Here is a 115,005-nt window from a genome sequence, read left to right on the forward strand (position 1 = left end):
CTACGCCGGTCGAGCTGTAACCGGCTCGTTTACGCTGAACCTGCCGGGAGTGAATGCCGACCGCGCCAATAACAGCCTTGTCTTCTGCTATATTTTTGGGACCAATAGCAATTGGTATCAGTTGCCCGGATTTACTAATGGTGGTGCCTATGAGTACCGTACCTATCTAATTCCGGCTGCTACTTCGATATTGGGTATTTCGCGAGTGACCAATAGTACGGGCACAGATACGTTCGTAAGCATAAGGGTTCTGGTTATACAGGCAAGTTCGGTGGTCAACGGTCGAAAAGCGGCTGTCGACTACAGTGATTACAATGCGGTGAAAGCTTACTACAATCTACCCGACTGATTACCAGTTCGCTATCAGAAAAACACCGACAAGGCAACCAGACTTTAAGCGAGCAGCCACTTAAAACGTGAATCCTACTTATGAAATCAATACATCGTTTCTGGATAATCACTTGCTTATTAACCTATTCTCTGACAGGAGTTGCCCAGGAGTATACCCGCATCGAGATGTACACCACACTGATGCGCGGTGAAGACAAGCACGCCCGGAACCTACGCTACAAATTGTCCATGCAGGATGACGGCAACCTGGTTATTTATCAATTTGCTAATCAGAAACTTACCCCGATCTGGTCAACTGGGACCAACAACAAAGGGGGTGATAAAGCCATTTTCCAGGCCGATGGCAACTTCGTCCTTTATGATTTCGATAAACGGCCGATCTGGGCTTCCAATACCAAGGGGCGAGGAGCGTATATGCTTTTGCAAAACGATGGCAATCTGGTTATGTACGATAGGCAAGACAAATACGTATGGTCTACTAAACCCATAGTTCGCATTGAAGCCCCACCCGCCACTGAGCGACTGATTAAAAAGGGCGACTATATAGCGAAAGGAGCATCGGCAGTAGCAACGAATAAAAAATATTGGCTAACCATGCAGGATGATGGCAACCTGGTTTTGTACAAACAAGGCAAAGCTATTTGGGCAACGGGCACTAATGGCAAACCAGTGAAAGAATGCATTTTTCAGGACGATGGCAATTTTGTGCTGTATGATGTAAACGATAATCCCGTCTGGGCTTCCAATACCGAAAGGCGCGGCAACCATATGGTGCTGCAGAATGATGGCAATCTGGTTATTTATGATGTCGTCCGAAAGCCGATATGGAACACAGATACCTGGGAACGCTGAGGCACCTCTGTTAGTAAAATGAGAGAAATAAATAAACGTTTGGTGTTTTTACGTAATACGTATATAGTAAAGCGTTAGAAAAAGAAGACTGGATAAAAGCACTTAGGATGCGCTTAAAGCGCATCCTATAAGAACTACTATGGCATGCCTGAAACCTACAGAAGCTGCTGTGGAAAATATCGTCTGGCAATTCCTGTTCGGAATGAAGATATACAGGCAAGCTGCAAAATCAATGACTAGTGTTTCAGCCATCAATAGTTGACGGGTAAAGTCGTTTAAGTTTGATCCGGGCATCCTCCGCTGTAAACTGCCAGTCTACTTTAGACAATTTATCATTTCGCGCTTCCACCCAAGCCTGTACTTGCTGCTCGAACTTGGTCAGGCTGGCCACCCGGTGAGGTAAGCCTTGCCGGGTTAAGATACTCAGTTCAATATCCGCTACATTCAGCCGCACGGATTTCCATGGTTTATGCAAGCGCAGACGTATAATTTTTGTCATATTTCTGCTCTCGATGAACTACTGAACAAACGCGGTGGATGAGCTTGTTGCGAACCGCATTGAGAACGAGCATTTTGTTTTTGCCTTCGCTCACTTTGCGCTCGTAATAGGTTTTCAACTCCCCTTTCATGCGGATGGCTGACATAGCTCCTAAATGAAAGAGTGATTTTAGCCGTAAACGAGCATGTTGACTCACGCGTGTTTTGCCGCGAACACTTGTGCCCGATCGGTATTCAAAGGGAGCTACACCGGCATGACAGGCAAGTTTTTTAGGATCGCGGATAGCCTTGAATTCGTTAGTAGCTACTAATACTTCAGCCGCAATAGCATCACCCACGCCGGGAACGGAGGTGATCCAGCCAAAAAGCTCCTTCAAGCGCTCATCGCTCTGAATAAGCGTATTGATTTGTTTTTCGGCACTTGCCAAATCGGCATTGATAGCTTTTAACGAGGCCTGGCAGTTTTTGGCCAGTTGCTTTTGGAGTGACTTTTCCACGAAGCCCTGCTGTTCGTCAATAGGTTGTTGAAGTTGTTGGCGAACTCGAAGAAGTCGTTGACGAAGCGCACTCAGTGTTGCAAGTTTTTGCAAAATGGGCCTTGGCGGTTGCCATAGGCCCATTTTATCTCGAAAACGGAAGGCATACTCGGCAATACGGACTGCATCAATGGTGTCGCTCTTTCCGCGCTGAAGGCCGCCTGCCTTCTTAATTTGAAGACTGCTTTCCAGCCAAATCGGTAGCTCCAGTTTATAGAGGGAAGCTAAAAGATGAGCACAATAAATCCCCGTATGTTCGAGGCAGCAGACCGATTCAGCAATTGTAAAGTAAGGCAAGGCCCTAATTAATTTCACTGTAGTTCTGATCGCTGCTGGTGAGTTAGCCGATTGAATTTGCAAGACCGTAATTTTGCCATCAAAAACTGCCCAGTCAAGTGTAGCTTTCGAAACGTCAACACCGATGAAGTAGCGAATGTCCATGAGAGATCGTAATTTAGGGTGTTCAACAAGTTCTTGCTTTGGTGCTCAAACCCTTGCTAATGGGCCTATTTGCCCTCATTTCCATTCGAGCCTTTAAGCAAATAAAACAGGGTGGGTCCTGAATCCGCGCATAGAGCTGGAACTCTGCGGCCCCATAGGGTAGCCCACCCATTTCACTAATTGGCAAGCTACCAAATCTTGGAATCTTACCACAAGACAAACCTAAAGGGCGGCCCCGCAGGAGCCGTGTTTGGGAGTGTACACAAAGTCAATCTTTCGCAGAATGGCCCGCGCCCGCCGGGCATCGAATACTTCGTAAAGAGCGGCCTTGCGGTGAGCCGATAAGTTGTGTCCTGCACCAACGTGATGCGGTCGGCACTAGCCTACCATTCCTCGGCGATAGACCCACAACTTTCGCCCATTCGAGACTGTTGTGGCTGTCGGTGACAACCACCTCTCGCCGACCAGCCAAAGGCTGGGCCACCATAAAGACCTCCGCAACGCCCTCTCGCTTATATTCATAGTTGTAGTGTTGAACGCCTTTTGGGTCCCTGAAACCCGACCGAGTCTCGCTAAGGAGTTGTCGACGGGCTTCGTCCAGGCAGATTACGGGGTGAGTAGGATCATAAGGTCGCTGGTAGACCTCCAGCACCTCTTCCATCTGACACACAAACTTAGCCGATGCTTCAGGAATCACCCACGACTTGACCCGACAAGGCTTCAATTCATTTTTTTTGAGCATCTTCCGCACCGTCTCCCGTCCAATCGTCTCCACGTAGTTCAACTCGATCATCTTTTCCGCCAGTAACCGCACTGTCCAGTGGGCATAGCCAGCCGGTGGATCACTACAACGCAGCGCAATTAGGTGGGCTTCCACAGTCCCGTCAAAAACGACTTCCTTGTATTTTTCCCGCTTTTTGCCGTTGAGGGCAAACTCAAAACCGTCTTCCACAAACCGTTCGCGCAGGCGCTCGATGCTGCGAATACTAACTTGGTAGGTGGCCTTGATTTGTTCATCCGTTTTCCAATTATCTTGATTCTCGTCAGCGGCTAACAACACATAGGCCCGTTTAACGGCTTGACTTTTGGCATTGCGTTTGGCAATAATGGCCTGTAGTTGCTGGCGTTCCGCATCAGTTAAGGTGATATGGTATTTTTTCATGGTCGTAGCCAATTGCTTACACCAAAATACCCGTCACTTATCTAAAGTCAAAACACTAGTTCGTGCGTCGGAAGAAACTGGTTGCAGGCGTGTGGAATCAGCAATTGGGAGTTGGGGCCATATGAAGTTGCTCAGAATGACAACATTACCTGAATACGTACTTTTCACGACACGGATAATTTTCTACCCCGAGAGATCATCAAGCCCGGTGGACGAGTGGCTGTAAGTGCAGCCAACGATTTGGTGGTCGAAAACGACCAGAAGGAGGAGCCGAAAAGATAGGGTATTCAACAGGTTTGCTATCTAACGAAAATGACCTTATCGAAATCCGGAAATTTGTTGCCAGATAAGCAAACGGTCGAATACAGGGTTCTGATTTTGACTGGACTTAGACAACGGCTGGCCGCTTGAAGCGGAGTTTGACGAGTGTGCCGTCCTGATTCTCGTAGGTCAGAATGCCTTCAAGCTGGCGGGCGAGCAAGTCCACTAACTGGGTGCCGAAGCCCGACCCATTGACCGTTTCCACGGGAGGCTTGCCGGTACCATTGTCGGCCACTTGTAGGAGTAATGAATCGTCGCCCACCCGCGTCAGGCTGATGCGAATGATGCCGCTATCCTTATTGATAAAGGCATATTTGAGCGAGTTCGTGATTAACTCATTCGTTAGTAGTCCTACGGAAATCGCTGTGTCGATATCTAATACCAGTTCAGGCATCGAACAATCGATGGTGATGCGGCCTACGGCATCGAATGAATCGAGGATACTTTCACCCAGATTTATGAAATAGTCTCGCATCTCAATAACCCCCAATTGTTTGCCCTGATACAGTTTCTGGTGAATGATGCCCATACTCTGTACCCGGTTTTGACTGGCCTGGATCGCTTCCAGTACGTTAGGGTCAGTAACTTTCGCTGACTGCAAGGCCAGCAACCCCGACACCACGGCCAGATTATTCTTGACCCGGTGATGAATCTCTTTCAGCAGGAGTTCGTTCTGGGCGTTTTTCTGAGCAATCTCGTCGCGCTGTTGCTTGATGACGACGGCTTCCTGAAGGGCCAGTTCACGGGCTTGTTCACGCAGACGGCCCTTCAATAAGTACCAAAAGCCGAGTAGCAGTAGCAGGGAATAAGCGGTATAGGCCCAAAGGCTCTGCCACCAAGGTGGGCTGATGTGTAGGCGGAGGGGCGCCAGATTGGTCCAAATTCCGTCGCTATTGCGGGCTTTCAGATGGAACAGGTACGTTCCCGGCTTCATCTGGGCAAAATCAACGGTGTTTTTGGTGCCAATGCTTATCCATTGTGGCTCGTCATTCGGTCCGGTCAGGGAATAGGCATAGGCACGACTGCCGGTATTGCGGTAATCCAGTAACGCAAATTTTAGTTCCAGGGTGTTTTCCTGGTGCGACAAGGCCACCTCATGGGCTCGCCAGCGATCCGGGGGCAGGGGGCGCATGGTTTGCGTTCCGTCGGTGCCGAAGCAGGAAACACCCACCAACCGCAACGGTGATGCCGCTTTAGGAATTTGGTGGATGGTATCGGTAGGCCCAAATCGCCGTAAGTTGTTCTGGCAACCGAAATAAATCTCGTCGGTAGTCGCCAGTGCGGTAATGGGTGTCGAGTAAACTGAGTTGCCGACAAACTGCGGAAACGTGGTTACGCGCTCCGTAAGGGGGTCGATACAGGATACTACCTCATGCTGGTTGAACCAGATTTTACCGGTCCTGTCGAGGGTAGCGTGGGCAAAATAATCGTCCGTGAACCCGTTTGCTGCACCATATTTTTTGAATCGTCCCGTTTTGACCGACAGCTTTTGTAAGGGAGCCGCATAGCCACTCGTTATCCATACATCACCCTGTTTATCAATCAGGGGCGCAAAGGTGTAGTTGCTGGCCAGTCCGTAGGGGTCGCCTTGTCGGAGTACAAACCGCTGCACTTGCCGTGTTCGTTTATTTACCCGACTAAGCCCGTGAGCGGCTCCGCAGACCCACACTGTGTTCTGGGCATCGACCGCAATTTTCTGGAGCGTATTTGAGAGTAAACTGTTGGCATTGGTGGGGTCGTTTTTCCACTGCTCATAGGTACTCACCAGCCCCGTCTCGACTGATAAGCCGCCCTTCGGAATGCGGAAGAGCCCCTGCCCCCAGGTCGAAATCCAAAGGTCACCATCCCGGTCAATAACTGAAGCGATGGCATTCGGGATCGTATTTCGTCCATTCTTATCTAAACGGACGGGTGTTAAACGAGTCGTCTTTTTGTTGTAAACAAACAGGCCAGCCTCCGCACCAACCAGCAAATATGGATCGTGGCTGGCCCCGGTCGCATCTGGCAGTGGGCTGGTGAAATAGGTGAGGGGTTGTTTTAAGACAATCTTCATTTCATTCTGGACCGGCTTGGCGTGGCCTAGCGTGGCCCGTCCTAGCGTGGCCCGGCCCGGATTATAGCGAATCAGGCCCAGATCGGTACTGATCCAAAGGAAGCCTTCCGCGTCGGGCATGAGGGACTCCGTTACGGGCCGGATCGGAACCCCACCGGCGGTGTTCGTAAATTTTGGCAGTGGAATGTTGGGGTGGCGTTCCTGACGGGGGTCGAAAAAAAGCGGATTTTTGTCGCTATCCCTCTCCAGCCAGATTAACCCCTGTCTATCTTCATACAGCGTTACCAGTTCCTTGAGTTGTTCCCCATTGCTGATGGCTACGGGTGTGCATTGCTCCACGACGGTCCGGTCGGCCGAAATGCGGAAGATGTCGTTATCACAGCAAAGCCAAAGCCGTCCCGTCCGATCTTCCAGAATCACTTTTGGAAACGGAATGGGTTTGCCATCGGCTGTTCGACCATCGAACCAATTGATTTGCCCTGTTTTAGGATCAAAAACCCGCAGCCCGGTTTGGTCTGGTACCCCCATCCAGATCAGGCCCCGACGATCTTGGCAGAGGCCGCTAATCGTATTGAGACCATCGGGAGCCTTGATGACGGGCACCCCGGATTTAGTTACCGTCGGAAAGCACCGCCAACGGTTACTGCTTCGGTCAAACTGCTCGAACCCAGCCGTTGTGCAAACGTAAATGTAACCCGGCCTGGACTGGCCGGAGGCTACCAAAATGGGCGACAGCGGGTTACCTTGCAATTGCCCTGACTCGCCCGGTTTGGGCAAAAAACGGACAGTGCTACCTGTTTTGGGGTCGAACCGATTCATGCCATAATCGCTGCCGATCCAGAGATAACCGGATTCATCGCGTTGAAGAAACCGGAGCTTATCCGACGATAAACTGGTTTTGTTGGTGGGCAGGTGTTGAAAATGGGCCACGTTGCCCGTTCGCTGATTGTAGGCATTCAGGCCCCCGTCGCGGGTGGTTATCCAGAACGTACCTCGCTCATCCTGAATCATATCCGCTACCCGCGCCGAGGAGAGGGAGTTCAAATCCGCCGGATCAGAGCGTACAGTTACGATCTCATGGCCGTCGTACCGGCTCAGACCACTGCCGGTGACGAACCAGAGAAAATCGTCGCGGTCAGTAAAGAATCGATTAATGGTGAATTGATTTCGGTTGCGGCCCAGCGTCTCTTTGGGGGGTTCGTCGAAGTAAAGCACCGTGGATTGTGCCTGCCCGTCTGGTGCGGACAGGCACAATAGCAGGAGAAGCCACCTAAAAACAACGTATTTACCCATATTGGGATAACCGGAATGCTGTAGCTCACAAGATAGGGTAAATCTAAAAAAGGGACCGCAGTGGCGGACCATCAAATTCGTCAATTGAGAAAAAAATCAGTCTGCACCGGCGGCCCGGTCACAAACTCAGCTAAAATGTGAGATTTTGGACGGTCCGCCGATGCGGTTTGATTTATGAGATAACATTGTGAGAATAAAGATCATATCGAATCACTTATTTAGGGCGACTACTGCACCCGTTTCTTAAAACGGGCGATTACTGAAACGGACGATATCAAACTAATTCGGTTTACTTACCAAGTATTCCATTAAGCTAATGATTCTATTGTCAAGTATTGGCCGTCTCAATCAGTTTAAGTTTCGGTATTCAGCCGGAGTGTAGCCCACTCGTTGTTTGAATAAGCGATTGAAGTGCTGAGGGTATTTGAAGCCTAGTTCATAGGCGATTTCGCTGACGGTCTTGCTGTCGTCGAATACCCGCTCCTTAGCTACTTCGATCACTTTCGACTGAATGTATTCCTGGGCCGATTTGCCGGTTTCCTTCTTCACCAGGTCGCCGAAATAATTAGCCGACAGGTTCAGCGCATCGGCAAAGTGCGCCACCGACGGCAGCCCAAGCGTGTGGGGGTTATCCGACAGGAAATAGGCGTTCAGCAATTCTTCAAACTTTTCCAGGGTGCCCCGGTTGGCATGGTCCCGCGTCAGAAACTGGCGGTCGTAGAAACGGACACAGTAATTCAGTAGTAGCTCAATATTGGCCGTGATGAGCTTTTTGCTGTGGCGATCCAGGGGTTGCTCGACCTCGTACTGAATTTTAGCCAGACATTCCAACGCTACCTGTCGCTCCCGTTCAGACAGATGCAAAGCCTCGTTGACCTCGTAGGAAAAGAAGGAATAGTCCGCTATATGCTTGCCCAATGAAGTCCCTTTGATCAGGTCCGGGTGAAACAAAAGCGCCCATCCTTTCGGCTCATATAGCTCCACCTTGGGTTGGACGCCCAGCACCTGACCGGGCGCGATAAATACCAGCGTGCCTTCCTGGTAGTCATAGTGGTTACGCCCGTATTTTAATTCCCCACAGTCGAGTTCTTTCAAGTAAATTGCGTAGAGACCAAAATTAAACGTTTGGGCCGGCATGGGTCTGGCTTTGGACAAATCCAACACCGTGATCAGGGGGTGACGCGTTTCTACGCCACGCAAGGCATTGTATTGGTACACGCTCTCCAGCTTGACGATTTTTTCCATCGGATTGATTTTCTAACCGATCGCATCGGCGATCCGAACAAAAATACCCATTCCAGTCGCGCCATACTCACTCGATCTCTGCCACCAGTAATAATGGTTATAAAACCCGTAATTTATATACCAATGCCCCCATTTTCTATTCGGAATTTTGTCCCATCAATCATACAAAACAGATCGTATGGAACGTCAATCCGAGGGTCGTCGCCAAACCGAGCGACGTCAATTTCTCAGAGGTAGCCTACTGGCCATCGCACTAAGCCCGATAACTTCTTACTCAAAAGCCGCAACATTGGATTCAGTAACTCATTCAGGTGGCAGCCTGGCTAACTCGCCAACCCGAACGTTAGGGACAGGCAAAGCCAGTCTGGAGGTATCCGCGCTAGGGTTGGGTTGTATGGGGATGAGCTATCACCGAAGCTTCGTACCGGACAAAAAAGCCATGATTGCCCTGCTTCGAAAAGCAACCGAACTCGGCGTTAACTTCTTCGATACGGCGGAAGCCTATGGCCCGCTGGTCAATGAAGAACTGGTCGGGGAAGCTTTGGCACCAGTCCGGGACCAGGTCATTATTGCCACCAAATTCGGCTTTAAAGAAGGGCAAACCAGTCTGGGCCTGGACAGCCGCCCCCAGACTATACGAAAGGTGGTTGAGCAGTCCTTAAAACGACTCCGGACCGACCGAATTGATTTGCTCTATCAGCACCGGGTTGATCCGGCAGTGCCCATCGAGGAGGTGGCCGGTACGGTGAAAGAGCTGATCCAGGCGGGGAAGGTAACCCATTTTGGCCTGAGCGAAGCAAGTGCGGCTACTATTCGTAAAGCACACGCGGTGCAGCCGCTGACGGCCCTGGAAAGCGAATACTCTCTGATGACCCGCCAACCCGAAAACGACGTCATTCCACTTTGTGAAGAGCTGGGTATTGGCTTTGTGCCTTATAGTCCGCTAAGCCGGGCGATGCTAACGGGTTACCTCAATGAACGGACCAGGTACAATCCGAACAATGACAACCGGGGCATTTTACCCCGCTACCAGCCTAAAAATGTGCTAGCCAACTGGCCCATGATCGAGGTGTTGGCCGACTTTGGCAATCAACGCGGATTAACCGCAGCCCAGGTCGCCTTAGCTTGGTTAATGGCCTACAAACCCTTTATCGTCCCTATTCCCGGAACGACAAAGCTGGCCCATTTGCAAGAAAATATGGGAGCTGCCAGCTACCAATTCTTGGCTGATGAGTTAACAAAACTAACGAACGATTTGTCGGCCATCAAGATCGTCGGCGACCGCTACACGGGCATTCAGGCGCAACAAACCAGTAAATAACTCCGATTCAAAACAGAATTATGGAAAAGAGACAATTAGGAACGAGCGGACTGGAAGTGTCCGCACTCGGCTTGGGCTGCATGGGCTTGAGCTTCGGTTACGGAACCGTTACGGATAAGCAGGATGCAATTCGATTGATCCGGGCTGCTTATGAAAAAGGGGTGACTTTTTTCGACACGGCGGAAGCCTATGGCCCATTTCTCAACGAAGAAATCGTGGGTGAAGCCTTGGCCCCTTTCCGTGACAAGGTCGTGATTGCCACTAAATTTGGCTTTAAGAGCGGGCTATCATCTCAGGGGCTGGACAGTCATCCCGACCGGATTCGGCAAGTGGCTAACGAAGCCCTGAAGCGATTGCGGACCGACCGGATTGATTTGCTCTATCAGCACCGGGTTGATCCGGCAGTGCCCATTGAGGACGTGGCCGGTACGGTGAAAGAGCTGATCCAGCAGGGTAAAGTAAAACACTTTGGCCTGAGTGAAGCTGGTGTCGCGTCGATTCGAAAAGCCCATGCTGTTCAGCCAGTTGCGGCCCTGCAAAGCGAATACTCGCTCTGGTGGCGTGAACCGGAAAAAGAGATTCTACCTACCCTGGAAGAATTGGGCATTGGCTTCGTGCCGTTCAGTCCGCTGGGGAAAGGTTTTCTGACGGGTAAGATTGACGAACATACACAATTTGACAAAACGGATTTTCGCAATGTTGTCCCCCGCTTCTCGGAAGAAAATCGGAAAGCCAATCAAAAGCTGGTGGATTTGTTAGGGGCTATTGCCCAGCAGAAAGGGGCCACATCCGCCCAAATTGCATTAGCCTGGTTGTTGGCTCAAAAGCCCTGGATTGTGCCTATTCCGGGGACGACCAAGCTGCATCGTTTAGAAGAAAATATCGGAGCCGTCGCCATTGACCTTTCTGTTGAGGAGATTCGCGAGATTGATACTGCATTCTCAACCATTCCGGTACAGGGCGACCGTTATCCGGCCCAACTGCAAAAATTGGTAGGCAATTAATCAACACGAGACGCAGAATCACAGTGTGTAAATGGTCAGTATCAGCTAGATACTGGCCATTTTCAATATGTTTCGTATTCTCATTAAACGCTCTAATCTTGCGACACCGCCCACAATATGTTATTTTGAAAGCGATCTGTCAAGGGGTAGGTGGTGCATCGGCATTCCACATACCCATGATGGAGACCCATTTTCCGTCCGTATTGCGTTTGAGCAAATCGGTGTATCGGCCCTTATCGACCACGACTTTCCCATCGGGCGTTTTTACGTCCATCCGGAACTGACCCGTTTCCCACCCCAGGCTCCCATCACTACCCGTAGCAATCGTTTTGACGGATACATTGGTGGCCCCCGCGTCAATAGCACCCTTCCAGTAGTTGAGAATGGCCTCCCGACCCATAACGGCAGGCTCATTGGGCGGATACAACGTAGCCTCGTCCGCATAGCAGTTCGCAGCCGCCACGGCATCTTTGGCATTGATCGCAGCGGCAAAGTCCCGGTTCATCTGCGACAGTTCTTCGGCCGTAGCGGTCGTTGACGTTGCCGGTGAATGACAACCGGTGGCAAACAGGAGAAGGGCCGTAAAAGTGGCCCGGAAACCAGGAATGCCAAAATCCCGCGCTCCTGGCTTCCGGGCCAAAACCGAAAACCGGCCCGAACGAATGAACGTAACGGTTGAAAAGACAGTAAACAGATGTAGCGTAGATTTCATAGCTTACTTTTTAGCCCGTAGCTGGTTATCCAAACTCATTACGTCAGGGAAGCCCCACTGCTCCGCTAATTTCCCGTTGGCGATTCGGTAAACAGACGTTTCCGAAATCATAATCTTACGGCCTGTCGAATCAAGACCATTGAAGGTGCCCCGGTGCGTTCCCGTTGATTTATACCTGGTTACAATCCTATCGTTTTCGGCAACCATGTCCACGATTTCTTCCTTCCAGTCGGGGAAGGATGTTCTGTGGCTGTTTATGAAATTTTTCCCGCCCGCGATGCCGTTGTATTCCATGCCACCAAGGAAATGATAAACAAAATCGGGGGCCAGGATGGAATCTAATGCCGATACGTGGCCGTCGGACCATACCTGATGGTATCGGCGGATAAGCTCCCGATTGGCCTCCAGGTTGTTTTCAGGCCTGTTCGACGATGTACAGTCACTTAAAAAAAGCAGCAAGGCAACCAGCAGGACCGGGTAAGTTGAGGGCTTCATTTTTTTGTTTTTGAGGGTGGGGTTCACGTTAAAATGACCTCACTTGTCTTTCTGATCCTCGTTGTTGATATCGCGGATGCAGATAAATTTTCCATCGCGTTTTTCAAAAATGCCCATGTATTTGCCGGTGCTCACTACCTTGCCAGCCGCGTCTTTAACCGTTGTCTTCCCGACTTCGGTCACTATGTTGCCATCGCCGTACACGTCCATCGTCTCGTAGGAAACCGTAGTCCCGGCCTTGCGCGCTTTCATACTTTTGAGCAACACCTGTCGGATCGCAGCCTTTCCCACGGACATGGGTTCGTCGTCGGCCATTTCTATGGCATCGTCTGCGTAGAGTGCCATTACTTTGTCGATGTCCTTGGCGGTTGTAGCGTTGGCCCATTCGGTTTCAATGGCCTGTATTTCCGTTTTGATGGCGGCCATATCGGGTTTAGCCGCTACCTGCTCGGTTGCAGTTTCCTGTTTTTGGGCGGGGGCGTTGCAACCGGTAACACAGACAGACGTAATGGCAACAATGGCCAGGATTCGGGTAGATGGATTGGTTTTCATAGTTTTGATTTAGGCGATTTAGGGCACTCTTACTAAGCGACGATAGAGTTCAACGGCTTTGATTTTCTCGTACACCATACCCAATTTTTTGTCTGCTTCCTGAAACGATTTGTCGTCGTGGATTTTCTGGTACACGTTGGCATTGGGCCAATTGCCCTCGAAGTAGTAGCGGTATTTGTCGGCTCCTTTTCCTTCTACTTTGTAGAGTGTGTATCCGGCATTACTGTAGCCCAGACGTTTAATGACCGTGTTCAACTCGCCGATCACCGCCGACAGTTGGGCCTCCGTTACACCCGATGGCATATCGAACAGGTGGATACTTTTGAGTTGAGTCGTTGCCGTTTGCTGAGCCTGTGCAGATGACGACGTACTGAGGCTAACCAGCAGCCAAAGAGCAGCCAGGGAAATCAGGAATTGTTTCATGGGTTGATTGGATTAGTTTAACTGTTTTAAGATCGATTCACCAGCAGCATAGGCTGGGCTTATTTGTGCTTATCCGTTCGGATTTAGGTAGTATCGTCGGTTAAATCCAATTCCATAAACAACAAATAGTCTTTAAATTCTGCGGGGATTTCCATTTCTGGATACGCATCAATGTCACGGAATCCAACACTTCTGTATAAGGAATGAGCGGCTTCCATAAACTTGGGACTGTCGAGCCGAACTTTTTTATACCCGACTTTTTTCGCTTCAAGTAGAAGTTCTTCGAGGATCGCTCGTCCAGCCCCAATTCGTCTGCTAGCTGGATCAACAAACATTCGTTTTATCTCACCGATATCGGAGTTGATCCGTTTTAGGCTTCCAAGTCCACATAGTTTACCGTCATAACTAGCCAGTATTAGCTGTCCGTAAGGCGGTTGAAACTTATTAATCTGTTGGATGTCCTGTTTAACAGCTTCCTGGGGATTATGGGGATGGACGCCGTAGAGTTCCTGCATTTTGTCGTTCCCCCAAACTAAATAGTCAAACCATAATTTTTTTACGGCTTCCAGGTCGTCAGGAATGACAACCGTTCTTGTTTTCACATTTTCACTTTTGCTCATTTCCTGACTGGGTTTTAGGTGTTTACTTTCTACAGGTAGCTCAGCCACCACTGCTCTTTATGCGTTGTTTTGTAGGCATCATACCAGCGACACAGGGGATACAACGACGCGACAACAGCTATCCAGATAAGGTAAACCACCCCAAGATTGTAGCCTCCATCGCCGGGTAGCACAAACCGCATCGGTATGGTTTGCAGCGATTTATCGGCCTCCATCATGGTATGGCCAGCGGCAAAAAACACGAGCATGCGCAGGGTATGCAGGACATAAAAATGGATTGTGTAATAAAAGAAGGCCGTTCGTCCATAGGTACGCAGCACGCCCGTAACGCGATTGTGTACATTCTCCAGCAACGCCAGTCCCAGCAGTCCCGGCCCTACCGTAATGCACATGTACAGCAGCGATGGGGGGTATTTATGCACCTTCAGGAACGAGAACAACGTGGTGAGGCCATCTTTCTGGACGCTCAGGGGGAAGGGGTCGCCATATCCATTCAGCCAACGCAGCCCCACAAACAACCCAATGGCTCCGGCACCGAGATAAACCAGCCACTGCTGACGCTTCCAGGCTGCAACCGTAGGCTCAAACAACCGGCCCAGGCAGTAGCCCAGCATCATTAGTCCCAGCCAGGGAAGAAACGGGTACAGTACCACAATGACCCGACCGGGGGCGTAGTCAAACACTCGGTGACTGCCACCATGAACCAGCGCCCACCCAAAACCCGACGTAAATCCCGGTGCCTGCTCCACCGCATCCAGCAGATTGTGGCCTAAAACAATCGCTAAACCAAGGCCCAGTATGGCTCGGAACGGTAGCCACGTCAGCCCGGCCATGAACACCATGCTGATGCCCAGCGACCAGAAAACGACCAGCGTGATGGGATTAAACAGGGTAAACGTATCCGCTGGTGCAATCAGGAGTACCTCGGCTACAATGAGCCATAGACCCCGTTTCAGCAGGAACAGACTCAACTCGCTGCGCGATTTCCGTAAGCCCTGTAGGTAGATGGATGTACCGGATAGGAAGGCAAACGTAGGGGCGCAGAAGTGGGTAATCCAGCGGGTGACGAACAGGACCGGCGTGGTGGTATCCAGATTGAGCGGGTCGTCGTAAGCCTGAGCGTGGAAGAAATCACGGGTATGGTCCAGGGCCATAATGACCATAATCAGGCCCCGCAGTACGTCGATGGACTCGATGCGGCTTTTGATTGCCGAAGGCGCTGGATTGAGGGAGCTTGCGGCTGCCGATTTATGGGTGAGTGGAAAGGTCATTTCGGTCTAGCGGCTAACACTCGTTTATTTGTTCTGGATGGTTTGGATAACCTCAGGCAGGAATCTGTCAAAAACGATGAGCCTCATCATCGAATCCACTTACCTGAATTAGTGCACTTTATAGGCTTCTAACTCAATTTCAATCAACTGGCCGGGCAAGGCTAATTCCTTTACGCCAAACCACGACCCGGTCGGAAACTGCTTTTTGTAAATCGTATTTCGGTAAGCCGACTGGTTCACAAATTCGGGCATGTTCGTGGTCAGAATATTCTCCACCACAACGTCGTCCCAGGTGTAGCCATAGTGCTTCAGAATTTTGTCCAGATCGGCGTAGCAATTTTTCATTTGTTGTCCCAGATCACCTTTCGCCGTCAGGTTTCCTTTCTCGTCCATACTGACCGCACCCGATATTTTCAGTTCATTGCCAATCCGAACGGCATGGGAATAGCCATACGCTTTTTCGAGTTCGGGACGTAACAGAAAGTACTCCGGTGCATCGGATTGAGCCGCTGGTTTCTCATCTGCTTTTTGAGGAGCGGGATTGCAGCCGACGGTAAACAGGATCAGAGCCGTAACAACGGCCAACATCTTGGTGAATGGGTTGGTTTTCATTGGGATTTGGTTAGTTAATGCGAAGAGATCAATTTCCTTTTTTCAGGAAGGAAGTCAGCCCGGTGAAATACGTTTGCTGATCGTCATACATTGAGAAATGGCTACCGTTGGGGCATAGTAGAAACGTGCCGTTTTTCACTTGCCCAGCCATCCACTCCATATGTTTGGGGTCCATCGTGTCGTAGGTCGCCCCGATAACCAACGTCGGCACGGTAATTTTGGGCAGGTCTTTGCTACGATCCCAGTTTTTCAGATTGGCATTGCCCGCCATGCCAAACTCGCTTGGCCCCTGCATGGTCACGTACTGCTCCTGATTGATTTTGGCAAACCCCCGGTTTAGCGGTTCGGGCCATTGCGAAGCTGGTATACGGCAGATGTACTTTTCGTAATAATTGGGCAGCAACAGTTCCATATAGTGCGGGTTGGTGAAGTCGCCTTTGGCTTCGAGTGCTTTGATCTCGGCCAGTACCTTAGGGTCCATTTGTTTGGCCAGCACCTCGTTGGCATAGCGGCTGTAGGCGGGCGCACTGCTCATCATGTCTGAGATAAGTAAGCCCCTGAGGTTTTGCCCGTATTTGAGTGCGTACTCTATGCCCAGAATGCCGCCCCACGAGTGGCCGTAGAGGTAGAAATTGTCTTTATTTAGCCCTAAAGCGACCCGAACCTGTTCCAGTTCGTCGACAAAACGGGGCAGTACCCACAAGATCTTGTCGGTTGGGCGATCGCTGTTACCTGCACCGAGCTGGTCGTAATAAATGAACTCGATACCTTCTTTAGGCAGAAAACTCTCGAACACCTCGTAGGCCTCATGACCTGCACCGGGACCGCCGTGCAGAATCAAAACCTTGACCGTTGGGTTGTTGCCAATCCGCTTCGTCCACACGTTGAATGTGCCTTTCGGGGTTTGATCGGGATTATTTTCACGCCCCCGGTTTGTATACCCGTATCGGCGGGGGCAAAGTAGGTTTGGCGTGCGTTAGCCTTGTCGGCGTTTGGCTTTGCTACTTGACGGCTACCGGTGCCGATGCAGACTCCTGGTAAAAAGTCGCTTTCCACGCGCCGTTGATTTTGGTGAAGAGCATCGTTCCCGCTACGTGCTCAAACTTTATTTTCTGACCGGTTTTGAGCGTTGTATTCTGTTCCATCGAGAACGTATAAAGCACTAGCGAGTCAGTCAAAACCCGAATCACTTCCTTAGCTGGCACGACACTCAACGTCTTCATCTGGTTAAACCCGTCTGCGTTCAATTTTTTGAGTGCGTTATAATCCCCGAAGGTGCCATCGGGATTGACGGCCTGAAAATCAGGCGTGTTTTCAAAGTACGTCATGCACTTTTCAATGTCCAGTTTTTCGACCTGCTGGAAGAATTCTTTCACTAGGGAAGAAATTTCCTGTTCAATCGCCTGTTTTTGTTCAGGTGTCATGGCCGACACGGCGGTTGTTTGTGTGTCCGTATCCTTTGCGGGTGTATTGCAACCGGCGGCAAACAGGAACAGGGCGGCAAAAATGGCCAGGATAGGCGAAGTGGATTGGGTTTTCATTGAGGTTTGTGAAGCTTTTGGTTTAGAGAGAAAGGTCTATTTTAGTTAGTTGACGGGCAGGTAGATTGGAATTGATTAGGCCCACTCGTTGAGCGGCACGTAGGCGGGTTGAAACTGCATTCCTAGCTCCTGAGCAGCCAACGCATAGCTATACACGTTTCGGGCAGCGTTGATTGGGGCTTTGCCGTTCAGCATGAGCGTCATGTCCGATATTTTATAGCTTTCGCTGTTGAGCAGGTAATTCCTACCGTGCAGCCCGGCGGTAGTTGCGGCCCGAAAAACCCCCTCGGCCACGTCGGAAACCGACACAATGGCCATCTCTACGTCGTGGTCAAACATCATCTGTACGAACGGATTGGGGGCAATTTTATGCTTGATAAGGTATTGCAGGCCCACCGACGTCGAATCCTCACGGGCCGACAGCGGTTTACCCATCACGCCCGTGGGCGATACGCTCACGATCTCGAAACCGGGTTGAGGGTGGGTGGCCACGAATGTTCGCACAGCTTGGTCGGCGTAGTACTTGGCCTGCGCATAGGGAATGGATTCGGGGTCCAGGTACGGCTCGTCCGCTTCGGTATACAGGTGGTCGGCAGGGTAGTGGGGCACAAGCATCGGGTAGGCGGTGTTGAGCGCACCTACCGAGGCCACGAACACCACCTTCTGTACCGAAGGCGTTTGGCTGGCCACCTTCAGGAAGTTCTCGGTGCCTCGGACGGTTGGCTCGAATACCTCTTCCTGCGGATTCTCGGCGGCTAATTGAAAGGGAGTGCCGCTATGAACAACAATGTTGCAATCCCGTAAAAACTCGCCAAGGGTCGCTTTGTTGGTTACGTCCAATTTCCTGGTGGTCAAGTTTTTAGCGTGGAAAAGCTGATGCAGATGCTGGTATTTTTCGGGTTTGGCAAGGTCAGTCGTGGATACCTTCACGGTATAGCCCTCGTTCAGGAATTTTTGGGTGATGTAGCTGCCAATGAAGCCAGCTCCGCCGATGATGCCTACCGTTTGCATACAGTTATGGGGTTAAACCACCGGGCCGTTTATACCCCGGTGATGAGGAGGTAAACAGACCTGGTTGAGGAAGAACTAATGAGAAGAGACGGTGGTAAATGGAGGCACATGGTTGAGAACATTTTGGCTAGGTCTAGAAACGGTTGGCCCAACCGACTCGACAACGGGATTTGGCCGACAACGGAACTAAACTATCGCCAGCGTATTCCCCAACCAAGCTCGCCCGGACGAGCGCATCCTTTTACTGTCCGAAAGGGGGGATTTTCTTACCGGATGTGTGAACGGTAATGCCGGTTTTGCCCGGCGGCCTCAAATAGTCTGGATTCGTTTCAGTAGTGCCTCGCGCAGAAGGTGGCTAAGCGGAATCGTTTTTCCCTTGATACCGATATGCCCTTCGCCCACTTCATCGACCTGCGTCAGGTTCACCAGATAAGACCGGTGTACCCGCACAAAATAGTTAGCTGGAAGTTTATCTTCCATTGTCTTCAGGGTCGTTGTGAGCAGGTATTCTTTGTCGGCCGTGTAGAGGTGGCAATAATTGCGGTCGGCTTCCACGTAGAGAATATCGGCGATGAAAATTTTGACGATCTTTTCGCGGTGCCGCACAAAAATCCGGTCACTGAGCACAAATGGCGCGTCGGGGACATGTTGGGCAGAGGCAGGCGGCTCGTCGGCCAGTCGGCTGATGGCCAACTCGATAGCTCGTTGTAATTCAATGGCCCGGATCGGCTTGGAGATGAAGGCGTAGGGGCGCGTTTTTTTGGCTCTGGCAAAAGTGGATTCGTCGGTATTGGCCGTGACGTAAATAATCGGGATGTTCCACTGCTGGTGGATAGCGTGGGCTGTGTCGACACCGTCGAGTGCGCCTTTGAGACTGATATCGAGCAGAATCAGGTCAGGCCGGTTGGTTTCAGCATGTTGAATGGCTTCTTCACCCCTAGGCACAATCCCGCTCACCTCATAGCCGAGTTTAGTGAGTTGCAGGGCGATAGTGGCAGCAATGATCATGTCGTCCTCCACGACGAGCAACTTCAGCAGGGTGTCCATTCTATTTGTTGATCATTGGTCAAGTAATCATTACGCACATACTGAAGGTTGAATTCGGTACCGCGTATCCTGGGTAACGCTGGCCGTGTAATTAATACAGTAAATCCGCTACGAAGTAAACTTAAATTTTATAGTTATGAAAACCAATGACTTGATTAAGCGAAGCCATTCGGGAAAGAAAGATTTATGGCATTCAGTAAACCTATTAAAACGATTAGTTGCATACCTGGCTTGTCCTGATTGGAGTCGGAAGCTTTTTTAACCCTATCATGCCTGTTTCTAATTTTTCTGCAATCGTCAATGCGCAGAAGGCGCATTACCTTGCCGCAACAGGAATAAGCTATGCCTTATCATCTCCGATTAGTCAAAGAGAGCGGCTGGTTATTACTGATTTGATTTACTCGATCAGGTTTGGCAGGTTATTGACTCTATTTTTGAGTGGATACGTAATACAATTAATAAAATCGGCGATACCATGGGGGATGCCGTTTCCAGTATAGTGAGTGCAATAGGCGATCTATTCTGAGCAGGTAGTTTCTGTATGCTTTAATCATGAATAGCTATTGACTTGCCCAATGAATAGTCAGCAGCTATTTCTTTATGCTAATGTTCTGAAGCAACACTATTATTTATAGAATGAGCTTTGTTTGCTGAAACACATGAAGCTATTTACAGTTTATGAATGAGAACTCAACTCATCGACAACTATGCGATACTTCATGCCCGATTTTAGCGAACAGAATGGCGGAGCCCCGAATCAGAAACCTAACACAAAAGCTACTTCGGGTATGGACAATGATCCGAACGCCGATGAGGAAGTAATTGACCAGCAAACGGGCGAAGACTATCCAAAACCTGTTGACGCCAGCCAGGGCCAGCCAGAAAATACGCAATCGGCAAAAATCGCTCCCGACGATCTGGCGGAATCAATTGCGTATGCTATCGACGGAAGTGGACCTGGACCAACCAATGCCACTCCCAATGTGTCGGGGCATAAGGTTATTACAGAAGGGATAACGGGAGCCGGACCAGAGGAGGAAGAGGAAAATCTTCGGAGTTAAGCACTTTAGTCATCCACAACGATTCCTTCTTCATCCAGATAGCGGGCGATGTTAAATGTATGCCCATCCATCAACTCAATGTCAGTATCCCACTCGCGTACCTGCCAGTCAGAATTGGGTTCAATAACTGTCACGGTTTTAGTGTTAATCATAATCCAGATGATACGCTCGACCCCGAAATCGAGCAATTTTTTTGACTTCTTGTACATATAGCCAAAACCTGTAAGCTCAGACGTGTCAGCTTCCGTATCGATTTCGATGGCAATTTTAGGCGGTACACTGGAATACTTTTTATTGATCTTATCGGCCGTTAGTACCGTTTTATCAAAAATGGCAATGTCATTCGAGAGGTTGTTCCCGGTATCGATATGGCTACCGATTTCATTAGTGAGTACTCGGTATTGCTTCTCGTCAAATACACGAAAAATAATTCGTAGTAAATACGTAACTAATTCAGCCTGAAGCGAGCTGCATCCCATAATGTCCTCCAACGTTTTAGTTTTGTTGAGTACGGACTGGTAACCCCGGTAATAAATAGGCTTGCCGTCCATAACCTCATAGACCAGATAGTCTGGTATTTTCCGTTTTGGAGTAGTTTTGGTTGTAACAGGCGTTGGCATACGTGAGTAGCTTTTCTCAAATATACAAAAATTCGCTAACGAACTACACAACTTCCTTGTACTGCATTCGGTACAGATTGGCGTAGAATCCTTCGTGTTGAATCAACTCTTCGTGATTACCCTGTTCAACAATCTGGCCTTTGTCGACAACGATGATGTTGTCTGCTTTTTGAATCGTCGATAGTCGGTGGGCGATGACAATGGCGGTTCTACCTTTCATCAGTTTGCTAATCGCATTCTGAATCATTTCTTCGGTTTCCGTATCGACCGATGAGGTGGCTTCGTCCAGAACAATGATTCTAGGATCTTGCACCATAGCCCGCACAAACGAGATCAGTTGCCGCTGACCGACCGAAAGCGTTGAACCCCGTTCCATCACGTTGTATTGATACCCACCCGGCAGCCGCTCGATAAACTCATGGACACCAACCAGTTTGGCCGCTTCCACAATTTTTTCGTGACTAATCGATTTATCGCCCAGCGTAATGTTGTTTTCGATGGTGTCAGAAAACAGGAATACATCCTGCAAAACCACCCCGATATTTCGCCGTAAATGACCAAGTTCGTAAGAATGGACATCAACTCCATCGACGGTGATTTCGCCCTTGTTGATGTCGTAAAAACGGCTGAGCAGGTTGATAATCGACGATTTTCCAGCACCCGTAGCGCCAACAAAAGCCACTGTTTCGCCCGCTTTAACCTGAAACGAAATGTTGCGCAGCACCCAGTCCTCGTTATTGTAGGCGAACCAAACGTCCTTGAAGGCTACATCTCCCCGAATTGTGGTAGGGACATACGTGCCATCGTTCGCTGTGAATTCGTCGCTATCCAGCAATTTCAGAATCCGGTCGGTGCTGACAATACCCATTTGGAGGGTGTTGAAGCGGTCGGCCAGCATCCGAATGGGGCGGAAAAACAGGTTGATGAACATCACAAAAGCCGTAACCGTACCGAACGTAACGTCGGAATGGATAATCTGCGTCGCACCATACCAGACTACCATCCCAACTGCTACGGCTGAAATAATATCGGCAACTGGGTAGTAAATGGAATAGTATAAAATCGATCGGATATTGGCATTTCGGTGTTCGGTATTGATGGCGCGAAACTTTTCGGCTTCAATTTTTTCACTGCCGAAAATCTGCACGATGTTCATACCAGTTATATGCTCCTGAACAAAGGCATTGAGATTCGCTACCGCCGTGCGCACTTCATTGAACGATTTTTTGATCTTTTCCTTGAAAACGTAGGTGCTGAACAGCATCAGCGGAATGGTCGATAAACTAATAGCTGCCAGCCGCCAGTCGGTATAGAACATCACACCAATGATGAGGATCAACTGCAAGATGTCGCCAGCAATGGCCGCCATCCCTTCGCTAAACACATCGGCCAGGGTCTCCACGTCCGAAATAGCACGAGTGACCAGTCGGCCAATGGGCGTATTGTCGAAAAATTTCAGCCGGAGGTGGAGAATTTTCCGATAAAGTTGTGTCCGAATATCCCGGATCACGTATTGGCCAAGCCAGCCCGACAGGTACGTATTAGAGAATTGAACCAAGGCCTGTAAGACCAGTACGCCAATCATCACGAACAGCATCTGATTGAGCCGATGGTAATTACCGACGGCGATGATATTGTCGATGGTGTACCGAATCAGCAAGGGCAATAACGGGGCCAGACAGGCTGCCGTCATAATAATGCCAATCAGGAAATAAAAGCGAGCTTGATAGGGCCTAACAAATGCGTAGAGTCTTCGGAGAATAACCCAGTCGAAAATCCTGCCGCTTTTCTGTTCTTCGTTCACGGGAAAATAAAAAGGCGAGTTTAAAGGGAGTAACAGGATTTTTCGGCTGAACGTTTCCCAAACGGGAATCCGAATCGAAGGAATCAGTAAAACCAGGTTACATTGCCGCTTTACGGTACAAAACCAGAAGTTTCCTGTTATGAATCGCCGAGAATTTGTTCAGAACACCGCCGTGGCTGGGTTGGCTACGCAGATTTTGCCATTTCCAATTTTTGGTCGAAACGCGCCCAGCGAGAAAATCAATATTGGCCTGATTGGTGTTCACTCGCGGGGAAGCTGGCTGGCGGGTATTTTTTCGAAATTGCCGGGTGCCGAAGTGGGCTACATCTGCGATGTTGAGGATGGGGCCATTGCCAATGGATTAAAGGCCGTTGAAAAGGCAGGGCAAACGCGTAAGCCTACCGTCATTAAAGACCTTCGGAAGTTACTCGAGCAGAAAGATCTCGATGCGGTAGCCATTGCTGCACCTGACCATTGGCATGCTCCGGCAGGTATATTGGCCTGTTCAGCCGGGAAGCACGTGTATGTCGAGAAGCCATGTGGACATAACCCGCAGGAAGGGGAGTGGCTCCTCGAAGCGGCCCGTAATCATAACCGTATCGTGCAGATGGGTAGCCAGCGTCGGTCGTGGCCCACGCTTCAGCAGGCCGCCCAGGATATCCGTGATGGGGCCATTGGGCGACCGTATTTTGCCCGAGCCTGGTACTACAATAACCGGAAACCGATTGGTAAAGGGAAGGCTATTGCCGTGCCATCAACGCTCAACTGGGAGTTGTGGCAGGGACCTGCCCCTCGGATGAATTATCAGGATAATGTGGTGCATTACAACTGGCACTGGTTTTGGAACTGGGGTACGGGTGAAGCCTGCAATAACGGCACCCACGAAATTGATTGCTGTCGCTGGTTGATGGGCCTGGATTTTCCAACGAAAGTTACCTCGGCGGGTGGGCGCTATGCCTACTCCGGCGACGACTGGCAAACACCAGATACCCAACTGGCAACGTTTGAATTTGGCGATAAGGCTACCATTACCTGGGAGGGGCTAAGTTGCCAGGCGTTTGGCCCCGAAAAAAGTGGCCGTGGGTTTACCATTTATGGCGATAAGGGCGTACTATCGGCACCGGAAAGCGGGCCCGATTATCAGATTCTGGATTTGGCAGGGAAAGTGGTGAAAGATGTAAAAGGTGATGCCCCTACAAGTGCCTCGTCGACCAATGCGGTAAGCCCCGGCGGGGAACGTCTCGACGCCTATCATCTGGATAATTTCCTCGAAAGTATCCGGGGTAAAGCCAAGCCCAATGCCGACATTGCGCAGGGGCATAAATCGGTATTGCTCTGCCACTTGGCCAATATCGCTCAGCGCACAGGAACTAGTATTCATACCGATCCGACGAACGGGCACATTCTGCACGATAAAGAAGCGCAGAAATTCTGGAGTCGCGAATACGAAAAAGGCTGGAAACCAATTATATAGAGTTAATGTCATACTTGGCGGCACTTGACCACTCTTGCCTATTTTTGATCTTACTAGATTAGTTAATTCAATGAATCGACGGACGTTTGCCCAGTTAGCGGCTGCTTTTCCGATTAGTTTTCCGTTTAATACAGAAGCTGAACGAGCTGCTTCGCTAGAGACCAGTGCAACCGACGATCGGGCCTATTGGCTGCAAACTCTATTAAAAATAGCCAATCCGGTATTATCGGCCTTAGCACAGAATCGACTGAAAGCGACTATGCCGGTTGAATCGTCTCCGGGGCAGGAGGAAGGACGCAAGGTCGTATCGCATCTGGAAGCCCTTGGACGAACCATCACCGGACTGGCCCCGTGGCTGGAGTTAGACACCGACGACTCAGCAGAAGGAAAACAACGGCAACGCTATCTGGAACTGGCCCGAAAAGCGATTGCCAATGGGGTTAATCCGCAATCACCCGATTACCTGAACTTTACCAAAGGCGGGCAGCCGCTGGTCGATGCCGCTTTTCTGGCACATGGACTCGTGCGCTCGCCGAAACTCTGGAAAGCATTGAGTGCTGACGAACAGGATCTGGTGGTAAAGGCTCTCCAAGCCAGTCGGGTTATTAAGCCCGGCTATAACAATTGGCTGCTATTCAGTGCGATGGTCGAAGCGGCTTTGCTAAAGTACACGGGTTCGGGCGATGAACTACGGATGGATTACGCCATTCGCCAGCATCAGAATTGGTACAAAGGCGATGGCGCTTATGGCGACGGCCCTGATTTTCACTGGGATTATTACAACAGCTATGTGATTCAACCCATGTTACTGGATGCGGTTCAAGTGCTGGTACAGGCAGGCAAAGCCGAAAAGACACTGTATGAATCGTTGCTGGCAAGGGCGCAACGTTACGCGATCGTGCAGGAGCGACTAATTGCGCCAGATGGGTCATTTGCGGCTTTTGGTCGTTCGCTGGCCTATCGATGTGGGGCCTTTCAACTATTGGCTCAGGTGGCTTTGCAGAAAGTGCTCCCGCCTGAACTGACACCTGCCCAGGTGCGGTCGGCGCTTACAGCCGTTATCAAACGAACCATAGACGCCCCCAATACATTCGATGCCAAAGGGTGGCTGCAAATCGGTTTGTGTGGTCATCAGCCATCCATCGGCGAAACGTATATTTCGACCGGAAGTCTGTACTTATGCTCAGTGGCCTTCCTACCACTTGGACTCCCTGCTTCTGATCCATTCTGGGCATCACCAGCAACAGACTGGACCGCCAAAAAGATATGGTCGGGGCAGGATGTCAAAACCGATCACGCCATTAAAGGATAAGAAGCTCACTAAAAAAGCCGGAGATAACATCCTCCGGCTTTTTGATACGATTGGATAACTGATTGACTATTAACTTACTGTTCCGCCATTCCAGACCGTTTCGCCTGGCGTAATCAATGATAGTTTACCGTCACGGTCTTCAGCCATCAGAATCATACCCTGCGATTCCAGGCCCATCATTTTGCGGGGTGCCAGATTGGCCAGGAACGTCACTTGTTTGCCGATCACTTCTTCGGGAGCAAAATGCTTGGCAATACCGCTCAGAATCTGCCGCCCCCCCAGGCCATCATCGACTTTCAATTTCAGCAGCTTATCGCTTTTTGGAACCCGCTCCGCTTCGGTAATGGTGCCGACCCGAATATCCATTTTGGCAAAGTCATCATACGTGATTTCGGACCGGATTTGAGGTACTTCTTTTGTTGCTAATTCATTCATGCGTTTGGCATTCAGTAATTTTTGAATCTGTTTGTTGATTTCGTCGTCTTCTATTTTGGCGAAGAGCAGATCGGCTGGCCCAGCCGGTGCCTGTCCGAGTGCATGCCCTTCGACCAGTAAATCGGCCCGGCCCGCATTGACCCAGGTGAAAAGGTCAGTAATAGCGAGTTGAGCGCGTATTTTCTCCGCCGTGAAGGGCAGGAAGGGTTCGCATACAATGCTCAGATTCGCCGTAATCTGAAGGGCGATGTTCAGAATCGTATGGGCACGTTGCGGATCGGTTTTGACGGCTTTCCAGGGTTCGGTTTCGGCCAGGTATTTATTGCCCAGTCGCGCCAAATCCATCAGATGCCCCAGCGCTTCCCGGAATCGGTAGTTACCAATCGACTGACCAATACGATCCGGGAACAGGGCCAGCTCGTCCAGTACCTGCTGATCGTATTCGGTGAGAGAACCTAAAACAGGGACACGGCCATCGGCCATTTTGTGGGTTAACACCACGGCCCGGTTCACGAAATTGCCGAGTATACCGACCAGTTCAGAGTTATTGCGGGCCTGAAAATCTTTCCAGGTAAACTCGCTGTCTTTGGTTTCGGGGGCATTCGCGGCCAGTACGTAGCGTAGCACATCCTGTTTACCCGGTAGTTCTTCCAGGTATTCGTGTAGCCAGACGGCCCAGTTGCGCGATGTACTGATTTTGTCGCCTTCGAGGTTCATAAACTCATTGGCAGGTACATTGTCGGCCAGAATATAGCTACCCTCGGCCATCAGCATCGCCGGGAAAATGATGCAGTGGAATACGATGTTGTCCTTGCCGATGAAGTGTACCAGTTTGGTGTCTTTATCGCGCCAGTACAATTCCCAGTCACGGCCTTGTTCGGCAGCCCACTCTTTGGTCATGGAAATGTAGCCGATTGGGGCATCGAACCAAACATACAGCACTTTTCCTTCCGAATCGGGGAGGGGAACTTTAATACCCCAATCGAGATCGCGGGTCATGGCGCGGGGACGCAAGCCTTCTTTTAGCCACGACTGGCACTGACCAAATACGTTCGTTTTCCACTCGGTATGGCTATTGACGTATTCTTCGATCGTTGGCTGCATCCGATCCAGGGGCAAAAACCAGTTTTTGGTGGCTTTTAGGATTGGCTTTGAGCCAGAAAGCATCGAATGTGGTTCGATCAATTCAGTCGGGCTGAGGGCCGTACCACAACGCTCACACTGATCACCATACGCATTCGGATTTCCACAAACGGGGCAAGTGCCCACAATGTATCGGTCGGCCAGAAATTGTCCGGCAACTTCATCGTAATACTGTTCGGTTACCTCCTCGTCGAAATCTCCGTTGTTGTAAATATTCAGGAAGATTTCCTGCGAGGTTTCATGGTGAATTTGATTCGAGGTTCGCGAATAAATGTCGAACGAGATACCGAAGTCCTCAAACGCTTTTTTGATCTGAACGTAGTACTTATCGACTACCTGTTGTGGGGTGATACCTTCCTTTTTCGCCTTAATGGTAATGGGAACGCCATGTTCGTCGGTGCCGCTGATGAAGGCGACATCCTTACCCGTTGAACGTAAATAGCGTACATAAATGTCGGCGGGCAGGTAGCAACCGGCAATATGACCGATGTGAATCGGGCCGTTGGCGTAAATCAGGGCCGCCGTAACGGTATAGCGTTGTGGATTTTCGAGAGCCATAAAGTTGGTTTTCAGTTTACGGCCTTCGGTTTACGGTGACTGGCGTAAGACTACACGGAAGCCTCAACAGCGTAAACCAAAGGCTATAAACCTTATTTGTCCGCAAAATTAGCAATTCAGGCCCGAACGTTGTTATGTTTACACAATCAGATGGAAGCAACCATCGATTATTGACTCTACAGGGGCGTCAGGGTATCATAGACAACAATACGTTAAATACAAAAAATCCTAAATAGGGGCGAAATAAAAAACTACAATTGACTTCATCGTTACGTAATCCTGTTTTTGTTACTGGTGCGACTGGCTTTATTGGCTCGCACATTGTTCGGCGGTATCTAGCCGATGGACATCCGGTTTCGGTATTGTATCGGCCCTCGAGTGGGTATGGCATGCTGGCCGATGTGGCCGACCAACTTACCTGGCTCGAAGGCGATGTGCTGGATATTCCGTCGCTGGAAGCGGCTATTCTGTCGGGTTCTGAATCCGGTGATTTGGATGTGATTCATGCGGCAGCCATTGTCTCGTTTGTGCCGAAAGACCGGGACCAGATGGAGCGGATCAACGTGGAGGGAACGGCCAATGTGGTGAATGTTTGCCTGAAAGCGGGCGTTCGCAAACTTGGCTACATCAGCTCCGTGGCGGCTATCGGGCGGCCAATAACGCACAGCGACGAGTCGCAGACGCCTTTCCAGATCAATGAGAGTCAGAAGTGGGAAGACTCACCGAACAATTCCGTATATGCCAAAACCAAATACCGGGCCGAACTGGAGGTTTGGCGGGGAGTAGCCGAAGGATTGAATGCCGTTATGGTCAATCCGTCCATTGTGCTTGGTGTCGGTGAATGGAGCCGGAGCAGTTTGCAGCTTATCAAATATGTATACGACGAAAAACCATTTTATCCGGCTGGCCTGGTAAATTATGTCGATGTACTCGATGTGGCTGATTCATTAGTCCAGTTGATGCAGTCTGACATCACCGCCGAGCGCTTCATTCTGAATGCAGGCACCATTTCGTATCGTTCGTTGTTAGAACAGATAGCCGCCGTACTGGGCAAGCGTCCGCCAAGACTGCGGGTACCTACTGCGTTGACGCGTGTACTCTGGCCTCTGGAGGCTGTGCGGGCGTGGCTGACGGGGAAAAATCCGCTGATCACCCGCGAAACGGCGCGGTCAGCGAGTTCGCATTACCAGTACGATGGCCGGAAAATTGAGCAAGTGCTTCGTTTTCAATACAGGCCTTTAAGTGATACGTTGAAGCGGGTGGCAACTGCCTTCAACACGCTCCCGGCGAGTCGTTAATTTTCTCGGTTGGGGGGTTGCAGTTTCGCTTTTTTGGGTATATATTTCACTGCCAAAGGATAAATCGCACTGATTGATGCGGCCCCTATCCTGATTTACGGTGTACGATTTATAAATCGCGATCCCATCGTGAACTATGAACCGCAACTCGTGAATCGTACCAGAACCGGCTGCCCGGTTGTAAATTATCTATACATGGAGCAAGAGTTCGAAGAACGAGAAGGCGATATAAAAGAATCAATCCGGCGTTTTGAGCAGATGCTGGACCAGCAGCAAAGCCAGTTTTTCGATCTGGATGTCTATGAGCAAATGGTTGAGCACTACCTCAATCAGGGCGATTTAGACAAGGCGTTCAAAGCCGCCGAATCAGGTCTGGAGAATTTTCCCTATGCGCTGGAGTTGATGCTCGACAAGGCCCAGATTCTGGCTAATTACCAACGATACGATGAGTCGCTGGAGTTACTGGAACGGGCTTCGTTGTTTAATCCCGGCGACCTGGACGTGCCGTTCATGCAGGGCTCTGTCCTCAACATGGCCGGTCGGTACGAGGAGTCGATTCAGGTGCTGGAAGAACTACTCGACCGGGCTGAGGATAAAGATGACATCCTTTTCCAGTTGGGTCAGAGCTATCAGAACTGGGGGAAATATGACGAAGCCATCAAGCAGTACAAAAAGTCGATCGCGCTGAACATTAACAATGAAAACGCCCTCTATGAACTGGCCTTTTGCCTGGACGTGACCGGCGAGCTGGAGAATAGCCTGAGCTATTATCAGCAACTAATCGATACCGATCCCTATTCGTACAATGCCTGGTACAATATGGGCATTGCCTACAGTAAACTGGCCCGTTATGTCGATGCCGCTGAAGCCTACGATTATGCCGTTCTGATTAAGGAAGATTTCGCGTCGGCTCATTTTAATCTAGGCAATACGTACATGAATCTGGGTCTATTCGAAAAGGCCGAGCACTGCTACCGCGAGACTCTTAAATACGAAGAACCAACGGCGGATACCTATTGCCATCTGGGGGCCAGTCTGGAAAAACAGGATCGGTTACCCGAAGCCATCAAGGAGTATCGAGAAGCGTTAAAACTCGATGCTATGTGGGATGAAGCCTGGTATGGTATCGGCGTTTGCCTGAGCGAGTCGGGTAAATGGTATGAAGCGTTACCCTTCCTGCAAAAGGCGGTTAAACTGAATGATCAGAACGGTGAATATTATATCGCCGTTGCTGAGACTGAATACAAAATTGGGAATGTGATTTCGAGCGTCGAAGCGTTCGAGAAAGCTGCCGAGGTCGATTCGGAGAACCCGGATGTTTATCTGACCTGGTCACTGGTTCCGTTTGATCAGGGCGATTTCCTCCGGGCTAACGACATTATCCAATCAGGCATCAACGATATGCCTGCCGAAGCCGATTTGTATTATCGTTCAGCAGTGTATCTGATTCACGCGGGGCATTATCGTGAAGCGCTTATCCAGTTGGAAGCGGCCTTATCGCTTGATTACGACGCGCATGTTCAATTGTTTGAGTTTTTCCCGGAACTGGAAAAACAAAAGGCCCTCTACAAGATTATTCAGCAGTATAAGAAGGATTAATTCCGAATATATAGAACGCTGATTGTTATGATGATTATGATCTTTGTAAATCATAATCATCATAACAATCAGCGTTCTGGTCTTATCAAGGCGTTGGGTCCAGCACGGCTAATCGTTTGATGATCTCGGTTTTGCTGAGAAAAATATCCGGGTTCGTCCAGTGGTTTTGCTGGCAGGTGTCATAAAACCATTGATTGATTGCTTCCAGGTTTCGCAGGCGTTTGAGTTTGCCATTATCTCCCCAGACAAACAAATAATCTCCAATCTTGCCCTTATTCTCATTGATGGCATATACATCATCGTAAAGGGCAATTTTCCCGATGGTCAACCGCCGATACAGGCGATTTTTGATTCGCGAAAACATTGTTGAGTCAGATCGCGGTAGAACGGAAGTATCAGCTCCAGCAAGGGTTAAAGTTTCAAATTGGAAGAAAGGAATTTTGACGCCTTTGGTATGGCCGTTCTGGTAAAATGTAAACATAGTGCCTTTGTCGTAAAGGAATCGGCCTTGTAACAACGAACCATCCCCTAATCGGCCTACTCCGTCATGAAGCTGATAAACAATCGGGATAACATATGTCGACGTACGGGGAATGATGACGGCATGGGGGTAGGAACCAGGGCGGGCCGTCTGTCCATAGACTGTGCACATCGATACCAGCAGCAAACAGGTAATGATCCAGCGTTTCATAAGTGTGCAGATTGGTTGTATTCTTAAAACGATATTGATGATTGTATGGATATAGTTTAATATACTTTTAACGGATTCCTTTAGATAGATAAGTGAGAAAAGAGTGGAGTTTGCATCGATGGTAAACTCTATGTATATAGTGGCCCGAATTTTGATAGCCTGTCAACCAGACCCCCGTACTATCAGCAATCAGTGAACCGTGATGATTTACAAGGGGGTGTATGAAGCATCTTTAATTGCGAAACGTATGTCTCTTTGCAAACAAGCTCTTCTGGCTGTCAGTCTGTTAACGCTAAGTACAATCTGCCTGGCTCAGGTAGGTGTTCAAAAAAAGATTATCCGGCTTGCCAAACCTCAGAGCGAACCTACTCCCATCACGAATCAGGCGACTGGCCAGCGCATGACCATCAACGAGTATAATGAACTGGCTAAAGCCGATCCGTTTGCGTATCATCTGGTGCCCAATTATGATGAGTTTGGCCAACCAACTACGTATACGATGCGCTCAGCCACGCCAGAAGAACACGAAACCCATCGGTTTCGCGACCGTGATCCTGCCAAACAGCCAAAGGCAGGCCAGTCGATAGCGCCTTTTGTGATGACCGACGTAGAAGGGAATACCTATCGTTCGGCTGACCTTTTGGGCAATGTTGTGGTACTAAGTTTCTGGGTAAGTCTGGATAAATCGGTCTGGGATGATAAACAGGCGGCTGCTTTTGCCGAAGCGTTGCGTCCTTTTCAGTCGAAAACGGCTCCGGTTGTGCTGGGCGTTCTAAATAGTGAACAGGCAAAGGCGGAGAGTGGAGTAATCGGAAAATCACTTCCCTTCAAGCCAATTCCGAACGCGTATGGCTTTCATAACAAGTACCATATCACTACCATACCAACCATTGTAGTGATTGGTAAGGATGGAAAAGTAGTCGCTAACCTACAGGGAGCCAGCAGTATTGAAAAGCTCAAACAGGTTTTGGCGACGGTTTTATAATAGCTCTACCTACGTTTCCAGAGACGTAAATGAACGGAATGTTACGCGAATAGGTTAGTCAACACGTTACCAGTGCTGATTAACCTATTCGTTCATATGCCTAAGCCGACTGGCGGCCTGTCCCCTTTCCTTCTGCGTTCACTTTATATAAGCGCGTTCTGGATGCTGGCATCACTGAGTACAACGGCTCAGTCAGATTCTACATTATCTAAACCTGCTAAGCAGCAGATCGTTTCGAAGCCTGATTCGTCGGCCGATATCTGGGATGTCTATTATGGGTTTATCAATAAAAAAGGGCATCGTTCGGCCGAAAGTGAGAAGCCTGGTTTCCATCCGTCTTTTTTCCCTGAGTTGGCCTACGCCCTGCAAACGGGCTTTGCAGTAGGCCTCAATGCGAATCTTTCTTTTACCAGCGCTGATCCTCAGCAGAACGTTTCGGTTATCTATTCAACGCCCCAATACACCCAGTATCAGCAGGTTATTATTCCTATTGAAGCCAATTTGTGGACGAAAGACAACCGCTACAATATTCTGACCGACTGGCGATACTACAACTATTCGGCCGATAATTTTGGGTTGGGCGATGAGTCCCGTTCTGATGTGGACGATCATCTGGAGTATTCGTATCTGCGATTATATCAGTCGGTTTTGCGGCAGGTAGCTCCCAATTTTTCGGTAGGGATTGGCTATGCGCTGGATTACCACTGGCGGATTCGGGAAGAAAATAGTACTCCCCAACTGAACAATGACTTCCAGCAATACGGCAATACAGGTCGTTCGGTGTCATCCGGACCAACTTTTACGCTTCAGTACACGAACCGACGAAACCCAAACAATCCGCAAAACGGCTTTTTCGGCAGCATCATGTTCCGGCCTAACCTGCGCTTGTTAGGCAGTGATCAGAATTGGCAGTCGGTACTGGCCGATTTTCGGAAGTATATTCCGTTAACCGCCGATTCACGGCATATTCTGGCACTCTGGAATGTAAACTGGTTAAGCCTGGGTGGGCAGGCTCCCTATCTGGATTTGCCCAGTACCGGCTGGGATACGCATGCCAATTTAGGCCGTGGCTATACACAAGGTCGGTTTCGGGGCCAAAATCTAGTGTATTTCGAAACCGAATACCGGGCTGTTATTCTGAACAATGGCTTGTTGGGTGGGGTAGTATTTGCCAATATGCAGAGTTATAGTGATTATCCGAATACGGCTCATTTCGGAAAGCTACTACCCGGCTGGGGAGTAGGACTGCGCATCAAAGTAAACAAGCACTCGAACCTCAATTTTGCCTTCGATTACGGCTTCGGTATCGGAGGGTCGCAGGGCGTATTTCTAAACCTGGGAGAAGTGTTTTAAATGAGTTCAGGCTCCGGGCTGCGCCAGCTTTTGCTTCAGGTCAAAGGTCTGCGCTGCAAATACCATCAGAATCTGATTGGCATCAAACGTACGCTTAATGGCAATCATGGCCTCACTTAGCGCCATTTGCGCATTTGTAGCAGCCGGGTTAATCCAGAACAAGAGTACAAACTGAACATTGGCGTCGGTAAACTGACGGTAATGCAACTCGACCGGATTTGTTGGCAAGACAAACGGAAGAGCTGAAACGGCAGCCTGAGCCAGTTGTTTGGCTTTTGTCATATCATCGAGGTACGAGATCCCCGCTACCACGTCGATGCGCCGTTGCCCTATTCGCGAAAAATTGGTGATGGGTTTCTGGAAAACATCTTTACTTGGTATTTCGACGGTTTGTCCTTCGCCATTGTCAATGACGATGGAACGCAGTTTAATATCGAGCACTTTACCCGTATACCCGTTTGTTTCGACCTTATCACCCACCTGAATGGGTCGGGCCAGCGCAATCATTGCACCGGATATAAAATTGGTGGTCAGGTCCTGAAAGGCGAACCCAATGGCCAGCGCAATAACCCCGGCACCAGCCAGTAAAGACGTTACGGTTTTGTCGAGCCCTAAAATTCCCAACGCTACAAACAAGCCGGCAGACATGACAATAACGCGCATGACGGCTCCTGTGAGATTAATAAGCGAAACATTGGTGCTAACCCGGTCGAGGCCACGAACTACCCACCGACTCAGCCAGCGTGATAGAAACGTAAAGAATAGCAACAGTAAAATGGCGACGGCCAGTTTGGGCATGTAGCGGATGGCGGTACGAATCCAGGTTGATAGTTCAGCGTACATAAGCCCGGCTGCCTGTGAAATGTCCATAGTGTATGCAACTAGTGGTAATAGCAGAAGGGTACAAAGGTACAGCGTGAATGGGCAAAGAGCGTTTATCTGTACAATTCACTCTTTAGATCCTACATTCTTTCCTCTGTAAAAACCTGTACCTTTGCAGTATTGACAAACAAGCCTACCGATGACACCAAACGCTGCCGTTTATTTAGATAATGCCGCTACCACCCGACTCGATCCTGAAGTGCTTGAGGCCATGATGCCCCTCATGACGGAGCATTTTGGTAATCCGTCATCTATTCATAGCCATGGGCGTACCGTACGAACAGCGATCGAGAAAGCGCGCAAAACAGTAGCCTCTTTATTGAATACATCACCTGCCGAAATTTTCTTTACATCAGGTGGTACCGAAGCCGATAACACGGCCATTCGGAGCAGTATCGAAACCTATGGTCTGAAACATGCCATTACTTCGCCCCTGGAGCACCATGCGGTTTTGCATACGTTACAGCATTTGGCTGAACAGGGAACGATTCAGCTCAGTCTCGTTCAGATCGACGCTAAAGGACATATCGATCTGGATCATCTGGAAGAACTCCTCCGGTCGAACAGGCGCTCGCTGGTGTCGCTGATGCATGGCAATAATGAGATCGGTAATCTGTTGAATCTGACTCGGGTAGGGGAGTTGTGTCGGCAATACGACGCTATTTTTCATTCCGATACGGTGCAGACGATGGGCCACTTCCGGCATGATTTACAACAACTACCTGTCGATTTCATCGTAGGTGCCGGACACAAGTTTCACGGTCCTAAGGGAGTTGGGTTTCTATACGTAAATGCCGACCGGGTGAAAATTCATCCGTTTGTGTATGGAGGAGCGCAGGAGCGCAATATGCGAGGTGGTACCGAAAACGTCTATGGTATTGTGGGCCTGGCCAAAGCCCTGGAAATCGCCTATCGCGATATGGACGCTCATAAACAGCATATTACGGCCCTGAAAAGTCGAATGATTGAGCGGTTGCGTGCTCAAATGCCCGAGGTGCAGTTTAATGGCGATTCGGGCGATGTCGACAATAGTTTGTATACCGTGCTGAACGTTAGTTTACCGGCTTCAGACATCAGCGATATGCTTTTGTTTAGTCTGGATATTGCCCGCATTTCCGCGTCAGGTGGATCGGCCTGTTCCAGTGGCTCTAATGTGGGATCGCACGTATTGGCGGCTTTACCCGGCCTGGATCCTGATCGCGGCTACGTCCGTTTTTCGTTCGGCAAGTATAATACCGCCGACGAGATTGATTATGCTGTTGATACGCTGGTAGGGCTTTACCAGAAAGAATTGGTAAAATAAACGGTTACCCATAGTTCTGCTGCCAGTCCTTTTTGAGCCTCTTGTAGTCGGGGTCTTCGCGGGCTTCCAGGTATTTACCATAAAAAATACGGGCCGATTCCGCTTTTACGGGATCTTCGTCGCGGGGGAGTTGCGCCCGTCCATGCGCCCCCGATCGGCCTCTTTGCTCAGTCGGTACAGGGCCATCGTATTTCTGGCCACTGGCATGGTTCGCGTAACGCCTGGATCGGGTATAGCCCATCTGTAGAAACTTGCGGGCCATGTCCATACCGATGAAGTCCCCTTTTTGCTTGTAGTCCAGAAAAAGCTGATAGATTTTCTCCGACGACTCACGGGCGATGTCGGGGGTTTTGAATTTCCAGAAGGGTAATATTTCGTCTTTGTAGGGTCTGACCAATAGAACTCCCTGTTCGCCTTTGCCGACGCGGTATAGCTCGGGGTGCTCCCGTACGTTCAGCGTTCGGTAATCAAGATCATAGTTGAAAGCGCGATTCGTTGCGGCCATAGGTTTACCAGTTGCTGATAGCTATAACAACAAATTGGACAATATGGCTATTGACGTAATAGACGCGGATCAAATTGATAAGGGCGTTTATCCAGAATGACTACTTCTGATGCGCGAGGATGGATTGGATTGATCAGGATGTTGTATTCACCTGCCACAACGGCTGAAGGGACTTTAAGTAATAAAAAGTGATTGTCTGAAATCCAGGTTTGGGTTATCGATTTGATGGCATCGGGTGGTGTTAATCCGTTCCAGCCATCGGGAAGACTATCCAGTGGAACACTCTGCAACGAATCTTCAGGTACTCGAAGGGTGAGCATTTGATAAAAGTCGGGTACGTATGACACCGGGCTGTGGACCAGTACTTCCAGCGTAGCTAAGGCTCTTGAACTGGCTGTATACAAAACAGGGGCCCCAATAAAGTTCCAGCGGCCACCCGTCAATCTCGCTCCTGTCCCGGTCAGGTCGTCGGCGCGTCGGGCGTTGGCCAGTCGATAAACGTCCATCACGCCAGTACTCCCCAGTCGATTCGGGTAAGCTCGTCGCGAACAGCCTGAAAGCCAAATTGAGTATCGAGCAGTTCAATTGGTTTTTTACCGCTGAAAAATGGGCTGGGATGATTCATCCAGCCGTGAAATTTCCAGGTAGCCCCAAATACATCCTCTCCATATTTGTACAGATTTGCCAATTGCAGGGCTTTTTCGGTAACATCCTGCGGGAGGAGTTTTTCGTCGGTATAGCGTTGCCAGGTGCGGGCCGAAATATGCAGGATGACAAATAAATCGGACTGGGTAAGCCCCAGATGGCGCGCCATCGTAGCGACAGCTTTTTTGGACAAGCCTCGCCGACTCAATTCGATCAGATCAAAAATGGATTGAATAGGAGGAGCATTTTTAGGGCCAAAATACTGATTAATGGTCGTCGTAGGCATAGGGCATAGCGTCAATTGTCGCAAATATAACGACAGTTGTCGCTCGCTTGTTCATTTCTCCGAAAAAATTGATGCACCCTTCGTCGTTCGCGTAATCAGCCGGTAATCAGCCCATTGAATCAGGCCGAAACCTGCCAAAATCACTAGCATGGGGAGAGCAAACCGTGAAAATGTGTTCGCTAATTCACTCAGGGCATTGTCAGGAGCCATCGTTAGTAGGGCAATTGCGATACAAAAGCTAACGAATACCCCCAGGCCATACAGAACCAATGCCCGTCGCTCGGTACGGGCTAATTCCTGCTTCTGAATCAGCCGCGTTGCAGTAGTAGCAAACGAATAGCTGAGAGCCGTTTGTGGAGGTTCGTTGCTCAACTCCTCGAACAGTTGTTGGTAGCGCCTGAACTCTCTGTCATCCGTGTGAATGGGTGTAGAGTTATCATGATTTCGGAACTGTTTGTCAAGAAGTTCCTGAAGTTGCTGATCGGTCAGTGGATTCATCGGTTTTGTTCGCGTGTTTGGTGCAACTCTAAAGCAGTCTTTAATAGTTTTCGTGCCCGAAACAGGTAGTTTTTAACCGTGCCTTCGGGTAAAGCCGTAACCTGTCCAATCTCTTCATACGAGAGTTCATCCAGATGATACAGCGTCAGAATGGTTCGGTAGTGTACGGGCAGTTTATCGATTTGCTGGTGTAAAAAGGTTCGCCAGTCATCATGTAGCAGCAACTCTTCTGGCGTTGGTAAGTCTGAACCCAGATCTAGTTCCATTACCTGATCTGTTTCTATAATAACGGTTTCTTTTCGATACTTCTTTAAATAATTGATACCCGTTCGGTAGGCGATGGTGGCAATCCAGGTCGATAGCTTGGCATCGAATTGATAGCTGGGCAGATGCTGATACACTTTGATGAACACTTCCTGACAGACATCTTCTACATCGGCCGGTTGCCGAACAATGCGTCGGATCATATGCAGCACGAGTCGCTGATACCGCTCAACCAACGTTTGATAGGCCCGAACGTTACCCTGCAAAATTTGCCGTACTAATGCCTGTTCGTCATTCATTGGCCTATGAGACAACGACGTTTCGGGAAAGGTTGCAGTTTCAAAAATTTTCTCCGCACCTGCAACATTTTGAAACCTGACCCTGTCACATGGGCAAACATGACCAACGAGCCAATGGAAAAGGAATATGGTTTACAGGCCGCTTATGTCATTCTGTCGATGGCAATAGGTATTTACCTGACAATGCGCCCACTCACTACGTATCTGTTACGTCGTAGGCTGCTCGAATTGGGGCAGTGGACCGAACAAACGCACAAGCAAATGGAACAGGAACGTGACGCGCCTTCTGAAAGCCTCAAATGGGGATTGATTTTACTCTGTTCAGGTATCGGGCTGATTATCGTTCATTTTCTACCCGTTCCGCCCGAATCCAGCCTAAACTATGGTGTCATTATGGTGTCGTCGGCACTTGGCTTTCTAATTTATTATCGAATCGTAACCACAAAAACGAACTAATGCAGACGATGACACAGACTATCAATACGCCGACAGAGCAGCGTGTTTGGGGAATGGCTATGATTATAGCCCCGTTGTTATTTCTTATATCGACGTTCTACTGGCAGAATGGCGAATATACCATCACAGGTGGTACACTTCTGGTAGTGGCAACGGTTTTCTGGATACCTGCCCTGACGGGTCTGTTTGCGAGGCTAAAAAGTACAATGCCCAGTTATGCCAGTTGGGGATGGCTGCTTGCCCTATGTGGGGTTATCAGCGGTAATAACTTTGGTATGCGGGGCATTTACGCCCAGGTTTTCGGAATTTCGAAAGAGACATTATTACATGAAGCAGCGATTCATTCCGTGAGCTTCAACATCACCATGTTTATATCGGGACCCTTGTTTCCGCTCAGTTTACTGGTGTTGGGTATTCAGCTTATGCGAAAAAAGGCGGTTCCCTACTGGGTCGGTTTTTTGCTGTGCGCAGGAGCTGTGGCGTTTCCGGTAAGTCGGATTGCGCGGATCGAGTGGATCGCTCACGTAGCCGATTTTCTCCTTTTTATCCCGATTGCGTACCTGGGCTGGCAATCGCTTACCAGAAATCAGGGAGCCAGCCAGGTCATTTTAGACTCGGGTTCGTACTGAAAACGGGCACGTAGTTGGCCTTCAGGGCTTAAGTATAAGTATTCCATCGCCAGAGTCCGGCATTCGATAACCGCAAAATTTTTCCGCGCCGACTGGTTCGCTTCCTTCGAAAGTACTTTGTCCGACACATCATCGGGATAGCCTGGGTAGGGAGCTGATAATTCTGTACCCGGAACATGTTCCGAAAAATAAAGCTTCCGCTCGCGTTCGGTAGCCGACTCCCAATGCTCATCGGCTATATAGTCGTCCGTATGCAGGCGAGTTTCTACCGTAAGGCGGAGTTGAATATGGCGCTGTTTATCCCAGAAAAGTAGCGTGGCTGTCGGAAACGCTTCCAGTTGGAGCACCTTCTCGGTCCGGGCGTCGGTATGGAACCACACGTACTTGTGCGACGTATCGACCCGGCGTAAGACAACAATCCGGGCATCGGCTCCCCGATTTGTACAGGTCGCAACGGTCATGATTTTGAATCCGTCCTTTTCCTGATTCGCACCAGAGGCAAGCTGATGCCAGCAGGCATTTTCCAGATCGGTAAGGTTGGTCGACGTAATAGGTTGTACGGTTTGGCTGGCGTCAGGAACTTGACTCATACAATAACAGGGCGATTTATTCGGTGTTCTGAGAAGGCTGTTTGTCTGGGCGAATTCATATCCTTACCATCGAAAGAAATCAGGAAATCTACTCGCATTGAGGTAACCTGAGCATCAATTTATTTGTTTAGTCAATACGGACATTTAATAAGCGCTTAATTGAATCGATCCAGTGCTTACGGAACTTTACGACCGTTTCTGATAAACCCAAAGAACTGATGTGTTACCATAAATCGCTGATTGTAAAAGGCCCCGAGCTTGAAGAGCGATACGAAGCTAATTTGCCCGAGGCTTCTGCTTTTCAGCCTGTTTATCACGCCAATGCATACCAGTTTCCTGCCTGGCCCATCCTGACTCACCAGCAGCCCGACCAGTTTCAATATATGCGTTGGGGCCTGGTTCCGCAGTGGACTAAAACGTCGGATAATGCGGATGAAATACGCACACGAACGCTGAATGCCCGCTCCGAAACGATTTATGAGAAACCTTCTTTTCGGTCGGCGGCTCAATCTGAAAAACGATGCCTGATTCCTGTAACAGGGTTTTATGAATGGCATACGATCGGTAGTAAGAAATTTCCCTTTTATATCAACTCGACAGCGCAAACGATTGTCTCTATCGCTGGCCTTTGGGATGAATGGGCCGACCCCGTAACGGGTGAACTAATCCGCACGTATACCCTGCTTACGACCGATGCCAACCCCTTGCTGGCGGCTATCCATAATTCGAAAAAACGAATGCCATGTCTGTTATCAGAAAAAGACGAAAAAACCTGGCTACAGGATGATTTAACTGAACGGGATGCGCTGACGTTACTGAACAACCAATATCCAGTTAGTAAACTCCATAGTTACAGTATCAGCAAACGGATTACCTCACGTTCAGAACCTAGCGATGTTCCAGAAGTACTAGAAGCCAGTTCTTATTCAGAACTGAAAAACCACCCTGAACTGTTTGCTGCATAAGCATGGCCACTTGCCAAATGCCTGACGCATTGGTGAAAATTAGATTTTTTCAGGAAATTTGCGGCCAATTTTGGCCAATCGGACTGTCTTTTGGGCCAGTTTTTGACAGAAAGCTTACTATAAACTCATCTACTTTATTCGTTACTCGCATACAATCTGTCTATGAAAAACGTATTACGTTCTCTTTTTGTAAGTGCTGTTCTGCTGACGACTGCGGTCGGTGTCAGGGCACAATTCCCGACTATGCCCGGCGGTGGGCAACAACAACGGCCAGCCGTCATTCCGGGCACATCGAGCGATACCTCTCCGCGGGGAAATGCCAAACTTACGGGGGTAGTGACTGATTCGACCAGTGGAAAACCAGTTGAATTTGCCAGTATTGCCCTGATTGATTCAAAGACCAAAAAGACCATCGACGGTACGGTGGCCGACGATAAGGGAAAATTCACGCTGAACAAACTGCCGGAGGGTGACTTTCAACTGCTGATTTCGTTTGTCGGTTATCGTAATAAAACGATCTCCAGCGTCAAACTAAATCGTAAAGGCGATGTCGATCTGGGAGCCGTAAAATTATCAGCCGATGTGCGAACACTGAAAGAAGTGGAAGTAGTAGGGCAGGCATCGCTGGTGGAAGAAAAAGTAGACCGGCTGGTCTACAATGCCGAAAAAGATATTACAGCGAAAGGGGGTGATGCAACGGATGTGATGCGGAAAGTTCCTCTGCTATCGGTTGATCTGGACGGCAATGTGAGCTTACGAGGTAGCAGCAACGTGCGGGTGTTGATCAACAACAAACCCAGCACGATTGTCGCCAGTAGCGTGGCCGATGCGCTGAAGCAGATTCCGGCCGACATGATCAAGACCGTTGAAGTAATTACCTCACCATCGGCTAAATATGATGCTGAAGGGTCGGCAGGTATTATCAACATCATTACCAAGAAGAATACGCTTCAGGGTTTCACGCTCAATTTGGATACGGGCGCTGGAAACCGGGGAGCTAACCTGGGCCTGAACGGTAATTTACGGACGGGTAAAATGGGGTTCAGTCTGAGTGGTTTTGGCCGGGCCAATTACAATGTGGTCGGAAGTTTTGCGAACGCTCAGAAAACATTTGGCAGTAATGGCACCACAACAACCGAGCAATCGGCCGATACACGCAACCATGGCTTGTTTGGGCAGTATACGCTGGGATGGGATTACGACATTAGCAAAAACAGCGCGATCACGGCCAGCCTGCGCTACGGAGCCCGGAACAACTACGTTAATCAGGATAATTTTATCACCCGCACCATTTCGCCAACGTCCTATTTTCCCGTTGTATCGGATCGCAATGTGCTGACCAAAGATCTGTCAGGTACGGTCGATGCCAACATTGATTATACACGTACGTTCAAGCCGCAGCAGGAACTCAGCTTTTCGACCCAATACAGCCGGAACAACCGCAACAACGATTTTACGGCTGATATTATGAGTTCGCCGGATTTCTCCACGATCGCATCGCGATTGCAAAACCTGAACAATAGTTATAATCAGGAGAGTACAGTGCAGGGCGATTATCAGACGCCTATCGGAAAGAATCAATTGATTGAGTTCGGTGGTAAGGGAATCTTCCGGCAGGTCGAAAGTGCTTATAGCTACAATGTGGCTACGGGCTCGGGCGCTTTTGTTGCCGACCCAACTCGCACGGCGAATACGTTGAACTACGATCAGACCATTGGGGCTGGTTATGTGTCGTACACACTGACGACCAAAAACAAGTACACCATCAAGGCTGGTACACGGTATGAGCATACAACGATCAATGCCAACTACAGTCAGAGTCAGACGGGTGATCAGAGCGTCAAAGCCGGACAGGATTTAGGCATACCGAGCTATAATAATTTTGTTCCCAGTGTCAATATCTCGAAAAGTCTGAAAGGAGGGAAGACGATTAAACTAGCCTATAACCGACGGTTGCAGCGGCCGGGTATTCAGTTTCTGAACCCAAACGTGAATACGTCCAACCCAACCAACATTACCAAGGGAAATCCATACCTCTCGCCCGAATTGACCGACAATTTTGAGCTGAGTGGGAGTGCCTACGTTAAAAGTGTTTACCTGAACGTGGCACTGTTTGCCCGTCAGACCAACAACTCGATCACCAGCGTTCGGGATACGATCACAACAGGATTGGGGCAGGTAACCAATCCTACACTCTCGCAGGCGATTCAGACCACGTATCTGAACATCGGACGTGAATCTGCTTACGGAACCAATATTTTTGGCAACGCAACCCTGTTCTCGAAATGGCAGCTTGGTGGTGGGGTCGATGTGTATTATGCTTATCTGACCAACAACAACTCCCTGCCTGCCTACAACGCGACGAACTCGGGTTGGGTAGTTACGGGCCGTTTCTTTACGAACGTAACGCTGAAAAATGGCTGGGGGATGCAGGGTTTTGGATTTATCCGGGGCAAGCAGATTCAGTTGCAGGGCTATCAGGGTGGGTTTGCCTTCTACAGCCTTGGGGTGAAGAAAGACCTGAAAGATAAGCGGGGGAGCTTTGGCATTGCCGCAGAAAATTTCTTCAACATGCCATTCACGATTCGGTCTGAATCTTCCTCGCCCCTGTTTGCCCAGAGCAGCAGCACGAGTCTGTACAACGCGGGCATTCGGGCCAATTTCAGCTATAAGTTTGGTAAGTTAAGTTTCGATCAGCCGCAGCGTAAGCGAGGCCGCTCAGTCGACAACGACGACCTGAAAGCAGGCGAAGGGGGTGAAGGCGGTCAACAGCAGCAGCAACAACCGGCTCAAGGTGGAAACCGGGGCGGTGGACGGCCGAGATAAACTGGTAAATTGATACTAGTACGGGGCAGAGGGCTAATTTTTTAATTAGCCCTCTGCCCCGTACTAGTATCAATTTGTAATTAATTACCCACTCGTTGATCGATTACATTTCGGTGCCGTTTGCCTGAATAAGGTAGCTGCTCAAGTTGGTGACCTGCTTTGATCAACCGTTCGGAAAATTGTTCAGCTACATCATCACCCCAGAAATCGAGTAGGTAATTGATAATAGTTCGGATATTTTCCTGGGCATCTTCAGACCAAATTAACGAGTACGCCATTGATGCATTTTCGTTGCTAACTCTTCGGTACTGATACCGCTCGGATTTGTCGTAACGTTTGATAGCGACTGTTTCAATTGGGCCATAATTTCTGGCGAATTGCTGTCAAAGGGAATAGTACGACCTTCCAGAAACGAATTAATTGTTTCGAATAAATCCAGTACCGTTTCTTCGTCTGTGAGTTGGTCGATACGTCGATGCATAATTGTTTTCAGGTCTGTTGTTGACATGGTTCTATCGACTTGTTTAAAAACAAATATACAACAAAAGGGTAAAAAGGAGTGGGGAGGAAAAGGAGAGCAACTAAATCCTTTCTCCTTTTCTTGCCCACCCCTTTTTACCATCTTTCTACAACATGGCTGCGCCAAAAACACCAGCGCTATCGCCTAGTTTGGGTTTTAGGAAGTGGGTATTCAGATCGCCACTGTTGAATACGTATTTACGGGCGCGTTCTACACCTTGCGTATACAGTAAATCGACGTTCCCTACGCCACCACCGATGACAATGACATCGGGGTCGATGATGTTGACAATGACCGATATGGCCCGGCCAAAGTATTCCAGCAATCGGTTAATAGTTTGGCTGGCGACCAGATCATTGCCTTGCTGGTATCGCTCCATGATTTCCTGCATGGTGCGCTGCTCACCACTGATTTGTTGATAATAATGCTGGAGAGCAGGGCCAGAAATTACCTGTTCAACACAGCCACGCTTGCCACAATAACAAGGATAGCCTTTTTCTTCCAGCGTGTTGTGTCCCCATTCACCCCCCAGTCCCTGAAAACCGTTGAGCACAAACGGTCGGCCATAGGGCTTATTATGTTTGCTCCGAACCACTATGCCTCCGCCAACTCCTGTGCCCATGATCACACCAAACACACTCTGATAATCGGGAACTACCTCAGGGACAATGCCCATCGTAGCTTCGGCCAAAGCCAGACAGTTGGCATCATTGGCAATTTCGATCGGTAGGCCAAGCAGGCGGTTCAAGTCCTGCTTCATGGGTTTGCCATTCAGGGATGTGGTATTACAGTTTTTCATGGCCTGCCGCGCCGGGTCGAAGGTTCCGGGTGTAGAGAAGCCAATGCGTTCAGGTTTTAATCCGGTTTCGGCTTTGAGCATGTCGATCAGACGGCCAACCTGACTCAGAATATGCTCGTAACCATGCTGTGCTTCGGTGTCAATGCGCTTTCGAATAAGGACTGCATCAGGCGAAGGTCCTGAAAGGACTACGCCTTCAATTTTAGTTCCGCCAAGGTCAATGCCCCAGTATGATTTCATAGAAGGGTTTCGGTTAAGGTAGTTGAGAAGCCACTAAGTACGAAGTAAAGTCGCTTTGCCGCAATTAAATAATAATTATAATCTTCTTCTCACACTCAGGAAGTTGGTGGCTAATATGTTATCCAGCGGCCAGACAGACTTTGTTTTTAGCGGGTATTGAACCTATTTTAACCCGACTTCAAAAAGAAGTTCGTCTTTGACTATAACATTGTTCATTGTTATCACATGGCCTGGTACCATAACTTTTTTCACGGCCTACCTCAGGAAGCCTGGAAGGCGGCACAAACCGAAGAGCAAACCCAGTTTGATCTTGAACTATTGGTCGATACCCTGGAGTTTGGTCCTGGCGATCAACTACTGGATGTATTTTGTGGTTATGGCCGTCATGCGTTGCCGCTTGCCCGAATGGGCGCTTATATTACAGGTATCGATATTTCATCAGAGTATGTAACCGAAATTCAAGCGGTGGCTAAGGCAGAGAAACTACCCATCACTGCCATCGCTGCTGATTTTTTGACGATACCAGCGAGCAAGTTGGGTAATGGAAATACATTTGATGCTGCCTATTGTCTGGGTAATAGTTTTAGCTTCTTTCCCCAGGCTGATATGCTGACCTTTCTAAGCCAGATTGCAGGCCTATTGAAGCCAGGCGGCCGATTCTTGGCTCATTCTGAGATGGTTGCAGAATCCGTATTGCCCGACTACCAGGCTCGGAACTGGTTACCCATTGAGACGGTGGATGGCGACCCCATCCTGTTTATGATTGAGAATGACTATGTGCCATTGGAGGGCCGGATTGATTCGCATTTGACGTATGTGAAAGGAGGTGTTGTACAAACCCGGCTGGCGCAGCATTACGTCTATACGTTAGCCCAACTGCGACATTTGTTTACGGAAGCAGGGTTTCAAATTATAGATTGTTACGGAACGGTTACAGGTGATCCCTTCGCACTTGGGGATGAAGCAGTGTGGATACTGGCGGAAAAGTAAATAGCTGTGATTCGAAGGTTGAATTTTATTTCATATAAGTTACTATGAATTGTGGTTAGTAAACTCGGTAAAGGACCATCGGAAGTAGGAAAATTGCTGTATTTTTTAAGAAATTATACATTAATGTTAGAAAGTTTCGACATTAATCTGTAGTTTTCAGTCAATTAACACCGTTAACTGAGATTACTTTTACTAACCTGCTTTTATGGAAATAATTGAGCGTAAGCCGCGTAACCGTGAGCAGACCCGCTCCGGCATTTTGAAAACGGCCAAAGCTATCGCCCGAAGGGAAGGGTGGCAGGCTGTTTCGATTCGTAAGATCGCCGATGCCATTGAGTACAGTGCCCCCATTGTCTATGAGTACTTCGACAGCAAAGATGTGCTGTTGGATGAAATCCGAAACGAAGGTTTCCGACACTTATATCAGGAGTATGACCGCATCCTGACCGTCTACCGGGACCCCGAAAAACGCCTGTTCGAAATATCACTTGTGCAGTGGGAGTTCGCCCGTCAGCAGCCTGAAATCTATCAGGTCATGTACAATCTGGATGGGGCATTGTGTTCGCTACCCGTTCATCAGTCCGAAGCCATGCAAGCCGTTAGTCGCATCGTGTGTAAAACGATCTTTTCGTTTATTCCGAAAGCAGAAGAAAGTATCAGACGGCTTTATTTTCAGTGGTGGTCGGTTTCGCACGGGATGATTACACTGGCGATGCTCCTGAAAAATGAACAGCCTATTGAGCAATCGGAACAGGTCTATCGCGAAACGATGCGCCGGTTTGTACGTGATTTACGGTAAGTAAACGGTGGCGCTGTTGTGCGGGGGCACTGAACGGCGGCTGACCAATTTCCTGGATTCGTATAGCGAGTTTCTACCCGCCTGAGCGTATATGCACATTGCCATAGTAGGGGCTACAGGTATGTTAGGTCAGCCTGTCACCCGTGAACTGATTCGGGCCGGTTTTGCCGTTCGCCTGATTGCCCGTGATGTTGCCAAAACCAGGGCACTGTTCCCGAACATTGACGTCGTTTCTGCCGATTTGCGTAATGTTGATGCGCTCCGGGATGCGTTGGTGGGTATGGATGCTGTTTATTTGAACCTATCTATCAGGCAGGACGAAAAACAATCCGACTTTCATACCGAAGCTGAAGGACTGCAAAACCTAATTCTGGCAGCTCAATCAACAGGTGTTAAACGAATTGGGTATCTCTCATCAATTATCATTCGCTATCAGGGCATGAATGGTTTTCGATGGTGGGTGTTTGATGTGAAGCAGGCCGCTGTAGAACGAATTAAAGAATCTGGTCTTCCCTACAGCATTTTCTATCCATCCTGTTTCATGGATTCTATGAACGGAACGCAGCGAGCGGGGCGTTTTATCTTGCTGGTAGGCCGTTCCGGTGTTAAGCCCATGTATATAGCCGCGAGTGATTATGGCAGGCAGGTGGCCAGAGCGTTTCAACTGGTAAAGGATGGCCAAAATCAGGAATATATTATTCAGGGGCCTGAAGCGGTAACTCAGCATGAAGCAGCCGAACGCTTTGTAAAAGCGTACGCAAAAGAAAAGTTACGTACAGTCACAACACCGTCGTTTTTGATGAAACTGGGAGGCTTCTTTACGGCCCAGGCAGATTACGGCTGGCACATTACCGAAGCCCTGAATAACTACCCTGAAGGGTTTGAGTCGCAAAAAACCTGGGATGAACTAGGTAAACCGACAACAACAATCGAGCAATTTGCCGGTAGTATATAATTGAATTTCGTGCCTACAGGGTCGAACATCAAATTCGTACTTGCGAATTCTGACGTTCGGCCCTGTAGGCACGAAACTACTTACGAAGCGCTTCCTGCCCGTCGTTTTTCATCTTCAGCACCACCCGTCCGTCGGCGCGATGGGGTTACCGTATCACTGCCGAAGCGGTACGAAAACGAAATGGTTGCCACGCGCGTGTCCTGACGTTGGTTGAGTTGTTCAATGTAGTTGTTATAGGTCGACGTTGCGCGTAATGGGCTGGTGTAGAAAATGTCGGTCATATTCAGTTTCAGCACGCCTTTCTTCGCCCACATTGATTTTTGCAGACCTACATTAAGCTGCCCCTGTGGACGAATGTCGAAGAATCCATACAGCTGATGGGATTGATAAAAGCCACCCAGATCGGCCGTCCAACCTTTTCCGAGCGTCAGTATATTGGCCACATTGATACTATAGGCAGGTAAACCCGTATTGAGCGAAGTGCCTGCCAGATCACCTATGAATCGGTTATAGTACGCCACGATATTGTTATCCATCGTCCACCAGCTTGTGGGTTGAACAGGAATCGTCAACGTGAGGCCATAGTAATCCGAGCGGGTCAAATTCTGGAAAGTCGACACCACCTGGCGATTCCCCTCAGGGGCTGGTTGAACCACGCTGATAATGGGCTGGTCGGTACGGCTGTAACTGAACGATGTAATAAATTTCTGCTTAAATGTATGTGTCAGTTCGATGTTGTAGCTTGACTGAGGGTACAGCGACGGATTACCGGAAAAATACGTTGTGGCATCAATGTAGGCCCGGAATGGATTGAGTTGATTGTAAGTCGGGCGGTCGATTCGGCGGCTGAGTGATAGGCCCAGGTCGTGACTTTTCGATAGGGTTTGTTTGATGAACACGCTGGGGAATAGCTGAAAGTAATGCCGCTCAAAGCCATCATTGCCAACAAGTTGTAGGCCCGTTGCATTGGTTTGCTCACCTCGTAGGCCCGCCTGGATTGACATCTTTTTGATGGTGCGGCTAACATTAATGTAAGCTGCATTGATGTTTTCATCGTAACGGAACTGATTGCTCTTACCTGTGTCGATCACGGTTTTTCCCTCGCTCGTGTTGGTGAACAGCACGTTATTGTCGGAGCGAACCCAACTCATTTTCACGCCCGCTTCCAGACGAGTCTTGTTCTTCAGGGTATGAACGTAGTCAACTTTTGCCGAACTAATATCCAGGTCACCATTCAGATTGCCATCCAGGATCGTGGCTGGTCGTACAGGAACCGAAAAAGTTGTGGCCAGATTTTGTAGGCGGTGCGTTTCGTAGTGGGCGTAATCCGCGTCGGCCGTTAGCTCACGACGACCTGTTGAGTCGAAACTATGTTTCAGGTTCATGTTGACCGCTGTATTGGGTGTGGACAGGTTCCGGCGATTGGCTGACTGATAGCTGGATTGTAAGGCACCCCGTTCATCATAGGTTTGGGTAACGTTCGGAATATGGGCTTCCGCGTTCATAACTAAACCATTAACAACAACACCCATCAGCGTTCGTTTCGATAGCGTATAATCCAGGCCAGCCCGGTAGGTGTCGGATATGTACCGGGTTTTGCCAACGTTATCCTGATCACTGCTTCCGGCAAACAGACTGTTTTGATAAAAATCGCGGTGGACCGTCAGGCGGGTATACACATTGCGGTCATTATGGTTGAAACTACCGAACAGATTTACTTTTTTGTGTCGATGGTTCAATGAGATTCCGCTTGTCAACTTGCCATACTGCCCGTAGCCATAACTGGCATTCACGCTGCCGTTGGTCCCCTGCCGACTATCTTTTTTGAGCTTAATGGAAATAATGCCTGCGCTACCAGCCGCGTCGTATTTGGCAGGAGGATTGGTGATAAGCTCAATTTTGTCGACCGAATTTGCTGGAAGCCCCCGCAGCATTTCGGCAAGTTCGGTACCGGTCATCGGTACACGTTTACCGTCGATCAGCACCAGTACACCCTGCTTGCCTCGTAAAGCCAGATTGTCGTTCTGATCGACTGTGACACCGGGTGAACGGCTGAGCACTTCGAGCGAAGTGGCTCCCGCACTCAGTGGGCTCCCATCGACGTTAACGACGATCCGGTCGGTTTCCCGTTCAAAAAGAGGCTTACGGGCCTGAACCGTTACCTCTTTGAGCTGAGTTTTACTGCTAGGCTTCAGTAGGATAGGAGCAAGCAATTTGTCGTCGGAGGCAATAGTAAAGGGAGCCGTTTGTTCCCGTTCGAAACCGACCTGCGAAGCAGATACGAAATAATTGCCAGCCGGTAAGTGGTCGAAATGAAAGGTGCCCGATGCATCACTGAACTCGGTTTTGACAACAGTCGAATCAGAAGCCCGGTGTAAGGCTACTGTAGCGAATTCGACCGTTGAGCCTGATGGATCACGAACGATACCGCTGATCACAGGGTCTTTTTTTGCAAAGACGAAGCTGCTACCTGCGAATAGGATGAGAAGAAGTAAATAAACGCGTAAACGAAACGCCATGATGAAGACTGTTTAGGTTGTTGAGATAATCCGATTTTGTGAAAAGACCGGAAAACGATTCCTCAACGCGGCAGTACTCCATAAACGGGCTAAAACGGGTATTAATGGTGAAGGTTTTTTTGCGCAATTGCCCGTCCGCAAGGTATATGCTGGACGGGCAATTGGCCGTTGATCATGACGGACTAATGCAACGGCAGACTTTTTACTTTGCCCCCCGCCACATCGTCGACACTATGCTGGATGATAAACGCATTGGGATCGATTTCCAGTGCAATTGATCGTAATCGGCTAATTTCTAGGCGAGTTACAACGGTATATAGCACGCTGTCGGTATGTTGGTGGCTTCCATGCTTACCGTAGCCGCCCTGCCCTTTCAGGATGGTAAGCCCCCAGCCTTTGTCAATGATTCGCAATCGAATGGCTTCATGCTGTTTGGAGATAATCAGCACGGCTGTGTATTCTTCGATACCATGAATAACAAAGTCAACGGTTTTGGACGCGGCAAAATAAGTGATCATTGAATACAGCGCAGGGCTTACACCTAAAAAGAAAGCGGCTGCACCAAATATGAGCACGTTAAGGACCAGAATCACATCACTAACTTTCAGGACTGGGCTACCCCGGCTGATGAGGAGGGCAGCTATCTCTGTTCCGTCCAGGACAGCGCCCCCGCGTATGGTCAGGCCAATACCGGCCCCAATAAAGAATCCCCCAAAAACGGCGGTCAGAAGAAGATCAGGGGTGACGTCGGGAAACGGAATAACCGCCAGGCTTATCGATAGCCCGGCAATGGCTAGTATGCTTCTGAAGGCAAACTGTCGGCCAAACTGTCGGTAGGCTAATCCAATAAAGGGGAGGTTAATTAAGAGCAGCCAGATGGGTAGAGGAACCTTGAATAAGGTAGCCAGGAGCATCGAAATTCCAGTAACTCCCCCGTCGATAAAATGGCTTGACGTAAGGAAACCTTTAATGCCCAGACCAGCGCTAAGTACCCCAGCAATAATGAAAATAGTATCTTTTATAAGTCGAAAAGAAGACGATTGTTGAGCCATAGAAGGTGTAGTAAGTGGAGTTGGGAAAGCAGTAATATACTGCGTACATTCCACTAATACAACCCGTCAATGGATAAATACCGTTCCCCGGTGTCGTAACAAAACGTCAAAATACGACTTCCCACAGGAATGTCGGGTAGCTTTTTAGCGATGGCTGCCAGCGATGCACCCGAAGAAATACCCACAAAAATACCTTCTTCCCTGGCTGACCGACGCGCCATTTCATAGGCTTCGTCTTTGCTGACCTGTATGGTGCCATCTAGCAGGCTGGTATGCAAATTCTGCGGAATAAACCCGGCGCCAATGCCCTGAATAGGGTGGGGACCAGGAGCCCCCCCGCTAATGACAGGCGATAATTCAGGTTCAACAGCATATACTTTCATCGACGGAAATTTCTGCTTCAACGCTTCGCCTACCCCAGTTATGTGACCACCCGTACCCACTCCTGTGATCAGCACGTCGAAACCTGCCGGAAAATCATTTACGATTTCCTGAGCTGTTGTGCGGACATGGATATCAATATTGGCTGGATTCTCGAACTGTTGGGGCATCCAGGCACCGGGTGTTGACGCTACCAGATCATGGGCTCGATCAATGGCTCCACGCATCCCTTTTTCGCGAGGGGTCAGATCGAATTCGGCTCCGTAGGCTGCCATGATCTTTCGACGTTCGATACTCATCGATTCTGGCATGACCAGAATGATTTTGTAGCCTTTCACCGCAGCCACCATAGCCAGGCCAATGCCTGTATTACCCGATGTCGGTTCAATAATGGTGCTGCCACTTCGAAGCATCCCCTGGGCTTCGGCGTCTTCGATCATGGCAAGGGCAATCCGATCTTTTATGCTGGCACCCGGATTAGCCCGTTCAAGTTTTGTCCAGACTTCATAACCCGGAAACAGACGGTTTATCCGAACGTGTGGAGTTTGACCAATAGTATCGAGGATGGTAGTCGCTTTCATAAATAGTTAAATGACAAAATTGATCGGTTCGACAGTCTCCAGGGATTTTAAACGAACTTCCGTTTGATGTTGGTGAAATACGAGCGAATGGGGTTCTACACTGCTTGTCAGCCAGACGTTACCCCCAATGACCGAATCGTGCCCCACTATGGTATGACCGCCCAGTATGGTGGCATTGGCATAAATTACCACGTTATTCTGAATGGTTGGATGGCGCTTTTTCTGCGCCATATTTTTGGCCACATACGTTGCGCCAAGCGTAACTCCCTGATAGATTTTGACGTTATCCCCAATCACCGTTGTTTCGCCGATAACGACACCTGTACCATGATCGATAAAAAATGACCGACCAATCTGAGCACCAGGGTGAATATCGATGCCTGTTTGTCCGTGTGCGTACTCCGTCAACATACGAGGGAGCAGAGGAACGTTTTGGTTCATCAGTTCATTGGCGATTCGATAGACGGCAATCGCATAAAAACCCGGATAAACCGCTACTACTTCTTCAACCCCAATTGACGCAGGATCATTGTCGGCTATGGAATGAGCATCGAGCAACAGGTCGTCGTAGATCGCGGGTAACCGATCGAAAAAGTGGTCGGTAATCGCTTCGGGGCTGGCCGATAAGTTCTTTTCCAGTGGGCACAATAGCTTGATAAGCTGCTCATGCAACGCCTGATAGGTTTCTTCGACGTGCTGCGAAACCGACTTGCAATCCTGTGTAACAGGAAATAACAGCCGCATTAACTGGTCAATAAATCGACCGGCGTCGGGTCGTGAGGGAAGCTTGTAGCGATACTGAGAGCGTTGGGCCTGTAAATGATCGAGAAACGTATTTGTCGCCGTGGTCATGGGGTTATCATTTGCTGTAAAACCATTCGGAAGTAGTAGACGTTCGATTCAGAACGAGTAAAATTAGCGTATCGTATTCGGTTGTCAGTTTACGGTTTATGTCAAGATTTTGCTATGGTGCGTTTGGCGTAGTAGCAGCATGGTTTCGGTAGTTTAAGAAATACCTAGTTCGGATTGAAAAGTGGAAACCATACCACACACTGTGGAAAGACTACACAACCTATTTCCTCGACAGATGCACGCAAAACCAGCCAATAGCCGCAAACTACCTGCTTTTGTACAAAATACGGGCCGAAAAATCAAATTGCTGAGCTTGGAGCCTTTTTTGTAAGTCAACTATGAAGACAAATACTATGAACACTAATGATAAGTAAAGCAATCATCGCGTTAATGATCTCACTGGCGGCTACGTCGGGGGTTGCCTGGCTGATTTCGTCAGCTTGCGAACCTGCACAGGCAGAAAATACCGTAGAAGTAGCTACCAGTGAGATCGTACCAGTCGTGTCTGCCCATACTCTTCCTGCAAAAAAAGCTTTATCCGCTAAAGTCGTTAACGCATACCCAAAACTCACCTTCGATTCACCAGTCGAATTTACCCATGCCAACGACGGCACCAATCGGGTGTTTGTTGTAGAGCAGGACGGGCGTATTCGTGTGTTTAACAACGACCCCGAGGCAACCTCTGCTCAGACCTATCTCGATATTCGTAAGAAAGTGGCTTCTGGTGGTGAAATGGGTTTACTGGGTCTAGCTTTTCATCCAAAGTTTAAGGAAAACGGGTATCTCTTTGTCAACTATACAAAGAATAATCCACGCGAAACCATTGTTAGCCGTTTCAAAGCCTCATCAGCTAATGCCGCCACTGTAGATCCTGGTACCGAAGAGATTCTCTTTCGGTTTGAGCAACCTTACTCGAACCATAATGGAGGAAAAGTACTGTTCGGTCCTGATGGGTATTTGTATGTTTCAGCAGGTGATGGAGGCAGTGGGGGCGATCCACAGAATAACGCGCAGAACCGAAGTAGCTGGTTGGGGAAAATCCTGCGTGTCGATGTTAATAGTACTGAAAAAGGGCACTATGGTATCCCGGCTGATAATCCATTTAAAGGCAATACGAATGGCTATCGAGAAGAAATTTATGCCTATGGCCTGCGGAATCCCTGGCGAATTAGCTTCGACAGTCAGGGCCGCTTATGGGCAGGTGATGTTGGCCAAAATACGTTTGAAGAAATTGACCTTGTAACAAAGGGAGGGAACTATGGCTGGCGAATCAAAGAAGCTGGGAAAGACTTTAAAGCCGCTGGCAATACGATTGATCCTGCCGGGCTGATCCCACCCATTTATCAGTATAGCCGTGATAAAGGCGATGTTTCAATCACGGGTGGCTATGTATATCGGGGCCAGTCGAATCCAGCCTTAAAAGGAAAATATGTTTATGCTGATTACGCGAGTGGGCGTGTATGGGCTTTGACAATGAATGGTAATAAAGCTGCCGATAATCAGGAGTTGACAAGTAGAGCAGGGTCTATTTCAGCGTTTGGCGAAGATCAGAAAGCCGAACTCTACCTCTGCGATCATAGTGGTGGTAAAATTCTGAAACTGGTTTCGAACGAATAGAACATCAATCTCAGAAAATAGAAACGCCTTCGAGCAGTTGCTCGAAGGCGTTTCTGTGGGAAGCCAGGTCCATTTGGTTCGGATGGCTGTTATGGGGGTGAATAATTCAATTAATTGCGCTTGCTCATTTCATCGCGAATCTTAGCCGCTCGTTCGTACTCTTCGTTGCCGAGGGCTTCTTCGAGCATTCGCTGCAATTCTTCCGAGGAGGCATTTTTCAACTGATCGCCAAACGACCGGGTTGTAGGCCGGTTCGACGAACGGACTAGCTCTTCCTGCTCTTCCTCTTCATCGTTGCCACTGGCGGTAATGCCCGCTTCAGATAAGATTGACTCGTTGGTATATATGGGTACATCGAAGCGAATTCCGATGGCAATGGCATCGGATGGACGGGCATCAATAACCGATTCGCGTACGCCATCGAAGCAAACAATTTTCGCAAAGAAGATCCCTTCGCGTAAATCGGAAATAACGATCTCACGAACCGTAAACTTGAATTGTTCCGCAAACTGCTTGAACAAATCATGCGTCATGGGACGGTTCGGGACTATCTTTTCAATTTCAATAGCAATGGCCTGTGCCTCGAACATGCCAATGATTATAGGCAACCGCCGATTGCCATATTCTTCACCTAATACCAGTGCAAACGAACCCGATTGCGACTGACTGGGCGAGAGTCCTAATATTTCCAGCTTAATCTTATCCACGGCGTAAATTTAACAAATTTTAGTCGTCAGTTATCAGTCAGTAGTCGTCAGTAATAAAGAAAATAATCGTTACTGATGACTACCGGCTGATAACCGCTCCGGTTTCCGGTTACGACTACAGAGCCTGCACGGCCTTCGTAAGGCGGGGAAGGATGTCGAATACATCGCCGACAATCCCATAATCTGCCGATTTGAAGAACGGGGCATCTGGGTCTTTGTTAATAACAACAATCACCTTCGAGGAGTTTACGCCCGCCAGATGTTGTATGGCACCGGATATACCGCAGGCAATGTACAGATTTGGGCTGATCTTCAGCCCGGTCTGGCCTACGTGCTCTGAATGTGGGCGCCAGTCCAGATCCGAAACGGGTTTGGAACAGGCAGTAGCGGCATGGAGGGACTTGGCCAGATCTTCAACAATACCCCAATTCTCTGGTCCTTTCAATCCACGACCTGCCGAAACAACCAGATCGGCTTCGGGCAGCAGAATATCGCCCGACGATTTATCGGTGCTTTTAACCGAAATGGAAAAATCGGCATCATTCAATGTCGGCGAGAAGGCTTTAACCGAAGCCGACGCTTCCGTTTCTTCAGGCGTGATGGTATTTTTCTTGATCGCCAGGATTTTAACGTCGGCTTTCAGATCATTATAGGCGAATGCTTTTCCGGTGTAGATGCTGCTTTTTACCCGGAACCCGTTCGACAGATCGGGAAGTTCAACTACATTGGCAGCTAACCCGGCTTTCAGTTTACCGGCCAGCCGGGCAGTCATGGCATCGCCCAGCGACGATTTTGCCAAAACGATGACCTTACTGCCTTCCTGTTGGGCTGCCTGAGCAACGACCGTTGCGTAAGCCATCCCATTGGGTTCTGTCAGTTTGGCATCGCTGGCATGCAGAACATTGGTAGCACCAAAACGACCGGCTGAAGCCAGTTCGTCGTCGCTGGACTGACCAATAACAATAGCGGTTGCCGATGTGCCCAGCATCTGAGCTACTCTGGCCCCGTAAAAGATGGCCTCCTGGGCCGATTTCTTAATCTTACCTTCGTCTAATTCAGCAAATATGAGGACAGACATAGTTTTTTAGGAATGAAAAATGAGTAATGTACAATGAACGCTGGTATAAGCTCCTGTTTTCATTCTACATTCTGCATTGTACATTTTACATTTAGATTACTTTGGCTTCAGTGTGCAGCAGTTGGATGAGCTTTTCGGCCTCGTCGGCAGGAATCATCTTAACGGCTCCGCGAGGGGCAGGGAGTTCGTAGCTGGCAACCGTGGTGAGCTTGTCAGTGCCTGCTGGCTCGACTACTTTGAGAGGCTTGGTACGAGCAGTCATAATACCCCGCATGTTCGGGATTTTCCATTCGGCAATGGGTTCCTGACAGCCGAGTACAAGGGGTAATTTAGCTTCCAGGCTTTCTTTGCCTCCTTCGATCTCGCGCGTGATCTTAGCGGTATCACCCTCAATATCAAGCAGCATTACCGGCGAGATGGAGGGAATGCCCAGCATTTCACCCACAATACCATGTACCTGGCCTCCATTGAAATCGATGGATTCGCGACCCATCAGGATCAGGTCATAGTTGGTTTCTTTGGCAATGGCAGCGATTTGTTCGGCTACGAAGTACGCATCGGTTGGCTCGGCATTGACCCGGATGGCATCATCGGCACCAATTGCCAGGCATTTACGGATAACGGGTTCGGCATCGGCCTCGCCTACGTTCAGCACCGTAATCGTAGCCCCGGTTTTCTCTTTCAGTTCAACTGCCCGCGCCAATGCATAATCGTCGTAAGGGCCCGTAATAAACGTGACGCCTGCCTTGTTTAATTTTGTGTTGTTATCGGTGAAGGCAATCTTGGTAGTGGTGTCGGGGACACTCGTCACACACACTAGTATTTTCATGCTTTCTGGGGTTTTAAGAGTGAATCGTCGGTTGTTATTAGTCGTCCAGTGCTATTTAGATAACACCGACGGGCAATCATGACTATTTTTACGGCTCAAAAATACTAATCAAACTTAAAAAATAGTATGCAAGCATACTATTTTTCTTGAACGGATGAATACCATACGTATTGAGCAATTAAAGCAATTTATAGAAGAAGAACCGGATGAGCCGTTCAATGTTTACGCACTGGCGATGGAATACCTGAGTGGCCGACCCGATGAAGCCCGCGTTTATTTCGATCAGCTTCTGGCTAAACATCCAGATTATCTGCCCACTTATTATCACGCAGCAGCCTTATATGCCGAACGGGATGAGCGGGAGTATGCGGCTGAGTTATATGAAAAAGGAATTGCGCTGGCTCAGAAGCAGCAAAACCAGAAAGCCCTACAGGAGCTAAAACGGGCCCAGCAGACATTTGAAGAGGACGACGATGATTGGTAAACAGGCTTATCGTCTCCTGGGAAGCTTTTTTTGCTGCACAAGTTCCTGTTTGAACAGTAAGGGCACTGTTGATTGCTCTGGTACAGTGTAGTTAATAGCCAGATAAGTCGCGTTGGGTACCTTGGGTAAATACACAAGACCTCTCACCGACTCACCGGCTGGGAGGGTTCCTGCTTTAAGGGCTAGTTCGCGCCAGCGGTATTCTTCGTAGTCATAACGCTGCATCCGAGTAGCGAAGTTACTATAATTTACCACTCGCTTCACGGCCAGCGATTGGTAAGCCAGATTGCTCAAGGTTCGATTTCTTATATATTCGTTATAAGAACGGCTGTTGCTGGCTGATGATGCATCGGCTGCAATAACGGCTACCATCAGGAGCGTATTAATCACCTTAGCCCGCTTCAATCGCTTGGTTTCTTCTTTTCGTTTCAGTCCCATCCGCCCTGCTTCATACGATGGGTCGGCTGCCGAACGATACAGGATTAAGTTTGGGTTAAGAGGGTCGGTGAGTGTATCATTCACCGAGTTGAGGGCTTTAAAATGAAAATCAGCCGGGTTGATGTCAATCGGATGATCGGTATGATTTTTTAGCTCAATGTCAAGGGCAACGTATTCCAGATCTTCTTTTTCAAACGAAGCGACCACACTCACTCCATTTTGCTCAACCTTGGTAACCTGCCGCCCTTCGATTCGGGCCACATCCCCTGAAACGGGTTCAAGTTGATAGACCGGAATGGTCGGTGAGCAACTACCTAAAAAGCCGGATAGTAAACCAACGGCAACAAGATAACGATAACGGGATAGGTAGAGTGGCTTCATAGGGGTAGTTGATTAAACCCAGATAAACCGTTTGCATTTGTAAAAATACGTATGAAGGTAAATTGTTATTCTTAAAAAGCAATTAGTTTTTTTACAAGCGGCTTATTTCAGGTACCGTTGTTGAGTTGTCAATAAAGACCGATTGATAAGTAGCCGACATCTCTAAAAAAACGGCTGTACACCCGAGGTGCAATGTCCAATCGTGGACAGCAATTCGTCCGTTTCTGGACAGCCTTCTCATTCGAAATATGCTTATAGGCGCCCTAAATGGGCTTTTTGCATTTTGGTCTCATATTTGATTTAAAATATTGTATCTAATCTGCGATTAGATATACTGTATGAAAAAGACTGTATTGGGCGAGTTAGAAGAAATGGTGCTTCTGATAGTGGCCGCCAGCACGGAGGATGTATATGGGGTGCCTGTTATGGAGCAACTTCAGCAACAAACCGGTCGAAGCTTCACCATCAGCGCCGTACATACCACCCTGTATCGACTCGAAGAAAAAGGCTTTCTAAGGTCATCGGTGGGTGGGGCAACGGCCGAACGAGGAGGACGAAGCAAGCGTTTGTTTAGCCTCACAACCGAAGGTGGAAGGGTATTGCTGGAAATTCAGCAGATGCGAACCCGACTTTGGGGGGCTATTCCTCAAGGCAAATTTCAACTTCTGGGTCTTTAAGCTTTGATAAACGCATGGGTAGAAAGCCTACTTCCCCGCAATCTGGCCGACAATTGCCACCCCGCTGGGCTGACAGACTCCTGGAATGGTTTGTTGCTCCCCATTTACTGGATTATGTGCAGGGCGACTTATACGAAACCTTTCATAAGCAGGTAATTGAGATAGGACCTGCCCGTGCCCGACGTGCGTACATCTGGGCTGTTCTTCATTGTTTGACGCCCTTCTTTGCCAAACGACAAAAAGCTGAGCCCTCCAGAATCATTGATTACAAGTACCCTAAACCTTTGCTTTCGAATATGCTTTCAAACTATCTGACCATCGCTTTCCGTAATCTGTGGCGGCACAAAGCGTTTACCGCTATCAATATTGTCGGCTTAGCTGTAGGACTGGCAACCTGCCTGCTGATTGTGCTGTTCGTGCTGCATGAATTAAGCTATGACCGCTACCATGCCCATGCCGATCGATTGTATCGTGTGACCTTACATGGCCGAGTGGATGCAAAGGATATTAACCTGGCCTATGCGTGTGGGCCAACCGGACAGACTCTCCTGCAAGAATGCCCTGGGGTAGAGGCTGTTACTCGTTTGCGTCGGGAGGGGGCATTCCTGGTAAAACAAGGTGAGAATATCGTTAAAGAGGAAAATGTGTCTTTTGTCGACTCGAATTTCTTCTCAATGTTCAACTTCCACATGCTGAAAGGCAGCCAGACAAAAGTGCTCACTGAACCCAATACACTAGTCCTTACGAAAACGATTGCTCATAAATATTTTGGTCAGGCCGACCCTATCGGGAAGACGTTGTCAATGGGGAAGTTAGGCCTTTTTCGGATAACGGGTGTATGTGAAGATGTGCCGTCAAACACGCATTTCCACTGCGATATGTTTGGCTCATTACTGTCCGTCAAAACAGGCAATAAATGGCTGGCTAGTGGTGCCTACACCTATATACGGCTTCGGGAAGGGTATTCTATCCAGCAGGTGGAAGGCATAAGTCGGGGGTTTGTCAGCAAATACATGGCCTCAGAAATAAAGGAATTCTTTGGTATGACACTGTCTGAGTTCCTGCAAAAAGGGAATGGCTTTGGCTTTGTTTTTCAGCCTATTAAATCCATTCATTTACGTTCTAATTTAGATGATGAGTTAGAGCCTAATAGCGATATCAAATACGTCTATATTTTTTCAGTGATCGCGCTGTTCATTCTTTTATTGGCCTGTATCAACTTCATGAATCTATCCACCGTCGGGTCGGCAGGGCGTTCTAAAGAAGTGGGTATCCGTAAAGTATTGGGTTCCGTTCGTAAGCAATTGGTTAGTCAGTTTCTAACTGAATCGGTTTTACTCACCTTTCTGGCCCTGGGGTTGGCACTAGGACTCGTTTTGTTCCTATTGCCAGGTTTCAATGCACTAGCCGGAAAACAGTTTACGCTCAGTGCCATTTTGAATGGAAAGATGCTCGTTGGGGTAGTCGTAGCTTGTCTGGTGATTGGCCTATTGGCTGGTAGCTATCCGGCCTTTGTACTCTCGTCGTTCAAACCCATTATGGTGCTTAACGGCAGAATGCAGGTTAATTTACGGAGTGGTTGGCTTCGTAATGCCTTGGTGACGGTTCAGTTTGTTGTCTCGATAGGAATGATGATTGCTACCATTGTCGCTAACCAGCAACTGCGGTTTATGCAGAACAAGAAGGTTGGCTTCGATAAAGAACAAGTGCTGGTCCTGCACGATACTCATGTACTTGGGCCAAAACTAAATGCATTTAGGGATGAGCTGGCTAAATTGTCATCGGTAATCCAGGTGTCGAAGGCTGGGTTTCTACCTGCCGGATCATCGAGCCAAAGTGTAGATGGCATTCAGATTCAGGATGGAGTACGAAGCGGAATTTATCGTACAAAAAGCTATTACGTTGATGATGATTACCTGTCTACGTTAGGTATTCGTTTGGCGCAGGGGCGTAACTTTTCGAAAGCCTATCCATCCGATAAATCTGCCGTTCTGCTGAATGAGGCTGCCGTCCGGGAATATGGATTTAAAAATTCGCCCATTGGCAAACAGCTTTCGACAGTGGGCGATGGTACCGAAGGAAGTAAACAGACATATACCGTTATTGGTGTGGTAAAAGACTTTCATTTCGAATCCATGCACCAGCGCATTGCTCCATTACTGTTGTTCTACGGTGGCGACAATGGACAGTTGGCCTTGCGTATCCGGACGGATGATATACCTAGTTTGCTATCGACTATCGAGCAACGATGGAAGGCAGAAACTGACAATCCGTTTGCCTATTCCTTTCTGAACGAACGATTCAACACCATGTATCAGTCTGATCAACGGATTGGGCAGCTCGTCAGTATTTTCGCTGGGTTGGCAGTAGTGATTGCTTGCCTGGGGCTGTTCGGTCTGGCGGCTTTTACAACCCATCAGCGCACCAAGGAGATTGGTGTCAGAAAAGTACTGGGAGCCTCAGCGGCCAGCATTATCACGCTGTTGTTGACCAATTATCTGAAGCTAATTTTTATCGCTCTGCTGATTGCGTCGCCAATTGCTGGCTACATCATGAGCCAGTGGCTACGGGACTTTGCCTATAAAATTGAGGTAGAATGGTGGTTCTTTGCACTGGCAGGTGGACTGGCTGTAGCCGTCGCTGTGCTGACAGTCAGTTATCAGGCCATTAAAGCGGCTCTTATGAATCCCGTCAAAAGCTTACGAACCCAATAGATTTACAAAGGGGCGAGCTAAAAAAGATCAACTATATGATCAGCTAGCAGTGAATGGCGCACGGTGGTTTACCAAAGGTAATCTGTTTTGCATTCGGCTAAAGGTTCATCTTGCTTAAATTAAATGGAGTGCTCAGAAGTCTATACGCAGAGTAGTAGTCACGTATTTACCGAATAGTAAATTTTAGGTTAATTAAAGCATTCATCTATAGGGGATTGGTAGGTATAGTTCGGAATGATTTTTGCTATATTTACCAAGTATTTCCGTATCCATTTTACTATGAAAGTTTCTACTCTCGTTTTAGCCCTGATTACTTCTGGCCTTATGGCAGAGCTGCACGCCCAGAGTCAGGTAGTTACGCCTGATAATCAGGCCGTCAGTTTTCAATCGCCAAACGGCACCTATAACCTGATCATCGGCCAAAGTACAAGTGCGGTTGTCGGTGGATCGGGCACTTACAATACCTTTATGGGTAGTCAGGCGGGGCAGGGTAACACAACTGGCTCGTACAACACGTATTTCGGCTATAAAGCAGGCTTCCCCAATACAGTTGGTAGCCACAATACCTTTGTCGGATACGAAGCGGGTAAACTCAATACTGACGGTAGTGATAACGTGTTTATTGGTTTCAATGCCGGTCAGGGAAACCAACGTGGTAACCGGAACCTGTTTATAGGGCCAAATTCGGGCGTTGATGCGATAAACGGACAGGATAATACGCTGATCGGGTCTAATGCCATCGGGGTAGGAGTTGGCTTATCGAATGCAACAGCCATTGGCGCCAATGCTCGGGTGTTAACCAGTAACGCTATGGTTCTGGGTAATAACGTTAATGTGGGTATTGGTACTTCAACTCCCCAAAATCGGCTCGAATTAACTGCGGGTACGGATGGGCGTAGTGGCCTTCGGCTAACGAATATGACGGCAAACTCGCCAGTCAATAACGCAACGGCTGCTAAGTTCCTCACAGTTGATGAAAAAGGTGATGTGACGTTAGGAGCGCATTTATCGGCTACAGCCATGCGTGTGCAACCATCGTCGGAAAATCAATGGGCCGACTATGTTTTTGCTCCATCGTACAAACTCCCGTCGTTGACCGAAGTCGAAAAATACGTTCAGCAGAACAAACACCTGCCCGGCATACCCAGTGCTACCGAAATGGTCAAACAGGGCGTTGATTTGACGGCTCTACTCGCCACGCTCGTAAAGCAGAATGAAGAAATGACTCTTCGGCTAATTGAACAGCAAAAGCGAATCGAACAGCTTGAACGAGAGGTGAATAAGAAGAAATAAGATAAAAAAAGGAGGCCATAAATCAGCCTCCTTTTTTTATGGGTTATGCCTTGAAAGCCAACCAGACGTTCCATAATCCTAAAATAGCCGTAACAAGCACCACAAGGCCCATTGCTATGTTTTGGGCCAGCGAATTGCAATATGTATTGCCTAATAAAGCTCGGTTGTTGACGGCTGCAAACAGGAAGATCGTTACAAAAGGAAGTAGAATACCATTGATCGCCTGAACGGCTACAATCACATCAATGGTGTTGACATTGGACAACCCCACCATAAGGCCGGTTAGCATAACCACTAACCAAATACCCCGGTAGATCGGCGAATTTTTGGGAACGCCTAACAAACTTTGTGCCGTAACGGCAGCGGCCAGGGGAGCCGTAATCGACGAAGCCAGTCCAGCCGCAAATAAGCCAAAGGCAAATAAAGAACCAGCCCATGTTCCCAGTCGATCGGTAAGTACCTGAGCCATGTGTGGATACGAGAAGTCGCCGGGAATCAGCAACCCGGCTAATAATAACACAACGGAAATAATTCCCCCCAGAATAACAGCTACCCAGATGCCCAGCCGCATCTCGCTCAGCGACTGGCCGGGTACAATACTGGAGCCAAAGAATAAATTATAGGGAACGATAGTTGTACCAATCAGACTATTGATCAGTAATAACGATCCTGATGGGAAATTGGGAACGACCAGGGCTGTCGTAAGTTCGGTTGGCGTAACAGGAGCGCCAAAGGCTACATAAACGAAGGCCCCGCCCATGGCAAAAACAATGATTCCCAGAAAATTTGCCAGACTTTGCGTTGAACCAACCCAGAGCAGGAGGATACAGGCCAACCCTATGCCGACAGTCAGGGTAGGAACAGATGCTCCGGTCAATAACGCTAATCCAGATACGGCACCAAGAATGTTTCCGGCCTGATAGGCTGCGCATCCAAGAAAAATAGCCAGAAACAAGGACCAGGCAACCCATTTTCCTTTCGTGCCTGTATAGGTTTGGGTGATTACCTGTCCAAGGTCATTGCCAGTGGCAATGGTAATACGGGCGGCTGCTTCCTGCAGCCAGACGGTGCCAAGTGTGGCAAACGTCAATACCCAGAGTAAGTCTAAACCGAATTGAGAGCCAGCTTTTGCGCAGGCTGTTACCGAACCGGGGCCAATAAACGCGGCTGAAATAACCGACCAGAATAAGACACTACCAAGGCCAGAGCGAAGAGAAAGTGATTTGGGCACAGGTGAAAATAATTGATACTATACAATGTATAATGAAAAGCGAAGAACTCCTCAATTATACATTGTATAGTATCAATTATTCCCTACGAAAGGTATTTTCGTAGCATCCAGGCCATCGCTTCATGATCTTCCATCGACTTCGTCAGGAAGTCGGCAGTACCGGCATCATTGAGTTCGTCGGCACATTTATCAACGTCGTCGCGAAGTTCACGAATGATCTGCTCGTGGTCGGAGAGCAGGTGTTTGAACATATCGGCTGTACTTTTAGGTGCACCAATATCTTCTTTTAAGCTGGTATTGTGAAGGAATTCGGCCATCGTAGCCAGTGGTTTGCCACCCAACTGCCGGATTCGCTCAGCAACTTCATCGATTTCGGCTTCGATGGCTTTATACTGACTTTCAAAGAATTTGTGGTATTCCATGAAATTCGGCCCAGCCACGTTCCAGTGATATTTTCGGGTTTTGATATACAGGACGTGTAAATCCGACAGAAAGTCGTTAAGCAGGCTATTGTCCTGTTTTAAAACATCTTCTTCAAGACCAATATTGGGTTGCATAATGCTAACGTGAGTTTAATTATGTTGGTAATTATCTGATAGCTATATGGCAGCTATCAGCATAAATAACCGTCAATTAATCTCTTTGTTTCATTATCCGATTAATCCTGAAAATACCTCTTTGGCGTAGACTAAATCCTGCTTGTGCGCTTCAATTGGCCCCATGGTATTGGGTGAACTTTTTTCAAGGCATTGTTCCAGAACCAACAGAGGTCGAACATTCAGTGCTTTCAGGTCGGTAGTCAGGCGACGGTAATCGATGTCGCCATCGCCAAATGTTTCCTGCCAAATGCCCTCACGCGATTGTCGGATGTGTATTTCTACGACGCGCTTGCCGTACAATTTCACAACGTCGAACAGGGCCACCTGCGAATTGCCGGAACCACGATATACCCAATGGGCGTCCAGACAGAGCGACACATTTTTTGGGTCTGTAGCCAGCAGCATGTGATGAAACTCACGGGCGGCCTGCCGGTGCTCAGGGGCATGGGTATGATAGGCCAGGGTGATACCTCGCTTGCGTAATTCAGCACCTAATCGGTCAAGGTTTTTGGCCTGCTCAGCCAAATCCGCATCGGTTTTGTCTTTTTCACTACCCCATTGGATCGGACTAGGGTTGGTTACAAAAGTGGTGGTACCAGCTTGGCGGGCCGCTTCAGCAATGCTTAAAACGGAATCAATTGATTTCTGGGCTTCGTCGGTCCGGTGGAGTGTACTGTTTACATACAACGATGGCATTGCCAGTTTGTACTTAGCCAGTAATGGAATCAGTTTGACTACATCATCGGCGGTGTTGACCGCAGGTTCATAAGCCGTTAGACCTGCCTGAACAAACTCCTGAAGAGAAGCATCCGGGTCGGCCATCCAGGTTTTTCCCTGTCGGTTATAGAAAGTCAACCAGGAATAGGAATTGCAGGAAACAGATGCGGTTTTGGTAGGCGAATCAGCCTGAACAGCCTGATTCGAAGCGAGTAAAGAAGCACCCGCACCGGCTACTAGTGAACGTAGGAAAGGGCGACGACCAAAAGGCATAGGAGAAAAGGTCAGTCTAAAAAATGAGCAAATGGTTAACCGGCCAGCTCGATAACCTGCCCTTCCTGACAACGCAATACGCGAGCCGGGTATTTGTTCAGCAGGTCATAGTTATGCGTAGCCATCAGTACAGCCGTACCGGCATTGTTGATAGCCTGAAATACTTTCATGATCTGGTCCGACACCGACGGATCAAGGTTTCCGGTTGGTTCGTCGGCAATAAGAATCAGTGGTTCATTGAGCATAGCACGGGCAATGACAACTCGTTGCTGTTCGCCACCCGAGAGCTGGTGAGGCATTTTTTTCTGAGCAGTCCCCAAACCTACCTGCATTAGCACGTCGGCAATGCGGTTGTTCATGTCTGTCTTATTGTTCCAGCCCGTCGCTTTCAGAACAAACTTAAGATTGTCTTCTACTGAACGGTCGAAAAACAGCTGAAAGTCCTGAAAGACAATGCCAATTTTCCGGCGCAGCATCGGAATGTCGCGGGGCTTTAGCGAGTCGAGCGAAAAACCGGCCACTGAGCCTTTACCGTTCTGCATCCACAGATCGGCGTATAATGTTTTTAGTAAGGATGTTTTTCCACTTCCCGTACGGCCAATCAAATAAACAAAATCGCCCTTATCGATTCGGAACGATACATCGCCCAGGATTAATTTCTTGCCCTGATAAATATCGGCGTGGTCGAGAGTAAGAACGGGTTCAGAGGAGAACATAAATCGGCTTTGGTTTACGGTTTACAGATTACGGTGGCTAACGCAACCTAAAACGCGCCAGCCACCGTAATCTGTAAACCGAATACCCTAAATATTACTTTTTCTCAGCTTTTGCGTGGTCGGCCAGGAATTTAGCCAGACCAATGTCGGTCAATGGGTGGTTGAGCAACATTTTCATAACGCTTAACGGAGCCGTCATTACGTCGGCGCCGATTTCAGCGCATTGGATAACGTGCATTGGGTGACGTACCGACGCAGCCAGTACTTCAGTTGTATAGCCGTAGTTGGTATAAATATTTACGATTTGCTGAATCAGCTCGATACCATCGGTCGAAACATCGTCTAGTCGACCTACGAACGGCGATACGTACGTAGCCCCGGCTTTGGCTGCCAGCAGAGCCTGACCTGCCGAGAATACCAGCGTACAGTTGGTACGGATGCCTTTTTCCGAAAAATATTTAATGGCTTTGATGCTGTCGGCACTCATCGGCACTTTTACTACGATGTTCTCATCGATCTCAGCCAACTCTTCGCCTTCTTTGATCATTTCGTCGTAAGTGACCGAGATAACCTCTGCGCTAACGTCGTTCTGAACGATGTCGCAGATTTCTTTGTAATGGCGCATTACATTATCTTTTCCGGTAATGCCTTCTTTGGCCATCAGAGAAGGATTGGTTGTCACCCCGTCGAGAATTCCCATTTGCTGGGCTTCGCGAATGTCGGCCAGATTGGCCGTGTCAATGAAAAATTTCATGGTAAAATAGAGTTATTAATTGATCTGCGGTCAGTATGTGTATAAGTCTTGTTTTGGCTTATTTACTTACTAACCTATTGGTTTTTGACGATACCTGTTCCGTTCTGGATTTTACAGACGTGAAGGTACGTATCTTTAGTGGTTTGGGCTTTGTATTGTTTGGTAATCAATTCAGTAAATGAGTCAAGGGCCTCTTCACGGACTAGATTGATGGTGCATCCGCCAAAGCCTCCTCCCATCATTCGAGCCCCAAATACACCTGGATGTGTTCGAGCAATGTCGACCAGAATATCCAGTTCGGGGCAGCTAACTTCGTAGTTCTTGCTCAAGCCCTCATGCGAGCCATACATCAACTGACCAAAAGTGGCTATGTCGTTTGCTTCCAGAGCTTCAACGCCAGCCAGTAAGCGGGCATTCTCCTGAACAACGTAGGCACAACGCCGGTAAATCAACGGCTCGGTATCCCGTAAATGCTGGTCGAGCATAGCCATCGTTACGTCGCGCAGACTTTTAATGTCAGGGTAAAAGGTCTGGAGGAAACGGACACCTGCTTCGCATTCGGCCCGGCGGGTGTTGTATTCAGACGTAACCAGCGAATGTTTGACCTGAGAATCACACAGAACAATACAGATGCCCTCCATTTGTAGAGGAGCATAGGTATAATCGAGGGAGCGGCAATCGAGTTTGATAACATGGTCAGCCCTGCCCATCATGCTGGCAAACATATCCATGATCCCCACTTTTGCGCCTACAAACTCATTCTCAGCTCGCTGTGACAATTTTACCAGGTCGATACGTTCGAGACCTAACCCAAACAGTTCATTCAGGGCAAAGCCTACACCATTTTCCAGCGCTGCTGACGATGAAAGACCTGCGCCCATCGGAATCGTTCCACTGAAAATACAGTTAAAGCCGGGAAAGTCGTAACCAGCCAGTCGCATTTGGGCAACTACACCCAGAATATAATCCGCCCAGGTATGCGTCGGTTCCAGATGAGACAGTGAACCCTGATATGTTTTATTCAGATCATGGGCTACAAAGTGTAGTTCGTGATCGGTACGAGGGCCAACAGCCAGGTATATGGCTTTATCGATAGCGGCTGGAAGCACAAATCCTTCGTTGTAATCGGTATGTTCACCAATGAGGTTGACACGGCCTGGAGAGCAGATTAACAGCGGGTCGGCCTGGAAATGTTGCTGAAACGAGGTAGTAAGCTGGTTCAGTAGATGCATGTTGGGTTTTCGGAATTTAGCGGCCTGATAGTGCTAAATGCATGACCCCTAAACGACATAACCGCAATAGGCGGAAATAAAAAATGGCAAACCAATGTCTCACCGCTACAACCACCTACCCTTGCTTCGGTCAAGACCTGGGGGATTCAGCAGGAGCTGGTAGCACCGATTTGCCGATGCAAAGTTATACAACTATTCGTCAACGACAAATTTTCGGGCATACCTTTGTAAAAAATCAATGATTGAATGAGTGAATGGTTGAATGATTGAATAGTGAAGTTGATGCTATTCAATCATTCAACTATTCACTCATTCAATCATTTATCATCATGAAGCGATTAATCTACATTAGTTTGTTGGCATGCTTTGCCTGCAACTCATCAGACAACTACCTGGAACAGGGGAGGGGGTATTTAAAAGAAGGAAAATTTCGGGAAGCCGTTCAGGCCTTGAATCAGGCCATTAATGCCGATGCCGGGAATGTGGAAGCGTTTAATTCGAGAGGAGTGGCGTATTTTGAACTAAAGGAATATGCCAATGCCACCCTCGATTATGATCAGGCTATTAAACTTAAGCCCAATTTCTATCGGCCCTATTATAACCGTGGGCTCCTAAAAGTGGCTCAAAATGATCTGACAGGTGCCTTGAAAGATTATTCGGAAGCGATTCGGCTGGCTCCTGATACGAGCAAACAAATTAGCGCTGAACTCTTTCTGAACCGGGGGCAATTGTTTGCGACCCAGGGGCAGATTCAACCAGCTATGACGGATTTTTCGCAGGCCATAGCGTTAGATTCGCAAAATGCACAGGCTTTCTATAATCGGGGAAACCTCCGATTCCAGCAGAAAGATCTGGCAGGGGCTATTGCCGATTTTCAGCAGGCTGTTAAGGCTGATCCTAAATTTGGGAAAGCGTTTTATGGGCTGGGTATTGCCCAGGTTTTGCAAAACGACCGTGAGTCGGCCTGCCTGAGTCTGAAGCAGGCCCAAACGCTAGGCTATGTAGACGCTGCCAATGCCGTAGCAGAATATTGTCACTAGACGATTGATTTTAATCAGGTGAGGTAAAAGAGTAGGAACATTGCTCGAGAAACTTATTCCTGCCACCGTATGTATCGTTCTAACTCCACTTAACTTCTAGTAAAACATGCGTAAAACACTGGCGATCATTTTCGGACTGTTGTTTGTTTTATTTGCGGCATTCCAATACAACGATCCTGACCCTGAAGTCTGGATTCCTATTTATGGCGTGGCGGCCGCAGCCTGTTTTATGGCCTACGCCAATCTGGGGCGCTGGTGGTTTTTTGTTGTACTGGCCGTCCTGTTTTTTGCGTCAGCAGCGTATCAATGGCCTCCGAAATTTGAAGGGTTTCTGTTCAGTGAAGTGGGTATGCGAAGCCTGAATATCGAAATGGCCCGCGAAGCAGGGGGGCTAGCGATCTGTGGAGTGGTGATGCTCATGTTCGCCTTTCTGACGCGTCAAACTGTACGTCGATGAAACTAATCGAGTGCCCCCGCGATGCAATGCAGGGACTAGACCATTTTGTTCCGACTGACCTCAAAATTCAGTACCTGAATACACTCTTACAGGTTGGATTCGATACGCTGGATTTTGGCAGTTTCGTGTCGCCGAAAGCGATCCCTCAGATGCGGGATACTGCCGAGGTATTGGCGGGCCTTGATCTAACGTCTACGTCGACGAAACTCCTGGCCATTGTGGCCAATCGGCGAGGTGCCGAACAGGCGGTCGCCTATCCACAAATTCAATACATTGGCTTTCCCTTATCCGTTTCTGAAACCTTTCAGCAACGTAATACCAACAAGTCAATTGCTCAGGCATTTATTGAAGTGGCTGATATGCAGTCGCTTTGTGTAGAGTCGGGTAAGCAGTTGGTCGTTTATTTGTCGATGGGATTTGGCAATCCTTATGGTGACTCATATAGTCCAGCCATTGTCAGTGACTTTACGGAAAAGCTACTGCAACTGGGGGTAGGTATTATTGCCCCATCCGATACCATCGGCTCCTCGACGCCCGAAGCGATTGAAATGCTTTTTCGACACTTGATTCAAACGTTTCCGTCGGTTGAATTTGGGGCCCACCTGCATGCACGTCCGGGTGAGGCTGGGGCAAAAATACGAGCAGCCATTCGGGCTGGGGTTAACCGTATCGACGGTGCTCTACGAGGCTTTGGTGGCTGCCCAATGGCAGCCGATGCGTTAACCGGGAATCTCCCAACTGAAGAAATTATCCAAACCCTGTTGGATGAGGAGATTGCACTATCCATCAACCAGTCAGCTCTACAAAAAGCCCTGATGGTATCGTCGGCAGTGTTTTGAGTAACGCAGAGATGCGGAATTCCGTCATCTTTTCGAAAGGCCGCATCTTCGCATTACATAAACATGGCTTGAATTTCTTCTTTCACGGCACGAAGCGCATCAGCCGTTGGTTGGCGATCTTTTTGAATAATCCGTTCAAAAATTCGTTTGGAGAGTTCGATGGCGGGTGCGTCAGGCCGCGTATCGCCCGATGCCTGGTTGATCAGGGTAACCACTTCATTCATAGCTGCCTGAATCTGATCCCATACCTTCTGACTCATGTATACCTGCTGCGACAGGTTATGGTTATACTCATCCCGGATTTCCTGAAGAAGCCGCTGCTGGAACTCGATGACGGTGGTTGAACTATTGCCTAGGCGTAATAATAGGTTATTGGGGCTGATACGTTCCAGAAACAGAACCATTCGTTCGTATGCCTGTAATCGGATCGGTACAACGGTTTCCGTATAGCGGGCCTGCACATCATAGCGATGCCGGTCGGCTTCACGTTCGAGTAATAATTTGACCGTCAGATACATTCCATAAAGTACTAGTCCCGCAGGTACAATCAGTTTGAGAAAATCGCTCACTAGATCCATAAAAAGAAGGAACGTTGTTCCGTAAAAATGGTAATTTTGATAAAATGGGTTTTTTAAACGTTAATAGGTTTAGCGTTTGCAGTTGAACTGAATAGCAAACGCTAAATCTCCAGAATGTATGCTCACACTAGATAATCCCGTTCGCGTTCGACCTGAAGCCCGTCAACAGATACTGGACACACTTCAGGCTAATAAAATTCCCGGCGAGTACGGATTACGCGTGGGTATCCGGGGGGGAGGTTGTGGGTCATCCTGGTTACTGGGTTTCGACCTGCCTGGCCCCTCCGACGAAGTGTATAACGTAGAAGGGGTACAGGTCATTATCGACCGCAAGCATTTGCTTTATGTATTTGGTGCTGAAATAGGCTATGAAACTGGAGGCTATACGGTAGAAAAACTGTCTAAGGTTCAATAGTCGATAGGGTTGGTAATCAATGCGCTGCTAGCCTGAATGGTTACTAGTTCTATCGACTATTAGTCCTAGGCTAAAATCTTGGCATGATTTTAGGGATGGTTTTCGGGAAAGACAAGTTTGCCCACCTGGTGAAGCGTATCGAAAAACATATTTTTCTGCTCCTGGCTGCAGTAACAATCGGCTGTTCAGTTCTGTATTTCCTTTTTCTGGAACAGAATGAACCTGGTGCTACCGATGAGCAATACCTAAGTGCAGTGCAGCAGCGGGTGAAGGAAGAGATGCAGGTGAGTACATCCGAATTGGATAGTGTATCGGCATTACTGGTCAGAAATGCCAAGCCCACATTTACTGACTACTTCAGGCTGCCTTCGCATTACCCATTCTTTGTCTTTCGCGATGGTCGATTAGAATACTGGTCGGACTATCGGTTTGTGCCCGATTATGGTCAGTTATCGGTTGTAACAACCATACCGAAATTAATTGACTTCGAGCAGGGGCGTTTTGTGGTTAGCCATCGTCGTATTGCGGCTGGAGGCAATGTACTGGACGCTTATTCGTTAGTGAATATCCATCGGTATTATCACAGCAATAACGCCTATTTACAGTCAGGCTATAACCCAGATATATTTTCGCTTGATCCGCAATCTGTTACAGACAAACGGCTCAATACCTACGAGGCTATCTACGATAATACGTCAGCCTTCCTGTTTTCGGTAGTGCCGCCTAAAGTCGATGCGTATCGGAACCACACTACCCCCGTCAACACGGTCATTCTGGCTACATTGGGAGTTATTTTTCTGGGGTTGTATGTGTTACAGCTTATGGTTCGACTCCGGAAAAAACGGCGTTATGAATGGGGCTTTGTGGCGTTGGCAACCTATCTGTTGCTGTTGCGGGCCGTTATGCTTTTTTTCGGGGTTCCGTTTTTATTCATCGAATCGGACCTGTTCAATCCTAAATATTATGCATCCTCGATACTAGTTCCATCTCTGGGCGACTTGCTGCTCAATGCACTGGTAATGGCCATCCTGGCTTTTTACTGGGTGAGGTACTATTTCCGTTCGCAGTTCTATGTCTGGTTGCTCAAGCAGCCCCACTGGCTGAAACTGGTGGTATCGGTAGGCTGTGTTGTGCTTGGTTATGTGACATTTACTCTATGCTATATTGAGCTGACCAACATCTACGAAAAGTCGCAGTTTACGCTTGATATTACCCTTAACATCCATTTTTCATTTCTGAAGATCGCCTGTCTGGTAGTCTTTATTATTATATCCTGTATTTATTTTCTGGTTACGCATTTACTGGCGAGCCTGTTTTTGCGCTACAACCGAATCAATCATGTCGGCATTGGCCTGGCATTGATCATGGCTGGTTCCGTATTAAGTGCAGGTATCTGGTTGTTGGTGGGTGGTTCTTTGGAACCCGTTTTTCTGCTGAATGGAATCTATTTTCTGGTTATATATGTAAGTCAATTACCCAAAACGCTTTATACATTTCGTTATAAAACGTCCATTTATCTGTTTCTGGCAGCGTTCATTTGCGCAGTAATGACGTCGTACGTCGTTTATAATCAGGAGATTCGGAAACAGTTAAACCATGAGCAGGAATTTGCTGCCCAGCTTCTGGCCGAAAACGATGTATTTGGCGAATTCCTGATGAGTAAAGCGCAGGAGTCGATTCAGAAAGATGCGGAGATTGCTCGTGCGCTGCGAACCGATACGCTCCTGGTTCGTGAGCGAATACAGCACCGGGTGAAAAGTTTACACCTGGATAAATACTTCGACAAGTACGATATTGAGGTGTTTTCGTTTCGGTCGAATGGCCGCCCACTCGATATTAGCCCTGATCCCGTTTCGCTATCGTCGCTGACGGCGCGGTATCGTCAGGAGGCTTATAAAACGGAGTATGCAGGCATTTACTTTGTCAGCGAAGCGGACAACCAATTTGTAAAGCAGTATGTGTGCTTTGTGCCGATTCTTCGGTCAGTAGCGCCAGCGGGTTCGGCTCTCCAATCAGGAACGTCATCAACTGATACGATGGGGTATGTTGTGCTCGACCTCCGGCTTCGAAAAGAACGGCCTAAAGGCGTGTATCCTGGACTGCTGGTTGATACAAAGTTTAGCCAAAATCAGGATACGCAGGAATACAGCTATGCCTTTTTTACCGGGCCCGATCCGGGTAAAGCATTAACCGGCCCCGTACAGTATAAGCTTTGGTATAGCTCTCCCGGAAATTATAATTATGACCGGCAGCTTGAACTTTCGCTGCTGAACAATCCGGCTTTATTTACAACCGGGATATCCAGTAATCATTATCAGCACATAGCACAAAGAGGCCAGAATGGTCGTGTGGTGGTGGTATCGTCGCCAGAGTACCCGTTTCGGAATATATTCTCCAATTTCTCATTTCTATACCTCTTGCTGGTGCTGACCGTCATTCTGGTCATTGCCTGCTATGCGATCAATTATCGATTCTCCAAATTCAACATCAACTATTCGACCCGGATTCAGATCCTGTTGAATCTGGCTTTTTTTCTGCCGTTGATCTTCGTGATCCTCATAATTCTGGGCGTAATAAGTTCAAATTATGTTGATAACCAGAAAGATACCTATATTGTCAATACCCGGAATATTGCGTCTAACTTTCTGATTTACCTCGACGAACATCTGTATGCGCAAAAGCGGAGCAAGGCATCGATGGAAGAAGAATTAGGGAAGATTGCCCGTGATGCCAACATCGATATTAATCTGTTCGACGCTCAGGGGAGGTTATACACATCGACGCGCCCGATCATTTATGAAAGGGGATATCTTTCCAAACGGATCAATCCGGAAGCCTACAACCATATTATTGAAGATAAGGAGAACCAGGTTTTGCTCGACGAATCGCTGGGAACGCTGAATTATCGGACGGCCTATGCCAGTATTAAGTCGTACGATGGGCACCTGCTGGGGGTATTGAGTATTCCGTATTTCTACGCTCAACCCGAACTTGACCGGAAAATCATTGAGGTTATTGCGACATCATTGAGCATTTTCACGGCTCTATTCCTGTTCTTTCTGATCTTATCCTATTTCGCATCGCATATGCTGACCAAACCGCTTCGACTGCTGACGCAAAAAATTAGGAAAACCAATCTGGAGCGTCCGAACGATCCGTTACCCTGGCAGTCGGACGATGAAATTGGCCTGCTGATTCGTGAGTATAACCGGATGTTGTTGAAACTCGAAGAAAGCAAGCTTGCGCTGGCCCAAACAGAAAAACAATCGGCATGGCGGGAAATGGCCAAACAGATTGCTCATGAAATCAAAAATCCATTGACACCCATGAAATTAACGTTGCAGCATCTGCAACGAACATTCCCGAACAATGGAAAGGACGCAGCAGGCTTAAATGGAGATCCTTCGCGTAAGGTGATCCTTCGAACATTCGATTCGTTGCTGGATCAGATTGATAACATCAGTGACATTGCCAACTCATTTACTGAGTTTGCCAAGATGCCGATGCCCAAAAAAGAAGAATTTGAAGTTACGGGCGTCTTCAATAAAACGGCAGATTTATATGCTGATGACAAACGGATTACACTTCGACGAGAGAGTGTGGAAGGGCCTATTATGGTTATGGGGGATCGGCAGTTTATGGGTCGAATCATGACTAACCTGCTGATCAATGCTATTCAATCTGTTCCGACTGACCGGAAGCCTGTAATCGATCTGAAGCTTTCGACCGGTAGCGATTCGGTTTTGATTGAAGTCCATGACAATGGGGTGGGCATCCCCGAAACCATTCGGAATAAAGTTTTTCTGCCCAATTTCAGTACAAAAGGAGGGGGATCTGGCGTTGGCCTGTGGATTGCCAAACGTGGTGTTGAACATGCTGGTGGCTCCATCTGGTTCGAAACAGATGAAGGTGTAGGAACCTCGTTTTTTGTCTCGATGCCGCTGGCAGGTGCACCAGGACTTGGTGTTGGCGACGATGTGAATTATTAAAGAGAACAGGACAAATCCTTCAAAATCTGAATGTGAGTTTTGAAGGATTTGCCATTGGAATGCTACTACACTTAAGCAATTTAGTATTGCCCAGCGCTAACAAATAGCCTTATATAGAGATTTCGAGCAGTCGGATTTAAGACTGCACGCGATAGCCCTTACACACACTCAAATGAGAATGTTACTCAATCGTAACATGTTTCCAGTTCTCGCCTGACCGAATCCGGTTTAACTGTGTATGGGTGATACCAAACTGCTTGGCAATCATCTTTAACCGATTTTTGTCGTTTAGTAGAAGTTTCTTGATGATTTTGACCTTGCTTTCGGTTAGTTTATAATTACGGGTCTGACGAGGGATTAGCCGGTTTTTAAGGTTAGGGTTATTCCGATTATGCTCAATCATGTCAGCCTTTGTAACCCATCGCAGATTCTGGAAGTGGTTATTGAGTTTGTCATGATCAAGATGGATCACAAACGTCTGATCGGGATGGCTACGCGTAACAAAATGTTCGGCTACCAGTTTGTGGATATACCGATTTATAGTTTTACCGCCAGATCGGATGTTAAGCGATCTATAGCCCTGAATTACAGAGCCTTTTATGGGTTTACCCGGTGTATGGCCGGAAGGACTTGATGAACGATTTGTGGGAGCCGATTGGAAGCTACGAAGCCGTCCATAGTTGGAGACTTCGTAATGAGGAGGGTTTTCAATACCTTCAAACACGATCGGTGTCCACTTTTCATTCCAAAAATTCTGTTTGTCTTTGGCATCCATGACCGATGATTTTTATGATAGCCGTGAATTTCAGCCGGATATGAGCTTTCTGATGAGTCCTTAACAACTATAGGGCAAAATAGTTGTAACATAATGATTTTACTACCAAGATTCTTTTAAAATGCTCACTTAATATGATAAGCTATTGATAATGAACAAATTTATAGCATAAGTAATGTCAATAGTAAATTTAATTGATAAAGCGGGTGTTAATGGCTTCGAAACTGCTTCTTCTCCAGATTGGTTAAGTGTATAGAAAGGTATATTATGCCTTCGTACTACTATGACAATGAATGCTCAGAAGAAAAAAACGCTTATAGTTGGAGCAACCGCTAAAGCTGGGCGCTATGCCAATCTGGCTGCTTACCGTTTGCTTCAACATGGCCATACTATAGAATTACTGGGATCGCGGGAGGGGGACATCGAAGGACATCCTATCCGGACTGGCGAGCCAGATTTACAGGGGATCGATACAGTAACGATGTATGTAGGACCCCAAAATCAACCTAAATTGTATGAGTATATTAAACGGCTAAAACCCAAACGGGTTATCTTTAACCCCGGTGCCGAAAACCCCGAATTTGACAAACAGCTTCGGGCAGAGGGAGTCGAGACCATCGAAGCCTGTACCCTGGTCATGCTTTCGGTGGGGACTTATTGATGATTGAATTGTTGAGTGACTGAATGATTGAATAAATTAACAATTCAGTCACTCAACAATTCAATCATTACCATTTGATCAGTGCTGATGCCCAGGTGAATCCGCTGCCGAATGCGGCCAGACAGACCAGGTCACCGGGTTTAATACGCCCTTCTTCATAAGCTTCGGTTAATGCAATCGGGATAGAAGCTGCCGTTGTGTTGCCATACTTCTGAATGTTGTTGAAGACTTTTTCTTCAGGCAAGTTCATCTGTTGACGAACATACTCCGAGATTCGGATATTCGCCTGGTGAGGAACCAATAAGGCCAGATCTTCCGGTTTGTACGCATTGGCTGCTAAACTCTCCTGAATGACTTCCGCAAACCGTACGACAGCATGCTTGAAGACGGCGTTCCCGTTCATGGTTACATTGTAGTTGCCACCTGACAGGGTTTCTTCCGTAAGCCAGCGTCCTTCACGACTACTGCCAGGGTCCCGAACGTATAATTCTTCGGCATAACGTCCGTCGGCATGTAAATGAGTTGATAAGATGCGGTGTTCTGGGTCGGTCGTGGCCTGTACGACAGCAGCCCCGGCTCCATCGCCGAAAATGACGGCTACCCCCCGCCCTTCATTACTTTTATTCAGGAAGGTTGATTGGATCTCTGAGCCGACAACCAGTATGGTCTTATACATGCCGGTTTTAATGAATTGATCGGCAATGGAAAGTGCATAAACGAAGCCGGAGCATTGATTCCGAATGTCGATCACGCCAACGCCTTCCAGACCTAATTCACGCTGCATAAGAAAGGCTGAACCGGGAAAGTAATAGTCGGGCGTGATGGTTGCATAAACAATCAGGTCAACTTCTTTAGTATCGACCTGGGATCGATCGAGGGCCATGCGCGAGGCAGCGGTAGCCATGCTGGCGTTGGTATCTTTACCGTAAGTGAAGTAGCGTCGTTGCTTTATCCCCGTCCGTTCCTGAATCCAGGCATCCGAGGTATCCATATGTTGGGTTAAATCCTGGTTCGTTACGATGGTTTCAGGAACGTAGAAGCCTAACCCTTTAATACTAGCGTAAGTGGTATTCATTCGTCAAAATCAAATAGTCGGCAAAGGTACAAAGGAATCCTCCAGAATGGTATGCATCGTCAACGCAAAGGCACAGCCATCACAAAGAACGTCGACCAATAATTGATTGGTTATGAGGTGTCCTTCTTTGTGATAGCTGCGCCTTTGTAGAAAAAGGATATGTACGTTTAAGCGGGCTGTAGCTCAAACGAATACTCTTCCATGATCAGGTTGGCCAGTAGCTGGCGACAGGCCGAATCAACGGTGGTACGAGCTTGTTCTTCGGTATCGGCATCCACTTCAAGCCGGATGTGTTTTCCGATCCGAACATTATCGATGGTGTCCATCTGGAGATTATGCAAACCCAGTTTTACGGCTTTGCCCTGCGGGTCCAGAATTTCCGAACGGGTCATGATGTTGATTTCGGCGATGTACTTCATTGGTAAGGAGTGAAAGAGTGAAAGAGTGAAAGAGTGAATTGGGAGTGGGATGATCACTCTTTCGCTCTTTCGCTCTTTCGCTCATTTGAGATTAGTGAAACAACGATATATAGCAGAATAATCAGGGGAATGGCTGCAAACTGCAAAAATAACAGCAGTAGCACGGATGCAATCAGAAAACTATATTTTATTCGATTTTCGGCCCATCCAAACGACTTAAACTTTAGCGCAAAGAGGGGAATTTCGGAGACCATCAGGAATGAAAAAGCGATGATCATTCCTAAGGCGTAATCATTTTGCCAGAATGCATCGTATTGGGGCTGATACGTATGCATGAGCGGAAAAGCCGCAATCAACATGGTATTGGCAGGCGTAGGCACCCCAATAAACTGGTCGCTTTGGCGGGTGTCGATATTGAATTTGGCTAATCGCAGAGCCGATAACACAGCGATCAGGAAAGCACCGTATGAAATACTCCCCAGATTCTGATACCAGCAAAGCTGGAACATGATGGTCGCGGGAAGAACGCCAAACGTAACCATATCGGCCAGTGAATCCAGTTCCTTGCCAAACGGCCCCGACACCTTCACCAGACGGGCCACAAAGCCATCTCCAAAGTCGAGAATGGCAGCTACGCCAATTAACCAGGCTGCTGTATCGAGATAGCCACGCATGGCCATAACCAGTCCAATACACCCGCATAGCAAATTGCCGCAGGTCATGGCATTCGGGAGATGTTTGAGCAGGTTCATAGCTGTAAAACGGACTAGCCGCCCGTTTTATAGTTTTACGTATGGATTTGTTTGTTTCTCGCGACCAATTGTGGTAGGAGCCATGTGGCCTGGATACACAGTATAATCGTCGGGCAAGGTATACAGTTTTGTTCGGATACTGGTCATCAAGTCAGAATAGCTACAGTACGGAAGATCTGTACGGCCAACACTACCTCTGAACAATACATCACCACCGACTACATAACGTTCGGCATGATTGACAAACGCAATATGTCCGGGTGCGTGGCCAGGTACAAACAAGGTGTCCAGCACGGTATTTCCGAATGTGAACTGATCGCCCTCCTGAATAAACTCATCTATCTCTGAGGGTTCGTAGCCACGTAAGCCAAAAAGCGCACAACGAGACGCAACTTCATTATAAATGACCATGTCCAGCTGATTCAGATAGGCCTTTACCCCAAATTTTCGCTTCACGTAAGCAACGCCAAATACATGGTCAAGATGGGCATGCGTTAACAGCAGGTATTTAACCGTTAGTTTATTCGTTTCGATAAAACGCCATAAGATTTCCTTTTCAACTTGTTCATAACAGCCAGGATCGATGATGACGGCCTCATTAGTCGTTTCATCGGCAATGACGTAAGTGTTTTCCTGAAACGGAGAAAATGTAAAGGAGTGAATCATGCGTGACGCAGACATCTTGTCCGCCTTGTTAGGTAAGTATTCGGGCAAGCTTCGTAAACGTCAGCCCAGCCACCTTACGGTTACAAAAGTAGAAACACGGTTGGTTTTTTTCGTAAATCTGGTACGTTCGATTTCCATTCGCGGATGGTTAGCGTACGGACGAGCGCGTCAGGCGCGGTCAGATTACTGGCAACACACAGCCGGGTATTTGCCTGACAACTAGTCAGTATATCCGCGAAAAGAGCATCATTTCGGTAGGGCGTTTCCATGAAAATCTGGGTTTGCTGATGCTGTTGAGCCTCTTTTTCCAGGTTACGTAATGTACGAGCCCGGTCTTGTCGGTCAATTGGGAGGTACCCGTGGAACACAAATGATTGCCCACTCATACCCGACGCCATCAGGGCCAGTAGAATAGAGGAAGGCCCCACCAGGGGTTCGACACGCCACCCCAGTGTATGAGCCATACCAACGACTACTGCACCTGGATCAGCCACGCCTGGGCACCCTGCTTCCGACAAAACGCCTGCATGTTGCTTTCGTTCGGTCAACTCCTGAATCTGCCGACGAGTTTCTGTTGGTGGAGTATCTTTAGTTAGCTCGAAAAATAGCGTCTCGTCAATGATCCGGGATGTTTTCAGGCTGCTGATAAACCGTCGAGCCGATCGCACATTTTCAACGAAATACGTATCTGTTTTTTCGATTATCTCGCGAATAGTAGGGGGGAGCACCATTTGTGCCGTATCATCGGCGAGTAAAGTCGGAATTAAGTAAAGTGTTGGCATTACTTATTTTCAATAAACGTCATCAATACGTCAACAAACTCGACTGGCTTTTCGGCTTGTACCCAATGCCCAGTCCCCTGAATTGTTTCGATCTGGGCATTGGGAAATATGCGCTTAATCGTCGGAATGTCATCGTCAAGGATGTAAGGAGACTCGCTACCCCGAATAAATAGCGTCGGTTCGGTAATAATCCGGGGATTGGTCAGTTCTTCTCCAATACCATGCAGTTCGCGTTCGATGACCGGAATGTTTATGCGCCAGTCGAATCCGCCCTGCTCGGTTCGGTATAAATTTTTCAACAGAAATTGCCTTACGGTGTACGAAGGCTCATACCGTTGCAAAACCGCATCGGCTTCTGTACGTCCTTTAATTGCAGTGAGATCAGTAGCTTTTAGCCCTCGAATGAGCTCGGCATGATGAACGGGGTAGAATTTTGGTGCAATATCGACGACGACGAGTTTTTGATAGGTGCCTGGGTAGAGCATGGCATATTGCATGACAGCTTTACCCCCCATCGAATGCCCAACCAGAATCGGATTATCGAGCTGGTGGTCGGCAAGAAACTCGTGTAGATCGGACGCCATACTCTGGTAATCGTGTTCACTACCTCTTGGCGACTGACCATGATTCCGTTGATCGACCGCAAAAACGCGGTAACCTCGTGCGGCAATGGCTTTACTCGTTGTGAGCCAATTATCTGATGAACCAAATACGCCATGCAGAATCACAATGGCCGGACCTGACTCGCCAGTCTGGCGGTAAAATAATTTCATCCAAACCTTAGTTTACGTACACGATTTTTTCTCGTTGCTCGACTAGTTCACCAAACGAGGTTAGATGGAAACCGTTTTCGGAGGCTACGCGTTCAAACTCGTCCGTACTCTCGGCAGCTACGGCGATGAGTAAACCGCCAGACGTTTGTGGGTCTGCCAGAACGTACCGTTGTAACTCGGTTAATTCTGCTACTTTATGACCGTAACTATCCAGATTCCGCGTTGTACCACCCGGAAAACTTTTTTGAGCTAGGTATTCATCCAGCATAGCCAACGTAGGAACAGCTTCGAAATTAAGTACAGCGCTAAGGCCTGAGCCTTCTGCCATTTCGATCAGGTGCCCAAGCAATCCAAAACCAGTCACATCGGTTAAGGCTTTGACGTACGGTAATTTACCTAGAACAGCGCCAAAGCTATTAAGTTGAGCCATCTGGTGGGGTGCTATATCAGCATGCTCGGGTTTTAACAAGCCTTTCTTCTGGGCTGTCGTTAGTATACCAACTCCCAATGGTTTAGTTAGGTAGAGCCGACAGCCTTGCGTAGCGGTGTTATTCTGTTTGAGGTGGTCAAGTCGTACCCGTCCGGTAACCGCCAGCCCAAAGATCGGCTCAGGGGAATCAATGCTGTGACCACCTGCTAGTGGAATACCTGCTTCCCGACAAATAGCACGGGACCCTTCCAGCACTTGACCCGCGACCTCCGGCGGCAATTTGTCTAATGGCCAACCGAGTATGGCAATCGCCATTATCGGCTCTCCGCCCATTGCATACACATCACTAATAGCATTGGCTGAAGCAATCCGCCCGAAGTCAAACGCATCATCAACAATGGGCATGAAAAAGTCTGTCGTGCTGATAATGGCTTCACCATTACCGATATCCATTACGGCTGCATCGTCGCGTGAATCGTTGCCAACGATAAGGGAATGGCTAATTGAGGAGAGCAAAGGTTGGCTTGTTTGCAACGGTAGGGCTGCATTACTGGTGCGTCCATGCAGAATCTTATCCAGAATTTTAGGCGATATCTTACAGCCGCATCCGGCTCCATGACTGTATTGGGTAAGCTGTATCGATTGTGTTTCCGCAGGAGTCATCATAAGGCAAAACTAAGACAGAAATCAGGTAGTCGGGCAAGAGCCGGTCAGGTTATTTATTGAAACAGATTCAATGGACCATCGAAATGGGCAAGTGGCAAAAAATGACTTAATAATATGGTAACATTGATTAATAGAACGTAAACATTTAAAAATTGTGTTATTTGTAGGAATTTGTCTATAGAAATTGATATGGTGGTACTTTTTTAAGACGCCCCTCTTTTGGAAGCTCAAAAAAAATAGCATATTTGTCTCCTAATTGAGAACGCATCGAATCGATGAACACTCACCACTGCTAACCAAACAAACACTTCTATGTCTAAAAATCTACTGCATTTTCGAGCGGCTTTTATGCTAATCGGCAGTATTCTACTGGCTGTGCTCGGCGGAAGCGCAGCCATGGCACAGGTAACGACCTCCGTAATCAGCGGACAAGTTACCGACGATAAAGGTGGCCTTTTACCCGGAGCTACTGTCGTTGCCATCCACGAGCCGTCGGGTAGCCGGTACGGTACCACGACGAACGCATCTGGCCGGTACACACTCCCCGGTGTTCGGGTGGGTGGGCCTTTTAAAATCACTGCTACCTATGTTGGTTTCAAAGATCAGGTAGTTGAGGGCGTTTTTACCAATCTGGGTACAGCTGCTGACGTAAACTTCAAAATGGTTGACAATAGCACGGCCTTGTCGGAGGTTATTGTGACCGGAAACCGAAATGATATTATTAGTTCAAACCGCACGGGGGCTGCTGCTTCCTACGGTCGTGCTATGATCAATACGACCCCAACATTAGGTCGTACGATCAATGATATCACTAAATACAACGCATATGGCAACGGCCAGTCATTCGGTGGTCAGGATGCTCGTTTTAACAACATAACTATTGACGGAGCTGTGTTCAATAACGGCTTCGGATTGGGTAGCTCAGCTATTGCGGGTGGCCGTACGGGTACAACAGCCGTTTCGCTGGATGCTCTGGACGAAATTCAGTTGAACGTAGCTCCGTTCGATGTTCGCCAGACAGGTTTTGCTGGTGCTAGCATCAACGCCGTAACACGTTCCGGTACCAACGACTTTTCAGGTTCAGCTTATTATCTGTGGCGCAATAATGGTCTGGTAGGAAAGAAAGCTGATGACCGCGATCTGCCTCCTGTTAATATCAACCAAAATACACTTGGATTGCGTTTGGGTGGTCCAATCATCAAAAACAAACTGTTCTTCTTCATTAACCTGGAGCAATACAAGAGCAGTCAACCTGCTCTTGATTGGGTAATTAACCGGGGAACAGGTACTACTGGTAACGTATCGCGGGTGACCCAAGCTGACATGGACGATTTGAGCAGCTTCATGAAGACCAACTTCAACTTCGATCTGGGTGCTTACGATAATTTCAACAACGATGTGAAAAGTACGAAAGGGTTGATTCGCTTGGATTATAACATCAACGACAACCACAAACTTTCGGTACGTTACTCGCACCACGATTCGCAGTCGGGCCAGATCATTAGCAATAGTAACAGTAGTAATACAGCGGGTAATGGTAACCGGACAAACTCGTCACTGGCGGTTTCTGCAGAGAATACCGGCTATATCATTGCTGACAATACTCGTTCGATTGCTGCTGAATTGAACTCGACCTTCAGCGGTAAGTTTGCAAATAAACTGGTGGCTACCTACAACTATCAGAACGAAGACCGTACTTATAAAACAGGTGTCTTCCCAACGGTCGACATCCTGAAAGATGGTACGACTTATACGACGGTTGGTTTTGACCCCTTCACCCCAAACAACAAACTGAATTATTCGACCCTGAATATCACTGATAACTTCAGTTACTTCGCTGGTAAGCATACGCTGACGCTGGGTCTGTCTTATGAGAAGTACACGTCTAACAACGTTTTCTTCCCTGCATCCAATGGCGTGTATGTGTACAACTCGATTGCTGATTTTAAAACGGCAGCGCTTGCTTCGATTAGCAACCCAAACAGCACAACTTCGCCCGTTGCAGTAGCTCGTTATAACCTGCGTTACTCGCTGTTGCCAGGTGGTGCTGAGCCATTACAAACACTGCACAGAAGCACCTACAGTGCGTATATTCAGGATGAATTCCAGGTCAATCCGAATTTCAAACTGACGGCTGGTCTTCGTGCTGACATCTTTGCCTATGACAATTCGACGGCTAAAGACTTCAACAACCCAGTTGTGGCTGGTCTTACATTCAAAGATGAAAACAACGCAGATTATAAGGTTACGACGGGTTCTTTCCCCAAAACACGTCTGTTGTTATCGCCCCGGATTGGTTTTAACTGGGATGTGAAAGGAGACAAAATGACTCAGATTCGGGGTGGTAGTGGCTTCTTTGTGTCGCGAATTCCTGAAGTATTGGTATCGAACCAATTGGGTAACAACGGGGTAAATACAGCTCTGATAACGGCTACCAACAGCACAGCGTATCCGTTTGTAACAGATCCAAGCAAACTACCGGCTGCTGTACGGCCTGATCCGACTCAAACGGATATTACCAAACTGACTCCGTATGTAATCAACGCAACGGACCAGAACCTGAAATATCCGCTGGTCTGGAAAACAAACATCGCTATTGACCAACGGTTACCTTGGGGCTTAATTGGTACCCTCGAATTCATTTACAACAAGACGCTGTATGGTTTGCGGTATATCGATGCTAACCTGAAAGCTCCCGATCGCGTACTGAGTGGCTCTGATACCCGGAATCGTTTTCCAGCATCAGGTGTATCGGGTTCGCAGGGACCGGCTACCAGTGCTGTTAACATCGCTCGTTTCAATAATACGGCTATCACAAACGCGTTTATCCTGAAAAACTCGACTCAGGGTGAAGCCTATACGTTCACAGCAAAACTCGAAAAGCCAACAACGAACGGTTTTGGTGGGATGCTCGCCTGGACATACGGCCTGGCTCGGGATATTCAGTCAGTTGGTAGCACGGTTGTAGCCAACGTACCAACTGTACAAGGTCAAAATTATCTGGGTCTTTCGTTCGGTGATAACGACCTTCGGCATCGTGTCATCGGCTATCTAAACTATCGCCTGAACTATGGCGGTAAGTTTGGTGGGTCTACAACCTTCACGTTGGGTGGTCAGTATACGACTGGTTATAAAACGAACCTGGTTGTCGGTGGTGACCTGAATGGGGATGGCCAAACCACAAACGACCTCCTTTATATTCCCAAAAGCGCTTCAGAGCTGACATTCTCGGCTTTGACCGTAGGTTCTGGAGCATCAGCCGTTGTGTATTCTCCTGAACAACAGCAGGCTGCTTTTGAAAAATATATCGAGAACAATGATTATCTGAAGAGTCGTCGTGGTCAATACGTCGAACGTAACGGTGTGTTCTCTCCTGATCTACTCCGTTTCGACTTCACGGTGATGCAGGAGTTTTACATCGCTGTAGGCGCTAAAGGAACCAAGCACACACTGCAATTCCGGGCTGATATTCTGAACGTTGGTAACCTGCTCAATAACAAATGGGGTGTAGGCTGGACAACAACGTCTACACAGCCGCTCTCTCTGGTAGGCGTTAGTGCGGCTGGTGTGCCAACGTATCGGTTAGGTACGCAATCTGTGAATGGTCAAACGGTTCTTTTGCAGGACGTATTCACCAAAAGTATCACGGTGGATAACGTTTGGCAGGCTCAGCTTGGCGTTCGTTACTCGTTCTAAATGGATTCATTCCCGTATAAAAATCCCCCGCACAGTTTTGGCGGGGGATTTTTTGTTGTTGTAGATTTAGTCTATGAAAGCTTCCTTTTTAGTTCTTCTGATCAGTTTAGCGGTTGTTCAGGTTGCGGCACAACGTGTTAATAGGTTTAAAGATACCCAAACGATTGACGCATATTTTCGGCTAAAACCCAATCGTGAACATCCGCTTATTTTGGCGCATCGGGGTGGGCCGGGCTCAACCGATACCGAAAATTCGATAACTACCTTCGAGAAGACAGCCAAAAAACTTCCTGATGCCATCATCGAAATGGATGTACGCCTGACCCGCGACAGTGGTTATGTGCTATTGCATGATCCTACTCTTGATCGGGAGTCGGATGCCAAAGGGGCAGTCGCTGAATGGACATTGGCAGATTTGAAAAAAGTCAGACTAAAAACATTGGCTGGTGAACTTACCACGCAGCAGGTACCCACATTTACTGACATATTGAACTGGAATAAAAACCGGTATATGCTTGCGCTGGATGTAAAGCCCGGTACTGATCCACTCCAAGTAATGAAGGTCGTAGAGAAACACCAGGCGGTGCATTCTGTGTTTGTAATTTGTTATTCAATAGCCGAAGCGCAGCGGGTACGGGATCAATACCCAACGCTCTGGCTGGCCGTTGGGGTAAATAGTATGCCCGATCTGGAGCACTTCGAAAAAACACCTTTAGCTTCATCGGGTCGATTGATTGCGCTAACGCCACAGAGACTTCAGCCTACCGCCTTTTACGAACGATTGCATAAGCTTAACATCCCCTGCTCAGTTGGTACCTATGGTGTGGGGCAACTGGACGAAAAACCAATGGCTGAAGCGGTATCAGGTTATCGGGAATTACTGCGTCAAGGGGGCGATATTATTACAACCGACCGTCCTGTAGCGGTAGCTGCGCTCTTTTAATGGTTCATCAACTATGGGTGCTCTCCGTAAATTAATTACTGCGTTTCTGATTATTCTGCCTTACTGGGGATGGGCACAGCGAATAGGCGAGCCGGTTCCGGTCTGGCAGGAGGGACAGCTCGATATTCATCATATCAATACCGGACAGGGTAATGCTACTTTTGTGGTTTTCCCGGAGGGTACTACATTGTTGATTGATGCTGGTGCCATCAGTTCGATGGATTGGCGGACGAACAAGCCCCGGAATATCCCTACCTGGCCCAGTAACGAACGGCAGGCAGGTGAGTGGATTGCTCGATATATACGAAACGTATTGCGTTTTCAGCGTAACCCTGCGATTGATTACGCCATCGTCACGCATTTTCACGACGATCATATGGGGACACCACTTAATGTTGTTAAGCGATCGAAAGGAGAGTATACCCTGGCAGGCATTACCGAAGTTGCAGAATACGTGCCGATTCATAAAATGCTGGATCGTGGCTGGCCCGATTATGCGTACCCCAAACCGATGGATGCTGATTCGATGGTGGTTAATTATCGGCGTTTTTTATCATGGCAGCAACAACGTAACGGGTTGGTTGTCGAGCGATTTCAGGCTGGTAGGGTCGACCAAATCGTTTCGGTGAAATCTCTGTCAGTTCGGCAGAAATATCCCTTTGAGGTGCGAAATCTGATGGTCAATGGCGAACTGTGGACAGGTGAGGGGGACAAAATAAAGGGTCTGTTCCCCGATTTACGTTCGTTGAAGCCAGCTGATTATCCAAACGAAAATATGTGCAGTATAGCACTACAGATTCGGTACGGAGCGTTTGATTATTTTTCTGGGGCAGATCTTCAGGGCGTGCTTCAGTTTGGCGCACCTGCCTGGCATGATGTCGAAACGCCTGTCGCCCAGGTTGTAGGGCCAGTCGATGTTCAATTGGTCGATCATCATGGTTACCCCGATTCGCAAAATGGATCATTGCTATCCAGTCTACAACCAAGGGTTCTGATCCTGCCAGCTTGGGCTTCATCCCATCCTGGTCGTGATGTTCTCGAAAGGCTTTTTTCAGACAAATTTTATAGAGGTGAACGAGATGTATTTGCTACACATCTGCTGCCAGAGGCCAAAACGATCATTGCCGATTTGCTGCCCCGCCTGAAAAGTGAGTCAGGGCATATTGTCATTCGCGTCGAAAAAGGGGGTAAAAGGTATCATGTACTGGTTCTGGACGATCAGAGTGAATCATACAGGGTGAAAGCTATCTTTGGGCCATACTCGGCACGGTGAAACTATCGCGTGCTTTACCGTACTTCTTTGTCGACCGTACTTTTTTTCAGAAGTTCAACACCAGCCTGATAGCCCTGTATAATCATCTTACTAATGTCTTCAGAAGTAAATTTCATCAGGTTCAGGGAAAGTGGTTCGGTGGGCCGAATAACCGTCAGGTTCAGCGTTCGGCCATGTAGTCGTTCGCGCTCTGCAAACCGTTCTGCCCAGGCAATGTCATTGTTAACCAACTGGTTGACCGTAATGTCTTTCACTCGGTCCATCAGATTCAGCAGGTTGCGGTAGTTAAATTTCTCGTTATATATTTTTCGGGCATGGCAGGCTACACAGGCAATGTCTGTAGCGCCGTCTTCGATGGCTACCCGCAAAGGGGCTACTTCACGCAGACCACCGTCTAAAAAGGCCCGTCGATGATCGCCACCAATCTGAACGGCCGGCATCAGAAATGGTAACGAACTACTGGCATATACGTAATCCAGAAAATGGGGATCGCTGGCATCTGCATAATACATATCACCCTGAATGATATCGACGGCACCAACTTTTATCTTCACCGGGCCTTTGCGTATCGTCTCCATGTCGACATGTTTACTGATCAGGTTCTGAATGGGCGAATTGTCCAGTAACCCATCGAAACGGCTCATAATCGTATTATAACCCATTCTGAATCGCGATCGAATCACGGCCACATCGTCGGGTTTTGTGATGTTGCGTATCCAGAATTCAATGAGGTGTTTCCCTACTTTTACCCAGTCTGTCTGCCCGGTTTCACTATACTGGCGGGCGGCTTCATTGGCAATAAAGGTTGCATTAAGGCTTCCTACTGAAATGCCATAGAGTTGATCGGGGACAAAACCCGATTCAAAAAGCGCCATGACTGCACCAACCTGAAAGGCTCCTTTGAGTGATCCTCCGCCCAGTACAAGGGCACGCATGGGGGATTGAGATGCAGGCAGAATGGCCTCTGCTTTTGGAACGGGAGGAGTAGGATTATCAATCATGAAACAGAAGCGACTGGATGTAAAGGTCGGTAAGTTGACGCTTTTCAAATAATTATCAAAACGAATTGCCGTATCGATAGTTGTGAGAATGGACGTGTTTTTCAAAATGCCTTTTCGGCATCTGCGCTTTCCTTACTAATATTGCCAGAAATTTAGTCGATAGCCGATACGCGTTAGCTGTCAGTCAATGATAAAGAGAGTAGGTTTAATAGCCGGTATCTCACTGTTGACTGGTTACTCGCAACAATCGACTGTCAACTATCGACTCCAATATGTCTCTTACCGTCGCTGATATACAAGCTCCGATTGCTGCCGAAATGGAATTGTTCGAGCAGAAATTCAGGAAGCAAATGAAAAGCGATGTGATGCTTCTGGACCAAATCACGAAATACATTGTCAAGCGGAAAGGCAAACAGTTACGCCCGATGTTCGTATTTCTGATGGCGGGTGTTTGCGGCCAAATTACCGAATCGACCTACCGGGGGGCGTCACTTATCGAACTTTGCCATACCGCGTCGCTGGTTCACGATGACGTGGTCGACGAATCGAATTATCGACGTGGCTTTTTTTCAATCAATGCCCTCTGGAAAAATAAAGTAGCCGTTCTGGTCGGTGATTATTTGTTGACCCGTGGGCTATTCCTGGCTATCGACAATAATGACCACGATTTACTGCGGATTGTAACCATGGCCGTTCGGGAGCTAAGCGAGGGCGAACTGCTTCAGATTGAAAAAGCGCGTCGGCTGGATATTACCGAGGATGTTTACTACGAAATTATCCGTCAAAAAACAGCGTCGTTGATTGCGGCCTGTTGTGCAGTAGGTGCCTGTTCAGCGGGTTCTGATCCTGCTGCCGTTGAGCAGGCACGCGTGTTCGGGGAAAAAGTGGGTATTGCTTTTCAGATTAAAGATGATCTGTTCGATTACGGAACTGCCGAAGTTGGTAAACCCCTGGGTATCGATATTAAGGAAAAAAAGATGACCCTGCCCCTGATCTATGCGCTCAATAAGGCTAAGTTTCTGGAAAAACGGCGGATTATCAATATCATCAAGAATGAAAGCGATAACCCGAAAAAGGTGGCTGAAGTGATTGCTTTTGTGAAAAATTCAGGTGGTATCGAATATGCTACCCAGGCAATGAATCGATACGTTACAGAGGCTCAGAATCTATTAAATGCTTATCCTGATTCTGCTTATCGGAAATCCTTACACCAACTAGTGCAGTATACAATTGAGCGAAGTAAGTAAGGTTTAGTACTGGTAGCGAGAAGTGAGGAGCGGGAATGGCTGGCGCATCAAGGAAAGTATATGCGCCAGCCATTCCCGCTCCTCACTTCTCGCTCCTAATACTGTTACTTGTTTTTTCTCCAAATGTTCGGTGGAAATCCGGGCTTTCTGTTTTCATCCACTTATCCCAGAATGTAAAATAGAGGCCGTAGTTGAACCGAAACTGCGTATGGTGGAGGCTATGGTGCGTCGCGCCAATAAGCCAGCGGCCCAGCCAGTGATGGTCGAAGTTTTTCGGGTAGATTTCCGTGTTCAAATGATTAACCGCACTCGAAAAGGTCATGATAATCAGAATCAGACCAACGGCAGTAAAATGTAGTGGAAGTACGAACGTTAAGGCTGGAATAATAATCGCCTGTAATGTACTCTCAAGCGGGTGGAACGAAAAAGCTGTCCAGGGTGATGTTGTCAGACTATCATGATGGGTTTTATGAACCAGGCGGTATATACCGGGCTTGTGCATCCAGCGATGAAGCCAATAATAGTATGTTTCGTGGATGAATAGGACCAGCAGAATGCTCACCGGATACCAAAGTAAAGGGTAGGCATATAGATCCGTATAAATTTGGGTAAATCCATCCTGATAAGCCAGAATAACGCCAAGAGCAATTAGGGTGAAAATTAAGGATGTAATGGCAGACCATCCAATTTCGCGCCAGTCCTGGCCTGCTTTACGAGGCCGTAACTGGACCTCACGGTGAGCAAACTGATCTTTCATCGAAACTTTGAATATCCACCAGAATGCGATTGAAAAGAGCACATAGCGCCCAAATATTGCGATGAAAAACAGGGTTGCTGTTAGCCAGAAGGTAGTTGGTCCAGTAATGTGAATCATAGAGATGAATCCAGTTCCAGTAGTTGAACAAGATTAGGCTGATTTTCATTGAATAGCACCTCTAAAAAATATAGTCGGTAAAACGTAGCACGAAAGACAACGGCCAGTTTCTGACGAAATGCCATTAACAATGACTTCATGTTGGGCAATCAATAACCCTCTGCTTTTGTTTTGTACATTTGCAGCAAGTTACCTTAACGACCAACGAAACGGCTTTATGCGCCTGATTACTTCTGCTTTTCTAATCCCTTTAGCAGTACTCTCTGCTTTCGCTCAATCCAAACAACCTTCAACTGCAACGGCCAAACCAACGGCTGGACAAGCGTTGGCCCGACCAAAACTGGTGGTAGGCATTGTGGTTGACCAGATGCGTTATGATTATTTGTATCGATACTACAACAAATTTGGCACGGGTGGGTTCCGACGCATGATGGATGGTGGCTTCAACGCCCGCAATAATCACTACCATTACGCAGCTACGTATACCGGTCCGGGTCATGCTGCTATTTATACCGGTTCGGCTCCGGCCCTGAACGGTATTGTCGGTAATGATTTTTACGAACGGAATATTGGACGACTACTCTATTGTGCCGAAGATACAACCGTCAGTACCGTGGGGAATACCGGAACCGCCGGAAAAATGTCGCCCCGGAACTTGCTGGTAACTACTATCGGTGATCAGCTTAAACTGGCTACCGATGGTCGGTCAAAAGTGATCGGTATTGCGCTGAAAGATCGGGGGGCTATTTTGCCAGCAGGGCATTCAGCCAATGCCGCCTACTGGTACGATTCGAAAGACGGTAATTTCATCAGCAGCACGTTCTACCAGAATGAATTACCGAAATGGGTGCAGGAGTTCAATGCGCGTAAGCTGGGTGATCAGTTCCTGACTCAAAAATGGGAAACTACGCTTCCTCTGAACCAGTACACAGAAAGTACGTCCGATGATAAGCCGTATGAAAGCACGATGCCGGGTGAAGCCAAATCTGTTTTTCCCCACGAGTTTGCCGTTCAAACGGGCAGCAGTAAATATGAAGTACTGCGTACCAGCCCTTATGGTGATCAGATCACGAAAGAATTCGCGCTAGCAGCGCTCAAAGGTGAGCAGTTAGGCCAGCATGACGTGACCGATATGCTTTGCCTTAGCTTTTCCTCGCCCGATTACATTGGCCATGCCTTTGGCACCCATGCCATTGAAACGGAAGATAATTACATTCGGCTCGATCGGCAGTTGGCCGATATTTTTTCGCAACTGGATGCAACAGTCGGGCAAGGGCAATGGGTCGCCTTCCTATCGGCCGATCATGGGGTAGTCGATGCGCCGGGATTTCTGCAGGAGTACCGTATTCCGTCAGGTACCAAAAGCTATGGCGAGATTGGGGAAACGGTAAAAGCCACTCTTGAAAAAGCGTATGGCCCAGGGCAATGGATGCTGGCCTATATCAATCAGCAGATTTACCTGAATCATGCTTTGCTGGTAGAAAAGAAAGTTCCTATTCAGCAGGTTTATGAACTTTTGCAGGCAACCTTGTTGAAGCAGAAAGCTGTTGTCAATGTTGTTAACCTGCATAACCTTGGGGCCGAAGCGCTGCCATCTTTGCAGGAGAATCTGTTTCGTAACGTTTACCACCCAAACCGCAGTGGCGATTTTTATGTGATGCAGGCACCAGGCTGGCTCGAAGGCCGGTCTAAAGGGACTACCCATGGCACTACCTACGCCTACGACACCCACGTTCCTTTTTTACTGTATGGCTGGGGGGTAAAACCTGGTCAAACGCTCCGTCGTACGCATATTCATGACATAGCACCAACCATCACGGCCCTTCTTAAACTGCTCGAACCAAACGGATGCATCGGGAATCCAGTGGAAGAAGCGATAAAGTGATGTATGATCTAGGATGTATGACTAGAGTTAATTACATCATACATCCTAGATCATACATCACTTTATCGCTTATATCACAAAACTTACTTCCTTGAACCCGAAATACCTTACTTGTCCATCTATAGCTATGGCCAGACGGCCAGTGGTGTCAACGCCAACGATCGTCCCAAGAAATAGTTGGCCTTCGCTTTCAAAGGAGTATTCTTCCTGATACCGGTAGAGGATTTGTAAGTAATTGATCTTTAATACATCACGCTGGCCTGAACGCAGTTGTATGTAGCGTTGTTCCAGCGTTTCGCAAAGTCGGCTAAGTAGACCCGGCAGATCATACGCATTGGGTAATGGAGACTGCAATTGGAGGGATGTGGCAGTGGTATAACCAAACCGAGTTTGGTTAATATTGAGCCCCATCCCGACAATCGACCACGCAAGGTTGTAGCCGTGTAAAATATTTTCAATCAGTATACCACCCAACTTCTGATTGCCTACGTATATATCGTTAGGCCATTTGATTCGCAGGGCGTCGCCAAGCAGCGGTTGCAGCGTGTCATAAATGCCGAGCGAAAGGGCGATATTTAACCAGAACTGTTCGCTGGCTAATAAAAAATTGGGCCGTAGGATAGCCGAAACGGTTAGATTTTGTCCTGACTTGGCTTCCCATTGATTACCACGCTGTCCGCGCCCGGCAGTCTGATTATCAGTTATGACGAGAGTCCCTTCTGCGGGGTCGGAATGGGCAATCAAAGCAGACGCTTCGTCGTTGGTAGACTGACAGCTTGGCAGATATTGGATTATTTGTCCAAGAAAAAGCGTTTTGGGATAGATTTTGTACAAAATATTGTATAGTTTAGTAGTTAAGCTAATGAATGGTGCTTCGGGCAGATTGCCTTTTAAATAAAGTACCCGCTGATTAGTGTGGCAATGTTAAACCGAAAGCATGAGAATAAACAACAATAAAGAGTTTACCGCTGAGCAAATTCGTGACTTCGTTGTTCGGGGGATGCAGGAAAAGAAAGCGCAGGACATCGTTGTTATGGACCTTCGTAACGTTAAAAATGCTATCTGTGATTACTTTGTAATTTGTTCGGGTAATTCTGATACGCAGATTGATGCTATCTCAACGTCAATAGAAGAGGAAGTGTACAAAGCCAGCAAACAAGACCCCTGGCATAAAGAGGGGAAAATGAACCGGGAATGGATTTTGCTGGATTACGTCGATGTAGTGGCCCACGTCTTTAAAAAAGACCGTCGTGCTTTTTACGACCTGGAACAGTTATGGGGTGATGCCGAGATTCATTTAGTGGAAGATAACGAACTGACTCCAGCATCATAACCTTAAAAGTCTGTGTCAAATAAGGATTCCTGATTTTAGGCCGTTTATCGTTTTGTTTAACCGTCTGTCCCAACCGAAATACTAAAGAAACATTCACTTGTAAAACGGTGTTACTTTTTGAAATCCGTTTTGTATAACCTGAAAAAATGGCAGAAAACAATAATAGAAATCCGTTAGTACCCCGTGGTGGGCCACGTAAGCCCAATTTTCAGGGTTGGATTGTTGCTTTGCTAATTGCCGCCATCCTTGGCATTACGTTCTTTAACAAAAGCTCATCAACGCAGGAAACGACACAGAAGCGGTTTGAGCGGATGGTGAAGGAGCACGAAGTGGCTGAGGTTGTTGTGGTTAATGACAAAATTGCGGAGGTAACCCTTACCCCGCAGGCAGCGCAAAGCCCCAAATACCGAAACCTGTTTGCGGACAAACCTTATTTTGGGTCGAACAGAGGTCCTCATTTTCAATTTCAGATCGCATCCGGCGAAACCTTTAAGAAGGATCTGGATGCTATGCAGCAGGGCGTCCCTGATAATGAAAAGGTAGACTACCGCTTCGAACAGCGCAGTGACTTTGGAAGTATCATCAGTACCTGGGGCTTCCTGATTGTGATGATCCTGGCGATGTACTTCCTGCTCGGACGTATGTCGGGCGCCGGTGGCCCTGGCGGGCAGATTTTCAACATTGGTAAGTCGAAAGCCGCTTTGTTCGATGCCGATAACAAGGTCAAAATTACCTTCAATGATGTAGCTGGTCTGGATGAAGCGAAGGAAGAAATCAAGGAGATCGTTGATTATCTGAAGAATCCGACCAAGTTTACCAAGCTTGGCGCTAAAATTCCTAAAGGAGCGTTGTTGATTGGCCCTCCTGGTACGGGTAAAACCTTGTTGGCAAAAGCTGTAGCTGGTGAAGCAGGCGTTCCCTTCTTCTCACTGTCGGGTTCCGATTTCGTTGAAATGTTTGTAGGGGTAGGTGCCGCTCGTGTACGTGACTTGTTCAAACAGGCGAAAGAAAAAGCTCCCTGTATTATTTTCATTGACGAAATCGATGCGGTGGGCCGTTCACGTGGACGGGGATCAATGCCAGGTGCCAACGACGAACGTGAGAACACACTTAACTCGTTGCTGGTGGAAATGGATGGTTTTGCCACCGACTCAGGTATCATTATTCTGGCAGCTACCAACCGTCCTGATGTTTTGGATTCAGCTTTGCAGCGTCCCGGTCGTTTCGACCGTCAGATTAGCATCGATAAGCCAGATATCATCGGACGTGAAGCAATTTTTCGGGTGCACCTGAAGCCAATCAAACTGGCTGCTGATGTTGATCCGAAAGAACTGGCCGCTCAAACGCCAGGGTTTGCCGGTGCTGAAATTGCCAACGTTTGTAACGAAGCCGCTCTGATTGCTGCTCGTAGCGATAAGGAAGCTGTCGATATGAAAGACTTCCAGGACGCTATGGACCGGGTGATTGGCGGGCTGGAGAAAAAGAATAAAATCATTTCGCCCGAAGAGAAAGAGATTGTTGCTTATCATGAAGCAGGCCACGCTGTGGCAGGCTGGTTCCTCGAACATGCCGATCCGCTCGTAAAAGTGACGATCGTGCCGCGCGGTGTAGCGGCCCTGGGCTATGCGCAGTACCTCCCTCGTGAACAGTATCTGTACCGTACAGAGCAGCTCATGGACGAAATGTGTATGGCGTTGGGTGGTCGTGCCGCCGAAGATCTAATCTTTGGTAAAGTGTCGACAGGGGCTTTAAGCGATCTGGAACGAATTACCAAACTGGCTTACAGTATGGTAACTATGTATGGCATGAACGATAAAATTGGTAATGTGTCGTTCTACGATTCAAAGCAATCTGATTACGCGTTTAATAAGCCATACTCTGAAGAGACCGCCAAACATATCGACGAAGAAGTTCGGAAAATTGTTGATGAGGCTTATACCCGTACCAAAGGTTTGCTGACCGACAAGCGGGAAGCGTTGGAAGTGATTGCCAAAGAGTTGCTTGAAAAAGAAATTCTATATCAAAACGATCTCGTTCGTTTGATTGGCAAGCGACCATTTGAGCGGGAAACGGTTTACCAGGCCTACAAGAACAAGGGCATAGCAGAAGAGGTAAAAGAAGAAATCGGTAAAGAGTCGAAACCAGCTGAGACCGAGCCTGAATCATTGCCCATTTAAAAAATAGTAAAAAGTAACGCGGGTGGAAACCCGCGATTGGTACAAAACATCTCAGGCTGTTTACCAATCGCGGGTTTCCACCCGCGTTACTTTTTACCTAATTCGATTACTTGCATGTCCTGAATCTGCCTGGCATTAAGCGTAAAGCGGACAGCCGTTCGCATGGTATGAAATCCTGTTTTGCCTGCCGCTCCAGGATTGATGTAGAGCAGTTTGTTCATAGTGGGGTCACGAGCTACCTTAAGAATGTGCGAATGGCCACAGACAAAAATATCGGGTGGATTAGCCAGCAATTGCGGACGTACTAGTGGATTGTATTTGGGTGGTGCACCGCCAATGTGCGTTATCCAGATGTTAAGTCCTTCCAGCGTAAATCGTTGATTGGCGGGTAAGTCTACGGATTCCTGGTCGATATTACCCGATACAATACGCAATGGCCGGAAATCGCGAAGCTCTTGAGCCACTGTCAAAATACCTACGTCGCCTGCATGCCAAATTTCATCACAATCGGCAAAATGAGTGAAAATCTGCGGATCAAGGTAGCTGTGTGTATCGGATAAAAGACCAATTCGCGTCATAGCAGTAGCCTGGACGGCCGCGTCCGGGTAAAAGTATTGTGATAAAACCCGGATGCGGCCGTCCGGGCTACTATTGTTAAACTGCTGTCAAGACCCTAAAAGTTGTTCTTTCATCTCGGATCGAATTCGCTTTTTGTCAATTTTACCGACACTGGTCTTTGGAATTTCAGGTACAAAAACGATCCGATCAGGTACGTACCATTTGTGCAGTTCACCTCGGTCAACTTTCGTTTGTAGACTTGCCCGTATACTCTCAGTGGAGAGAGTAAAGCCCGGCTTTTGGACGATAAGCGCATAGGGCCGCTCCCCCCAGCGATCATCCGGTAAGCCAACCACGGCTGATTCGGCTACGCCTTCTATCTGCGAGAGTTCATTTTCCATATCCAATGATGAAACCCATTCTCCACCAGTTTTGATAACGTCCTTGGTCCGATCCGCAATCATCACCCAGTTATCGGGCGTGATACTGGCTACATCACCTGTATGAAGCCAGCCACCTCTCCAAAGCTCGGCACCCCGCTCTTGATCGTTGTAGTAACCTTGCGTAGTCCAGGGAGTTCGTACCACAATTTCGCCCAATGAATGACCATCGTGGGGCACAAAGTTCCCTTCATCGTCCATCAGTCGTGCCTCAACAAAAGGAGCAATTCTTCCTGCCCGTACCCGTAAGTCAATCTGTTCATCAAGCGGTAGCGTTCGTTCGGAATCATTGAGGTAAACGACAGTAAGAATAGGAGCTGTTTCAGACATGCCGTACCCCGCCAGAATATTGATGCCCAGTTCCATAGCGGCTTTGGCTAAGCCTTTGGTAAGGGCCGAACCGCCAATTAATACGCTCCAGCGGCTGAGGTTCTCGCGGAATTTCTGGGCCGCTGGACTGCCGACGAGCATAGTCAGAATGGTTGGTACACAGTGAGAGAGGGTTACGCCTTCGGTAACAATCAGTCTGCACAGCATCTCAGGTTCATATTTACCCGGATATACCTGTTTCGCCGACATCAATGTGGCCAGGAACGGAAAACCCCAGGCATGCACATGAAACATCGGCGTTATGGGCATGTATACATCATTTCGAGACTTAAACGGGAGCGCTTCGTAGCCGATCAGGTAGGTCAGCAGTCCCATTGTATGCATAAATAGCTGCCTGTGGGAGAAATAAACGCCTTTTGGATTACCAGTCGTTCCTGTTGTATAGAATGTCGTTGCCCAGGTATTTTCGTCAAAGTCCGGGAAATCGTACTCGGTAGATGCTTCTTTCAACAATGCTTCGTATTCGCCCGCAAACCCTTCGGGTAGTTCGGGAAGCGGTTGCGTTTCGGTAGCGTTGTTATACACTTTATCGCTAAGAACAACGTAGGTATCAACCGTTTGTAGCTGACCTTTGATGGCGTTCAGAATGGGAAGGAAGTCTTCATGAATCAACACCGCTTTATCTTCCGCGTGATTCATGGTATATAGAATCTGCGCAGGCGACAACCGAATATTGACCGTATGCAGAATCGCACCGAGGCTCGTTACGCCAAAGAAACATTCCAGATACCGATGGCTATCCCAGTCCAGTACGGCTACCGTATCGCCTGGTTTTATGCCCAGTTTCGTTAACGCATTCGCCAATTGGCGAACCCGCTGGTTAAACTGAGTATAATTGATTCGAAATAAATCCCGGTAAACGATTTCGCGTTGTGGCTCATACTTGGCCGACTGGGCCAGCAGTGATTTTATTAAAAGAGGTGGTTCATTGGCCTCTGGTGTACGTGGAATTAGTTTTGTGTGAATCATGGGTTGCCTAAGGGTTATGATAGTCTGAAAACGCGTACGTCGAAGGTAGGATTGAACGATGGAAAGAAAAAATAGTAATCCATAAAAAAGCCCTGTATCCTAGTTCAGGACAGGGCTTTTTCAGTTACTATCGTCAGGTATAGATTAACCTGATTTATTCTTGACACGGTCTGATTACAGGAGTAGGCCAGCTAATGTGGCTGACATATAACTGGCCAGCGTACCACAGATCAAGGCTTTGAATCCGATACGGGCCAGATCGCTTCGCCGTTTTGGGGCCAACTCGCCAATACCTCCGACCTGAATGGCAATCGAGCTAAAATTGGCAAATCCACATAGAGCAAAGCTGACGATGGCAATCGTTTTTGGGTCGAGCGTTTGTTTGATTTTTACCATGTCCAGGTAGGCAACAAACTCGTTTACCACCATTTTGGTGCCCATCAGGGCGCCAGCCGTTTGTACATCTTTACCCGGTACGCCCATCGCCCACGCAAAAATAGAGAATACTTTACCCAGCAGGAAATTAAGACTCAGGTAGTCGATGCCTATCAGGTAAAACCCAATCTTGAACAGAATTGTATCGAGCAGGGCGATCAGGGCAATAAAGCCAATCAGCATAGCTACCACATTGAAGCCTACTTTCAAGCCCTCACTGGCACCTGCTGCAATAGCATCCAATAAGTTTGCGTGTATCTTCTTGATCTCTACTTTTACGGTTCCCTGTGTCTCTGAAACCTGTGTTTCAGGCATAACAATCTTACTGATTACCAAGGCTCCCGGTGCCGCCATGATGCTGGCCGCCAGGAGGTAAGGGCCAGGTACGCCTAAGGAAATATAGACCGCCAGTACACCACCCGCAATACAGGCAAAAGACCCGGTCATACTAGCCAGCAGTTCGGAATTCGTCATACCATTCAGATAGGGCTTAATCATGATCTGAGCTTCTACCTGACCAACAAAAGTGCTGGCAACGTTCGATAATGCCTCGGCTCCACTGACTCCCATTAGCCATTTCATAGCTCGGGCCATAATCGCAACTATGCGCTGCATGATGCCCAAGTGATAAAGGATGTTTACCAGTACGGCTACGAAAATGATGGTCGGAATAATGGAGAAGAAGAAGATGAAGTTATTGCCTGGGCCAAACGCTTTAGTCAGGGCAGCGGGGTTCACGAGTGGGGCAAAAACAAACTCGGCTCCTTTGGCTGCCTTCCCTAAAAGGCGTTCTACGAAATGCCCAACGGTCTGGAAAACCTGTTGCCCAACTGGCGTTTTCAAGACAAAAACAGCAAGGCCAAATTGTAAGGCGAGACCTACACCTACGGTTCGGAAATTAATAGCTTTTCGGTTATCAGAAAGTGCATATGCAATGCCCAGGATCAAGACGACGCCAATCAGTCCAGTAAAGCGCTCCATTCAGTAAAATCATAGTTACAGTTAGGTGAGCTAAGATAGGGAAAAAGTAGTTAGGAGCGAGAAGCGAGGAGTGAGAATGCTGACGGCTATTTTTTAATGCGTCAGCATTCTCACTCCTCGCTCCTAACTACTTTCCACTAAATATCTGCTATGGCACGCTCGGCACCTTCCTGATATTCTTCTTCAATTTTAGCTACCTCGGCCGGTTTAATCTCCTCATCAAACAGCCGAATTGCCATGGTTTCTTTTTCGGTTACCTCAAAAAAGCGCTCGTGCATATTGAACGGTTCTTCACCGGCCGGAACTTCGCATTTCTGGAAGTCGCCGTCTTCTTTTAGTTCGTACGCGTTAACATTGTCAAGCAGATTATACTGTAGAATCAGCATGGCTAACTGCTTCACACGGGTATCTGCCAGATAGAATAACGACTCAATTCGTCGATCGAAGCTGCGTACCATAACGTCAGCGCTTCCACCATAGATCTTAGGGTCGCCATTGTTGTGAAAATAATAGACCCGGGTGTGTTCCAGAAAATCACCTACTATGGACCGGACGCGAATGTTATCGCTTAAACCCGGACGTTGTGGGCGCAGGCAGCAGATGCTCCTCACAATCAGGCGAATAGGGACGCCTGCCTGTGAGGCTTTGTAGAGTTCATCAATGACCTGTTTATCTTCCAGCGAATTTACTTTTATGCAAATCCCACTCGCTAGCCCGTGCTGGGCATTGGTGGCTTCCTGGCGAATGAGCCGTACCAACTGATCCCGCATATCGCGGGGAGCGGTGATCAGATACTGGTATTCGTTGGGCAGCGAATGACCTGTAATAACGTTAAAAAACTCAGAGATATCGTGCGTGTAAATTTCGTCGGTGGTCAGCAGCCCAATGTCGGTGTAGAGTTTAGACGTGTCTTCGTTGTAGTTGCCACTTGCCATGTGTGCATAGCGTACCACACGCGTTCCCTCGCTTCGGACTACCAATAACAGCTTGGTATGGGTTTTGTACCGGCTAATGCCATAAATTACAAAACAGCCTGCTTTCTGTAGCCGCTGGGCTTCACGGATGTTATTTTCCTCATCGAAACGAGCTTTCACCTCAAATAGAACCGACACGTGTTTACCATTTTCGGCCGCTTTTAGCAAGGCTTCGGTAATACGCGATCGCTTGGCCAGACGGTAGACTGTAATTTTAATGGCCAGTACGTTTGGGTCTTCGGCAGCCTGTTCAAGCAGTTGCAGCACAGGCTCAAAGTTGTTATATGGGTGATGAAGCAGTAAATCGCGCTGTTTGATCTGCTCAAAAATGTTATCCGTTTTTTCTCGTGTTAACCCCAGTGGAGGCACCGGCGCGTGCGGACGGGGCATGTCATCCTTAAAATCCGGGTGACCAATAATCTGCCAGAAGGCCGAAAAATCGAGCAAGCTTGCCGATTCGAAAATATTCAGATCATCAATTTCCCACCGTTTTTTTAGCAGGTTCAGCATCCAGGTTTCACTTTCCTCAGTAATGCCATCCGCTTCTACTTCGACCCGTGTAACACGGCCAAGGCGTCGGTTTTTGATTTTCTGACGTACTTCATCCAGAAAATCAACTTCGTCATCATCATTTTCATCAAGTGTGAAATCGCCGTTACGCGTGATACGGAACAGATTGACCGATAGAATTTCGATGTTTCGATAGAGCTTCTTTATATTCTGGCGAACGATTTCTTCAATCGGTACGAACAGTGTTATATCCTCACGTTCAAACGACAGGAAGCGGGGTAAGTTGGCAGGAATCTGCACAAATGACAGCCGCTGCCGGTCGTCGTCATCCGCTGGGTGCCCCCCCGATGTAGTATGTTCAGGGCTTTGTGTAACGACGCCAAAAATCAGCACCTTCGCCAGCAGAACCGGGAAGGTGTGGGTATAGTCGTACAGCATGGGGGTCAGGGTAGGGTAGATCGTGCGGTCGAAGTAGCCAGTAGCTTCGGCCTTCTCTTCGGCTTTCAGATCCTCGAAGTTGGCCAGTTGAAGGCCATTTTCAGCGAAGAGTGGCAGCAGTTGTTCGGTAAAAACGGCTTGCTGGTCCTGGCAGAACTGATGGGAAGCTGTGTAGAGCGCTTTTCGGAACGGAACCTCCCGAAGCCCGGAGTAGTCGACCCGTTGTTTGTGATAGTCAAGATAATTGTACAGACTCCCCACCCGAATCATGAAAAATTCATCCAGGTTTGAGGCCGAAATGGCCAGAAACTTCAGGCGTTCCATCAAGGTACGGTTCGTACTTCGAGCCTGATCCAATACGCGCTCGTTGAATTTTATCCAGCTTAGATCCCGACTCAGATAGTCACTCTGGTCGATTACGCTGCTTACTTTTTCACTGACTTTCGCCATTTTATCGGTTGCCTGGGCTGCGGTTTTGGCCTGACGTTGGGTAAATCGTGAGACCAAGTTGCCTAGTATGTTTCTGTTTGGGTTTAATGAATAACGCATACGACTATAAGTTTCAACGGGTGCATGATGAATTACGAGTCGACGGGTTGGCTCTACGCTCAGGTGAACATCGAATTCTATGCCTATAATCTCATAACTAACTTAGTAACGCCGAAATAAAACAAAAAAGCGGGCTTTAAGGCCCGCTCTATGTTATTATTCAGTTAAACATCCACTCGGGCGTATTTGGCATTTCGTTCGATAAAGTCGCGCCGGGGGGCTACCTCATCGCCCATCAGCGTCGAGAACACGTGGTCGGCATCAGCGGCTGATTCAACCGTTACCACTTTCAGGGTACGGGTATCTGGGTTCATTGTGGTACTCCAGAGCTGCTCGGCATTCATTTCGCCAAGACCTTTATACCGCTGAACACCTACATTTTCTTCTTTACCTGCACCAGCTAGTTCTTTTACGGCGGCTTCACGCTGGGCTTCCGTCCAGCAGTACCGTTCTTCTTTCCCTTTTTTAACCAGGTAAAGCGGAGGCTGAGCAATGTATATGTAGCCGTTATCGATAAGGGCCTTCATGTTGCGATAAAACAACGTCAGAATCAGCGTCCGAATGTGGCTACCATCCACGTCGGCATCAGTCATGATGATGATTTTATGATACCGGAGCTTATCCAGGTTCATGATGGTTTCGTCATCCTTTTTCTCAAGCCGAACGCCCAGGGCGGTCCAGATGTTTTTAATCTCTTCGTTCTCGTATACCTTATGTTCGAGCGCCTTTTCGACGTTCAGGATTTTACCACGCAGTGGCAGAATGGCCTGAAATGCCCGGTTACGACCTTGTTTGGCAGTACCGCCCGCCGAGTCACCCTCTACCAGATAAAGCTCACATTTTTCAGGATCTGTATCGGAGCAGTCGGCAAGCTTACCTGGCAGACCCATACCGCCCATAAAGTCTTTACGGTCGGCCATAATACGCTTATACGCCTGTTCGGCGGCCAGACGCGCCTGGGCGGATACGAGCACTTTCTTGACAATGCCAATGGCCGTTTTGGGGTTCTCTTCCAGCCAGGTTTCGAGCAGATCGGCCATTGCCTGGCTAACCGCACTCACTACCTCCTGGTTACCCAGCTTGGTTTTGGTCTGTCCTTCAAACTGAGGGTCCTGCACTTTTACCGAAATAACGGCGGTCAGGCCTTTGCGGAAGTCTTCTCCGCTAAACTGGACCTTCCCTGTATTTTTGGGCAGCTTATCGGCGTTGCGATCAGCGTAGTTTTTCAAAACGCGGGTCAGCGCCGAACGGAATCCCTGAACGTGTGTACCCCCTTCGTGGGTATTAATGTTGTTGACGTACGACTGCACATTCTCACCGGCTTCGTAATTGTAGACCAGCGCTACCTGTACAGGGGTAGAGCCTTTATCGCTCTCCATGTAGATGGGCTTCATGCCGTCGAGCGAAGGACGGGTTTCGTCGAGATACTGAACAAACTCGATCAGGCCACCTTCGGAATAGAAATCATCCTGTCGAATTGGCTCACCTGCTTCATCTAGTTCGCGCAAATCGCTGAGGAAAATATGGATGCCTTTGTTCAAATAGGCCAGCTCGCGCAGACGACCAGCAACTGTATCGTATTTATAAACCGTTTCGGTGAAAATGCTGGCATCGGGTTTGAAGTGCGTCTTGGTGCCCGTATCAGACGCTTCACCAATGATCCGAACATCATATTGAGGAACGCCAATCTTGTATTCCTGTTCGAAGATCTTGCCTTCGCGATGCACTTCGACCCGCACATCGGTTGAGAGCGCATTGACGCAGGATACACCAACGCCGTGCAGACCTCCCGAGACTTTATAGGTGTCTTTGTCGAACTTGCCACCCGCATGCAGAATGGTCATAGCAATTTCGAGGGCCGACTTGCCCATTTTTGTATTGATGCCTGTTGGGATTCCCCGACCATTATCCTGAACGGTAATGGAGTTGTCGGGATTAATCGTTACGCTGATTTTATCGCAATAACCTGCCAGTGCTTCATCGATCGAGTTGTCAACGACCTCCCAGATCAGGTGGTGTAAGCCCCGTATACCAACATCGCCGATGTACATAGATGGGCGTTTGCGAACGGCCTCCAGACCTTCTAAAACAGTGATGTTATCGGCACCATAGTTGCTGTTGGGTGTGGTCGCTGCAGGAGCATCAGCTTCAATCAATTCGTTGGTCATATCAGAATGAAAAAATGTCAGAAATCTGTTGTTTAAGGTTTAGGAATTTCGATGGTTCTGTATAATGTTACAGATTGTAAAAATACAAAATTCTTTCGTCTTTTCCTATCCCTTTTGACAAGATTGGCTTAATATACAAAAAAATATTCTGATTCACAATAAATACCCCTTTTGTAGTTTCTGTGCAGGTTTTTAGGGGATGCACGTTTTTTCTGACGATGATTCGGTGGCTTGATCAAGACTGAAAAAATACGACTTTATACCGCTTTTGGCAGAAGGCATTATTTCTAAAAAAAGTATTATTAGGGTAATGAAAAAAGTGAAGCCAAATCACATTGATTTGGCTTCACTTTTTGTCTGTTTTTTACCGCTAATCCTCTGGGTAGGGGATATAAACGAAGCCTGCAAAGTCTCCATGTACCACGAATAAACAGCAGTACTCGTCAGGCTTTTTGTAGTTCTCTTTCCACAAATCGACAGATTCCCTGCCAATAAGGGCTCGTTGGATAAACTCGTCCAGAAATGAGGCTTTGTAATTCCACTGATTGTCTAATTCATTAGCACCGAACAGTAGTTGACCCATAGGTACTTCCCGTCGGGAAGCGACAAAAATGGGATAGTCGGAAAAGCCACGTTTTCGAATCTGGTAAGAGGCTTCTTTCAACTGATCGGCCACTTTAACAAAATCCGATGAAATTATGCCCATTAACTCCTGATTCACATCGTAGGAGTTAGCATCGTCAAGTAGCGTATTTTCGTTGCTGTGGTTAATCATGTTCTTTAAGGAGTTAGGAATTAGGAGCGAGAAGTGAGCATGCTGGCGCATGTTTTTTGTTGTTGCGCCAGCATGCTCACCTCTCGCTCCTAATTCCTCAATACTGTTTTTAAAACCGTGCTGCCAGCAGGAGGTCCAGATCTTTGAACCGCATGTTGAACTTACGGGCGATATAAGCGTTTGTTAATGTTCCCTTGTGTGTATAAACACCTTTCATAAACCAACGGTTCGCGTACATCATCTGCTCAATACCGCCCGTGGTGCCGGTTTCGAGCAGAAACGGTAAAAATATATTACTGAGAGCCATACTGGCCGTATGCGCTACTCTAGCCGCTATGTTGGGCACGCAGTAATGAATAACCCCCATATGTTTGTAGGTAGGATTTTTATGGGTTGTCATTCGTGAGGTTTCGAAGTTGCCACCCTGATCGATGGATACGTCGATGATGACTGAGCCAGGTTTCATACGGCCTACCATTTCTTCCGTCACCACTACCGGACTTAGTCCATCTTCGGCCCGCATGGCACCAATCACCACATCGGCCCGCTGAACGGCCTCGGCCAGGGTGTCGGAGGCAATGATGGAAGTGTACACGTGCTGTCCAACTGCGTATTTGAGCCGCTGAAGTTTATACAGGTACTTGTCGAAAACCTTTACTTCGGCACCCATTCCCAGCGCCATTCGAATGGCATATTCTGTGACAGTACCTGCCCCCAGCATCACCACTTTTGTTGGCGGAACGCCCGTAATACCGCCGAGGATGATACCCCGGCCGTTGGCCGCATTGCTAAGGTACTCGCCAGCGATGAGCATAACCGTACTGCCCGCAATTTCGCTCATCGACCGAATCACAGGTAGTCCGCCTGACTGATCTTCAATATACTCGTATCCAAAAGCGGTCAGGTTTTTTTCGTTGATTTTCTCGAAATAAGACCGATCATGGGCAGGCAGGTTGAGGGCGGAGATGACCGTACTGCCCGACTGGATAAATTCGAACTCACCGTCGATAAGTGGCTCAACTTTCAGGATCAAATTGGCCGTATAGACTTCTTTGGGCGATTGCGCAATCTGCGCACCGGCTTCGCTGTATTCCGTGTCGGAAAAATTAGCTTTTTCACCAGCGCCCTGCTCCACAATGACGTTATGGCCATGTCGAACCAGAATGGCCACCGCTTCGGGCGTAAGCGCAATACGATTCTCCTGAAGCGATACTTCTTTAGGCAAGCCAATAAGCAGACCATTTCGATTGGTCTTTACGGCTTGCAGTGCTTCTTTCGGATATAGGGCCGTTTGCTTGGCCAATTCCTCAAATCCAGTCACTTGTAAAACGTTTACGGTTTACAGTCTGCGGTTTATAGTGGATTAACGCAACAAAGGTTTTCGCGTTGGGCCACCGTAAGTCGTATACTGTAAACTGAATACCGAAACTAGTCAATCAATGTAGCGTCCACGGTTCGGTGACCGTCTGAATCGACCGATAGATGGACCTGATAATAGGTTGCTGGCCAGAGCGAGCGAATTCGTTCGGGCCATTCAATGAAACAGTAATCACCTGAATCGAAATATTCCTCAATACCAATATCTAATGCTTCAACTTCATTACGGAGTCGATAACAGTCGAAATGATATACGGAATGACCTTCATGCGTAGTGTATTCATTTACGATGGAAAACGTTGGGCTTTGGACTATGCTGATAACGCCCAGCGCTCTACAAAGTTCTTTAATAAGCGTTGTTTTACCAGCACCCATGTCGCCTTCGAATAGCCACACCGACTGCCCGCGTCCCTCAGCCAATAAGTTGTGGGCTATCTGACTGAGTTGATCGAGTTGAGTCGTGTGTAGTTTCATAAACATGTAACAGGAACGGCCCGCAAAGATACAGATTTTTTAGGCTGCATACGTGGTTATTCTCCCTTTGCCTGATCCAGCAACGTTGTAGAAACAAAAGTGGCCAACAGGAAAAATTACCTATTGGCCACTTTATTGGAGAGAAGGATATATAGGTTTACGACTATACGCCTTTACGATTCATTAATAGCCTGGGTTTTGTGTTAATGTTTCCTTTCCATCTTTTTTACTGTTGAAAATTTCCTGGATAGGAATCGGGAAATACTCATGCTTGCCTTTTACGAACGTAACGCCTTTCAGGTAAATCCGTTTCGATGCCTCGGCTGTGTAATAGGCATTGAGTGTCTGGTCAGCTACGCCCCAGCGTACCAGGTCGAACCGACGGTGGCCTTCCATACCAAACTCCAGGCGCTCCTCAAATTGGACAGCTTTGCGAGCCGTAGCCTGATCGGTCCAGGCATTTGTGTATTCTTTAATCAGGTAATTGGCGGCAGCAGTTCCATCCGCATTTTTGACAAACCCATCTGGATTCGCAGCCCTACGGCGAATCTGGTTCACATAGGCGCGGGCTTTATTCAGATCGCCAATTTCCGTTTCGATCTCGGCCAGCCAGAGCAGTACGTGGCTGTAGCGAATCATACGGTAGTTATTGGCATTCAAACGTGGGTTACCAGCGAAGGTATTGGTCCCAACATCCGACTTATACATGACGTGTTTCTTCGGTGAATAAGGGCCACCGTATGACTGATCACGCACATAGGCTTTACCTGGATGAACCCCCCAATCAAGGTAAGGAATACCCCGCCGACCGACTGTGTGATCCAGGCGAGGATCCACTGTGCCGGCATAAGGCGTAAAAGGAGCCGTTGATTCGATGCCCTGGTCATTGGTCAGGTCAGTAGCATTGAATGAGTCGACCAGTGGTAAACCGTTAGCGTCCGTTTTGAAGGAGTTGACTAAATTTTGTGAGGGTTGGAAGAAGCCGCAGCAGGTTGTTACGCCACCACCACCGTAGGGGTAGTTCAGCGTGGAACCGATATTGCCGTTTTCGCCACCCGGAGCCCCATCGTTTACCGAATATTGTACCTCAAAAATCGATTCGGCGTTATTGTTCGTGACTGCTCTGAAGTTATCATGATACTTATCGACCAGCTTGTACTGCCCACTGGCAACAATGGCTTCGAGCAAGGGTTTCGCTTCCGCGTATTTTTTCTGGAACAGGTAAGCTTTGCCTAATTCGGCAGCCGCAGCCCATTTAGTTGGTCGACCTACCGACGTCTGTTTGGTTGGCAAAACATCGTAAGCGGCTTTCAGGTCAGCCACAATGTTCGGCCAGATGTCGACGTTATTCGGAACCTTGGTGCTCTCCAGGTCATTCGGATTGTAGATTTTCTCGTCGATGTAAGGTACCATGTTGAACATCTTTTTGAGTTCAAAATGGAAGTGTCCCCGCAGGAACCGGGCTTCGGCAGTTACCTGTGCTTTTTCCGCATCGGTCATATCCTTTACCGCCGTGAGGGCCTGTAAAACGTCGTTTGCACGGGCGATTCCGTCGTACATACCCCGCCATTTACCCCGGAAGTAGATGTTATCTGACTGGCTATTACCCTGTTCGATCAGCGAGATAGGAGGCTGGTCACCGGCAATGGTTCCTTTGTAGGCATCATCGCTGGCTACACTGCCGTATACCCAGTTGTCGGCCCCTACGTTGTAGGAACGATAAGCGCCTTCGGCAGTAGCCCAGCCATCCAGCAGCGAATAGACGCCAATCAATAGCGCATTGACCCCAACCTTATTTTGCAGCGTCGTAACGGCCAATGCGGCTTTAGGTTGTACGTCCAGAAATTTGTCGGAGCAGGACGTAGCCACTGCCAGACAGAAGATGGTTATGAATAAGGTGATTTTTTTCATGATAATGGTTTTATGTATGATGTAGAAAATAGGGTGTATGAACGCCCTATATCTTACATCCTATATCAGACATCAGAACGACAGATTTAAACCCACAAGAATCGTTTTGGCGACTGGATACGAGCCACCATCGACGCCAATCTGACGGTCGTTACCGGCGGTATAATTACGCAGGTTGATTTCAGGGTCCATACCAGAGTATTTCGTAACCGTAAACAGGTTCTGACCCTGGATATATACCGACGTAGCACCCATCTTCAGTTTGTTTAGCAGCGTTTGCGGCAGTTGGTAGGTTAACTGGATATTTTTCATCCGGAAATATGAGCCGCTTTCCAGGTAATAGGTCGATGGCAGGATACTGATCTGATCACTCGCTCTAAGCTGAGGGAGAATAGCATCGGTTTTGCCTGGCCGCCATGAGTCATAAAGCATTCGGGTACTGCGATTTCCAGCAAACGTTGGGAAATCTGTCCAGTACTTCACGTAGTTGAAAATCTGATTCCCCTGCACGCCCTGGCCAAATAAAGTCAGGCCAAAGTTTTTGTAGTTCAGATTGATGTTCAGGCCATACGTGAATTTAGGGTGGGGGTTGCCAATGATACTCAGATCGCCTGAATTGATGACACCATCACCATTGACATCCCGGAACTTGAAACGACCAGCCACATTTTCAGGATTATTCGCTGTCGTTGCGCCAAATTGAGGGAGGTACGCTTTAGCTTCTTCGTTCGTCTGGAAAATGCCATCAATGGTATAGCCGAAGAACGACGCGATTGGATAGTTCTGCTGGGTCACAACGAAGTTCTGAATCCGTTCGTCGTTGATGCCGAAGTACTGCGTGCTTGGATCGCCGTTGGTTTTGGTGACCGTGTTCCGATAGGTGCTGAAATTCGCTCCGATGTTATACGTTAGGCCACTGCTGCCGATTTTGTCGCCATAGTTGATCATGAGGTCAATACCTCGGTTGCGCATTTCGCCAATGTTCTGGAATGGGTTCGTAGCTACCCCTTGTGTGAGTGGTGCCGATACTGGGAACAGCATATCGCTTGTGGTACGTGTGTACCAGTCGAAATTAACTGTCAGGCGATTCTTTAACAGGCTGGCGTCAAAACCGATGTTCAGGCTGGTTGTGGTTTCCCATTTGGCCTTCGCATTACCGAACTGCGTCAGTTCATATCCCGGTACGGCTGAGGTACGGGTACCGTTGATGTCGTAGAACGATGTAGCTGGGTTGGTGCTGAACTGCGTAAATGAGTTATAGTTACCAATTTCCTGGTTACCCGTCTGGCCCAGACCTGCCCGGAATTTCAGATCATCAACCAACGTAAGAGGTTTAAAGAAATTTTCTTTCGAAACCCGCCAGCCCACACTGGCAGCCGGGAATACCGCCGACCGATATTCGGGAGCAAAACGGGAAGATCGGTCCCGACGGATGGTCAGATCGATCAGATACTTATCGTCGAGCGCGTAGTTGACTTTCGCAAATTCAGAGGCCAGCCGCCAGTTAGAGGCACCCCCGTTGTTGGTCTGAACGCCCGTACCTGCACTCAGATAACGGTTCTCAATGTCATCGACAGCGAAGTTGGTTCGGGTTGCATCAAAGGTTTCGAAGTAGTTTTTGATCGATTCCGTACCTGCAATGACATTGAAACGGTGCCGATCACCCAGCGACAGGTTGTAGGTCAGCGTGTTATACCAGGTCCAGGTCCACTCGTAGTTGTTATTGGTGGTAAGCTGGTTCGATCCACGGGCTTCCGCTGATTCAATGTCTCGGATGATGTAGTTGCGGTAGTTGTACAGGTTATAGTCGATACCGAAACTGGTACGGGCCGTCAGATTCGGCAGAATGTCTACCTCAGCGAATGCGTTGCCGAACAGACGAATTTCTTTCTGAACGTTGTCTTTGTTTCGATACAGGAGAGCAACCGGGTTGTTGGCGTTGTCAAGATCACCACCGCGTGTACCGGCAAAATTTCCGGCTACGTCATATACAGGAATGATGGGCTGAATACGGTAGGCAAATGAAATGGGGTTGCTTTCGGCGTTATTCCCGTTGGCCTGGGCAATACGCTCGCCATAGGCTACCTGAAAGTTCTGCCCCACGCGCACCCGCTTGTTGACGTTGAATTCCGTATTGGCTCGCAACGAATACCGTTTGTAGCCGGTATACTTCATAATCCCATCCTGGTTGAAGTAGTTTAGCGACATGGCATACCGTCCGTTTTCATTACCGCCCGATACACCTAGCTGGTGATTCTGAATAGGAGCAGTCTGAAAAATTTCTTCCAGCCAGTTTGTTCCTACCTTGTTCGCTTTGGTGATCAGCAGGAAGTTAGGCGAGTTAATGTCATTGTTGTAGTTCTTATACGTTCCATCCGGGTTTAAGGCTACGCGTGGGTCGCTAGCCGAAGCACCACTGGGCAGTACAAAATCGGGGATTACGGGCGTTGGGCCATTTCCAAACTGTGAGTGTACCGGATTGCCATTGGCACCCACTACACCCGAATTGATACGGGACTCCCAGGTGAGTTGGGCATACTCCTGTGTATTGAGCATATCCAGGAGTTTGCCATGACGCTGGGAGCCATAATACACGTCGTACGTGAATTTCGGCTTACCAGCTTTCCCTTTCTTGGTCGTGATAATGACCACGCCGTTACCAGCCCGTGAACCATAAATAGAGGCTGCCGAAGCATCTTTCAGAATTTGCATACTCTCAACGTCATTAAGATTCAGCGTGTTGAGGTTACCTTTTGTGGGAACGCCGTCAACTACATAAAGTGGTGAGTTGTCGTTGATGGTACCGAACCCACGAATACGGACCATTACGCCACCACCGGGGGCGTTCTCGTTACCGACCTGAACACCTGCCACGCGGCCTTGTAAAGCCTGGCCTACGTTAGTGGATGGTACGGATAATAGTTGTTTGGTATCGACTGTAGCAACGGCACCGGTAATATCCCGTTTGGCCTGTGCGCCATAGCCCGTTACAACCACTTCACTCAGAGTCTTGATATCGGGAGCCAATGTGATGTCTACAGAAGACCGGGAGCCGATGGTTACATCCTGCGAAACATATCCAATGGCTGAAACGGTAAGCACATTGCGGCCCGAGGCTACATTCAATGAAAACTGTCCATTGGCATCGGTGACCACGCCCGTTTGGGTGCCCTTTACCACAACGTTCGCTCCGGGGACTGCGCTGTTGTCATTTCCGTCGGTAATGCGGCCCGTTATTTTGCGGTCCTGAGCATAAACGCTTATGCAAAGGAGCCAGCTAAATAAAAATAGGACCACCGTACGACATGTTTGCCGTAAATAATTGTTTGTCATAGGGTTGATTGGAATTAGTAAAATGTATAGAAAAATTGGATAGGTAATTATGCCTAAATATAAAGAGTAAGACGTTTTATATTATGTTGCTTTTATGTAAAAAATTAAAAATAAAGCACAAAAAAGCCCGTGCGCTAGCTAACGCACGGGCTTAGTATATGATTACTCCTGTTTTTTAACTAAAACAAAAGCAGGGTTTTCTAGTTTAGCTGCAATTCATCAATCACACGCTGCACTTTTGCTTTTAATTGAGCATAAGTATCATCGAAGGCCTCTTTGCTTTCCAGTGGTTCGCGAACGCTGACGTAAAATTTAATTTTAGGCTCAGTACCCGACGGACGAGCTGATACCTTGGTCCCATCTTCGGTAAAGAATTGTAATACGTTGGACGATTCAATACCCATTTTCCCCGCTTCAATGGCCGTCGTTGCACCAGACTGTGCATCCAATCGTGTTAGTGCTTTATAATCATCGACACGTACGACAGGCGATCCGGCAATCGATTTTGGAGGGTTGGCCCGGAAGTCGGCCATCATTTTCTGAATTTCTTCGGCACCTGATTTACCTTTCTTCGTCAGCGATACCAACGCTTCGTAATAGAAGCCATTTTCCATGTACATGGCCATCAGCATGTCGAACAGGCTCTTGCCCTGATCTTTGGCATAGGCGGTTAGCTCGGCAATGATCGCGCAGGAGGCAATGGCGTC

Annotated in this window: 101 protein-coding genes and 3 pseudogenes; 37 read left to right on the forward strand and 67 right to left on the reverse strand. The window is 48.2% G+C overall.

Features of this window, described 5'->3' with window-relative positions; translation table 11 throughout:
* Together BGO59_RS12860 and BGO59_RS12865 are read left to right on the forward strand one after the other, a co-directional pair.
* A pseudogene (locus BGO59_RS12860) lies at positions 1–349 on the forward strand (collagen-like protein); the annotation flags it as partial.
* Between the two features lie 80 nt (positions 350–429).
* On the forward strand, positions 430–1,203 hold the full coding sequence (locus tag BGO59_RS12865) for a hypothetical protein (protein ID WP_293684023.1): 774 nt from the start codon (positions 430–432) through the stop codon (positions 1,201–1,203).
* Between the two features lie 244 nt (positions 1,204–1,447).
* Here BGO59_RS12865 and BGO59_RS12870 read toward each other — a convergent pair whose 3' ends face one another.
* From BGO59_RS12870 to BGO59_RS12890, 5 genes are all read right to left on the reverse strand, one after another.
* Positions 1,448–1,702: a hypothetical protein gene (locus tag BGO59_RS12870; protein ID WP_293684024.1), complete on the reverse strand. Its 255-nt coding sequence runs from the start codon at positions 1,700–1,702 to the stop codon at positions 1,448–1,450.
* The gene (locus tag BGO59_RS12875; RefSeq protein ID WP_293684025.1) at positions 1,671–2,678 is read right to left on the reverse strand and encodes an IS110 family transposase; all 1,008 of its coding nucleotides are present in this window, start codon (positions 2,676–2,678) and stop codon (positions 1,671–1,673) included. The genes BGO59_RS12870 and BGO59_RS12875 overlap by 32 nt, the downstream gene beginning before the upstream one ends.
* Positions 2,679–2,946: 268 nt before the next feature.
* Positions 2,947–3,840, reverse strand: coding sequence for an IS630 family transposase (locus BGO59_RS12880; protein WP_293684026.1), 894 nt, complete (start codon positions 3,838–3,840; stop codon positions 2,947–2,949).
* Between the two features lie 388 nt (positions 3,841–4,228).
* The gene (locus BGO59_RS12885; protein ID WP_293684027.1) at positions 4,229–7,507 is read right to left on the reverse strand and encodes a histidine kinase dimerization/phosphoacceptor domain -containing protein; all 3,279 of its coding nucleotides are present in this window, start codon (positions 7,505–7,507) and stop codon (positions 4,229–4,231) included.
* 348 nt (positions 7,508–7,855) lie between these two features.
* The gene (locus BGO59_RS12890) at positions 7,856–8,752 is read right to left on the reverse strand and encodes an AraC family transcriptional regulator (RefSeq protein ID WP_293684028.1); all 897 of its coding nucleotides are present in this window, start codon (positions 8,750–8,752) and stop codon (positions 7,856–7,858) included.
* A gap of 178 nt (positions 8,753–8,930) precedes the next feature.
* Between BGO59_RS12890 and BGO59_RS12895 the strand changes: the two genes are divergently transcribed.
* Together BGO59_RS12895 and BGO59_RS12900 are read left to right on the forward strand one after the other, a co-directional pair.
* Positions 8,931–10,073, forward strand: a complete 1,143-nt coding sequence (locus BGO59_RS12895; protein ID WP_293684029.1) for an aldo/keto reductase — start codon at positions 8,931–8,933, stop codon at positions 10,071–10,073.
* Between the two features lie 20 nt (positions 10,074–10,093).
* The gene (locus BGO59_RS12900; RefSeq protein WP_293684030.1) at positions 10,094–11,077 is read left to right on the forward strand and encodes an aldo/keto reductase; all 984 of its coding nucleotides are present in this window, start codon (positions 10,094–10,096) and stop codon (positions 11,075–11,077) included.
* 139 nt (positions 11,078–11,216) lie between these two features.
* Here the strand turns inward: BGO59_RS12900 and BGO59_RS12905 are convergent, their stop codons facing one another.
* From BGO59_RS12905 to BGO59_RS12955, 11 genes and pseudogenes are all read right to left on the reverse strand, one after another.
* The gene (locus BGO59_RS12905) at positions 11,217–11,789 is read right to left on the reverse strand and encodes a DUF4440 domain-containing protein (protein ID WP_293684031.1); all 573 of its coding nucleotides are present in this window, start codon (positions 11,787–11,789) and stop codon (positions 11,217–11,219) included.
* 3 nt (positions 11,790–11,792) lie between these two features.
* Complete coding sequence (locus BGO59_RS12910; protein WP_293684032.1) at positions 11,793–12,284, reverse strand: ester cyclase; 492 nt, start codon at positions 12,282–12,284, stop codon at positions 11,793–11,795.
* Positions 12,285–12,323: 39 nt separating this feature from the next.
* Positions 12,324–12,836: a DUF4440 domain-containing protein gene (locus tag BGO59_RS12915; protein ID WP_293684033.1), complete on the reverse strand. Its 513-nt coding sequence runs from the start codon at positions 12,834–12,836 to the stop codon at positions 12,324–12,326.
* Between the two features lie 18 nt (positions 12,837–12,854).
* Positions 12,855–13,259: a hypothetical protein gene (locus tag BGO59_RS12920; protein ID WP_293684034.1), complete on the reverse strand. Its 405-nt coding sequence runs from the start codon at positions 13,257–13,259 to the stop codon at positions 12,855–12,857.
* Positions 13,260–13,342: 83 nt separating this feature from the next.
* Positions 13,343–13,879 carry a GNAT family N-acetyltransferase gene (locus BGO59_RS12925; RefSeq protein WP_293684035.1) on the reverse strand — a complete coding sequence of 179 codons (537 nt, stop codon included), beginning with the start codon at positions 13,877–13,879 and terminating at the stop codon, positions 13,343–13,345.
* 29 nt (positions 13,880–13,908) lie between these two features.
* Positions 13,909–15,150 (reverse strand): heparan-alpha-glucosaminide N-acetyltransferase domain-containing protein, encoded by a 1,242-nt coding sequence (locus BGO59_RS12930; RefSeq protein ID WP_293684036.1) that lies wholly within the window; start codon positions 15,148–15,150, stop codon positions 13,909–13,911.
* Positions 15,151–15,258: 108 nt separating this feature from the next.
* Complete coding sequence (locus BGO59_RS12935; RefSeq protein ID WP_293684037.1) at positions 15,259–15,762, reverse strand: RidA family protein; 504 nt, start codon at positions 15,760–15,762, stop codon at positions 15,259–15,261.
* Positions 15,763–15,790: 28 nt separating this feature from the next.
* Positions 15,791–16,788: pseudogene (locus tag BGO59_RS12940) on the reverse strand (proline iminopeptidase-family hydrolase).
* Positions 16,764–17,303: a nuclear transport factor 2 family protein gene (locus BGO59_RS12945; protein ID WP_293684038.1), complete on the reverse strand. Its 540-nt coding sequence runs from the start codon at positions 17,301–17,303 to the stop codon at positions 16,764–16,766. Before BGO59_RS12945 ends, BGO59_RS12940 begins: the two are co-directional and overlap by 25 nt.
* Positions 17,304–17,378: 75 nt before the next feature.
* Positions 17,379–18,314 (reverse strand): NAD-dependent epimerase/dehydratase family protein, encoded by a 936-nt coding sequence (locus tag BGO59_RS12950; protein WP_293684039.1) that lies wholly within the window; start codon positions 18,312–18,314, stop codon positions 17,379–17,381.
* A gap of 309 nt (positions 18,315–18,623) precedes the next feature.
* The gene (locus BGO59_RS12955; RefSeq protein WP_293684040.1) at positions 18,624–19,361 is read right to left on the reverse strand and encodes a response regulator; all 738 of its coding nucleotides are present in this window, start codon (positions 19,359–19,361) and stop codon (positions 18,624–18,626) included.
* A gap of 707 nt (positions 19,362–20,068) precedes the next feature.
* On the opposite strand from BGO59_RS12955, the gene BGO59_RS12960 reads away from it, so the two are divergent.
* Positions 20,069–20,422 carry a hypothetical protein gene (locus tag BGO59_RS12960; RefSeq protein WP_293684041.1) on the forward strand — a complete coding sequence of 118 codons (354 nt, stop codon included), beginning with the start codon at positions 20,069–20,071 and terminating at the stop codon, positions 20,420–20,422.
* A 5-nt stretch (positions 20,423–20,427) separates the two neighbouring features.
* Here the strand turns inward: BGO59_RS12960 and BGO59_RS12965 are convergent, their stop codons facing one another.
* Positions 20,428–21,042, reverse strand: a complete 615-nt coding sequence (locus BGO59_RS12965; protein ID WP_293684042.1) for a Uma2 family endonuclease — start codon at positions 21,040–21,042, stop codon at positions 20,428–20,430.
* A gap of 43 nt (positions 21,043–21,085) precedes the next feature.
* The gene (locus BGO59_RS12970; protein WP_293684043.1) at positions 21,086–22,846 is read right to left on the reverse strand and encodes an ABC transporter ATP-binding protein; all 1,761 of its coding nucleotides are present in this window, start codon (positions 22,844–22,846) and stop codon (positions 21,086–21,088) included.
* Positions 22,847–22,985: 139 nt separating this feature from the next.
* Here BGO59_RS12970 and BGO59_RS12975 point away from each other — a divergent pair, with 139 nt between their 5' ends.
* On the forward strand, positions 22,986–24,320 hold the full coding sequence (locus tag BGO59_RS12975) for a Gfo/Idh/MocA family oxidoreductase (protein WP_293684044.1): 1,335 nt from the start codon (positions 22,986–22,988) through the stop codon (positions 24,318–24,320).
* 70 nt (positions 24,321–24,390) lie between these two features.
* A complete protein-coding gene (locus BGO59_RS12980) occupies positions 24,391–25,632 on the forward strand; it encodes a DUF2264 domain-containing protein (RefSeq protein ID WP_293684045.1) in 1,242 nt (413 codons plus the stop codon).
* A 69-nt stretch (positions 25,633–25,701) separates the two neighbouring features.
* On the opposite strand, the gene metG is transcribed toward BGO59_RS12980, so the two are convergent.
* Positions 25,702–27,768: a methionine--tRNA ligase gene (gene metG / locus BGO59_RS12985; RefSeq protein WP_293684046.1), complete on the reverse strand. Its 2,067-nt coding sequence runs from the start codon at positions 27,766–27,768 to the stop codon at positions 25,702–25,704.
* A 257-nt stretch (positions 27,769–28,025) separates the two neighbouring features.
* Between metG and BGO59_RS12990 the strand changes: the two genes are divergently transcribed.
* Complete coding sequence (locus BGO59_RS12990) at positions 28,026–29,066, forward strand: NAD-dependent epimerase/dehydratase family protein (protein ID WP_293684047.1); 1,041 nt, start codon at positions 28,026–28,028, stop codon at positions 29,064–29,066.
* A 195-nt stretch (positions 29,067–29,261) separates the two neighbouring features.
* On the forward strand, positions 29,262–30,665 hold the full coding sequence (locus BGO59_RS12995) for a tetratricopeptide repeat protein (protein ID WP_293684048.1): 1,404 nt from the start codon (positions 29,262–29,264) through the stop codon (positions 30,663–30,665).
* 85 nt (positions 30,666–30,750) lie between these two features.
* Here the strand turns inward: BGO59_RS12995 and BGO59_RS13000 are convergent, their stop codons facing one another.
* Positions 30,751–31,356, reverse strand: a complete 606-nt coding sequence (locus tag BGO59_RS13000; protein WP_293684049.1) for a hypothetical protein — start codon at positions 31,354–31,356, stop codon at positions 30,751–30,753.
* Between the two features lie 247 nt (positions 31,357–31,603).
* Here BGO59_RS13000 and BGO59_RS13005 point away from each other — a divergent pair, with 247 nt between their 5' ends.
* Entirely contained in the window at positions 31,604–32,341 is a 738-nt protein-coding gene (locus tag BGO59_RS13005; RefSeq protein ID WP_293684050.1) for a redoxin domain-containing protein, read from the forward strand.
* A gap of 96 nt (positions 32,342–32,437) precedes the next feature.
* On the forward strand, positions 32,438–33,694 hold the full coding sequence (locus tag BGO59_RS13010) for a BamA/TamA family outer membrane protein (RefSeq protein ID WP_293684051.1): 1,257 nt from the start codon (positions 32,438–32,440) through the stop codon (positions 33,692–33,694).
* A 6-nt stretch (positions 33,695–33,700) separates the two neighbouring features.
* On the opposite strand, the gene BGO59_RS13015 is transcribed toward BGO59_RS13010, so the two are convergent.
* Positions 33,701–34,564 carry a mechanosensitive ion channel family protein gene (locus tag BGO59_RS13015; protein ID WP_293684052.1) on the reverse strand — a complete coding sequence of 288 codons (864 nt, stop codon included), beginning with the start codon at positions 34,562–34,564 and terminating at the stop codon, positions 33,701–33,703.
* Positions 34,565–34,715: 151 nt separating this feature from the next.
* Between BGO59_RS13015 and BGO59_RS13020 the strand changes: the two genes are divergently transcribed.
* A complete protein-coding gene (locus BGO59_RS13020; RefSeq protein WP_293684053.1) occupies positions 34,716–35,879 on the forward strand; it encodes a cysteine desulfurase family protein in 1,164 nt (387 codons plus the stop codon).
* Positions 35,880–35,883: 4 nt separating this feature from the next.
* On the opposite strand, the gene BGO59_RS13025 is transcribed toward BGO59_RS13020, so the two are convergent.
* From BGO59_RS13025 to BGO59_RS13045, 5 genes are read right to left on the reverse strand one after another with little or no spacing between them, the layout of a single operon-like run.
* Positions 35,884–36,384 carry a DUF4385 domain-containing protein gene (locus BGO59_RS13025; protein ID WP_293684054.1) on the reverse strand — a complete coding sequence of 167 codons (501 nt, stop codon included), beginning with the start codon at positions 36,382–36,384 and terminating at the stop codon, positions 35,884–35,886.
* Positions 36,385–36,431: 47 nt separating this feature from the next.
* Positions 36,432–36,890, reverse strand: a complete 459-nt coding sequence (locus BGO59_RS13030) for an RES family NAD+ phosphorylase (protein WP_293684281.1) — start codon at positions 36,888–36,890, stop codon at positions 36,432–36,434.
* Positions 36,890–37,315, reverse strand: a complete 426-nt coding sequence (locus tag BGO59_RS13035) for an antitoxin Xre-like helix-turn-helix domain-containing protein (RefSeq protein WP_293684055.1) — start codon at positions 37,313–37,315, stop codon at positions 36,890–36,892. The genes BGO59_RS13030 and BGO59_RS13035 overlap by 1 nt, the downstream gene beginning before the upstream one ends.
* 51 nt (positions 37,316–37,366) lie before the next feature.
* Positions 37,367–37,813 carry a hypothetical protein gene (locus BGO59_RS13040; protein ID WP_293684056.1) on the reverse strand — a complete coding sequence of 149 codons (447 nt, stop codon included), beginning with the start codon at positions 37,811–37,813 and terminating at the stop codon, positions 37,367–37,369.
* Positions 37,810–38,376 (reverse strand): RNA polymerase sigma factor, encoded by a 567-nt coding sequence (locus BGO59_RS13045; RefSeq protein WP_293684057.1) that lies wholly within the window; start codon positions 38,374–38,376, stop codon positions 37,810–37,812. The genes BGO59_RS13040 and BGO59_RS13045 overlap by 4 nt, the downstream gene beginning before the upstream one ends.
* 114 nt (positions 38,377–38,490) lie before the next feature.
* Here BGO59_RS13045 and BGO59_RS13050 point away from each other — a divergent pair, with 114 nt between their 5' ends.
* Complete coding sequence (locus BGO59_RS13050; protein ID WP_293684058.1) at positions 38,491–38,832, forward strand: DUF6249 domain-containing protein; 342 nt, start codon at positions 38,491–38,493, stop codon at positions 38,830–38,832.
* Positions 38,833–38,840: 8 nt separating this feature from the next.
* Entirely contained in the window at positions 38,841–39,461 is a 621-nt protein-coding gene (locus BGO59_RS13055; RefSeq protein ID WP_293684059.1) for a hypothetical protein, read from the forward strand.
* Here the strand turns inward: BGO59_RS13055 and BGO59_RS13060 are convergent.
* Complete coding sequence (locus BGO59_RS13060) at positions 39,419–40,051, reverse strand: pyridoxamine 5'-phosphate oxidase family protein (RefSeq protein WP_293684060.1); 633 nt, start codon at positions 40,049–40,051, stop codon at positions 39,419–39,421. The two genes, BGO59_RS13055 and BGO59_RS13060, sit on opposite strands and share 43 nt — an antisense overlap.
* Before the next feature lie 218 nt (positions 40,052–40,269).
* Here BGO59_RS13060 and BGO59_RS13065 point away from each other — a divergent pair, with 218 nt between their 5' ends.
* Positions 40,270–41,016: an SOS response-associated peptidase gene (locus BGO59_RS13065; RefSeq protein ID WP_293684061.1), complete on the forward strand. Its 747-nt coding sequence runs from the start codon at positions 40,270–40,272 to the stop codon at positions 41,014–41,016.
* Between the two features lie 162 nt (positions 41,017–41,178).
* Positions 41,179–43,842: a TonB-dependent receptor gene (locus BGO59_RS13070; protein ID WP_293684062.1), complete on the forward strand. Its 2,664-nt coding sequence runs from the start codon at positions 41,179–41,181 to the stop codon at positions 43,840–43,842.
* Positions 43,843–43,922: 80 nt separating this feature from the next.
* Here BGO59_RS13070 and BGO59_RS13075 read toward each other — a convergent pair whose 3' ends face one another.
* From BGO59_RS13075 to BGO59_RS13085, 3 genes are all read right to left on the reverse strand, one after another.
* Positions 43,923–44,120, reverse strand: a complete 198-nt coding sequence (locus tag BGO59_RS13075; protein WP_293684063.1) for a type II toxin-antitoxin system RelE/ParE family toxin — start codon at positions 44,118–44,120, stop codon at positions 43,923–43,925.
* A complete protein-coding gene (locus tag BGO59_RS13080) occupies positions 44,105–44,350 on the reverse strand; it encodes a hypothetical protein (protein ID WP_293684064.1) in 246 nt (81 codons plus the stop codon). The genes BGO59_RS13075 and BGO59_RS13080 overlap by 16 nt, the downstream gene beginning before the upstream one ends.
* Positions 44,351–44,468: 118 nt before the next feature.
* A complete protein-coding gene (locus BGO59_RS13085; protein WP_293684065.1) occupies positions 44,469–45,401 on the reverse strand; it encodes an ROK family protein in 933 nt (310 codons plus the stop codon).
* 225 nt (positions 45,402–45,626) lie between these two features.
* Between BGO59_RS13085 and BGO59_RS13090 the strand changes: the two genes are divergently transcribed.
* The 3 genes from BGO59_RS13090 to BGO59_RS13100 all read left to right on the forward strand — a co-directional run bounded on the left by BGO59_RS13090 (position 45,627) and on the right by BGO59_RS13100 (position 48,145).
* Positions 45,627–46,391: a class I SAM-dependent methyltransferase gene (locus tag BGO59_RS13090; protein ID WP_293684066.1), complete on the forward strand. Its 765-nt coding sequence runs from the start codon at positions 45,627–45,629 to the stop codon at positions 46,389–46,391.
* 205 nt (positions 46,392–46,596) lie between these two features.
* Complete coding sequence (locus tag BGO59_RS13095; protein ID WP_293684067.1) at positions 46,597–47,190, forward strand: TetR/AcrR family transcriptional regulator; 594 nt, start codon at positions 46,597–46,599, stop codon at positions 47,188–47,190.
* Positions 47,191–47,281: 91 nt separating this feature from the next.
* Entirely contained in the window at positions 47,282–48,145 is an 864-nt protein-coding gene (locus tag BGO59_RS13100; RefSeq protein ID WP_293684068.1) for an SDR family oxidoreductase, read from the forward strand.
* Positions 48,146–48,225: 80 nt separating this feature from the next.
* On the opposite strand, the gene BGO59_RS13105 is transcribed toward BGO59_RS13100, so the two are convergent.
* The 4 genes from BGO59_RS13105 to BGO59_RS13120 all read right to left on the reverse strand — a co-directional run bounded on the left by BGO59_RS13105 (position 48,226) and on the right by BGO59_RS13120 (position 53,530).
* Positions 48,226–50,664, reverse strand: coding sequence for an outer membrane beta-barrel protein (locus tag BGO59_RS13105; RefSeq protein ID WP_293684069.1), 2,439 nt, complete (start codon positions 50,662–50,664; stop codon positions 48,226–48,228).
* 182 nt (positions 50,665–50,846) lie between these two features.
* Positions 50,847–51,716 carry a YitT family protein gene (locus BGO59_RS13110; protein ID WP_293684070.1) on the reverse strand — a complete coding sequence of 290 codons (870 nt, stop codon included), beginning with the start codon at positions 51,714–51,716 and terminating at the stop codon, positions 50,847–50,849.
* A 53-nt stretch (positions 51,717–51,769) separates the two neighbouring features.
* The gene (cysK, locus tag BGO59_RS13115; RefSeq protein WP_293684071.1) at positions 51,770–52,678 is read right to left on the reverse strand and encodes a cysteine synthase A; all 909 of its coding nucleotides are present in this window, start codon (positions 52,676–52,678) and stop codon (positions 51,770–51,772) included.
* 6 nt (positions 52,679–52,684) lie between these two features.
* Entirely contained in the window at positions 52,685–53,530 is an 846-nt protein-coding gene (locus tag BGO59_RS13120) for a serine O-acetyltransferase (protein ID WP_293684072.1), read from the reverse strand.
* Positions 53,531–53,893: 363 nt separating this feature from the next.
* Here BGO59_RS13120 and BGO59_RS13125 point away from each other — a divergent pair, with 363 nt between their 5' ends.
* The gene (locus BGO59_RS13125) at positions 53,894–55,147 is read left to right on the forward strand and encodes a PQQ-dependent sugar dehydrogenase (RefSeq protein ID WP_293684073.1); all 1,254 of its coding nucleotides are present in this window, start codon (positions 53,894–53,896) and stop codon (positions 55,145–55,147) included.
* A 110-nt stretch (positions 55,148–55,257) separates the two neighbouring features.
* On the opposite strand, the gene BGO59_RS13130 is transcribed toward BGO59_RS13125, so the two are convergent.
* The 3 genes from BGO59_RS13130 to BGO59_RS13140 form a co-directional block, all read right to left on the reverse strand.
* Entirely contained in the window at positions 55,258–55,854 is a 597-nt protein-coding gene (locus BGO59_RS13130) for a bifunctional nuclease family protein (protein ID WP_080057097.1), read from the reverse strand.
* 115 nt (positions 55,855–55,969) lie between these two features.
* The gene (locus BGO59_RS13135; protein WP_293684074.1) at positions 55,970–56,932 is read right to left on the reverse strand and encodes an electron transfer flavoprotein subunit alpha/FixB family protein; all 963 of its coding nucleotides are present in this window, start codon (positions 56,930–56,932) and stop codon (positions 55,970–55,972) included.
* Between the two features lie 91 nt (positions 56,933–57,023).
* Positions 57,024–57,761, reverse strand: coding sequence for an electron transfer flavoprotein subunit beta/FixA family protein (locus tag BGO59_RS13140; RefSeq protein ID WP_293684075.1), 738 nt, complete (start codon positions 57,759–57,761; stop codon positions 57,024–57,026).
* Between the two features lie 154 nt (positions 57,762–57,915).
* Here BGO59_RS13140 and BGO59_RS13145 point away from each other — a divergent pair, with 154 nt between their 5' ends.
* Positions 57,916–58,245, forward strand: a complete 330-nt coding sequence (locus BGO59_RS13145) for a tetratricopeptide repeat protein (RefSeq protein ID WP_293684076.1) — start codon at positions 57,916–57,918, stop codon at positions 58,243–58,245.
* A 6-nt stretch (positions 58,246–58,251) separates the two neighbouring features.
* On the opposite strand, the gene BGO59_RS13150 is transcribed toward BGO59_RS13145, so the two are convergent.
* Positions 58,252–59,064, reverse strand: a complete 813-nt coding sequence (locus BGO59_RS13150; RefSeq protein WP_293684077.1) for a hypothetical protein — start codon at positions 59,062–59,064, stop codon at positions 58,252–58,254.
* A gap of 338 nt (positions 59,065–59,402) precedes the next feature.
* Here BGO59_RS13150 and BGO59_RS13155 point away from each other — a divergent pair, with 338 nt between their 5' ends.
* From BGO59_RS13155 to BGO59_RS13165, 3 genes are all read left to right on the forward strand, one after another.
* Entirely contained in the window at positions 59,403–59,741 is a 339-nt protein-coding gene (locus tag BGO59_RS13155; protein WP_293684078.1) for a PadR family transcriptional regulator, read from the forward strand.
* A 14-nt stretch (positions 59,742–59,755) separates the two neighbouring features.
* Positions 59,756–62,455: an ABC transporter permease gene (locus BGO59_RS13160; RefSeq protein WP_293684079.1), complete on the forward strand. Its 2,700-nt coding sequence runs from the start codon at positions 59,756–59,758 to the stop codon at positions 62,453–62,455.
* A gap of 279 nt (positions 62,456–62,734) precedes the next feature.
* Positions 62,735–63,748 (forward strand): hypothetical protein, encoded by a 1,014-nt coding sequence (locus BGO59_RS13165; RefSeq protein WP_293684080.1) that lies wholly within the window; start codon positions 62,735–62,737, stop codon positions 63,746–63,748.
* A 43-nt stretch (positions 63,749–63,791) separates the two neighbouring features.
* Here BGO59_RS13165 and BGO59_RS13170 read toward each other — a convergent pair whose 3' ends face one another.
* From BGO59_RS13170 to galK, 6 genes are all read right to left on the reverse strand, one after another.
* Entirely contained in the window at positions 63,792–64,979 is a 1,188-nt protein-coding gene (locus BGO59_RS13170) for an Nramp family divalent metal transporter (RefSeq protein ID WP_293684081.1), read from the reverse strand.
* An 83-nt stretch (positions 64,980–65,062) separates the two neighbouring features.
* Positions 65,063–65,536, reverse strand: coding sequence for a DNA starvation/stationary phase protection protein (locus tag BGO59_RS13175; RefSeq protein WP_293684082.1), 474 nt, complete (start codon positions 65,534–65,536; stop codon positions 65,063–65,065).
* A gap of 93 nt (positions 65,537–65,629) precedes the next feature.
* Entirely contained in the window at positions 65,630–66,568 is a 939-nt protein-coding gene (locus BGO59_RS13180) for a sugar phosphate isomerase/epimerase (protein WP_293684083.1), read from the reverse strand.
* Positions 66,569–66,603: 35 nt separating this feature from the next.
* On the reverse strand, positions 66,604–67,284 hold the full coding sequence (locus BGO59_RS13185; protein ID WP_293684084.1) for a cell division ATP-binding protein FtsE: 681 nt from the start codon (positions 67,282–67,284) through the stop codon (positions 66,604–66,606).
* Between the two features lie 94 nt (positions 67,285–67,378).
* Positions 67,379–68,038, reverse strand: coding sequence for a fructose-6-phosphate aldolase (gene fsa, locus BGO59_RS13190; protein WP_080057086.1), 660 nt, complete (start codon positions 68,036–68,038; stop codon positions 67,379–67,381).
* Between the two features lie 74 nt (positions 68,039–68,112).
* The gene (galK, locus tag BGO59_RS13195; protein ID WP_293684085.1) at positions 68,113–69,270 is read right to left on the reverse strand and encodes a galactokinase; all 1,158 of its coding nucleotides are present in this window, start codon (positions 69,268–69,270) and stop codon (positions 68,113–68,115) included.
* Between the two features lie 329 nt (positions 69,271–69,599).
* Between galK and BGO59_RS13200 the strand changes: the two genes are divergently transcribed.
* The 3 genes from BGO59_RS13200 to BGO59_RS13210 all read left to right on the forward strand — a co-directional run bounded on the left by BGO59_RS13200 (position 69,600) and on the right by BGO59_RS13210 (position 71,606).
* The gene (locus BGO59_RS13200; protein WP_293684086.1) at positions 69,600–70,310 is read left to right on the forward strand and encodes a tetratricopeptide repeat protein; all 711 of its coding nucleotides are present in this window, start codon (positions 69,600–69,602) and stop codon (positions 70,308–70,310) included.
* Positions 70,311–70,416: 106 nt separating this feature from the next.
* Positions 70,417–70,767 carry a transmembrane 220 family protein gene (locus tag BGO59_RS13205; protein WP_293684087.1) on the forward strand — a complete coding sequence of 117 codons (351 nt, stop codon included), beginning with the start codon at positions 70,417–70,419 and terminating at the stop codon, positions 70,765–70,767.
* The gene (locus tag BGO59_RS13210) at positions 70,764–71,606 is read left to right on the forward strand and encodes a hydroxymethylglutaryl-CoA lyase (protein WP_293684088.1); all 843 of its coding nucleotides are present in this window, start codon (positions 70,764–70,766) and stop codon (positions 71,604–71,606) included. The genes BGO59_RS13205 and BGO59_RS13210 overlap by 4 nt, the downstream gene beginning before the upstream one ends.
* 53 nt (positions 71,607–71,659) lie before the next feature.
* Here the strand turns inward: BGO59_RS13210 and BGO59_RS13215 are convergent, their stop codons facing one another.
* Positions 71,660–72,184, reverse strand: coding sequence for a hypothetical protein (locus tag BGO59_RS13215; protein WP_293684089.1), 525 nt, complete (start codon positions 72,182–72,184; stop codon positions 71,660–71,662).
* Between the two features lie 118 nt (positions 72,185–72,302).
* On the opposite strand from BGO59_RS13215, the gene BGO59_RS13220 reads away from it, so the two are divergent.
* Positions 72,303–72,599 (forward strand): iron-sulfur cluster assembly accessory protein, encoded by a 297-nt coding sequence (locus BGO59_RS13220; protein ID WP_293684090.1) that lies wholly within the window; start codon positions 72,303–72,305, stop codon positions 72,597–72,599.
* A gap of 83 nt (positions 72,600–72,682) precedes the next feature.
* A complete protein-coding gene (locus BGO59_RS13225) occupies positions 72,683–76,588 on the forward strand; it encodes a HAMP domain-containing sensor histidine kinase (protein WP_293684091.1) in 3,906 nt (1,301 codons plus the stop codon).
* Between the two features lie 181 nt (positions 76,589–76,769).
* On the opposite strand, the gene BGO59_RS13230 is transcribed toward BGO59_RS13225, so the two are convergent.
* Positions 76,770–77,363: an HNH endonuclease gene (locus BGO59_RS13230; RefSeq protein ID WP_293684092.1), complete on the reverse strand. Its 594-nt coding sequence runs from the start codon at positions 77,361–77,363 to the stop codon at positions 76,770–76,772.
* A gap of 289 nt (positions 77,364–77,652) precedes the next feature.
* On the opposite strand from BGO59_RS13230, the gene BGO59_RS13235 reads away from it, so the two are divergent.
* Positions 77,653–78,024: a CoA-binding protein gene (locus BGO59_RS13235; RefSeq protein WP_293684282.1), complete on the forward strand. Its 372-nt coding sequence runs from the start codon at positions 77,653–77,655 to the stop codon at positions 78,022–78,024.
* A 67-nt stretch (positions 78,025–78,091) separates the two neighbouring features.
* Here the strand turns inward: BGO59_RS13235 and BGO59_RS13240 are convergent, their stop codons facing one another.
* The 7 genes from BGO59_RS13240 to selD all read right to left on the reverse strand — a co-directional run bounded on the left by BGO59_RS13240 (position 78,092) and on the right by selD (position 83,584).
* On the reverse strand, positions 78,092–79,099 hold the full coding sequence (locus BGO59_RS13240; protein ID WP_293684093.1) for a 3-oxoacyl-ACP synthase III family protein: 1,008 nt from the start codon (positions 79,097–79,099) through the stop codon (positions 78,092–78,094).
* Between the two features lie 167 nt (positions 79,100–79,266).
* The gene (purS, locus tag BGO59_RS13245) at positions 79,267–79,518 is read right to left on the reverse strand and encodes a phosphoribosylformylglycinamidine synthase subunit PurS (RefSeq protein WP_080059983.1); all 252 of its coding nucleotides are present in this window, start codon (positions 79,516–79,518) and stop codon (positions 79,267–79,269) included.
* A gap of 53 nt (positions 79,519–79,571) precedes the next feature.
* Positions 79,572–80,270: a CDP-diacylglycerol--serine O-phosphatidyltransferase gene (pssA, locus tag BGO59_RS13250; RefSeq protein WP_293684094.1), complete on the reverse strand. Its 699-nt coding sequence runs from the start codon at positions 80,268–80,270 to the stop codon at positions 79,572–79,574.
* A 27-nt stretch (positions 80,271–80,297) separates the two neighbouring features.
* A complete protein-coding gene (locus BGO59_RS13255; RefSeq protein ID WP_293684283.1) occupies positions 80,298–80,936 on the reverse strand; it encodes an MBL fold metallo-hydrolase in 639 nt (212 codons plus the stop codon).
* A gap of 80 nt (positions 80,937–81,016) precedes the next feature.
* Positions 81,017–81,718: an SAM-dependent methyltransferase gene (locus BGO59_RS13260; RefSeq protein WP_293684095.1), complete on the reverse strand. Its 702-nt coding sequence runs from the start codon at positions 81,716–81,718 to the stop codon at positions 81,017–81,019.
* Positions 81,718–82,491, reverse strand: coding sequence for an alpha/beta fold hydrolase (locus BGO59_RS13265; protein WP_293684096.1), 774 nt, complete (start codon positions 82,489–82,491; stop codon positions 81,718–81,720). The genes BGO59_RS13260 and BGO59_RS13265 overlap by 1 nt, the downstream gene beginning before the upstream one ends.
* 7 nt (positions 82,492–82,498) lie before the next feature.
* Entirely contained in the window at positions 82,499–83,584 is a 1,086-nt protein-coding gene (gene selD, locus BGO59_RS13270; RefSeq protein ID WP_293684284.1) for a selenide, water dikinase SelD, read from the reverse strand.
* Positions 83,585–83,899: 315 nt separating this feature from the next.
* On the opposite strand from selD, the gene BGO59_RS13275 reads away from it, so the two are divergent.
* The 3 genes from BGO59_RS13275 (at position 83,900) to BGO59_RS13285 (ending at position 89,499) form a co-directional block, all read left to right on the forward strand.
* Entirely contained in the window at positions 83,900–87,283 is a 3,384-nt protein-coding gene (locus tag BGO59_RS13275) for a carboxypeptidase regulatory-like domain-containing protein (RefSeq protein WP_293684097.1), read from the forward strand.
* A gap of 73 nt (positions 87,284–87,356) precedes the next feature.
* Positions 87,357–88,226, forward strand: a complete 870-nt coding sequence (locus BGO59_RS13280) for a glycerophosphodiester phosphodiesterase family protein (RefSeq protein ID WP_293684098.1) — start codon at positions 87,357–87,359, stop codon at positions 88,224–88,226.
* Between the two features lie 13 nt (positions 88,227–88,239).
* A complete protein-coding gene (locus tag BGO59_RS13285; protein WP_293684099.1) occupies positions 88,240–89,499 on the forward strand; it encodes an MBL fold metallo-hydrolase in 1,260 nt (419 codons plus the stop codon).
* A 14-nt stretch (positions 89,500–89,513) separates the two neighbouring features.
* Here BGO59_RS13285 and BGO59_RS13290 read toward each other — a convergent pair whose 3' ends face one another.
* Positions 89,514–90,500 carry a patatin-like phospholipase family protein gene (locus BGO59_RS13290; protein WP_293684100.1) on the reverse strand — a complete coding sequence of 329 codons (987 nt, stop codon included), beginning with the start codon at positions 90,498–90,500 and terminating at the stop codon, positions 89,514–89,516.
* A gap of 272 nt (positions 90,501–90,772) precedes the next feature.
* Here BGO59_RS13290 and BGO59_RS13295 point away from each other — a divergent pair, with 272 nt between their 5' ends.
* Positions 90,773–91,747, forward strand: coding sequence for a polyprenyl synthetase family protein (locus tag BGO59_RS13295; RefSeq protein WP_293684101.1), 975 nt, complete (start codon positions 90,773–90,775; stop codon positions 91,745–91,747).
* Positions 91,748–91,829: 82 nt separating this feature from the next.
* Here BGO59_RS13295 and BGO59_RS13300 read toward each other — a convergent pair whose 3' ends face one another.
* Positions 91,830–92,621, reverse strand: coding sequence for a sterol desaturase family protein (locus BGO59_RS13300; RefSeq protein WP_293684102.1), 792 nt, complete (start codon positions 92,619–92,621; stop codon positions 91,830–91,832).
* A 217-nt stretch (positions 92,622–92,838) separates the two neighbouring features.
* Between BGO59_RS13300 and pafA the strand changes: the two genes are divergently transcribed.
* Positions 92,839–94,506: an alkaline phosphatase PafA gene (gene pafA, locus BGO59_RS13305; protein WP_293684103.1), complete on the forward strand. Its 1,668-nt coding sequence runs from the start codon at positions 92,839–92,841 to the stop codon at positions 94,504–94,506.
* 69 nt (positions 94,507–94,575) lie between these two features.
* On the opposite strand, the gene BGO59_RS13310 is transcribed toward pafA, so the two are convergent.
* Positions 94,576–95,340, reverse strand: coding sequence for a biotin--[acetyl-CoA-carboxylase] ligase (locus BGO59_RS13310; RefSeq protein WP_293684104.1), 765 nt, complete (start codon positions 95,338–95,340; stop codon positions 94,576–94,578).
* Between the two features lie 103 nt (positions 95,341–95,443).
* On the opposite strand from BGO59_RS13310, the gene rsfS reads away from it, so the two are divergent.
* Together rsfS and ftsH are read left to right on the forward strand one after the other, a co-directional pair.
* Complete coding sequence (gene rsfS / locus BGO59_RS13315; protein WP_293684105.1) at positions 95,444–95,839, forward strand: ribosome silencing factor; 396 nt, start codon at positions 95,444–95,446, stop codon at positions 95,837–95,839.
* A gap of 146 nt (positions 95,840–95,985) precedes the next feature.
* Positions 95,986–98,016 carry an ATP-dependent zinc metalloprotease FtsH gene (gene ftsH, locus BGO59_RS13320; protein WP_293684106.1) on the forward strand — a complete coding sequence of 677 codons (2,031 nt, stop codon included), beginning with the start codon at positions 95,986–95,988 and terminating at the stop codon, positions 98,014–98,016.
* A gap of 86 nt (positions 98,017–98,102) precedes the next feature.
* On the opposite strand, the gene BGO59_RS13325 is transcribed toward ftsH, so the two are convergent.
* The 11 genes and pseudogenes from BGO59_RS13325 to BGO59_RS13375 all read right to left on the reverse strand — a co-directional run.
* A complete protein-coding gene (locus tag BGO59_RS13325) occupies positions 98,103–98,594 on the reverse strand; it encodes a metallophosphoesterase family protein (RefSeq protein WP_293684107.1) in 492 nt (163 codons plus the stop codon).
* An 87-nt stretch (positions 98,595–98,681) separates the two neighbouring features.
* A complete protein-coding gene (locus tag BGO59_RS13330; protein ID WP_293684108.1) occupies positions 98,682–100,373 on the reverse strand; it encodes a fatty acid--CoA ligase in 1,692 nt (563 codons plus the stop codon).
* 174 nt (positions 100,374–100,547) lie between these two features.
* Entirely contained in the window at positions 100,548–101,789 is a 1,242-nt protein-coding gene (locus BGO59_RS13335; protein ID WP_293684109.1) for a nucleoside transporter C-terminal domain-containing protein, read from the reverse strand.
* Between the two features lie 137 nt (positions 101,790–101,926).
* Entirely contained in the window at positions 101,927–104,260 is a 2,334-nt protein-coding gene (gene ppk1 / locus BGO59_RS13340) for a polyphosphate kinase 1 (protein WP_293684110.1), read from the reverse strand.
* Positions 104,261–104,424: 164 nt separating this feature from the next.
* Positions 104,425–106,428: a DNA topoisomerase (ATP-hydrolyzing) subunit B gene (gyrB, locus tag BGO59_RS13345; protein WP_293684111.1), complete on the reverse strand. Its 2,004-nt coding sequence runs from the start codon at positions 106,426–106,428 to the stop codon at positions 104,425–104,427.
* 370 nt (positions 106,429–106,798) lie between these two features.
* The gene (locus tag BGO59_RS13350) at positions 106,799–107,203 is read right to left on the reverse strand and encodes a hypothetical protein (protein WP_293684285.1); all 405 of its coding nucleotides are present in this window, start codon (positions 107,201–107,203) and stop codon (positions 106,799–106,801) included.
* Between the two features lie 109 nt (positions 107,204–107,312).
* Positions 107,313–108,524 (reverse strand): alanine dehydrogenase, encoded by a 1,212-nt coding sequence (locus tag BGO59_RS13355; RefSeq protein ID WP_293684112.1) that lies wholly within the window; start codon positions 108,522–108,524, stop codon positions 107,313–107,315.
* 107 nt (positions 108,525–108,631) lie between these two features.
* Complete coding sequence (tsaE, locus tag BGO59_RS13360) at positions 108,632–109,054, reverse strand: tRNA (adenosine(37)-N6)-threonylcarbamoyltransferase complex ATPase subunit type 1 TsaE (protein WP_293684113.1); 423 nt, start codon at positions 109,052–109,054, stop codon at positions 108,632–108,634.
* 183 nt (positions 109,055–109,237) lie between these two features.
* On the reverse strand, positions 109,238–110,965 hold the full coding sequence (locus BGO59_RS13365; protein WP_293684114.1) for a RagB/SusD family nutrient uptake outer membrane protein: 1,728 nt from the start codon (positions 110,963–110,965) through the stop codon (positions 109,238–109,240).
* 72 nt (positions 110,966–111,037) lie between these two features.
* A complete protein-coding gene (locus tag BGO59_RS13370) occupies positions 111,038–114,298 on the reverse strand; it encodes a TonB-dependent receptor (protein ID WP_293684115.1) in 3,261 nt (1,086 codons plus the stop codon).
* Positions 114,299–114,498: 200 nt separating this feature from the next.
* A pseudogene (locus tag BGO59_RS13375) lies at positions 114,499–115,005 on the reverse strand (phospho-sugar mutase); the annotation flags it as partial.

Source organism: Spirosoma sp. 48-14, from assembly GCF_001898575.1.
Taxonomy (GTDB): domain Bacteria; phylum Bacteroidota; class Bacteroidia; order Cytophagales; family Spirosomataceae; genus Spirosoma.

Bases quoted from the DNA above. Each gene is read 5' to 3' on its own strand.
- BGO59_RS13000 (WP_293684049.1), bottom strand. From the start codon at position 31,356: ATGAAACGCTGGATCATTACCTGTTTGCTGCTGGTATCGATGTGCACA.
- BGO59_RS12945 (WP_293684038.1), bottom strand. From the start codon at position 17,303: ATGAAAACCCAATCCACTTCGCCTATCCTGGCCATTTTTGCCGCCCTG.
- BGO59_RS13330 (WP_293684108.1), bottom strand. From the start codon at position 100,373: ATGATTCACACAAAACTAATTCCACGTACACCAGAGGCCAATGAACCA.
- BGO59_RS12895 (WP_293684029.1), top strand. From the start codon at position 8,931: ATGGAACGTCAATCCGAGGGTCGTCGCCAAACCGAGCGACGTCAATTT.
- BGO59_RS12900 (WP_293684030.1), top strand. From the start codon at position 10,094: ATGGAAAAGAGACAATTAGGAACGAGCGGACTGGAAGTGTCCGCACTC.
- BGO59_RS12905 (WP_293684031.1), bottom strand. From the start codon at position 11,789: ATGAAATCTACGCTACATCTGTTTACTGTCTTTTCAACCGTTACGTTC.
- BGO59_RS13230 (WP_293684092.1), bottom strand. From the start codon at position 77,363: ATGGATGCCAAAGACAAACAGAATTTTTGGAATGAAAAGTGGACACCG.
- BGO59_RS13005 (WP_293684050.1), top strand. From the start codon at position 31,604: ATGTCTCTTTGCAAACAAGCTCTTCTGGCTGTCAGTCTGTTAACGCTA.
- BGO59_RS13225 (WP_293684091.1), top strand. From the start codon at position 72,683: ATGATTTTAGGGATGGTTTTCGGGAAAGACAAGTTTGCCCACCTGGTG.
- BGO59_RS13110 (WP_293684070.1), bottom strand. From the start codon at position 51,716: ATGGCTCAACAATCGTCTTCTTTTCGACTTATAAAAGATACTATTTTC.
- BGO59_RS13210 (WP_293684088.1), top strand. From the start codon at position 70,764: ATGAAACTAATCGAGTGCCCCCGCGATGCAATGCAGGGACTAGACCAT.
- BGO59_RS12995 (WP_293684048.1), top strand. From the start codon at position 29,262: ATGGAGCAAGAGTTCGAAGAACGAGAAGGCGATATAAAAGAATCAATC.
- BGO59_RS12930 (WP_293684036.1), bottom strand. From the start codon at position 15,150: ATGACCTTTCCACTCACCCATAAATCGGCAGCCGCAAGCTCCCTCAAT.
- cysK (WP_293684071.1), bottom strand. From the start codon at position 52,678: ATGAAAGCGACTACCATCCTCGATACTATTGGTCAAACTCCACACGTT.
- BGO59_RS13095 (WP_293684067.1), top strand. From the start codon at position 46,597: ATGGAAATAATTGAGCGTAAGCCGCGTAACCGTGAGCAGACCCGCTCC.
- BGO59_RS12870 (WP_293684024.1), bottom strand. From the start codon at position 1,702: ATGACAAAAATTATACGTCTGCGCTTGCATAAACCATGGAAATCCGTG.
- BGO59_RS13125 (WP_293684073.1), top strand. From the start codon at position 53,894: ATGATAAGTAAAGCAATCATCGCGTTAATGATCTCACTGGCGGCTACG.
- fsa (WP_080057086.1), bottom strand. From the start codon at position 68,038: ATGAAATTTTTCATTGACACGGCCAATCTGGCCGACATTCGCGAAGCC.
- BGO59_RS12885 (WP_293684027.1), bottom strand. From the start codon at position 7,507: ATGGGTAAATACGTTGTTTTTAGGTGGCTTCTCCTGCTATTGTGCCTG.
- BGO59_RS12955 (WP_293684040.1), bottom strand. From the start codon at position 19,361: ATGGACACCCTGCTGAAGTTGCTCGTCGTGGAGGACGACATGATCATT.
- BGO59_RS13145 (WP_293684076.1), top strand. From the start codon at position 57,916: ATGAATACCATACGTATTGAGCAATTAAAGCAATTTATAGAAGAAGAA.
- BGO59_RS13325 (WP_293684107.1), bottom strand. From the start codon at position 98,594: ATGACGCGAATTGGTCTTTTATCCGATACACACAGCTACCTTGATCCG.
- BGO59_RS13080 (WP_293684064.1), bottom strand. From the start codon at position 44,350: ATGTCAACAACAGACCTGAAAACAATTATGCATCGACGTATCGACCAA.
- ftsH (WP_293684106.1), top strand. From the start codon at position 95,986: ATGGCAGAAAACAATAATAGAAATCCGTTAGTACCCCGTGGTGGGCCA.
- BGO59_RS13135 (WP_293684074.1), bottom strand. From the start codon at position 56,932: ATGTCTGTCCTCATATTTGCTGAATTAGACGAAGGTAAGATTAAGAAA.
- BGO59_RS13185 (WP_293684084.1), bottom strand. From the start codon at position 67,284: ATGTTCTCCTCTGAACCCGTTCTTACTCTCGACCACGCCGATATTTAT.
- BGO59_RS13085 (WP_293684065.1), bottom strand. From the start codon at position 45,401: ATGAAATCATACTGGGGCATTGACCTTGGCGGAACTAAAATTGAAGGC.
- BGO59_RS13105 (WP_293684069.1), bottom strand. From the start codon at position 50,664: ATGGCGTTTCGTTTACGCGTTTATTTACTTCTTCTCATCCTATTCGCA.
- BGO59_RS12980 (WP_293684045.1), top strand. From the start codon at position 24,391: ATGAATCGACGGACGTTTGCCCAGTTAGCGGCTGCTTTTCCGATTAGT.
- pssA (WP_293684094.1), bottom strand. From the start codon at position 80,270: ATGAACCTGCTCAAACATCTCCCGAATGCCATGACCTGCGGCAATTTG.
- BGO59_RS12960 (WP_293684041.1), top strand. From the start codon at position 20,069: ATGCGATACTTCATGCCCGATTTTAGCGAACAGAATGGCGGAGCCCCG.
- BGO59_RS13010 (WP_293684051.1), top strand. From the start codon at position 32,438: ATGCCTAAGCCGACTGGCGGCCTGTCCCCTTTCCTTCTGCGTTCACTT.
- purS (WP_080059983.1), bottom strand. From the start codon at position 79,518: ATGAAGTACATCGCCGAAATCAACATCATGACCCGTTCGGAAATTCTG.
- BGO59_RS13150 (WP_293684077.1), bottom strand. From the start codon at position 59,064: ATGAAGCCACTCTACCTATCCCGTTATCGTTATCTTGTTGCCGTTGGT.
- BGO59_RS13035 (WP_293684055.1), bottom strand. From the start codon at position 37,315: ATGCCTACGACGACCATTAATCAGTATTTTGGCCCTAAAAATGCTCCT.
- tsaE (WP_293684113.1), bottom strand. From the start codon at position 109,054: ATGAAACTACACACGACTCAACTCGATCAACTCAGTCAGATAGCCCAC.
- BGO59_RS13290 (WP_293684100.1), bottom strand. From the start codon at position 90,500: ATGATTGATAATCCTACTCCTCCCGTTCCAAAAGCAGAGGCCATTCTG.
- BGO59_RS13175 (WP_293684082.1), bottom strand. From the start codon at position 65,536: ATGCAACCCAATATTGGTCTTGAAGAAGATGTTTTAAAACAGGACAAT.
- BGO59_RS13365 (WP_293684114.1), bottom strand. From the start codon at position 110,965: ATGAAAAAAATCACCTTATTCATAACCATCTTCTGTCTGGCAGTGGCT.
- BGO59_RS13200 (WP_293684086.1), top strand. From the start codon at position 69,600: ATGAAGCGATTAATCTACATTAGTTTGTTGGCATGCTTTGCCTGCAAC.
- gyrB (WP_293684111.1), bottom strand. From the start codon at position 106,428: ATGACCAACGAATTGATTGAAGCTGATGCTCCTGCAGCGACCACACCC.
- BGO59_RS13165 (WP_293684080.1), top strand. From the start codon at position 62,735: ATGAAAGTTTCTACTCTCGTTTTAGCCCTGATTACTTCTGGCCTTATG.
- BGO59_RS13065 (WP_293684061.1), top strand. From the start codon at position 40,270: ATGTGTTACCATAAATCGCTGATTGTAAAAGGCCCCGAGCTTGAAGAG.
- BGO59_RS13160 (WP_293684079.1), top strand. From the start codon at position 59,756: ATGGGTAGAAAGCCTACTTCCCCGCAATCTGGCCGACAATTGCCACCC.
- BGO59_RS13295 (WP_293684101.1), top strand. From the start codon at position 90,773: ATGTCTCTTACCGTCGCTGATATACAAGCTCCGATTGCTGCCGAAATG.
- BGO59_RS13060 (WP_293684060.1), bottom strand. From the start codon at position 40,051: ATGAGTCAAGTTCCTGACGCCAGCCAAACCGTACAACCTATTACGTCG.
- BGO59_RS12915 (WP_293684033.1), bottom strand. From the start codon at position 12,836: ATGAAAACCAATCCATCTACCCGAATCCTGGCCATTGTTGCCATTACG.
- BGO59_RS13280 (WP_293684098.1), top strand. From the start codon at position 87,357: ATGAAAGCTTCCTTTTTAGTTCTTCTGATCAGTTTAGCGGTTGTTCAG.
- BGO59_RS13265 (WP_293684096.1), bottom strand. From the start codon at position 82,491: ATGAAATTATTTTACCGCCAGACTGGCGAGTCAGGTCCGGCCATTGTG.
- BGO59_RS13155 (WP_293684078.1), top strand. From the start codon at position 59,403: ATGAAAAAGACTGTATTGGGCGAGTTAGAAGAAATGGTGCTTCTGATA.
- BGO59_RS13180 (WP_293684083.1), bottom strand. From the start codon at position 66,568: ATGCCTTTTGGTCGTCGCCCTTTCCTACGTTCACTAGTAGCCGGTGCG.
- selD (WP_293684284.1), bottom strand. From the start codon at position 83,584: ATGACTCCTGCGGAAACACAATCGATACAGCTTACCCAATACAGTCAT.
- BGO59_RS13255 (WP_293684283.1), bottom strand. From the start codon at position 80,936: ATGATTCACTCCTTTACATTTTCTCCGTTTCAGGAAAACACTTACGTC.
- BGO59_RS12950 (WP_293684039.1), bottom strand. From the start codon at position 18,314: ATGCAAACGGTAGGCATCATCGGCGGAGCTGGCTTCATTGGCAGCTAC.
- BGO59_RS12925 (WP_293684035.1), bottom strand. From the start codon at position 13,879: ATGAGCAAAAGTGAAAATGTGAAAACAAGAACGGTTGTCATTCCTGAC.
- BGO59_RS12935 (WP_293684037.1), bottom strand. From the start codon at position 15,762: ATGAAAACCAACCCATTCACCAAGATGTTGGCCGTTGTTACGGCTCTG.
- BGO59_RS13275 (WP_293684097.1), top strand. From the start codon at position 83,900: ATGTCTAAAAATCTACTGCATTTTCGAGCGGCTTTTATGCTAATCGGC.
- BGO59_RS12890 (WP_293684028.1), bottom strand. From the start codon at position 8,752: ATGGAAAAAATCGTCAAGCTGGAGAGCGTGTACCAATACAATGCCTTG.
- BGO59_RS13335 (WP_293684109.1), bottom strand. From the start codon at position 101,789: ATGGAGCGCTTTACTGGACTGATTGGCGTCGTCTTGATCCTGGGCATT.
- BGO59_RS12875 (WP_293684025.1), bottom strand. From the start codon at position 2,678: ATGGACATTCGCTACTTCATCGGTGTTGACGTTTCGAAAGCTACACTT.
- ppk1 (WP_293684110.1), bottom strand. From the start codon at position 104,260: ATGCGTTATTCATTAAACCCAAACAGAAACATACTAGGCAACTTGGTC.
- BGO59_RS13140 (WP_293684075.1), bottom strand. From the start codon at position 57,761: ATGAAAATACTAGTGTGTGTGACGAGTGTCCCCGACACCACTACCAAG.
- BGO59_RS13220 (WP_293684090.1), top strand. From the start codon at position 72,303: ATGCTCACACTAGATAATCCCGTTCGCGTTCGACCTGAAGCCCGTCAA.
- BGO59_RS13350 (WP_293684285.1), bottom strand. From the start codon at position 107,203: ATGATTAACCACAGCAACGAAAATACGCTACTTGACGATGCTAACTCC.
- BGO59_RS12880 (WP_293684026.1), bottom strand. From the start codon at position 3,840: ATGAAAAAATACCATATCACCTTAACTGATGCGGAACGCCAGCAACTA.
- BGO59_RS13020 (WP_293684053.1), top strand. From the start codon at position 34,716: ATGACACCAAACGCTGCCGTTTATTTAGATAATGCCGCTACCACCCGA.
- BGO59_RS13205 (WP_293684087.1), top strand. From the start codon at position 70,417: ATGCGTAAAACACTGGCGATCATTTTCGGACTGTTGTTTGTTTTATTT.
- metG (WP_293684046.1), bottom strand. From the start codon at position 27,768: ATGGCTCTCGAAAATCCACAACGCTATACCGTTACGGCGGCCCTGATT.
- BGO59_RS13300 (WP_293684102.1), bottom strand. From the start codon at position 92,621: ATGATTCACATTACTGGACCAACTACCTTCTGGCTAACAGCAACCCTG.
- BGO59_RS13370 (WP_293684115.1), bottom strand. From the start codon at position 114,298: ATGACAAACAATTATTTACGGCAAACATGTCGTACGGTGGTCCTATTT.
- BGO59_RS12975 (WP_293684044.1), top strand. From the start codon at position 22,986: ATGAATCGCCGAGAATTTGTTCAGAACACCGCCGTGGCTGGGTTGGCT.
- BGO59_RS13040 (WP_293684056.1), bottom strand. From the start codon at position 37,813: ATGAATCCACTGACCGATCAGCAACTTCAGGAACTTCTTGACAAACAG.
- BGO59_RS13215 (WP_293684089.1), bottom strand. From the start codon at position 72,184: ATGGATCTAGTGAGCGATTTTCTCAAACTGATTGTACCTGCGGGACTA.
- galK (WP_293684085.1), bottom strand. From the start codon at position 69,270: ATGCATCTACTGAACCAGCTTACTACCTCGTTTCAGCAACATTTCCAG.
- BGO59_RS13030 (WP_293684281.1), bottom strand. From the start codon at position 36,890: ATGGACGTTTATCGACTGGCCAACGCCCGACGCGCCGACGACCTGACC.
- BGO59_RS12910 (WP_293684032.1), bottom strand. From the start codon at position 12,284: ATGAAGCCCTCAACTTACCCGGTCCTGCTGGTTGCCTTGCTGCTTTTT.
- BGO59_RS13075 (WP_293684063.1), bottom strand. From the start codon at position 44,120: ATGGCGTACTCGTTAATTTGGTCTGAAGATGCCCAGGAAAATATCCGA.
- BGO59_RS13025 (WP_293684054.1), bottom strand. From the start codon at position 36,384: ATGGCCGCAACGAATCGCGCTTTCAACTATGATCTTGATTACCGAACG.
- rsfS (WP_293684105.1), top strand. From the start codon at position 95,444: ATGAGAATAAACAACAATAAAGAGTTTACCGCTGAGCAAATTCGTGAC.
- BGO59_RS13055 (WP_293684059.1), top strand. From the start codon at position 38,841: ATGACACAGACTATCAATACGCCGACAGAGCAGCGTGTTTGGGGAATG.
- BGO59_RS13090 (WP_293684066.1), top strand. From the start codon at position 45,627: ATGGCCTGGTACCATAACTTTTTTCACGGCCTACCTCAGGAAGCCTGG.
- BGO59_RS13260 (WP_293684095.1), bottom strand. From the start codon at position 81,718: ATGCCAACACTTTACTTAATTCCGACTTTACTCGCCGATGATACGGCA.
- BGO59_RS13050 (WP_293684058.1), top strand. From the start codon at position 38,491: ATGGAAAAGGAATATGGTTTACAGGCCGCTTATGTCATTCTGTCGATG.
- BGO59_RS13015 (WP_293684052.1), bottom strand. From the start codon at position 34,564: ATGGACATTTCACAGGCAGCCGGGCTTATGTACGCTGAACTATCAACC.
- BGO59_RS13285 (WP_293684099.1), top strand. From the start codon at position 88,240: ATGGGTGCTCTCCGTAAATTAATTACTGCGTTTCTGATTATTCTGCCT.
- pafA (WP_293684103.1), top strand. From the start codon at position 92,839: ATGCGCCTGATTACTTCTGCTTTTCTAATCCCTTTAGCAGTACTCTCT.
- BGO59_RS13100 (WP_293684068.1), top strand. From the start codon at position 47,282: ATGCACATTGCCATAGTAGGGGCTACAGGTATGTTAGGTCAGCCTGTC.
- BGO59_RS12865 (WP_293684023.1), top strand. From the start codon at position 430: ATGAAATCAATACATCGTTTCTGGATAATCACTTGCTTATTAACCTAT.
- BGO59_RS13120 (WP_293684072.1), bottom strand. From the start codon at position 53,530: ATGACCACGGCGACAAATACGTTTCTCGATCATTTACAGGCCCAACGC.
- BGO59_RS13240 (WP_293684093.1), bottom strand. From the start codon at position 79,099: ATGAATACCACTTACGCTAGTATTAAAGGGTTAGGCTTCTACGTTCCT.
- BGO59_RS12920 (WP_293684034.1), bottom strand. From the start codon at position 13,259: ATGAAACAATTCCTGATTTCCCTGGCTGCTCTTTGGCTGCTGGTTAGC.
- BGO59_RS13235 (WP_293684282.1), top strand. From the start codon at position 77,653: ATGAATGCTCAGAAGAAAAAAACGCTTATAGTTGGAGCAACCGCTAAA.
- BGO59_RS13045 (WP_293684057.1), bottom strand. From the start codon at position 38,376: ATGAATGACGAACAGGCATTAGTACGGCAAATTTTGCAGGGTAACGTT.
- BGO59_RS13070 (WP_293684062.1), top strand. From the start codon at position 41,179: ATGAAAAACGTATTACGTTCTCTTTTTGTAAGTGCTGTTCTGCTGACG.
- BGO59_RS12965 (WP_293684042.1), bottom strand. From the start codon at position 21,042: ATGCCAACGCCTGTTACAACCAAAACTACTCCAAAACGGAAAATACCA.